The sequence below is a fragment of the Streptomyces sp. NRRL F-6676 genome (assembly GCF_000725625.1).
Lineage (GTDB): Bacteria > Actinomycetota > Actinomycetes > Streptomycetales > Streptomycetaceae > Streptomyces.
Genome location: NZ_JOHS01000010.1, coordinates 1 through 114917, shown reverse-complemented (window position 1 = coordinate 114917; position 114917 = coordinate 1). Strand labels below are relative to the sequence as shown.

The following is a 114917-nucleotide window of genomic DNA, read 5'->3' as shown; positions in this document are numbered from 1 at the left end:
GCGCCCGCGAGGCGCGTGCGGTGCGGCGGGTGAAGATCCTGGGCTGCGGCACGTCGTACCACGCCGGCATGATCGGCGCGCAGATGATCGAGGAGCTGGCCCGCATCCCCGCCGACGCCGAGCCGGCCTCCGAGTTCCGCTACCGCAACGCGGTCGTGGACCCGGACACGCTGTACGTCGCCGTCTCGCAGTCCGGCGAGACCTACGACGTGCTGGCCGCCGTGCAGGAGTTGAAGCGCAAGGGCGCGCGGGTGCTCGGCGTGGTCAACGTGGTGGGTTCGGCGATCGCGCGCGAGGCCGACGGCGGCATCTATGTGCACGCCGGGCCCGAGGTGTGCGTGGTGTCCACCAAGTGCTTCACCAACACCACCGTCGCGTTCGCGCTGCTCGCGCTGCACCTGGGACGTACGCGGGATCTGTCGGTGCGGGACGGGAAGCGGATCATCGAGGGGCTGCGGCGGCTGCCGGGACAGATCAACGAGGTGATGAAGCAGGAGGAGGAGATCAAGCGGCTGGCCGAGCAGTACGCGCAGGCCCGCTCGATGCTCTTCATCGGCCGGGTGCGGGGGTACCCGGTGGCCCGGGAGGCCTCGTTGAAGCTGAAGGAGGTCTCGTACATCCACGCGGAGGCGTACCCGGCCTCCGAGCTGAAGCACGGGCCGCTGGCGCTGATCGAGCCGGCGCTGCCGACGGTCGCCATCGTTCCGGACGACGATCTGCTGGAGAAGAACCGGGCGGCGCTGGAGGAGATCAAGGCGCGCAGCGGGCAGATCCTGGCGGTGGCGCACCAGGAGCAGGTGAAGGCCGACCAGACGATCGTCGTCCCGAAGAACGAGGACGAGCTGGACCCGATCCTCATGGGCATCCCGCTCCAACTCCTCGCCTACCACACGGCGTTGGCGCTCGGCCGGGACATCGACAAGCCGCGTAACCTGGCGAAGTCGGTGACGGTGGAGTAGGCGAGCGAACGGAACAGAACGATGGCGAGTCACACGTCGGTCTTCGGGCCCGGCAACTGGGTGGCGGCCCCCGGGACGGGGGACGGCCCGGAGCGGGCCTGGACGAAGGAGTTGCTGACCTCCGGGGCGGGTGACGCCTTCTCGCTGCTGCGGCTGGCCGCGGGGGGCACCTCGCGGCCGGCCGGCTCCGTGGACGACCGGATACTCGTACTGGACGGCGCGCTGTCGTTCCCGGACGGCGACGGACAGGGCCGGCCGCTGCGCAGGGGCGCGTACGCCGCCCTGCCGGCCACCGGCGGAACGGCCGTGACCAGCGCCGAGGGCGCCCTGGCCCTGGTGCTCTCCGGCCGCCGGCTGGGACCCCCCGCCGAGGACGTCTTCGGTCCGCAGGGGTGGCAGCGGACGGGGCCGGGGCAGTGGTCCCGGCTCCTCCTCGACGTGGTGCTCGACGAGAGCTTCGACGAGCGGGTCGTGGGGCTGGCCCATTTCGAGCCGGGTTCCTTCGCGCCCAGGCATCCGCACCGCACGGCACACCGGTTCCTGTTCCTGGACGGCGAGGCCGACGACGAGTGGGTCCTCCCCGACGGAAGCCGGCACACCGCGCGCCGGGCCGCGGGCGACTTCGTCGACTACCCCTTCCCGATCGAGCACCAGACCTTCAGCAGGACCGGCTGCACGATCCTCTTCCTGCACGAGCCGCTGCCCGCCGGGGCCTGACCCCGTTCAGGACGGTTCCCCCGTGCGCGCACGGCGCCGCGCGGGAACCGTCCTGACGGTCCCGGGGACCGCCCCTCCCCGGGGCCGGGCGGCAGTCAGCCCGTCGCCGTCACACGACGGCCGGCCGCCCCGCGCCGCACGGCCGTCGGCCAGTGGGCCAGGGCCGCCGTCGCCGCGTACCAGGCGACCGCGCCCGCCGCCACGGCGAACCAGCCGCCGACCTTGCCGAGGGCGTCGCTGTCCGCGAGGACGGCTATGGCGAGGAGGACCAGGGAGACGAAGAACAGGCCGTAGGTGCCCTGGTCGAGTACGCCGTCGCCGGCCGCGCCGAGGGTCAGGGTCAGCGCCACGAGGGCGAAGAGCAGCAGGAACAGTCCGGCCGCGTTGTCGGACACCTGGTCGCCGGCCGAGACGGCCCAGGTGAACCACAGGGCGCCGAGCGCCGCGAACGCGGTGCCGCTGCCGGTGTCATGGTCGCGGAAGGCCAGCAGGCCGACGAGGAAGAGGGCGACTCCCCCGACGTAGTGGGCGAGTGACACGGCGTTGGCCGCCGTCACGCCGTCGATCACGCCGGTGTGTCCGAGGCCGAAGGCCAACAGGGTGATGCCCAGGGCGAGTCGGCCGGCGACGGTGGTCGTGCTGCTTCCCGCGGAGACGTCATTGTCCACGACGGGCTCCCTTCATGCGTGCTTGTGAAGTTGTGCGGTGCCCGGTATATGCCCTTCACATGCGCGCAAACACTCTCTACGCGCGGGTAACTTCACAGCGCGTCAGGATGGGGCTCCGGTACGTTCCCGCCGGGGAACGCTCAGGGGATGACGACCACCGGGCGGCGGGCGCGCTTGGCCAGGCGGCCGGCGACCGAGCCGAACAGGCGGCCCACGAGCCCGTGCGTGGAGCCGACGACGATCGCGTCGGCCTCGTACTCCTGCCCGACCTCCTCGAGCTCGTGGCAGATGTCGCCACCGCGCTCGACCAGGATCCAGGGCACTTCGCAGAGGTAGTCCGCGCAGGCCAGTTCGAGCCCGAGCACCTCGGTGCGGTGGTCCGGGACGTCGACGAAGACCGGTGGCTCGCAGCCGGCCCACACCGTGGTGGGCAGCCGGTTGGCGACGTGCACGATGATCAGGCCGGAGCGGAAGCGCTGGGCCATGCCGATCGCGTAGGAGAGGGCGCGCTCGCTGGAGGTGGAACCGTCGAAGCCGACGACCACACCGTGCTGGAACGCGGGATCGCAGGACGCGCGGCTCTCGTCCGACGCCAGCGGGTCGGCCGAGGCGGGCTCGGCGACCGACCGTTTGCGGTCCGCGGGTTCGAAGAATTCGTGACCGGCCATGGGTGTCTCGGCGTTGTGATCCTCGTCGGGGACGGCGGTGTGCGGGAAGACGGCGGTGCGCGGCTGAACTCGTGTCCGGGAAACGTCTTTCCCGGCCCATACCCCAAAGGGTACGGCGGCACGCCTTCCCGGCCCAGGGAGCGGGCCCGGATCCCGCGCTGGCCGCGCGGGGTTCCCCGGAGCATGCACGAGCCACCGCCCCCGGCGCAACGGTTCCTGTGCCCTACAGGTGTCACCACGGCGGCTTCACGGCGACTTCACAGCATCTTCCCGGACATCCGGCGCTTTCCGGGCATCCGCCCCGCGAACACACGGCCGCCCTCCCCGCGAACGCAACCCGATCATCGCAGTGACCGCCGGCGGCACCCCGCGTTGAACCCCGTGAGCCATCGCCCCAGGGAGCCCTTGTTGCCCGTACCCCGTCCGTCCCACGGCCGCCGCCCGCGCGGCCGCACCCGTCCCCACACCCCCGCACAGGACACCGTCGGCGATCTCGTCCGCTGGGCCGCGTTCGCCTGCGTCCTCGTGCCCGTCGTCCTCGTCTGGTACGGCACCTCGCTGGCCGGCGCCACCGGCGCCGCCCTGGGCCTCGCGGCCGTCACCGCCGTCTGCCGCACCCTGCTGCGCCGCTCCGAACGGCACGCCGCCCGGGCGGCCCTTGAAGCCCTGGAGTCACAGCGGCCCCGCCCCGCCCACGCATCCCCCGGGCCACGGGGGCATCAGGAGTCGCGCAGCAGCTCAGGGGGGCGCCAGGCCGCCCATGCACGCACCCGCCAGCCCGCTCACGCCGGGGCGTCCCAGGGAGCGCACAGGGGTGGTCGCCGACCTCGCCGGAATACGCCGGTCGACTGACCGGTTTCCGCGCACGCGCCCGCATGTTTTCGGCCAACTTCCCAGCCATGTGCATGCACCCCCCGAAGACCCCTCCACAGCCCGTTCGACCTGCACCGAAAGGGTCTGGCGGGACGCACGCACCCTATGGGGACCGGCCACCGGGACAAGGCGCACTTCCCTGCACGGCCCGTGAGTGCAACGCTTCGTGATCGAATGCTTTACGCCAAGTTGCCATGTCGACAATCTGCCGGATGGTGAACCGGCCACGCCGGCGCCACGCGACACAGTAGATTCGATCATGACTGTCTTACGGCGGGGGACTCGTGCTGGACCGAGGGGAAACGTGTTGGAGCGACAGACCCGAAGCATGGAGGGCGCCGCGACCACCGAGGGGGGCTTAGCAGTATGAGCCACGACTCCACTGCCGCGCCGGAAGCCGCGGCCCGGAAACTCTCCGGGCGCCGCCGCAAGGAGATCGTCGCGGTGCTGCTGTTCAGCGGTGGCCCCATCTTCGAGAGTTCCATACCGCTGTCGGTGTTCGGGATCGACCGCCAGGACGCCGGAGTGCCGCGCTACCGCCTGCTGGTGTGCGGCGGCGAGGAGGGCCCGCTGCGGACCACGGGGGGCCTCGAACTGACCGCACCGCATGGGCTGGAGGCGATATCCCGCGCCGGCACGGTCGTCGTACCGGCCTGGCGTTCGATCACATCACCGCCGCCGGAGGAGGCGCTCGACGCACTGCGCCGGGCGCACGAGGAGGGCGCGCGGATCGTCGGGCTGTGCACCGGCGCCTTCGTGCTGGCCGCCGCCGGACTGCTGGACGGCCGCCCGGCCACCACCCACTGGATGTACGCGCCGACGCTGGCCAAGCGCTACCCGTCGGTGCACGTCGATCCCCGTGAACTCTTCGTGGACGACGGCGACGTGCTGACCAGCGCCGGGACGGCCGCGGGCATCGACCTCTGCCTGCACATCGTGCGGTCGGACCACGGCAACGAGGCGGCCGGCGCGCTGGCCCGCCGCCTGGTGGTGCCCCCGCGCCGCAGCGGCGGCCAGGAGCGCTATCTGGACCGTTCTTTACCGGAGGAGATCGGCGCCGACCCGCTCGCCGAGGTCGTCGCCTGGGCCCTGGAGCACCTCCACGAGCAGTTCGACGTGGAGACGCTGGCCGCCCGCGCGTACATGAGCCGGCGCACGTTCGACCGCCGGTTCCGTTCGCTCACGGGCAGCGCGCCCCTGCAATGGCTGATCACCCAGCGGGTGCTGCAAGCGCAGCGGCTGCTGGAGACCTCCGACTACTCGGTCGACGAGGTCGCGGGCCGCTGCGGGTTCCGCTCGCCGGTGGCGCTGCGCGGGCACTTCCGGCGGCAGCTGGGCTCGTCCCCCGCCGCCTACCGGGCGGCCTACCGGGCCCGCCGTCCGCAGGGCGACCGTCCGGCGGACGCCGAGGGCGCCCCGGCGGCGCTCGCGGGCCCCGGCGGCCCGCAGCCGGCGCCGCAGGAGCCGCCGGCGCAGGTGCCGATGCAGTCGCGGCGCACCGCGGCGGCGAGCGCGCTGGGCGCCGCGGCCTCCGTCTCGGCCCCGGCGCCCGCGCCGGAGCACGGGCACGGCAGGCACGCGCAGGAGATGTACTACGCGGCCAGCGGCCGCGCGGGCGTCCCGGGCTCGCGCGGGGCGCCGTAGCCGCCGCGCGGGCACCCGCACGCGCCGGAAGGGCGGGGCGGGGCACGCCGTACGGACCCGGTCCGGCACGGCGGCCCCGTCCCGCCCGCGCGAGTGGCCGGTGTACGGCGGGTCCGCCGCGCCGCCGCGGGCCATAAGGTAAGGCGCATGAACGATCGCATGGTGTGGATCGACTGCGAGATGACCGGACTCTCGCTGTCCTCCGACGCGCTCATCGAGGTGGCCGCGCTGGTCACCGACTCCGAGCTGAACGTACTGGGCGAGGGGGTGGACATCGTGATCCGGCCGCCGGACGCGGCCCTGGAGACGATGCCGGAGGTGGTGCGCGAGATGCACACCTCCTCGGGCCTGCTGTCCGAACTGGCGTCCGGTACGACGATGGCCGACGCGGAGGAACGGGTGCTCGCCTATGTGCGGGAGCACGTCAAGGAGCCCGGCAAGGCGCCCCTGTGCGGCAACTCCGTGGGCACCGACCGGAACTTCCTGGCCCGGGACATGCCGGCGCTGGAGGGATACCTGCACTACCGCATCGTGGACGTCAGCTCCGTGAAGGAGCTGTCCCGGCGCTGGTACCCGCGGGCGTACTTCAACAGCCCGAAGAAGAAGGGCAACCACCGGGCGCTGGCCGACATCCAGGAGTCGATCGCGGAGCTGCGCTACTACCGCGAGGCGGTCTTCGTCCCCCAGCCGGGGCCGGACTCCGACACGGCCCGCACGATCGCCGCGAAGCACGTCCTCCCCAGCCCCTGACCTGCTTCTCCGGCCCCCGCGGCGGGTCCGGGCACCCCCCGCGAAAAGGCGTGCGCGAGCATCCCCCGGGACCCTGTACACTTTTTCTCGGCCGGTCGGTGGAACACCAGGGAAACCGTCGGTCATGGTGGGTGTAGCTCAGATGGTAGAGCACCTGGTTGTGGTCCAGGATGTCGCGGGTTCGAGTCCCGTCACTCACCCTTTTCGATCAAGGGGTTGCCCCGCGTCCGCGGGACAACCCCTTGATCTTTTTCTTTTCCCCTGCGGGGGCGATACGTCACCGGGCGCCAGGGTCACTTCTGCTTGACGTCGGTGCAGTAGACGTCCTTGCCCGGCAGGCGGCCCGTGGTCAGGAAGTCGACGGTGGCCCTGTCCGCGCAGGCGGAGCCTTCGTTGTAGACGTAGTGACCGCCGTTGTCGACGCCGACCAGGACGGACTTGCGGCCGAGGGCCTTGTGCAGTCCGAGGGCCCCTTCCCACGGGGTGGCGTTGTCGCGGCGGTTCTGGAGGATCAGGGTGTTGCGCGCGCCGGTGCCGGTCACGGTGACGGGCGCCTCCGCCGGCTTCCCCCAGAAGGCGCAGGCCCAGATGTTGGCCGGCATGCCCGCGGTGAGCGGCCACTTCTTCCGGTCGGCGGCGGTGCGGGCGGCGTAGCCGTCGACGTCGTGCGGCCATTCGACGTCGCCGCAGACGAGGGCCAGGAACATGGTGGCCTGGTTGTCCGCGGGGACGCCCGGGGCCGACGGGCTGCCGGCGAACACCTGGTCGAGCACCGCGCGGTCGGTGTCCGTGACGCTCCCCTTGGCCAGATCGTCGGCGGCCTTCCAGACCTGGGTGAGCACCGGCAGGGTGTCGTTGTGCAGAAGCAGGCCGTAGGTGACGTTCCGCAGGGTCGCCCCGTCCAGCGACAGTGAGGTGCCGGGGACGGGTGCGGGCGCGCGGTCGAGCCGGTCGGCGAGCGCGAGGTAGCTCCGGGTCACCTCCTCGACGGTGCCGCCCAGACCGAGGGTGGCGTCCTGCGCCGCGGCGACGCGTGCCGCGTCGGGGAACCGGTCGGCCATGCCCTTGCCCCAGGTGTCCGCCACCTCGTCGGCCCAGACCTTCGCCGGGTTGACGTTGCCCTCCAGGATCATCCGGTCGGTGCGCTGCGGGAACAGCGACCTGTAGACGGCGCCGAGGTAGGTGCCGTAGGACTGGCCCCAGTAGGAAATCCTCCGCTCGCCGAGTGCCTGGCGGATGCGGTCCATGTCCCGGGCGGTGTTGGCGGTGGTGTAGTACTTCAGGTCGTCGCCCGCCGCCGTGGCGCACTGCTTGGCGTCGGCCTTGGCGAGGGCCACGTTCCTGGTGATCGAGCCGTCCGCCGCGGGGAAGGGGAAGAGCCCGGTCACCGTGGGGTCCTTCAGACCGCAGCTCTGCGGGGTGCTGTGCTCGACGCCGCGCGGGTCGAAGCCGATCAGGTCGTAGCGGTCCCGCACGGACTTCGGCAGTGTCGGTGCCATCGTCGCGGGCATGCCGAGGCCGCCCAGGGCCGGGCCTCCGGGGTTCAGCAGCAGGACGCCGCGCCGCTTGCCGGGTTCGGCGGTGGACAGCCGGGAGACCGCCACGTCGATCTTCTTGCCGCCCGGCTTCCGGTAGTTCAGCGGGACCTTCAGCGTTCCGCAGGTCAGCCGGGGGTCCCGGTTCGCCCCCTCGTCCGGCTGTGGACATGCGCCCCAGGTGATCGCGGTCCCGTGCGCGGCCTTCCCGGCCACCATGGCCTCCGCCGCCTGCGCGGTGTCCTGACCCCCGGTGGCACCCTCGGTCACTCCGGTTCCGGTCAGTACGCACACGGCCAGGGCCGCGGCGGACCGGAGGCCTCCGGCGAGACGGTACCCTCCCGAACCGCGCACTCGCTCCATGACGTCGCCCCTCCACTGCTCGGCAGGGCCGAACCGCTCGGTCCGACCGCTGTGTTGTCGGGACGAGTCAACGCGAGAGCACCGGTGCGGCACATCACCGCTCGGTGGACACTTGCCGGTAGCTCGCTCGGGGGACACCGGGCACCGCCGGTGGCCGCCTAGGACGACGCCCGGACCACCAGTTCCGTCGGCAGGACCTCGTGGCGGCGTTCGGCGGGGGTCGTGGGCGGGGGGCGGTGTTCGGCGATCTCGTGGAGGAGGAGGTCGATCATCGCGCGGCCCATCTCCTCGATCGGCTGGCGGACGCTGGTCAGCGGGGGGTCCATGTGGCGGGCGATCGCGGAGTCGTCGTAGCCGACCAGGGCGACGTCCTCGGGTATGCGGCGGCCCGCCTCGCGCAGTGCCTGGCGGGCGCCGGCGGCCATGACGTCGGAGCCGGCGAAGACCGCGTCGAGACGGGGGTTGCGTTCGAGGAGCCGCGTCATCGCGCGGCGGCCGCCCTCCTCGGTGAAGTCGCCCGGTTCCACGAGGTGCTCGTGGGCCGGGATGCCCGCGTCCTCCAATGCCTCCCGGTAGCCGTCCAGGCGCCGCTGGGCGCCGTACACGGCGAGCAGGCCGGTGATGTGGGCGATCGTACGACGCTCGCCCGCCAGGAGGTGTTCGACGGCCGAGCGGGCGCCGGCGTAGTTGTCCGAGTCGACCGAGGCCAGCGTCTCCGCCACCGAGCGCGGGCCGCTGATCACGGCCGGGATCTCCAGCTGCGAGACCAGATCGGGCAGCGGGTCGTCGGCGTGCACGGAGACCAGCAGCACCCCGTCCACCCGGTGGGCGGCCAGGTACTGGGCGAGCCGGCGGCGCTCGCGGTCGCCGCCCGCGAAGATGAGCAGCAACTGCATCTCTGTGTCGGCCAGTTCGGCGCCCACGCCGCGCAGCATGTCGGAGAAGTACGGTTCGGCGAAGAACCGGGTCTCGGGCTCGGGGACGACCAGCGCGATGGCGTCGGTGCGGTTGGCGGCCAGGGCGCGCGCGGCGGTGTTGGGTACGAAGCCCAGCTCGGCGACGGCCGCTTCCACGGCCGCGCGGGTGGCGGCGCTGACCCGGGGCGAGCCGTTGATCACCCGGGAGACCGTGCCGCGGCCGACGCCGGCCCGGGCGGCGACCTCCTCCAGGGTGGGCCGTCGACCGCCCCGGCTCCGCCCACCGTTGACCGCCATAGTCGACGCCTCCTGTTCTGTCGCCATCAGGCCAGGAATGTAACAGCCTGGGGCGGCGCCTCGTACGGGCCCGTCGTCACCCGTCACGGCTCATCGTCCCTTGTCGGACCGGATACGTCCCCCTCCGGACGGCGGAAAAAGCCGGGAGGGGGCGCGGCCGGTGTCCGGCCGCGCCCCCTCCCTCGGGTGGCGGGTGTCAGCCCTCGGCGCCGGGCAGCGCGTTGTCGCGGATCACGCCCGCGTACCAGTGGGCGCTGTCCTTGGGGATGCGGCGCTGGGTCGAGTAGTCGACGTAGACGGCGCCGAACCGCTTGGAGTAGCCGTAGGACCACTCGAAGTTGTCCAGCAGGGACCACAGGAAGTAGCCCCGTACGTCGGCCCCGTCGGCGACGGCCCGGCGGACGGCGTCCAGGTGGGCGTGGAGGTAGGCGATCCGCTGCGGGTCGTTGACCTTGCCCTCGGGCGAGACGTAGTCGTCGAAGGCGGCGCCGTTCTCGGTGACCATCAGCGGCAGCGACGGGTGGGACTTGGCCAGGCCGGTCAGCAGGGTGTGCAGACCGTCGGCGTCGATGGCCCAGTTCATCGCGGTGACGTTGTCGTTGGCGAGGTGGAAGGCGATGTGGTCGGAGCCGGTCCACGGGGAGTGCTCGCTGGCGCCGTGTCCGTCGTTCTTGGTGGTGCCGGCGCCGTCGACGGGGTGCGAGACCACGGTCGGCGAGTAGTAGTTGACGCCGAGGACGTCGATCGGGCGGGAGATCTCCGCGAGGTCGCCGTCCCGCACCAGCTCGCTCCAGTCCACCAGGTGCGAGGTGTCGGCGATCAGGTCCTCGGGGTAGGCGCCGTCCAGGATCGGGCCGGTGAAGACGCGGTTGCCGACGGCGTCGATGCGGCGGGCGGCGTCGGCGTCCTCGGGGCTGTCGGTGAGCGGGCGGACCTGGTGCAGGTTGAGGGTGATCGAGGTCTGCGCGGTCGCCGGCAGGTTGTCGCGCAGTACGCCGACCGCCTTGCCGTGGGCGAGGTTGAGGTGGTGGGCGGCGCGCAGGGTGGCGGCCGGGTCGGTGCGGCCGGGAGCGTGCACGCCGGAGCCGTAGCCGAGGAAGGCCGAGCACCAGGGCTCGTTGAGGGTGGTCCACACGCCGACGCGGTCGCCGAGGGCGCGGGCCATGATCTCGGCGTAGTCGGCGAAGCGGTAGGCGGTGTCGCGCTGCGGCCAGCCGCCCGCGTCCTCCAGCTCCTGGGGCAGGTCCCAGTGGTAGAGGGTGGCGACGGGGGTGATGCCCGCCTCGAGGAGCTCGTCGGTGAGGCGGCGGTAGAAGTCCAGGCCGCGCTCGACGGCCGGGCCGCGGCCGGTGGGCTGGACCCGGGACCAGGAGACGGAGAAGCGGTACGCCTTCAGGCCGAGGTCCTTCATCAGCGCCACGTCGTCGCGGTACCGGTGGTAGTGGTCGGCGGCGATGTCACCGGTGTCGCCGTTGCGCACCTTGCCGGGGGTGTGGCTGAAGGTGTCCCAGATGGAAGGGGTGCGACCGTCCTCGGCGGCGGCGCCCTCCACCTGGTAGGCGGCGGTGGCGGCACCCCAGACGAAACCGGTCGGGAAGGAGAGAGAGGTGGCGGCGGCCGGCCGGGCAGTGGTCTCGGGTCGTACGGCGGTCATCGTGAGAACGCTCCCAAAGTCGCGTGAGGAGAGCCGGACGGTGGTCCGGCGGTGGGGGGGGAAGGCGGAGGGGGCGGGGGCAGGCGGCGTTGCCCCCGCCCCGTACGGCCCGTGTGCGGGACGGGCCGTACGGCCGGGACGTACCGTGCGGGGCCGGCCGTCCGGCAGGTGCCGGACGGTGGGCGGGCCGGACGGGTGTGCCGGACGGTGGGTCGCGCCGGGCGTCAGCCCTTGACCGCGCCCGACATGATGCCTCCGACGATCTGCTTGCCGAAGACCACGAACACCAGCAGCAGCGGCAGCGTGCTGATCAGCGCGCCCGCCATGACGATGCTCTGGTCGGGCGTGTACGAGGCGCTGAGCAGGCCGAGCGCCACCTGGATGGTGGGGTTCTCCTGGTTCAGCGCGAGGAACGGCCAGAAGAAGTCGTTCCACGCCTGCACGAAGGTCAGCATGCCGAGCACCATCATCGCGGGCCGGGCCACGGGCAGAACGATGTTCCAGACGATGCGGATGTTGCTCGCCCCGTCCACCTTGGCCGCCTCGATGAGCTCGTACGGCAGCGCCTCGACGAGGTACTGGCGCATGAAGAACACGCCGAACGCGCCGACCAGGGTCGGGAAGATCACCGACTCCAGCTGCCCGTTCCAGCCGATGTCCGACATCATCATGAACAGCGGCACGACGCTGAGCTGCGGCGGGATGGTCAGGGTGGCGATGACCGCGGTCATCAGCACGTTCCGGCCGCGGAAGCGCATCTTGGCGAAGGCGTAGCCGGCCAGGGTGCAGAAGAACAGCGTGGCGGCGGTGATGCAGCCGGCCACGATCGCCGTGTTGACGATGGCCTTGCCGAGGTTGGCCTGCTCCCAGGCCGCTTGCAGATTGTCGAACAGCTTGCCGCCCGGAATGAACGGCGGCGGTGTGTCGAGGACCCGCTGCTGGTCGTGCGAGGCGGCCACCAGCGTCCAGTACAGCGGGAAGACGGAGCCCAGGCCGACGATGATCAGGAAGACGTAGGTGAGCGGGCCGCCCTTGAGCTGCTGGCCGGCCCCGATCTTGAACCGGTTGCGGCCCTTGCCTGAGGTGGCGTGCGGCGCGGCCGGGGCGGGCCCCGGCGCGGCGGCCCTGGTGGGACTTGTCGTGGTCATCGATGTCACTCCCGTCAGACCGCGCTCTTGCGCACGAACCGGCTGATGATCCAGTTGATCAGGGCGATGAGCAGCAGCAGGACGAGCATGGCCCAGGCCACGGCCGCCGCCGGGCCCAGGTGCCCGAGCTTCCAGCCGTAGTTGTAGAGGTAGATGCTCAGCGTCTCGTACTGGTGGTCACTGCCGCCGACGGAGCCGAGGGTGCCGCCCTGCAACAGCAGCGGCTCACCGAACAACTGCATGGAGCCGATCGTCGAGATGACGATGGTGAACAGGATCGTCGGCCGCAGCGAGGGGATGGTCACCTTGCGGAACTGCTGCCAGCGCGAGGCGCCGTCGATCGAGGCGGCCTCGTAGAGGTCGGTCGGTACCGCCTGCATGGCCGCCAGGTAGATGAGGGCGTTGTAGCCGGTCCAGCGCCAGATGATGATGACCGAGATGGCGATCTTGGACGTCCAGTGCCCGTCTCCCCAGTTGGTGTCGCTCGGGGCACCGAAGAAGTGCAGCACCCAGTTGAGCATGCCGCCGTCGGCCCGGAAGACCAGGGCGAAGACGAGGGCGGCGGTCGCCACGGAGGTGGCGTACGGGGTGAGGATGAGCGTCCGCCAGAAGGTGCTGGCGCGCAGCTTGTAGTTGAGCAGGTGGGCGAGGCCCAGCGCGACGAGCAGCTGCGGGACGGTCGAGATGACGCCGATGACGAACGTGTTGGAGACGGCCGTCCAGAACTCCGAGTCCTGGAGGATCTTGGAGAAGTTGTCGAAGCCGACCCACTCGGACTGGTTGAGGCCCGTCATCTCCACACGGTGCAGGGCTATCCAGCCGGTGTAGATGAGGGGGTAGAGGCCGAAGGCGCCGAAGATCAGGAAGAAGGGCGCGATGTAGGCGTACGGGGACGCCTTGTCGTCGAAGCGCCACAGGCGGGAGCGCCACGCGCTGCGTTGCTTCGACGCACCGGAGCCGCCGGGCGGCGGGCTGTAGGCCTTTGTGGGGGTTGTCGTTGCCACGGAGGGAGTCCTTCCCTGGGAGGTTGCGGCCGGGTAGGGGGCGGGAGGCGCGTGCACGGACGACCGTCCCGCCGCTCCCTGCGCTGTTCGGTACGGTATCGGGCCGCCCGCGCAGCGGCCTGCCCCTGACTTCCGCCGACGGGACCGGATCCGGCGGACGGAACCGGATCCGCCCCGCGCCGGCCAGGGCTCGGGGTAACGGGTCGACGGACGATCGGGGTGCGGGGTCGGTGGGTGGACGGAGTCGGGGTCGGGGGCGAGGTCGAAGGGTGACGAATCCGGGGCGGACACCGGTGCCGGGGCCGGCCCCGGCCGGCCACCCGTGGGCGAACCACAACCGGTCCGCCACGAGGAGGCCGCCACTGGGGCGGCACCTCGACCGGCTCGCCGCCCACGGCGGCGAATCGGCGGACAACGTTGCCGGGTCTTCCCGTCGTACCGGCACCGTTCCCCCGTGCCGGTCCGGTACGACGAGCCCGCGCCGGTACGGGACGACGAGCCGGCGCCCGGTGCGGGAGGGGGCGCCGGCCCGGTGCGGAAACCCGCCCGGGACCGGCACGTCACCCCGTCCCCGTACCACTGCGGTACGGGGACCCGCACCGCCCGCGTGCGGGGATGCGCACCGCCCGGGTAAGGGGGACTCGTACCGCTCGGGTACATCACCCCGTACCGCTCGGGTACTTCACCCCGTACCGCTCAGGTACGTCATCCCTACCGCTCGGGCACGGGGCCCCGCACCGCCCGGGTACGGAAATCCGCACCGCCCGGTGCGACCGCCGCGCCGCCCCGGCGGCCGGGGCCCCGTACCCCCGGCACGAGCCCCCTGCCGCTCAGGCAGGGGCTCCCGTGCCGCCCGGGTACGGACGGCCCCCGTCACCGGGGCGCACACCCGGCCGGCGGGTGAGCGCCGGCCCGGTGGTGCGGATGCCGTCGGCGGCCGAAGCCGCCGGTGCGGCGCGGGCAGCCCCTGGGGGCCACCCGCACCGCCGTGGTTCAGCCGATCGCCTTGTCGATGGTGTCGACCGCGTCGCTCCACGCCTTGTCCGGCTTGGTGCCACGCTGCGCCATGTTGTTGATCTGGCGGGAGATCGTGTCCTTGATCACGCCGTCCTTCGGGCCGAGCACCGCCGCGGGGATGGCCTTGGCCTCCTCGGCGTAGATCTCACCGATCGGGGCGTTGTTGAAGTACGGGAGCTTCGCGTTCTTCACGTCGTCGAGGTCGTAGGACTTCGTGTTCGACGGGAAGACACCGATGGTCTTGAACACCTTGGCCTGCTGCTCGGGCGCCGTCAGCCACTTGACCAGCTCCTGCGCCTCCTTCACGTGCTTGCCGGCCTTCGGCACCGCGAGGAAGGAACCGCCCCAGTTGGCGGCGGTGTCGCCGGGCGCGCGGGCGATGTCCCACTTGCCCTTGTAGTCGTCACCGGAGTTGACGGAGATCTGCGCGGCCATCCACGCGGGGCACGCGATCGTGGCGATCGAGCCCTTGCGCAGCGCGGCCACCCACGGGTCGTCGAACTGGGCCAGGCCCTGGGTCAGCTTCTTGTTCGTGGCCTCGACCGCGAGGTTCCAGCCGTCCTTGACCGAAGCGCTGTCCTTGTAGATCGCCTTGCCGTCGGAGCTGTAGTACTGCTCCGGCGAGGAGGAGACGACCGCGTTGTACATCGCGCTCGCGGAGTCCATGAAGTACGTCTTGTCGGGAGCGTTCTTCTGGTACTTCTCACCGAGCTTGATGTAGTCCTCCCAGCCGCCGGCGACGGCCTTCGTGACGTCCTTGCGGTCGGTCGGCAGACCCGCCTTCTCGAACAGGTCACGGCGGTAGCAGAGCGACATCGGGCCGATGTCGGTGCCGGCCCCGATCACCTGGCCACTGTCGGTGGTGACCTGCTTTTCCTTCCAGTCCACCCAGTCACCGACGTTGATGACCTTGCTCAGGTCGACGAACTTGTCCGCCTGAGTGGTGGTGACCTCCTTGGTGCGGCCCACCTCGAGACCGACGACGTCCCCCAGACCACTGCTCGAGTTCAGCTGCTGAAGCAGCTTCGGGTAGTAGTCCTCCTCCTTCGCCGTGGTCTCTTCCTTGACCGTGATGTTCGGGTGCAGCTTGTGGTACTCGTCGAACAGCTTGGCTTCCTTGTAGCCGAACTGCCCGAAGTCCGCCAGCTTGAGGGTGATGTTCCCGTTGGAGTCCGAGCTGTCCGAGTCGTCGCTGCTGCAGCCGGTCAGCAACAGCGCGGAGGCCGTCAGGACCGTCGTGGTCACGGCCGCTGCTCTGCGGCCTCGACCGCCGCCGGTACGGGTGATGCGCATTCCACTACTCCTTGTTCCAGTGGGGAACGGGACCTCAGGAATCGGACTGCCGGGGAACCGGCAGACCGGACCTGCCCTCTCGGTTCGAGCAGCGGCCAGTTCACAACACTGGGCGTGCGGTGAAAAGATGCTGGTCAACAGTGGGTGTTGCGAGGTAGAGGGAAGGGCCTTCGGTGTTCTGGTCCACACGGGAGTAACCCCCCGAGGACCCGTGGGACCGCTCCCACGCGGCATGCCGGAAGACTGGTTCCTGCCGGGCCCAGTGTCAAGACTTGAAAACGGCGTCGTTGCGCAAGCGTGTTGTAGGCGTCACGTTTATGTGTCGTCACAGCACGTGTAACCAGCGCGACATACGGCCGACACACGCCGGATTCCCGCAGGTCACCGGCGCCTTGGGGGTCCCACCCCGGGGCCCCGGACGGTCCGCGGAGCCGGTTCGGGAAATTTCTGGGTCAGAATGAGGCCCGCCCACCACTGATCGCCGAGAGGTGAACGATGAGCCCTGCCGAACAGCCGGCGAAGAGCGCGGACGTCCGGCGCCCCACCCTGAACGCCGTGGCCGCCCTCGCCGGCGTCGGGCGCGGCACCGTCTCCCGGGTGATCAACGGCTCCCCCAAGGTGAGCGACCGCTCCCGGGCCGCGGTGGAGCGGGCCATCGACGAACTCGGCTACATCCCGAACCGCGCCGCCCGCTCCCTGGTCACCCAGCGCACGGACTCCGTGGCACTGGTCGTCCCCGAGGCGGAGAACCGGCTCTTCTCCGAGCCGTACTTCTCCGGGATCATCCGCGGGGTCTCCGCCGGACTGGCCGGCGCGGGCATGCAGTTGCTGCTGGTGCTGGTGCGCGACGAGAAGGAGTACGCGCGGCTCGCCACGTATCTGTCCGCCCAGCGGGTGGACGGCGTGCTGATGATGGCCGTGCACAGCGACGACACGCTGCCCGACCGGCTCGAAGAGCTGTCCGTGCCGACGGTCCTGGCGGGCCGGCGCGGCGACGGCGAGCCGCTGGGGCACGTCCGCGCGGACAACGGGGGCGGGGCGCGCAGCGCGGTCGAGCACCTGCTGGCGGGCGGCCGCCGGACCATCGGCACGATCACCGGGCCGCTGGACATGGACGTGGCGCAGTCCCGGCTCGAGGGGTACCGGGGGGCGCTCGAGCGGGCGGGACTCACGGTCGACGAGGGCCTCATCGTCCAGGGCGACTTCACGGAGGACGGCGGCCGCTGGGCGATGCGGGAGCTGCTGCGGCAGCGGCCGGAGGTGGACGCGGTGTTCGCCGCGTCGGACGTGACGGCGTCGGGGGCGGTGCTGGAGCTGCGGGCGTCGGGGCGGCGGGTGCCGGACGACGTCGCGGTGATCGGCTTCGACGACTCCATCGTGGCGCGGCACATCGACCCGCCGCTGACGAGTGTGCGGCAGCCGCTGGAGGAGATGGGGCGGACGATGGCGGACCTGCTGCTCGACGAGATCGCGCAGCGGGGGTCGGGGCACCGGGCGGTCGTCCTGCCGACGGAACTGGTGGTACGGGAGTCGGCGTGAGGGGGTTCCCCTCACCGACTTAGGCGTAGGTGCGCCTTCGGCGGGGGGATGTGTGCGCCTTTGGCGAGGGGCGTACGCCTCCTGCGGGGGGGGCGTGCTTCTGGCGGGGGATGCGTGTGCCTCCGGCGGGGGATGCGCGCGCCTTTGGCGGGGGGCCTACGCCTCCGGCGGGGGGAGTAACGGGGCCGCGGGGAAGGCTTTGGTGGGCGGAGGCGCCTACTGGGGTGGGGGTTCTGTGCTTCGGCGGGTGCGAGGTGCGTCGTGGTCGCCCGCGCAGTTCCCCGCGCCCCTGGTGGGGCGCGGCCCTGCGCCTGCGGCTGCCGCCGCGCGGGCGCGAGCAACCGCGCCCCTTGGGGGCGCGGGGAACTGCGCGAGAAGGCCCCACCCACCCGCGCTCCCCACCCGAGCTCTCCGGGGTCCAAGGGGCGGAGCCCCTTGAAGGGACGGGAAGGGTAGGGGCGGCGGGGGCGAGAAAACCCCGGGCACCCACCGGGGCGGGGGGTACTTCTTCGTCGGCGCGTGCCGGTGCGTGGGGGGCTCGCGCCCCTTGCGGGACGCCCCCGACGGGGGCGCAAAAACCGTATCCGCGTGCGAGGGGGTTTCCTCGTGGGAGCGCTCCCATGCATAATGGGCCGCGCAGCCAACCCGTGGGAGCGATTCCATGACCGAGCCGATGTCCGTGTCCTTCCCTCCCGCCTTCGTCTGGGGAGCGGCCACTTCCGCGTACCAGATCGAGGGAGCGGTGGCGGAGGACGGCCGTACGCCGTCCATCTGGGACACCTTCAGCCACACCCCGGGGAAGACGGCCGGCGGCGACCACGGCGACACCGCCGTCGACCACTACCACCGCTACCGCGACGACGTCGCGCTGATGGCGGAGCTCGGCCTGTCGTCGTACCGCTTCTCCGTCTCCTGGTCCCGCGTGCAGCCCACCGGCCGCGGCCCCGCGGTCCAGCGCGGCCTGGACTTCTACCGCCGCCTGGTCGACGAACTGCTCTCCCACGGCATCAAGCCGGCCCTCACGCTCTACCACTGGGACCTCCCCCAGGAGCTGGAGGACGCGGGCGGCTGGCCCGAGCGGGACACCGCCTACCGGTTCGCCGAGTACGCGGCGCTCCTCGGACAGGCGCTCGGCGACCGCGTCGAGCAGTGGATCACCCTGAACGAACCCTGGTGCAGCGCCTTCCTCGGCTACTGCTCCGGCGTGCACGCCCCGGGGCGCACCGAGCCGGAGGCGTCGCTGCGCGCCGCGCACCACCTCAACCTGGCGCACGGCCTGGCCACGACCGCCCTGCGGGCCACGATGCCGGCCCGCAACACCGTCGCCGTCAGCCTCAACTCCCAGGTGATACGCCCGCTGTCGCAGGACCCGGCGGACCTGGACGCGGCGCAGCGGATCGACGACCTGGCCAACGGCGTCTTCCACGGCCCGATGCTGCACGGGGCGTACCCGGAGACGCTGATCAAGGCGACCCGGGCGGTCACCGACTGGGGGTTCGTCCAGCAGGGCGACCTGATCCTCGCCCACCAGCCGCTGGACGCGCTCGGCCTGAACTACTACACGCCGGCCCTGGTGAGCGCGGCGGAGAACGCGCCGTCCGGTCCGCGCGCGGACGGGCACGGCGCGAGCGAGCACGCCCCCTGGCCGGGCGCCGACGACGTGGCCTTCCACCAGACCCCGGGCGACCGGACGGCGATGGGCTGGACGGTCGACCCGACCGGGCTGCACGACCTGGTCATGCGCTACGCCCGCGAGGCACCCGGACTGCCGCTGTACATCACCGAGAACGGTGCCGCGTACGACGACGTCCCGGACGCCGAGGGCAGGGTGCACGACCCGGAGCGCATCGCCTACCTGCACGGCCACCTCTCGGCGGTGCGCCGCGCGATCGACGAGGGCGCCCCCGTGCGGGGCTACTACCTGTGGTCCCTGATGGACAACTTCGAGTGGGCGTACGGCTACGAGAAGCGCTTCGGCGCGGTGTACGTGGACTACGGCACCCTGGCCCGCACCCCGAAGTCGAGCGCCCACTGGTACGGCCAGGCCGCCCGCACCGGCGCACTCCCGCCCCACCCCTAGACCACCGTGCCCGCGCCACAACCCGCCCCGCCCGGCGCGGGCACGGTCACAGCGCCCCGCAGGGGGCGCCCCGTAAGGGGCGCGGGGCTGTGTTTTCTGCGCGGCTCCGCCGCGGGGGCGCGCGCAAGGCCCCGGCCCGGCCGGCGTAAGCGGACGCCGGCCGGGCCGGTCACGGGGGACGGGGCGCGGTCCCGGTGGGGGGTTTCGTGGGGAAGCGGACCGCGCCCCGCGCTGAACGGGAGCTGCCCGGCGGAGGGCGCCGGGCAGCTCCTCTCCCTAGGGAGAATCCCCGTACGTCACGGCCGGCCGCCCCCTACTTGTAGGCCCCGAAGGCCTTGGAGAAGTCGAACGCCCCCTGGGTGATCGAGCTGCACGTCGCGTCCGCCGTGTTCTTCGCCCCACCCGCGCACTGCTTGTCCCGTGTCGCCGACCACATCGACAGCCACCCCAGCCCCTTCGACTTCGCGAAGTCCACCAGCTGCGTGGCGTCGTCGACCTTGAACACCTCCGTCGACACGTCGTTGACGCCGATCATCGGCGTGACCGCGACCGCCTTCCAGGCCGCGCTGTCCGACAGCCCGAGCACGCTCTTGATCTGGGCCTGCGTGGCCGTGGCCGCCTGGGTCGCGTAACCGCCCATGTCCCCGTTGTACGAGGCCCCGTAGTCCATCGCCATGATGTTGACGGCGGAGATCTTCACGCCGTTGGACTTGGCGTTGGACAGCAGGTTGACGCCGTCCTGGGTCAGCCCCTCCGGCATGACGGGCAGGGTGAAGGAGACGTCGAGCCCGGAGTGCGACTGCTGGAGCTTGGCGATGGCCTGGGCACGCCGGGTGTTGGCCGCGGTGTTGGGCAGCGCACCGCCCTCGATGTCGAAGTCGACCTTGGTCAGCTTGTACGTGTCCACGACCTTGCCGTACGCCGCCGCCAGCGCGTCCGCGGAGGAGCAGGTCGTGCCGAGCTCGGAGCCGGACGCGCCGCCGAAGGAGACGCGGACGTCGCCGCCCTTGTCCCGCAGCTTGCCTATCTGCGCGGCGACGGCGTCGCTGCCCAGGTCGCTGACGCCGCCCCACTTGGGGGTGCAGCCGCCGCCGTCGGTGACGAAGGCGAGGTTGTAGTCCTTCACCCCGGTGGCGTCGGCCGCGGCGAGCAGGTCGAAGGCGGGGTAGAGGGAGGTGTCGACGTACGGGGCGAAGCCGGCGCCGCCCGCGCTGCCGTTGCCGGTGTCCGGGGTCGACGGGCTGGAGCTCGGCTTCGGGTAGGAGCTCTGCGACGGCGTGGCGCTCTTGGTGGGCTCCGCGGTCGGCTCGGAGGTGGCCGTCTGAGAGGGGCGCCCGCTCGGCTCGGGGGTGGCGCCGCCGTCGGCGGAGCAGCTCGCGCCGTCGATGCGGCAGCCGGTGGGGTCGCCCTTGCCGTTGACGACGAAGCCGACGGTGACGGACTCGTTCGCCGCGAGTCCGTCCTTGTCCCAGGACGGGGCCGTCACGGTGACGTGCTGCCCGCTCACCTTCGACGTGGCGTTCCACAGCGAGCTGATCCGCGCGCCGGAGGGCAGGTCGAACTCCAGCGTCCAGTCGGACTCCTTGGAGCCGCTCTCGTTGGTGACGACGTACTGGGCGGTGTAGCCGGTCTCCCACGTGCTGGACTTGGTGTAGACGGCACCGACGCCGGCCGCGTGCGCGGTACCGGTGAGCGCGAAGGCGCCGCCGCCCGCCACGGCCGCGGCGACGACGCCGCCGATCACCTTGTTCCTGCCGCTGACCTTGCGCCGGTGCGTACTGCTCATCAGGTGCCTGCTTTCGACTGCTCACGGAAGTGGGGGTGCGGCAGAAAGCTAGCGGCCAGGATTCGGGCGGATCGCCCGAATCCGGGCGGGGGGCGGGGATCTTAGGGTGCGCTTAAGGAAGGGATCGGAGGGGGTTAAAGGTAGAGACCAATGCCTACAGCTCGGTGGGCGCGGTTGTTCGGCGGGTACGGGCGTGCGGAGGGCCGGCCGCGCCCACGCGGCGAAGCCACACATCGAATCAGCCCCGCGCCCCCCGGGGGCGCCGCCCTGCGTGCCGTTACCTCGCCACCGCGACCCGCTTGCGCTTGCGCTCCCGTCCCCGATGGCCGCGGCGGCTGCCCGTTGTCGTGCCGCGGCCGTCGAGCTGTATCCAGATGCGGACCTCCGTGCCGCCGAGTACCGACGAGCCGATGCGGACGTCGCCGCCCGTCGACTCGGCCAGGCGGCGCACGATGTCGAGGCCCAGCCCCGTCGAGCCGTCGTTGCCCGAACCGCGGCCGCGGGCCATCGCGGCGTCGGGGTCCGCGATGCCGGGGCCGGCGTCGGAGACCAGCACGATCACCGCGTCCTCCGCGTTGTGCACGTCGACCGCGAAGGCGGTGCCCTCCGGGGTGTGCCGGAAGACGTTGCCGAGCAGGGCGTCGAGCGCGGCGGCCAGGTCGGCGCGGGCCACGGGTATGCGTACCGGCCGGTCGATGCCGGCCGTGCGCACCTTGCGTCCCTCGTCCTCGGCGAGCGCGGACCAGAACTCCATGCGCTCGCGCACCACTTCCGCCGCGTCGCACCCCGCCCCGGGGCCGGGCGCGGCCGTCTGCGGCTTGGCCTCGCGGGCCGTGCGGATGATGGTGTCGACCTCGCGTTCGAGCTGGGCGACGGCGGCCCTGGTCTGGTCGGCGGCGGGCCCCTCGCCGAGCGAGGCCGCGTTGAGCCGCAGCACCGTCAATGGGGTGCGCAGCCGGTGCGACAGGTCGGCGGCCAGTTCCCGTTCGTTGGCGAGCAGTTGGACGACCTGGTCGGCCATGGAGTTGAACGCGACCGCCGCGAGCCGCAGTTCGGTCGGCCCCTCCTCGGGCACCCGGGCGCCCAGCTTCCCCTCCCCCAGTTCGTGCGCGCCCTCGACCAGGCGCTGCGCGGGCTGCACCATGCGCACACCGAGCCGGTCGGCCACGGCGACCGAGCCGACGACGAGCGCGGCGCCGACGGCGGCGAGCACCGCCCAGGCCGTGCCGACGCCGTTGCTGACCTCGGCCTCGGGCACGTACACCTCGACCACGGCGATGGCCCCGGAGCCGATCGCGACGGGTTGCAGCAGGGTGAAGCCGCCCGCCACCTCGCTGGTGGAGGCCCGGCCCAGCTTCCGGGTGGCCTCGATGTCGTTGTCGGCGGCGCGCTGCCGGCCGAGGTCGAGGGCCTTCGCGGCGCCCTCGCCCTCACCGCTGACGGCGGCACCGGTGTCGTCGGTCGGTGAGGCCGCCGGTATGTGCACCGCGATGCCCTGGTCGTCGGAGCCGGCCGAGGCGACGACGCGCTCCAGCTGGTCCCGCTGGGTGGTGATGGACAGCGCGGGCGCCACCGCCGCCGCCTCCCGCTCGGCGTTGGAGAAGGCGCGGTCGCGTGCCATCTCCTTGATGACCAGGCCGAGCGGTACCGCGAAGGCGACCACGACCATGGTGGTCACCGCCACGCAGACCTTGACCAGTGCCCACCTCATGACAGCGGCTCCGCTCTCGGCGGCTCCAGCTTCACGCCCACGCCGCGCAGCGTGTGCAGATAGCGGGGCCTGGCCGCCGTCTCCCCCAGCTTCCGGCGCAGCCAGGAGAGGTGGACGTCGATGGTCTGGTCGTCGCCGTAGGACTGCTGCCACACCTCGGCGAGCAGTTCCTTGCGGGGGACGACCACGCCGGGGCGGCCGGCGAGGAAGGCGAGCAGGTCGAACTCGCGCCGGGTCAGGTCCAGTCGTATGCCGTCGAGTTCGGCCTGGCGGCGCAGCGGGTCGATGGCGAGCCCGCCGACCCGGATCACCGTGGACACCGGCGCCTCGCCCGCGCCCGACCGGGCCCGGCGCAGCACGGCGGCCATCCGGGCGGAGAGGTGCTCGACGGAGAACGGCTTGGTCAGATAGTCGTCGGCGCCCGCGTTGAGCAGCCGGACGACCTCCGTCTCGTCGTCCCGGGCGGTGGCCACGATCACCGGTACGTCGGTGATGCCGCGCAGCATCTTCAGCGCCTCGGAGCCGTCCAGATCGGGCAGTCCGAGGTCGAGTATCACGACGTCGAACGAGAAGTGGGCGACCTCGCGCAGCGCGGCGAGCGCGGTGCCGACACTGCGCACGGTGTGCGCGGCATCGGTCAGATGCCGGATGAGCGCGGAGCGTACGAACTGGTCGTCCTCGACCACGAGCACACTTGCCATGCGCCGCACCGTACGCCATGCGTGCGAGGCCGTCCGGGGCCTGTGGACAACTCCACGACGCACAACGGACATTCGAGACTGTGTGCGACTGGTGAGACACCCGTGGGGCGGGTGAGGCAGTATGACAGCGATGTTCAGAGGACTCGTTCACGTTCTGGCGTGGTCGCTCGCCACCGGCGCGGCGGTCACGCTGTCGTGGTGGGGTGTCCACACGGTCATGGCGGGGACCGCCTACGATCCGCCGCGCGCCCTGCCGATCACGGCGGCCGGTGCGACGCAGGAGGCCCGGGCGCTGGCCAGCGCCACCAGCCGCGCGCCGAAACCGGCGAAGAGCCCGTCGCCGACCCACGAGCCGAAGTCGCCCGCACCGTCCGGTACTTCGGCCCCCTCCACCGCCCCGTCCTCCTCGCACGCGCCCGCGCGTGCGCCGAAGAGTTCGCCGCCGCCGGACGCGTCCGGGCAGGTCAAGGGCTACGACACCGACGGCGGCCGGGTCGTGTTCGACATCGGCGAGACCTCGGCGACGCTGGTGTCGGCGACGCCGGGGGCCGGCTGGTCGATGCAGGTGTGGAAGACGGAGTCGTGGATCCGCGTGGAGTTCACCTCGGGCGCGGACAAGGTCTCGGTCTTCTGCACCTGGCACGACGGGCCGCCGCACGTGGACATCGGCACCTACTGACCCTCCCCCCGGGACCCTTCAATCGAACACCGAGGGCGGCGGGGCCGGTGACGCCACCGCGTCCGCGTCGGTCACCGGGCGCGCGCCGCCGGTGAAGTCGGCCAGCGCCCTGCCGTGTTCGACCCGCGCGGAGTGCGGGTCGGAGGCGGCGCGGCGGGTGAGTTCGGCGACGGGCAGGGGCGCGGCGGAGGCGACGAGGATCGCGTTGCCGAAGCGCCGGCCGCGCAGCACGGCCGGTTCGGCGACCAGCGCGAGTTCCGGGAAGACGGCGGCGGCCGTGGCGATCTGGCCGCGCAGATGGGCCAGCGGCGGACCGTCCGTCAGATTGGCCGCGTACAGTCCGCCGGCGCGCACCACCCGGCGCACGTCGGTGAGGAACTCCGTCGAGGTGAGGTGGGCCGGTGTCCGCGCCCCGTCGAACACATCGGCGAGGACGACGTCGGCCCAGTCGTCCGGCAGTTTGCCGAGCCCCTCGCGGGCGTCGAGGGTGCGGACGCGGATCCGCGCCCGGGGGTCCAGCGGCAGCGCCTCGCGCACGAGCCGCACCAGGGCGCCGTCGCGTTCGACGACCTGCTGGGTGGAGCGGGGGCGGGTGGCGGCGGTGTAGCGGGCGAGGGTGAAGGCGCCGCCGCCGAGATGGGCGACGTGCAGCGGCCGGCCGGGCGGGGCGGCGAGGTCGATCACATGTCCGAGGCGGCGCTGGTAGTCGAAGGTGAGGCGGGTGGGGTCGTCGAGGTCGACGTGCGACTGCGGGGCGCCGTCGAGGAACAGGCTCCAGGCGCGGGGGCGGTCACGGTCGGGCGTCAGCCGGGCGAGCCCGCCGTCGACGGTCTCCTCGACCTCGGCGCCCGCCCGCCGGCCGCCGTCCCGGACCCCGTCGCGTCCGCCGCGCCCGGGTTCCACGGCCTTCGCGGCCTTGTCGGCCCGCGGAGTTCTTGCCGCCTTCGCGCTCCTCGCCATCCGTCCATTATCGACGGGGCGCGCGCCGCCCCGACGCGGCGGGCCCTCACCCGCGGCGATCGTCCGCGCAGGTCACCGGCAGCTGTCCGCCGCCCGGAGCAGCCGGGCGGCCTCGCCGAGCGCGTCCCGCAGCACCGCCGGGTCCGTGGCGGGCTCGGTGCCGCCCGGCGGCAGCAGCCAGCCGCCGCCCTCGCCGGCCGGTTCGGGGGTGGCCAGGGCCGCTCCCCGGCCGTCCGTCTGCGTACAGGTGCTGCCCGGCACGTCCCAGGCGTCCGCCGTCCCGGGCGGTACCAGGAAGCCGAGGGTGTCGCAGTCGTCGTCGTGCAGGACGGGTCCGACGCGGTCGCCGGTGCCGCGGCGCAGGATGTCGACGGCCTCCAGCCCCTGCCGCGCGGGAACGGTCACCACGTCGGGACCGCACGGCGACGACAGCGGCCGGGCCGGCCGTGACCCCGACGTCAGCGAACCGGCCGGCGACGAACCGGACGACAGCGCACCGGACGACAGCGACCTACGGGGATCGATCCTCTTCATCCCGGCCTCCCACACGGCGTACCCCTCCTGACGGCTGAGCGGTCGGGAGTACGGGCGGCTCCCGGTCCACGGGGTTCAACGCGCGAGTCCGTCAACGGCTACGGCACAGACACCGCACAAAGGATGGCACTTCATGGCAGATCCGGGATGAGATATCCGGTTTGTAGCCAAACCTCGCATGACGGGATCCGGCGGACGGGTACGGTCCTGCTCCGTCGGACGGTTCGACGGAGTGCGAGAGAGGGCCCGGCCATGGCGTCGTCAGCGGTGACCTCGTCCCAGTCCCCCAGGCCACCGAGGCCGAACCTCGCCTTCCGGCGGCTGCGCGGGCAGCGCTCGCCGGGCGAGTTCGCGGCGGCGGTGCGGCGGGCCGCCCGGGAGATCGGCGAGCGGGTGGGCTGCGACGCCCGGTACATCGGACGGGTGGAGGCGGGGGAGATCCGCTGCCCCAACTACGCCTACGAACGGGTGTTCCTGCACATGTTCCCCGGCCGGACGCTGACCGATCTGGGGTTCGCCCCCCGCGCGTCCGTACGCGGCCGGCCCCCGCGCCCGGCCGACGAGACGCCACCGCCCCCTGAACCGGACATCAGTACACCCACGCACACGGCGTCGTACGGCACGCGCGCGTACGACGGCCCGCAGCGGCCGAACCACGAGGAGAGCGACGTGCGGCGTCGCGCATTCATGACAGGCGGCACCGCGACCGCGGCGGCCGTCTCCCTGGGGTCCTTCGGGCTCGTCCCCGAGGCCGCGGCCGCCGGACGCCCGGCCCGCCGGGCGGGGACCGCCGAGGCGGACCTCCTGGAGGAGGCCGTACGGCGGATCCGGCTGCTCGACGACCGGCACGGCGCCGACGGCCTCTACCGGCACGCGGCCGCCCCGCTGCGCACCGCGTACGCCCTGCTGGACGCCGGTACGGCACGCCGGTCGACGGCGGACCGGCTGTACGCGGGGGCGGGCGAACTGGCCCTCTCGGTGGGCTGGCTGGCACACGACTCGGGCCGCTTCGACGACGCGCGCTCGCACTACGCGGAGGCGCTGGCGACCGCCCGGATGGCCGGGGACCCGGCCCTGGAGGCGCACGCGTTCTGCAACACCTCGTTCCTGGCCCGGGACGCGGGCCGGCCCCGGGAGGCGGTACGGGCGGCGCAGGCGGGCCGGCGGGCGGCCCGGCCGCTGGGCTCGCACCGGCTGCTGTCGCTGCTGGCGCTACGCGAGGCGGGCGGCCGGGCGGGGCTCGGCGACCGTGCGGAGTGCGAGCGGGCGCTGGACCGGGCCAAGGCGCTGTTCACCCGGGGTCCGGCGGCGGCGGACCCGGAGTGGATGTCCTTCTACGGCGAGGCCGAGCTGGAGGGCCTGGAGGCGCAGTGCTGGTCGGCGCTGGGCGACTTCTCGCGGGCGGCCCGGCACGCGCGGCGGGCGGCGCGCCTCCAGGACCCGCACTTCACGCGCAACATCGTCCTCTACACGGCGGAACTGGCGGACGACCTGGCCCGGGACGGCCGCCCCGACGAGGCCGCCGCGGCGGGCCACCGCGCCCTGGACCTGCTGGACGAGGTCCGCTCCTCCCGCGTGCGCACCATGCTGTCCGCCACGACGGGACTGCTGCTGCCGCACCGCGGGACGGCGGAGGTCGCGGCGTTCCTCGACCGGTACGCCGACGTCCCGCGGCCGGCGCGCTGAGCCCTGGCGTACCGCACCCCTCGGGGCGGGACCGTCACACCGCCAGGTGCCCCACGTCGTTCCACGACTCGATCGCCGCCTCCCCGTACGCCCATCCCAGTACGGACAGCGACGCGGGGCTGAGCCGCACCCGGGCCCCGAACGACAGCGGCAGCCCCAGCCACCGCGCCCCGATCGCCCGCAGTATGTGCCCGTGGGCGAACAGCAGGACGTCCCGCTCCTGGCCGCGCACCCAGGAGACGACGTCGTCCGCGCGCGCGGACACCTGAGCCGCGGTCTCGCCCTCGGGGACGCCGTCGCGCCAGATCAGCCACCCCGGCCGCACCCCCTGGATCTCGTCCGGCGTCATGCCCTCGTAGGCCCCGTAGTGCCACTCCAGGAGCGCGTCCCAGGGCTCGGCACGCTCACCGAAGCCGGCCAGTTCGCACGTCTCCCGGGCGCGCAGCAGCGGGCTCGTGCGCACCACGGCCCCGGAGAGGCCGTCCAGCGGCGCCCGGTGCAGTCGTTCGCCCAGCAGTTTGGCGCCCTGCCGGCCCTCCTCCAGGAGCGGCACGTCCGTCCGGCCCGTGTGCTTCCCGAGCAGGGACCATTCCGTCTGTCCGTGCCGGGCCAGCAGGATGCGCGGTGCCATGAGGGACCTTTCGATGACAAGGATGCGTCCACGCGGGATCGACGCAGTATTCGATGACAAAAGAAGAGGCGGTTCCCTCCATCATCGCTCACCCTGTCGGAGGCACCCCGGGCGCCTCCTCGGGGAACCGGTCGGGCAACCCGGAAAGCGATCTCTGCGTCTTGGAGTGCCGGGGGGACCCACGGGGACGTGCGCAGGCACCGTAAGGTGGACCGTCATGCCACCGGGCACCCGTAGCGACGAGAAGGGGGAGGGCGATCGGATGCCGCAGACCGAGTCTCCGGGCATCGAGGCGGGTCCGCAGCCCGGGCCGGAGCGCGAGGCGCGCCCGCGGCCCCGGCCGCGCCAGGCGGAAGCCTCCGCGCCCCGTGCCCGCTGGTGGACGGAACTGCCCCTGATCATCGTGGTCTACGCCGCGTACTCGGCGGGCCGGCTCATCGTGCGCGGGGACGTGCCCGGCGCCGTCGACCACGGCCTGGCGATCCTGCGCATCGAGAAGTTCCTCCACATCAACGCCGAGCACCCGCTCAACCAGCTGTTCACGGACCACGCCTGGCTCGGCGTGCCGGCCGACTTCTGGTACGCGTCGCTGCACTACGTCATCACCCCCGCGATCCTCGTATGGATGTTCCGCGCGCACGCGGAGCAGTACCGCGTGGTCCGCACCTGGCTGATGACGTCCACGTTCCTCGGTCTGATCGGCTTCACGCTGCTGCCGACCTGCCCGCCCCGGCTGCTGCACCCCGCCCACGGGTTCGTGGACACGATGGCGCAGTACAGCTCGTACGGCTGGTGGGGCGGCGAGGCGAGCGCGCCGCGCGGCATGGGCGGCATGACGAACCAGTACGCGGCGATGCCGAGCCTGCACGTGGGGTGGGCGCTGTGGTGCGGAGTGATGCTGTGGCGCTACGGCCGCACGCGCACGCTGAAGGTGGCGGGCGTCGCCTATCCGCTGCTCACCACGATCGTGGTCATGGGCACCGCCAACCACTATCTGCTGGACGCGCTCGCCGGGGTCGCCGTGATGGGCGTCGGGCTGCTGCTGGCCGGGCCGGTGATGCGGGTCGCGGCGGTGCTGCGGACGGCGCTGGCGGCGCGGCTGGCGCCGGTCCTGGCGGCCGCGCGCGGTGGCGGTTCCCCGATTGTCAGTGGTGGATGCCAGACTTCGGCGGGTGAGCGAATTCCCCGACAGCGCGAAACCCGCCACGGGCCGGGAGCCGAACCGGGTGCCGCCCCCGCGGATGCCGGGGACGGCGCTCCAGCACCGGCTCGCTGAGCTGAGGGGCCCGGCCGGCCCGGTGGCGGGTGAGCCCCCGCCGCCGCCCAAGGCGCTCGACGCCCGGGCGCTCGCCGCGCTGGCCGCCAACCCGGGCTGCGACCGGCGCGCGCTGCTCGACGGCGCGGGGGTGGACAAGGCGGCGCTCGCGGACGCGCTGGGCGCGCCGTCGTCCTTCGGGCAGTCGCAGTTCGCCCTCACGCGGGGCAACGCGTTCGAGAAGCGGGTCAAGGCGGACGGCGGCGCGGAACTACTCCGGCTGGTGCACGAGCGGCTGGACCCGGGTGCCCCGCCGCCGGAGACCTCGTCCGTGCCCGACCTGACGGCGGTCGGCCCGGCCGGGCGCACGGCCCGTACGGCGCTGGCGCTGCGGGAGGCCGTCGAGGCGGGCGGCTGGACGCTGCTCGACCACCCCATGCTCGCGCTCGACGTGGCCGGCTCCCCCGCGTTCCTGGAACCGGACGCGGTGGTCGTCCATCCGGACGGGTCGTGGACGGTCGTGGAGATCAAGTCCTTCCCGATGCTGGACGGCTCGGCCGACGCGGCCAAGGTGGGGGCGGCGGCGCGGCAGTCCGCGGTGTACGTGCTGGCGCTCGAAGAGGTCGCGGCGCGGCTGGAGCCGGTGCCCGCGGTGCGCCACCGCATCCTGCTGGTCTGTCCGAAGGACTTCTCCAACCTGGCCACGGCTGCCGCGGTCGACGTCCGCAAGCAGCGGTCGGTCACGCGGCGGCAGCTCGCCCGGCTCACCCGCATCGAGGAGATCGCCGGGGCGCTGCCCGAGGGCACGTGCTTCGGCCTCGACCTGCCGCCGGAGCGGCTTTCCGCCGCCGTGGAGTCGGTTCCGGCGGCGTACGCGCCGGAGTGCCTGTCCACGTGCGAGCTGGCGTTCCACTGCCGGGAGCGCTCGCGCGCGGCGGGTGCGGTGACCGCGCTCGGCCGGGCGGCGCGGGCGGAGCTGGGCGGGCTCACGACGGTCGACGAGGTCCTCGCCGCGGCCCACGGCGAGGCGGGCGACCCCGCCGACCCCGCCGTCGCGGCGCTGCGCCGCGCGGCGGACCTGCGAGCGGAGGCGTTGCGCCAGGCGGCGGGCGCGGCGACGGGGGGCGCGGCATGCTGACGGCACTCCCCGACGCCCCCGGTGCGCCCCGGCGGCACCCGGCCCACCCCGGTGCGCCCCGACGACACCCGGCCCACCCCGGGGCCACGCGCCCAGGCCGTGCGGGGCTCCGCCCCCGGGGCGGCCCAGGGACTGCGCCCCCACCCCCGATAAGGCCCCGCCCCTTGAACCCCCGGGGAAGGCGGGCGTCCCGCCCCGCCCCCGGAGCCGGTCGGCTCGTACCCCGTCGAGGTGTCCCATGTCCCTGATCTCCACGCTCGCCCGGCTGGAGGCCGTGCGGGACGGGCGGGCGCAGGCGCTGGCCACCGTGCGGCATCGGCATGTGTCCGCTCGGCCGTTGGTGCTCGTGCCGTTGACGACCGCCGGTGAGGCGGGGGCCCCGCTCGGGGCGCTCGTCGGGACGGAGCGGGACGCGCCGCGGCTGCTCGTCGTGCCGCAGCCCCGCGACCGTGACCTGCGCTTCGCCTTCCTCGCCGAGCTGGCCGACGTCGTCCTGCCGTACATCGACGGCTTCGCGGACGCCGTGGAGCCCGCCGAGCGCACCGAGGCCGACCCGGAGACCGGCAAGCGGGTCAAGGTCGAGGTCGAGCTGTGCGCGGACGCGCCCCAGCTGATCGTCCCGAGCCGCGCGGGCGTCGACTTCGTACGGCTGCTCGGCCGCTCCATGCGGTTCCGCCGCACCGCCGAGCAGGACCCCGAGACCCCGCACCCCGCCCCGCCCCGCGTGCCACTGCTCGGCCGCTGGCTCACGCACTTCGCGGAGCGGGCCCGCGTCCCCGGCTCCTGCCTGCTGCCCGCCCTCACCGAGCTGCTGACCCGGCACTGGGCGACCGGCCAGAGCGACCTGGAGGACCAGCACCTGGGCGCGCTCCTCGCCTGGATCGACCCGCCGGACGGCACGACCGGCGCCGAGGCCGCCCTGCGCGCGGAGCTGGCCAGGGACGACGCCGGACAGCTTCTGCACCCGCCCGCCGGCCCCGCCACCGACCCTGCCTTCGACAACAGGCTGCTCGCCCCCGCCATCGAGCGCTACGACCGCGCCCGCACCCGGCTGGCCGCCGCCGAGGACGGCCTGGAGGCGGACGACCGGCTCGGCGAGCTGACCGCCGCCGAGCGCGAGATCCGCGCCCTGGTGGAGAGCCGGACGCGCCCCACCTGGGAGGCGGTGTGGCACGGCATCGACCTGCTGCGCGCCCTCCCGGAGGGCGCGCACGTCGCCGACCGCTGGACCCGGGACCGCTGGTCGTTCACCGGCCACCGCGACCGCGTCCTGGCCGGCGAGCCCCCGCAGCCGCGCCTGGACGACGCGGTCACCGCCGCGGGCAAGCTCGCCACGCGCGAGCGCGAGCAGGCCCGTCTGGAGGCGCAGGAGGCGCTGGACGATCCGCTGGTCATGGCCGGGCGGCGGCTGGCCGGGGAGGCGTTCGCCGGGGAGGTCGTCGAGGTGGTGATGGCGTACAGCGAGAGCAAGCGGCCGAGCCCCCGCCCGCTGGTGACCGTCCGCACGGACGACCGGCCGCACCTCGGGGAGCGCGCCAAGGTGTACCGCTCGCTGGGCGGCAAGCCGCAGAGCGCCGAGTTCGTGGGGCTCATGGAGGAGGGGGAGGAGGAGAGCGCTCTGGTGACCCTGCGCATCCTCGACAAGATGGGGCGCGGGCGGGAGCCCGAGGAGGGTTCCGTCCCCGAGAAGGGCGACCGGCTCTGCTTCACCCTGTTCGAACACGAGCAGCGCGGCGGCGCGAAGCTGCCGGACCCGGAGGACACGCCGTGGACGCACGGCGGCCCGCCCGGCGAGGCCGCGGCCACGACGGCGGAGCGGCCGGACGCGGTGACCGAGGAGGACGTCCTGTGACGACGGTGCACGAAGCGGTCGCCGGTTCCGACCCCGGCGCCGAGGCCGCGCGGGCCACCGACGCGATCCTGCGCGACACACTGCACGGCACCCACCGCGGCGTCGTCGTCGACTCGCCGCCCGGTGCGGGCAAGTCGACGCTCGTCGTCCGCGCCGCGCTCGAACTGGCCGCCGCCGGGCGCCCGCTCATGGTGATCGCGCAGACCAACGCCCAGGTCGACGACCTCGTCGTCCGGCTCGCCGAGAAGAACCCCGACGCGGCGGTGGGCCGGCTGCACAGCAGCGACGCCGACCCGTACGACAAGGCGCTCGACGCGCTGCCCGGCGTCCGCAAGTCCGCGAAGGCGGGCGACCTCGCGGGCCTGGACATCGTGCTGTCGACGGCCGCGAAGTGGGCGCACGTGAAGAACGTCGAGCCGTGGCGGCACGCGATCGTCGACGAGGCGTACCAGATGCGTTCCGACGCGCTGCTGGCGGTGGCCGGGCTGTTCGAACGGGCGCTGTTCGTGGGCGATCCGGGGCAGCTGGACCCGTTCGCGATCGTCGGGGCGGAGCAGTGGGCGGGACTGTCGTACGACCCGTCGGCGTCGGCGGTGAGCACGCTGCTCGCGCACAACCCGGAGCTGCCGCAGCACCGGCTCCCGGTGTCCTGGCGGCTGCCGGCGTCGGCGGCGCCGCTGGTGTCGGACGCGTTCTACCCGTACACGCCGTTCCGCAGCGGCACCGGGCCCGGTGACCGGCGGCTCGCGTTCGGCGTGCCGGCCGACGGTTCGGGCCCGGACGCGGTGCTCGACGAGGCGGCGCGCTCCGGGTGGGGCCTGCTCGAACTGCCGCCCCGGCACACCCCGCGCACGGACCCGGAGGCGGTACGGGCGCTCGCGCTGGTCGTGCGCCGGCTGCTGGACCGGGAGGGCGCCTCGGTCTCGGAGCGGGCGGAGGAGCCGGTGCCGCTGACCGCCGACCGGATCGCGGTCGGCACCGCCCACCGCGACCAGGCGGCGGCCGTACGCGCGGCCCTGGCGGAGCTGGGGGTCACGGACGTCACCGTGGACACGGCGAACCGGCTCCAGGGCCGGGAGTTCGACGTGACGGTCGTACTGCACCCGCTCTCGGGCCGCCCCGACGCGACGGCGTTCCACCTGGAGACGGGCCGCCTGTGCGTCCTCGCCTCCCGCCACCGGCACGCCTGCATCGTGGTCTGCCGCGCCGGCGTCCCCGACCTCCTGGACGCCCACCCGTCCACGGAACCGGTCCAGCTCGGCGTCACGGTGAAGTTCCCGGACGGCTGGGAGGCGAACCACGCGGTCCTGTCCCACCTGAACGAACACCGGGTGACCTGGGAGCCCTGATGCGCGGGAACACCCGGCCCCGCCCGTGCATTGAACGTGGGGTGGGCGGGGGCCCTCCCTGACGGTCCCCGCCCTCTTGCGCGCCCACGAGACAATGGACGGTGGCCCTCTCCCTACCGGGCGGGGATCGGACGTACGTACGAGGAGGAGACGTCATGGCGGAGCCCACGCCGCGCCGGAACGAATCGCGGCTACGCCCCGCGCCCCTGCTCTTCGAGCCAGCGGAGGTCACGGCCGACCCGGAGCACTTCTTCGACCTGGAGTCGATGGACGACCCCCGCGCGCTGCTCTCCCGGGCCACCGAGCTGAGCCAGGCGTTCCGCGCCGCCGCCGACCGGGCGGTCGAGTACCAGGCGATCGCGGCGGCACAGCTGGCGGACCCGCGCCGCTTCGACCGGCTGACGCCGGCGGCGATCGCCGAGCGGGCGCAGTGGACGGAGGACTACGCCAAGAAGATGGTGGAGTTCGGCCAGGACCTGCTGCGCGGCGTCGAGGCCCACGGCCCGGCGGACCTGGGCTGAGAGGCCGAGCCCTGGGCTGAGAGGCCGAGCCGGGCCGGACCGGCCGCGGGGAGCCGTCGTACGGGCGCCGCGCGGGCCCCGTCGGCCCTCGTAGGGCAATTGCCGGGCGCACGGTACCCCGCTCCCACTCCCCTCGTACCCGATTCCCGCAACTCACCGGATCGGGTGAGTCACGCGGGGTACAGATGGACGCCATGAGCCTCAACCCGTTCCCGGACCCGTCCGACGTCGCGGGGGTCACCGCGGCGGGCGCCGCCTGGCTGGCCTCGGCCGACCGGTACCCCCGCAGCACGCTCGCCCTCTGGGAGGAGCGTCCTGACGCGCCGCTCGTCCTGCCCTGCGGCACCGTGTTCGACGTCGTCAACGTGCCCGCCGTCTTCGGCCGGAGCCTGCTCGACCGACTGTGGGACGAGGGGCCCGGCTCCGGCCCGGTGGCCGTCCACCGCGGGCGCACCCTCCTGTTCACCGCCCCCGGCACCGCCCGCCGCCTCCCGCCGCTGCTCGACGCCGAGGAGTGGGACGGCGGCGGTGCCGTGCCGCCGCTGCTCTGCCACGGCACGGGCGACGCCGTCACCGTGCCCGCGCTGCGCCCCGCGCCGGGTGCGGGGCGGCCGGCCTCGCGCTGGCTGGTCGCCCCGGACACCCGCGATCCGTGGCTGCCGGGGGCCGAGGCGGTGTGCTGGGCGGCGGTGCGGGCGGCCCGTGCGGCGGCCTCGGTGGCGGTGCGGATTTCGATTTTTCCTCCCGTCGACCAGGGTGCTAAGGTCTACGACGTCAGCAGGCGCCGCTAGCTCAGTTGGTTAGAGCAGCTGACTCTTAATCAGCGGGTCCGGGGTTCGAGTCCCTGGCGGCGCACACGACGGAAAGAGGCTCCTCGCTCAGCGAGGGGCCTCTTTCGCATGCCCGGGATTACCGTCCGGCTCACTCCGGCGCCGCCGTGACGGACACCGTCCACTCCCCGGACGCCGTGCGCCCCTCCACCGCCACCCGTACGCCCTCCCCCGGCACGGTGAAGGTCTCCCCCAGGGACACCGGGGCGTCGGCGAGCGGCGGGTAGACCGACTCGTCCCAGCAGGCGCCGGTGCGCGGGTGGGCGTCGACGACCTGGACGGGACCGTCGCCGGACTCGGCCTCGTTGCGCACCCGGTAGACGAGGATGCCGCGCGTGCAGGCGGCGGCGTCGTTGCCGACCGGGTCGCGTGCCTCGATGGCGAGCACGCGGCCGGGGCCGGTGCGCACCACCGCAAGCTTCGTCCCGCGCCCCGCCGCGGCCAGGGGGCGCACCCCGATCCCGGGCGCCGCCGCGGGCGCACCGGCGACGCCGGTCGCGCCGGAGGCCACCGGGGTCCCGGCCGGCGTGAAGGGGTCCGCCGATGTGAAGGCGCCCGCCGGCGCGGAGGCGTCCGCCGCCCCGGCGGTTCCCGTCGACGGTCCCGCGTCCACCGGCTCCAGGGTCAGCCGGGTGCTGCCCTGGCCCTTCACGCAGACCACCTGACGGGGGTCGAGCCAGCCCAGCTTCCACTTGTGCCAGGCGAAGAGGTCCGGGGCGAGTCCGAACTGGCTGCCCATGAGGTCCCAGTCGCCGACGTACGTGTCCCAGTCGCCCTTGCCGTCGACCGGCCGGTGGTAGAGGTCGGGCAGATCGAACACGTGCCCGGTCTCGTGGGCGAGGACCAGCCGGTCCGGCGGGTGCCGTTCGAAGACGGTGACGACCCGGCGGATGTCCTTGCCGTCGGCGCGCAGCGGCCGGTCCAGGTTGACCACCTTGGTGGCGTCGGAGTCGACGCCCGGTGCATCGGGATCGGCGACGAAGTAGACGACGTCGTAGCGCGAGAAGTCCACGTGCCGGTCGGCCGCGGCGAGCGCGTCGCGGAGGTAGGCGGCCCGGCGGCCGGGGCTCCAGTCCCGCCGTATGGCGTACGCGGTGGAGGGGTGCGGCATCTGGATCCAGTGCCGCAGCGGGTGCGTGCGCAGGGAGAACCGGCCGTAGGAGGCGCGTTCGAAGAAGCGGTTGGTGGCCGGGAAGTAGTCGTCGGTCAGCTCCTTCGGGGTGGTCTCGGGGCCGGCGTCGGGGAAGGAGAGGAACACCATGACGGCGTCGAGCGGGCGGGTGGGCCGCGGATAGGCGGCGTTCCAGGAGTCGAGCCCCTCGGAGTGGTGCGCCTCGGTGCGCTGCAACGCGCAGGGGGTGGCTCCTGCCTCGGCGAGCGCGGGGCCGGTGACCAGGGAGGTCGCGGCGAGCGCGGTCATCGAGGTGAACACGGCCGCGGTGCTGCGCAGACGGGGCGCCCCGTCACGGACGAATCCCTTCAGGGGCCCCACGAGGGGGAGCAGGCGCGGCAAGGCGACCTCCGGGTGCGAGGGGGGAGTCGCACCCAGCCTGGGATGATTAGTCGTATTTCTGCCTGTTTGCCTGCACCGGACGAGTGAGGCGAGGGTGGAGGTGGCGGCGCACGACGGAGGAGACGGCGTACGACCGGGGCCTCGCCGTACGACCGGGGCGACGGCGTGCGCCCCGCTCGCCCTCCCGGCGCGCGGAGTGAACGCTCGGGCGCCCCTTCGCACCTACGCCCGACCCGCGCCCCGATACATCGAAGGCTCACGGAACGTCACATGCGGTCGGCATGTGAACGAACCGGGCCAACGGTGAGCAGAAACGATCCCGCAGGTTCGGCGGGCCCCGGAAGGCCCCGGACGGCGGCTGGAAGGGAGGGGGGACAACCTCTATGATCGGCACACTTTCCTGCGAGATCCGTACGATGAACGAGTGCACTGCGGGAGCGAGCGGTGAGCGGAACGTCCGAAGGACCGGCACCCGCGGCAGAGCCCGGCCGAACCGGCGTCACGGAGTGTGACGACGACGGATCCGTCGCCGCGTTCGCCGAGGCGCCGCTGGCGATGGCGGTCGTCGACCGCGAGGGGCGGGTGGTCACCGCCAACAGGGCGCTGGCCGCCCTGCTGGGCAGGGCCGCGCCCGAAGCGGGCGCAGGGGCCGACGGCGGGAGCGCCGGCGAGCACTGGCCCGGCGACGACGCCGACGACGGCCTCACCGGCGCAGGGGCCGACGGCGGGAGCGCCGGCGAGCACTGGCCCGGCGACGACGCCGACGACGGCCTCACCGGCCGGGCCGCCGCCGACCTCGTCGACCTCGCCTCCGACGCCCGCACCTGGCACACCTACCAAGAGGTGCTGCGCGGCCGGCAGTCCCGGCTGCGCTGCACTCGCCGGCTCAAGCACCCCGACGGCCACTCGCTCTGGGTGCAGGTGACCGTCACTCCGCTGCCGCCGGCCCGGCGGGCGGCCCTGCTGTCGGTCACGGACATCAGCGCCCGCCGCGAACTCCAGGCCCGGCTGCGGCATCTGCAACTGCATGATCCGGTGACCCGGCTGCCCAACCGCACCCTGTTCTTCGAACGCCTGACGGCCGCGCTGGAAGCGGAGTCGTACGACGAGGGCACCGGCCGGATCGGCCTGTGCTACCTGGACCTGGACGGCTTCAAAGCGGTCAACGACACCCTGGGCCACCGCCTCGGCGACCGCCTGCTCACCGCCGTCGCCGACCGCCTCACCCGCTGCGCGGCAGAGACGGTCCGGGGACGCCAGGGCGACGCCGCGACCGCGGGAGGCCCCCCGGCGAACGCGGGAGCCGCACCCGCGAAGGCCGGCGGGGGCCCCGCGGCCGCGGGCGGGGCCGGGACGGCGGGGGTCGGCGGGGCGCCGCTCGTCGCCCGGCTCGGTGGGGACGAGTTCGCGTTGCTCGTGGAGGGGTCCACCGGGACCGATCAGCTCGCCGAGCTCGCCGAGTCGGCGCTGGAGGCGCTCCGCGCGCCGTTCGAGCTCGCGGAGCACCGGGTGTCCGTGTCCGCCTCGATCGGTGTCGTCGAGCGGCGGGCCGCCGGGACCACCGCGACCGAGCTGATGCAGGACGCCGACACGACGCTGTACTGGGCGAAGGCCGACGGCCGGGCGCGCTGGACGCTGTTCGATCCGGAGCGCAACGCGCACCGGATGACCCGTCAGGCCCTCGCCTCCACCCTCCGCCCCGGCATCGAACAGGGCGAGTTCGCGCTGGAGTACCAGCCGCTCGTCGGCATGACGGACGGCCGTGTGCACGGCGTCGAGGCGCTGGTGCGGTGGCACCACCCGCAGTTCGGCGCGCTGGCGCCGAATCGGTTCATCTCACTCGCGGAGGAGGACGGCTCGATCGTCCAGCTCGGCCGCTGGGTGCTGACCACCGCCTGCCGGCAGGCGCGCCGCTGGCAGCTGGACCACCCGGACGCGCCCCCGCTCTTCGTCAGCGTCAACGTGGCGGTGCGCCAGATCTGGGACTCCGATCTGGTGGCCGACGTGGCACGGACGCTCGCCGAGACCGGCCTCCCCCCGCATCTGCTCCAGCTCGAACTGACCGAGTCCGCGCTGACGGGCTCGGCCGGCCGGCCGCTCCAGGCCCTCGAAGCCCTCAGCGACATGGGCGTACGCATCGCCATCGACGACTTCGGCACCGGCTACTCCAACCTCGCCTACCTCAGCCGGCTCCCGGTGAACGTCCTGAAGCTGGACGGCTCCTTCGTCCGCGGGTTCCAGTACGAGGCCCCCGGCCCGGGCACCGGCACGCCCGACCCCGGGCCCGACGGCACGCCGGCCAGCCCCGCCGACGAGGTGATCGTCGAGGCGATGGTGCAGCTCGCGCACCGGCTCGGGCTGACGGTGATCGCCGAGTGCGTGGAGACCTCGGCGCAGGCCGCCCGTCTGCGCGCCATCGGCTGCGACACCGGGCAGGGCTGGCTGTACTCCCGCCCGGTCCCGCCGGACCGCATCTCCGACCTGCTGGCGACGGCGGCGGTGGGCAACGCGTAGGCGCCGCCCACCGGTTGATCAGCCGGCCGCCGGGAGCCCGTACGCGTCGGCGATCAGCTCGTAGGAGCGCACCCGTACGTCGCCGCCGTGCGCGTTGGCCGTGAGCATCAGCTCGTCGGCGCCGGTGCGCTTCTGGAGGTCGTTGAGGCCGGAGACGACCTCGTCGGCGGTGCCGTGCACGACGTTGGCGTTCCAGGAGTCGACGAAGTCCCGCTCCATCGGGCTGAAGTCGTACGCCTCCGCCTCCTCCGGTGTGGGCACGAGGCCGGGGCGGCCGGTGCGCAGCCGGACCATGTTGAGCGCGGCGGCCAGCACCTGGCGGCGGGCCTCCTTCTCGTCGTCCGTGGCGAGCGCGGAGACGCCGATCAGCGCGTACGGCTCGGCCAGGACCTCGCTCGGCCGGAACGTCTCGCGGTAGAGGTCCAGCGCGGGGACGGTGTTCTGCGCGGAGAAGTGGTGGGCGAAGGCGAACGGCAGTCCGAGCGTGCCGGCGAGCCGGGCGCTGAAGCCGGAGGAGCCGAGCAGCCAGACCGGCGGCCGGTGCGGGGACTGCACGCCGCCGGGCGAGGTCGCCTGCACGGGGCCGGGCACGGCGTGGATGCGGCTGTAGGGGTGGCCGTCGGGGAAGTCGTCGTCGAGGAACCGGGTCAGCTCCATGAGCTGCTGCGGGAAGTCGTCGGCGCCCTCGTGCAGCCGGTCGGTGCGGCGCAGCGCGGCGGCGGTGGCGCCGTCGGTGCCCGGGGCGCGGCCGAGGCCGAGGTCGACGCGGCCGGGGGCGAGCGCCTCCAGCGTGCCGAACTGCTCCGCGATGACCAGCGGGGCGTGGTTGGGCAGCATGACGCCGCCGGAGCCGAGGCGGATGCGCTCGGTGTGGGCGGCGAGGTGGGCGAGGATCACGGCGGGCGAGGACGACGCCACCCCGGGCATGGAGTGGTGCTCGGCGACCCAGTAGCGGTGGAACCCGCGTGACTCCGCCAGCCGGGAGAGCTCGACGCCGGTGCGCAGCGCGTCGGAGGCGGTGCGTCCGGCGCCGACGGTGACCAGGTCGAGTACGGAGAGGGGCACGGGGGCCGTGCCGTGTGCGGTGCCGCGGATCCCGTCCGCCGCCGTGCCGTCTGCCACCGGGTACCTCCTGCTGCTCGTACGCGTCCGCGTCACGTCGTGACCGTGTGCGTAACAGGAGGGGGTCCCCGGTTATTCCGGGCGGTGGGTTTCTCGCGCCCGCGCGGCGGCAGCCGCGGATCGACACGGCCCCGCGCCCCTTACCGGGCGCCACTGCTCGCGCCCCGGCGGCGGAGCCGCGGATCGACGCAGCCCGCGCCCTCTCACACCTGCACGATCGGCTCCCGTGTGAACAGCGCCCCCAGCCTCGGCGCGTTCACCCGCCGGTCGGCCAGCCGCAGCGCCTCCCACACCGTCACCTGGTTCGCCGTGAGGACCGGCTTGCCGAGGGCCTCCTCCAGTTCCGCGACGCACGCCGCCGTGTGCAGCGCCGTGTTCGGCAGGAGTACCGCCTGCGCCTGGGCGTGGTCGCTCTCGCGGGCCAGCCGCAGGACGTCCTCCGGGCCCCACCGGGCGGCCTCCGCCGCCGTCCCGACGCCCGCGCTCCGTACGGCGACGACCTCGATGCCCGCCGCCCCCAGGAAGTCCGCGAACAGCCCGGCGACGTCCTCGGGATACGTCGCCGCGACGGCGACACGCTGTGCGCCGACCTCCTGGACGGCACGCACGAACCCGAAGGACGTCGCGGAGGCCGGCATCCCCGCGGCGCGGGCGAGGTTGCGGATCTGGTCACGCGCACCGTCCCAGCCGTGCACGAAACTGCCGCTGGTGGAGGCGAGGACGACGGCTTCCGCACCGGAGAGACGCAGGCGCTCGATACCGGCGGCGAGGTGCTCGGGGGAGCCGAGTTCGCGGAGGGCGCCGACGTGGTGGGCGTCCTCGCCGATCTCCGTGTGCACGAGGTCGACCCGGACGTCGCTGCCCAGAAGCTGCTCGATGCGGGGGTAGTCGTCCTCGGCGGAGTGGCCCGGATAGAGAAGTCCGAGTGCGGTCATGCCCAACCTTTCTGCTGCTGCCCGTCCCTGGCCCGTCCCTGCCCCCTGCCCGTTCGGCGCGAAACGGAACGGTCTCCTTTCGGACAACGTTGGATCACATCTCCCGTCGGCCCGCATGCCTCGCGCAGATCGGGCAGGGGCCACTACTGGCCTGCGTCCGGCAGGCCAGTAGTAGCCGTTCCCAGGAGGCCGAGTGTCCACATCGGAGTTCCCCAACCTGTCCCGCCGGGGTTTTCTCACCAGAACCGCGGCCGTCGGTGGCCTGATCGCCGTCCCCGGACTGCTGACCGCGTGCAGCAAGACGGACACCGGCAGCGACGGCGAGGGCTCGAAGCTGGAGCAGCTCAAGAAGCAGGGCTACGTGAAGGTGGCCTATGCCAACGAGGCGCCCTACGGCTACAAGGAGGACGGGAAGCTGAAGGGCGAGGCGCCCACCCTGCACCGTGAGATCTTCAAGGCCCTCGGCGTGGACGAGCTGCGCCCGACGTTCTCGGAGTGGGACGGCCTGATCCCCGGTCTCCAGGCCGGCAAGTACGACGTGATCAGCGCCGGTATGGCGATCATCCCCGAGCGCTGCGAGAAGGCGCTGTTCTCGGAGCCGGAGTTCATCTCCCCCACCGCGATGATGGTGAAGAAGGGCAACCCGAAGAACCTGACCGACCTGGCGTCGGCGAAGAAGGCCGGGGTCACCATCGGTGTGATGTCGGGCGCGGTGGAGAAGGGCTACGCCACCTCCGCCGGGATCTCCGACGGCGACATCAAGACGTTGCAGAAGCCGCAGGACGGCGCGGACGCGGTCAAGGGCGGCCGGATCGACGCGTTCCTGCTCACCAGCATCTCGCTGAACTGGCTGGCCAAGAACAACAGCGGCCTGGAGGTCACCGAGGCGTTCGTCCCGGAGGTCGACGGCACCAAGCAGTACAGCCCGGGCGGCGCCGTCTTCCGCAAGGGCGCCGAGGAGCTGCGGGACGCGTTCAACGAGCAGCTGAAGAAGATCACGTCCGACGCGGACCGCTACGTCGACCTCATCGGGGAGTACGGCTTCGGCAAGGAAACGATTCCGCCGGCCAATCTGAAGACCGCCCAGCTCTGCAAGGCCTGACGGGAACCGCTGCCCATGGGTGACTTCTACTCTTATTTCTTCGGCCATCTGTCGAACGTGTGGTCGGGACTGGCGGTGACGGTCGAGGCCACCGTCCTCGGGGCGGCCGTCGCCCTGGTGCTGTCCTTCGTCTTCGGTTTCATGGCGGACAGCCGGCTCGTGCTGGTGCGGGGGGTGGCACGGGTGATCGTGGAGTTCTTCCGCGGCACCTCGCTGTACGTCCAGCTGTTCTGGCTCTACTACGCGCTTCCGCTGCTCTTCGGCTACGAGCTCGCACCGCTGTTCTGCGGTGTCGTGGCGTTCGGCATGAACTACGGCGCCTACGGGGCCGAGGTGGTGCGCGGCGCGCTGAAGGCCGTGCCGAAGGCGCAGTTCGAGGCCGCCGTGGCACTCAATCTGACGCCGGTCCAGCGGATGCGCCGGGTCATCCTGCCGCAGGCGTGGGTGCAGATGATCCCGCCGTTCACCAATCTGCTGATCCAGCTGCTGAAGGCGACGCCGCTGCTGTGGCTGATCACCGCGGCCGATCTGACGATGGTCGTCCAGCAGATGCGTGACCGCACCGGCGCGACGACGTGGGCGTATCTGACGCTGCTGGTGATGTACTTCGTCCTCGCCTATCTGCTGACCCTGTTGATGAACGTCCTGGAGCGGCGCGCCAAGGTCCGGCTCGGACAGCGCCCGGACACCCGCGGCCTGCTGCGCACCCGCAGCGCCGAGTCGGCGCGCACGTCCGAGATGGCGGGAGGCTCCCTGTGAACTACGACTGGGACTGGGGTGCCGTCGGGGACTCCTGGCCACTGCTGTGGGACGGCTTCAAGACGACCCTGCTGGCCACGGTGCTCGGCACCGTGGTCGCCACCGTGCTGGGGCTGCTGGTCGCCATGGCCGGGCGGGCGCCGACCCGTCTGGTGAGCGTTCCCGTGCGGGTGCTCACCGAGTTCGTCCGCTCCACGCCGCTGCTGGTGCAGCTGGTCGGCGCCTACGCGGTCTTCAACACGGTCGATCCGCTGACCATCGGCATCGTGGTGCTCGGCATCCACTACGCCTCGTACATGTCGGAGGTGTACCGGGCGGGCATCGACGCCGTGCCGAAGGGGCAGTGGGAGGCGTGCCGGGCACTGTCCCTGTCGCCGCGCCGCACCTGGCAGGCCGTCATCCTGCCGCAGGCCGTGCGCAACGTGCTGCCCGCGCTCGGCAACTACGCCATCGCCATGTTCAAGGAGACCCCGTTCCTGGCCGTCATCACGGTCCAGGAGATGGTCGCCGGAGCACGCGAGTACGGCGCGACCCACTTCACCTACGCCGAGACGTTCACCCTGGCCGGGCTGATCTTCCTGGCGGCTAGCTATCCGACCTCGCTTCTGATGAGAAAACTGGAGAAGCGCCTTGGCCACTGACCCTTTGCAGAAGATCCCGGCCTCCGAGCCCTCGACCGGCGCGGCGGACGCCCCCGGCGACCTGGTGCGCTTCGACCACGTGGTCAAGCGCTTCGGGGACCACACCGTGCTGGACCGCCTCGACTTCGCCGTCCAGCAGGGCGAGCACGTCACGCTGATCGGGCCGAGCGGTTCGGGCAAGACGACGATCCTGCGGCTGCTGATGACCCTGGAGCGCGTCAGCGACGGCGTGATCTGGGTGGACGGCGAGCCGCTGTCGCACATGCGGGCGCCGGACGGCACCCTGAAGCCCGCCAACGAGAAGCACCTGCGCCGGATGCGCGCGCAGATCGGCATGGTCTTCCAGCAGTTCAACCTGTTCCCGAACATGAACGTGCTGCGGAACATCACCGAGGCGCCCGTCAGCGTCCTCGGCCTCGGCCGCGAGGAGGCCGAGGAACGGGCGCGTGGCCTGCTGGAGCTCGTCGGGCTCGCGGACAAGATCGACGCGCATCCCTCGCAGCTCTCCGGCGGCCAGCAGCAGCGGGTGGCGATCGCCCGGGCGCTGGCCATGCGGCCGAAGATCATGCTCCTCGACGAGGTGACCTCGGCCCTCGACCCCGAGCTGGTGGCGGGCGTGCTCGACCTGCTCCGGGAGATCGCCCGGACCACCGACATCACCCTGCTGTGCGTGACCCACGAGATGGGCTTCGCCCGGGACATCTCCGACCAGGTACTGATGTTCGACTCCGGTCACGTCATCGAGTCCGGCCCGCCGGAGAAGATCTTCGGCGAACCGGAGCACGTGCGCACCAGGGAATTCCTCAGCGCGGTGCGGTGACGGCCGCACGCGGGGACGGTACGGGGACGGCCGCGCGGGGAGGGCGGTCGTCCGAGGTCACGGCCGACCGGTCATGACCGTGGCATGTGCCAGGGTGGCGCGCCGCTGCTGAGCGGCCCGTACGCCCTCGCGAATCTCGGCAACAGCCGCACCCCCGGCCCCGCTCCGGCCCTATCGTGGAGGGGCAGCCAAGCCGTCCGGAGAATGGCCCGGAGCGCAGGGGGAGACCGTGGCGCCGACCCAGGAACCGACCGCCCCGTACCGCTCGGCCCAGGACGCCCTGCGCGTCCTGGAGTCCGTCTCCCGGCGCCCCGCCGGGGTCACCGCCGCGGAACTGGCCCGCCGCACGGGCCTGGGCGGCGACCGGCTGGCCGCGCTGCTGCGCATGCTCCGCGACGAGTCCTACGTCGCCCGCACCGCCGACGGCGCCTACGTCACCGGCGCCGCCCTCGGTCTGCTCGGCGCCGCGCACGGCCGCGACCGGGCGGTGCGCGAGAGGCTCCAGCACACCCTGGACCGGCTGCGCGACTCGGTCGGCGCGGCGGTCTACGTCAGCCGCTACATCGACGGCGAGGTGCGCATCACCCAGTGCGCGCAGAGCCCGGCCGCGCCCGCGGTGCACGAGTGGGTCGACTTCCGCTCCGCCGCCCACGCCAGCGCGATCGGCAAGAGCCTGCTCGGCCAGCTCGACGTGGGCGGCCGGCGCGACCACCTCTCCCGGCACCGGATGGCCCGGCTCACCTCGCGCACGATCACCAGCGAGCGCGCCCTGCTGTCCCGGCTGGCCGCCCAGCCGCCGACGGTGCCGGTCCTCGACCTCCAGGAGTACGCCGTCGGCACGGTCTGCGCGGCGGTGCCGATCACCGCGGGCTCCGCGGTGGGCTGCCTGGCCCTGTCCCTCCCGGCCCGCCAGGCCCACCGTCTGCGCCAGGCGGCGGACCGCCTGAACCGGAACGCGGCGCCGGTCCTGCTCTCCCTGACGCTCTGAGCCGGCCGCCGGTCCCGTGGTCGGCAGCACCCCCACGGACCAGGTAGTATTTTCGTCGTCGCCGGAACGCGAGAGCGCGAAGGCGGGAGTCATGCGCCGCTAGCTCAGTTGGTTAGAGCAGCTGACTCTTAATCAGCGGGTCCGGGGTTCGAGTCCCTGGCGGCGCACCGAAGAGAGGCCCCTCGCTCAGCGGGGGGCCTCTTTCGTATGCCGGCGGGGAGGGCGCCCTACCCCTCCAGCTCCGCCATCCTCCGCCCCCGCAACCACTCCGCGACTCCGTCCACATACGCGACCCCCACCACCCGCACCGCACACACCTCCATCCCCACCCCCTCCACATCCCCCGCCACCGCCCTGGTCACCGCGTCCCCCACCGCGCCCCCGTCCCGCAGGGTCACCCCGCCCCGCACGGCCGACCCGCCCACCGGCACCCTCGGCACCACCCGTGCCAGCGCACTCTCGACACACTCCTCCAGATACCGCCGGTGATCCTCGACCCCCCGCGCCGCCCGCGCGGCGTCCCGCACCCGCCAGGTCACCCAGACCGTCACCGCCAGCTCCAGCCCGTTCGCGTCGCACACCGGCACCGGCCCACTCCGCCAGTGCCGCAACCGCGCGTCGGCCCGGCGCCGCGGCACCACCGAACGCACCCGCACCCACCCCGCACGCCCGACGCGGCGCACGCGCCCGCGCGCAAGCCCCCCGCACCCGACGAGCCCCAACACTCCCGCCCCGCCGTACGCCACCCACTGCGCCGGCCCGAGCCCCGACCCCGCCCGCCACACCGGCCCCGCGAGCGGCGGCAGCACCCCCGCCCACCAGGACGTGAGCACACACCCCGCCGCCCCGCACACCCCCGCCAGCACACCGAGCGCCCCGGGCAGCAGCCGGGCGGACCGCTCACCACCGCCCCCGCCCCCGCCCTCGCCCTCGCCCACCGGCGGTGGCGGTGGCGGCACCACCGGAGCCCGTACCCCCGCCACCCCGAACGCCGCCCCGGCCGCCCGGGACACCTCCGCCACTCCCCCGGCCCCCGCACCCCCGGTCTCGTCCCGGAACAGCAGATGAACGGGGATCTCCAGCGTGGACTCGCCGTGGATGACCCGCCCGTGCCGCGGCCCCTCCGTCCGGGAAGTCGTCGTACTCATCGATGCCCTCCAAGCCTCCGCGCCGCGGTCCGCCCGGCGGCCGGAAGGTCGAGTTCCGGTGCCGTGGGCGTGCCCTCTCCGCACGACGGTCAGTTTCCCGGCGTTCCGGACGAACCGCACGCCCACCGCGCGAACGGTGTACGCGCCCGCGGTGGTCGGGAGCACCCCGCGGCGTCCGGTAAAATTTCGGGTGTCAGCAGGCGCCGCTAGCTCAGTTGGTTAGAGCAGCTGACTCTTAATCAGCGGGTCCGGGGTTCGAGTCCCTGGCGGCGCACGACCGGAAAGGCCCCCCGTGGGAGCGGGGGGCCTTTCCGCGTTCCCCCGAGACCGTTCCCACGAGACCGTTTCCGCGCGACCCGTTCCCCCGAGGACCCGTTTCCGCGAGACACCGCCCCGCCGGACATGTTTCCAGGCGACGAGACGAACAGACGTCTCAATACGAACATACGACCGGAAACCCCTACGTTTCGCGTATTGCGTTCATGCCGGACACCGTAGAACCCTGTACCCGACACGCAGCCGCCACCCGCAGGCGGCCCAAACAGCTGCCGCGACAAGGCAGTTGGGGGGACATACCGGTCGACGCACACGGGAGAGGGGTCCCGCGCGCCGGCCGGTGCACGACCGAGACCGCGCACCCGTGTGCGTGCAGGGGGATGACTCATGACGTCGACGCCGACAGGCGCCCGGCAGCACCACCACCACGCCCACACCCACAGTCACACCCACACCCACAGTCACACCCGAGACCGGAGCCGAGACCAAGACCGGACCCGAGACCGAGACCGGCCCCGGACACCCGCACCGGTTCCGGCCCCGGCCCCCCTACCGACATACGACTACGAACACCACAGCAGACTCGCCGGCCCCCTGACCCAGCCGGACCCCGACCGGCCCTACCGGGTCCGCTACCGCTCCCTCCTCTCCCAGGAGCCGCACCGCCTGCGCGCCGCGCTGATGCTGGGCGCGGCGCCCCTGCTCTCCCTCGTCCTCCTGGGCTGGCTGCTCCAGCCCGCCCACTGGACCCGGCGCGACCACCCCGCCCACGACTACCTGCCGGTCCTCGACGTCGTCATGCTCGTCGCGATCGGCCTGATCGAGTTCTTCCGCTGTCTGAACGTGCTGTCCAACGCGCACGCCACCCTGGTCGCCCGCGACCCCGTCCCCGTCGTCCCCGAGACCGGTACCCGCGTCGCGTTCCTCACCAGCTTCGTGCCCGGCAAGGAGCCGCTGGAGATGGTGACCAGGACCCTCCAGGCGGCCGTCCGGCTGCGTCACCGCGGACTGCTGCACGTCTGGCTGCTCGACGAGGGCGACGATCCGGGCGTGAAGGAGGTCTGCGCGCGCCTGGGCGTGCACCACTTCACCCGCAAGGGCGTCGCCCGCTGGAACCGTCCCACCGGGGCCCACCGTGCCAGGACGAAACACGGCAACTACAACGCCTGGCTGGACGCGCACGGCGCCGAGTACGACTTCTTCGCCTCCGTCGACACCGACCACGTCCCGCTGCCCAACTACCTGGAGCGGATGCTCGGTTACTTCCGCGACCCGGACGTCGGCTTCGTCATCGGCCCGCAGGTCTACGGCAACTACGACACGTTCGTCACCAAGGCCGCCGAGTCCCAGCAGTTCCTCTTCCACGCCCTGATCCAGCGCGCCGGGAACCGCTACGGCGCCCCGATGTTCGTCGGCACGTCGAACGCCGTACGCATCCGGGCGCTGAAGCAGATCGGCGGGCTGTACGACTCCATCACCGAGGACATGGCCACCGGTTTCGAGATGCACCGCCACCGCAACCCGGCCACCGGCCGTAAATGGAAGTCGGTCTACACGCCCGACGTGCTCGCGGTCGGCGAGGGCCCGGCCGCCTGGACGGACTTCTTCACACAGCAGTTGCGCTGGTCGCGAGGTACGTACGAGACGATCCTCAAGCAGTTCTGGAAGGGCTTCTACTCGCTGCCGCCGGGCCGCCTCCTCAACTACACCATGATGATCGTCTTCTATCCGCTGTCGGCGCTCAACTGGATCCTGGCGGCGCTGAGTTGCGCCCTGTTCCTCGGGCTCGGCGCCTCCGGCGTGAACATCGATCCGACGGTGTGGCTGATGCTGTACGGCAACGCCTCCGCGCTCCAGATCGGGCTGTACGTCTGGAACCGCCGGCACAACGTCTCGCCACACGAGCCGGAGGGGTCGGGCGGGGTGGCCGGCATGGTGATGTCGGCGCTGTCGGCCCCCGTCTACGCGCGCTCGCTGGCGGACGCGGTGCTGCGCCGGCGCAGCCGGTTCGTGGTGACGCCGAAGGGCGACTCCGCGAGTCCGGACACGCTGTTCGGCACCTTCCGCATCCACCTCTTCTTCGTCGCCGTCTTCGGCGGGTCGATCGCCGCGGGGATCGTCCGCGGCCATGCCCATCCGGCCATGCTGACCTGGGCCTGTCTCGCCCTGCTGATCACCGCCTCGCCGATCCTCGCCTGGCGCTGGTCACTCCGCCGGGAGAAGAGGAGGGCAGGCGCGTGACCGGTCACGCGGTCCTCCGCCGGCGCGCCCGCCGGCTCGGGTTCGGCGCGGTGGTGGTGCTCGCCCTCGCCGGGATGAACGGCCCCTGGCTGTACCGGTACGGAACGGCGCGCTACCACGAGTACGCGATCGACCGGCCGTCGTACAAGGCCGAGAACGGGCACTGGGACATCGTCGAGTTCCCCGAGGAGTACCGGCAGGACACCATCCACGCGGCCCTGCTGCACACCGGGAAGGTGCTGCTCGTCGCCGGGTCCGGCAACAAGCAGGAGAACTTCGACGCCAAGAGGTTCGACACCCGGCTGTGGGACCCGGTCAAGGGGACCGTGAAGAAGATCCCCACCCCCACCGACCTGTTCTGCACCGGTCACACCCAGCTCGCCGACGGCAGGCTGCTGATCGCGGGCGGCACCAAGCGGTACGAGAAGCTGAAGGGGGACGTCACCAAGGCGGGCGGCCTGATGATCGTCCATAACGAGAACCCGGACAAGCCGATCACCCTGCCCGCCGGGACGGTGTTCACCGGCCGCTCCCACCACAGGACGTTTCTCTCCAAGGACCCGGTGCTGGTACCGCGCGCGAAGAAGGTGTTCGACCGGAGGACCGGGAAGTTCCTGCACAACGACGCCGGGCTCGGCCGTATCTATGTCGAGGCGCCGCACAAGGGCGCGAAGTACGAGACCGGCACGCAGGACAACTACCGGGTGCGGGGGCTGACCGGCGCCGACGCCCGCAACACCTACGGGATCGCGCAGAAACTCGCCCTCGACAAGAAGGACTTCCAGGGGATCAGGGACGCCTACGAGTTCGACCCGGTCGCCGAGAAGTACATCAAGGTCGACCCGATGCACGAGGCCCGCTGGTATCCGACGCTCACCACGCTCGGCGACGGCACGGTGCTCGGCGTCTCCGGGCTCGACGACATCGGGCAGCTCGTCCCCGGCAAGAACGAGATCTTCGACCCGCGCACGAAGAAGTGGACGTACACCCGGCGGACCCGGCAGTTCCCGACCTACCCGGCGCTGTTCCTGACCCGCACCGGCAAGATCTTCTACTCCGGTTCCAACGCGGGGTACGGCCCGGACGACGTGGGCCGGGACCCCGGCCTGTGGGACGTGGCCTCGAACACCTTCACGCCGGTGCCCGGGCTGAGCGACCCGGAGCTGATGGAGACCTCCGGGACGGTGCTGCTGCCACCGGCGCAGGAGGAGAAGTACCTGGTCGTCGGGGGCGGCGGGGTCGGCGAGTCGAAGCGGTCCAGCCGGCGGACCCGGCTGGTCGACCTCCGCGCGAGGCATCCGCACTTCGTGGACGGGCCGTCCCTCGAGAAGGGGACGCGCTATCCGCAGTCCTCGATCCTGCCCGACGACACGGTGCTGATCTCCGGCGGCTCGGAGGACTACCGGGGGCGCGGCGGCTCCGACATCCTCCAGGCCCGGATCTACGACCCGGACACCAACTCCCTCCGTCGGGTGGCCGACCCCCTGGTGGGCCGCGACTACCACTCGGGGTCGATCCTGCTGCCGGACGGGCGGGTGATGTTCTTCGGCTCGGACTCGCTGTACGCGGACCGGGCGAACACGAGGCCGGGCAGGTTCGAGCAGCGGATCGAGATCTACACGCCGCCGTATCTGTACCGGCGGGGCAAGGGCGCGCGTCCGGAGCTGTCCGGCGGGCCGACGACGATCCGGCGGGGCGGGTCGGGGACGTTCCGCATCGCCGGCGCGTCGGCGGTCCGGGCCGCCCGGCTGATCCGCCCGAGCGCGTCGACGCATGTCACGGACGTGGACCAGCGGTCGGTCGCGGTGGACCTGAAGGTGTCCGGGAACCGGGTGACGGTGACGGTGCCGGGGAGCCGGAACGTGGTGCCGTCCGGCTGGTACATGCTGTTCGTCACGGACGCCCGGGGCACGCCGTCGCGGGCACGGTGGGTCCGGGTGCCATGACAGTGGCGGTCGGGGCACCCCTCTGGTGGGTGCCCCCGCCGGCTCAGCGCGCGTTGCCCGCCCGCAGCCAGGCGATGTAGTCGGCGGCGGCCCGCTCGGTGTCGTACTCGGGCCGGTAGCCGGTGTCCTGCCGCAGCCGGTCGATGTCGAAGACCATGTGCGGCGCCGTGCCCCCGGCCGGCAGGTCGACCCGGGCGTCCGGGACCACCTTCCTGATCGCCGCGGCGATCTCGCCGTTGGTCGTGGCCCGGCCCGAACCCACGTTGTACGTACGGTGGTTGAGCCGGTCCGCGAGCTGGAGGAGGGCGATCGCCCGGCCGGTGTCCTTGACGTAGTTCAGGTCGAGCCCGTCCTCGGCGTGGGCCGGTCCCATGAGCCCGGACAGGTCCGGCGCGGTGCCGCGGGCGGCGGCGTGGACGAGGGCGGGAGCGGCGAAGAACGGGTCGGAGTGGCCGAGCGGGCCCCAGGTGCCGGAGATCCGGTAGTTGACGATGTCGAGGTCCGCGGCGTCGGCGAGGTACCCGCCCAGCATCTCGCCGACCTTCTTGAAGGTGGGGATCGAGACGGGCGCGCTCAGCGTCAGCGGGGCGTCCTCGCGCAGCGGGCGGTCGAGCGGGGTGCCGCCGTAGACCCCGATCGTGCTGGCGAGGCCGAGCCGCCGTACGCCCCACTCCTGCGCGGCCTGCACGATGTTCAGCAGCCCGTCGAGCGACCGCCGGGTCGCCTCGACCGCCGCCTCGGGCGCGGGCTGCCAGGGGTACGACCCCGCCAGGTGCACGAGGCCCGTGATCCCGTGCCGGTCCCCGAGCCGGAGCACGGCCTCGCGGTCGCCGACGTCCACCTGCTCCACGACCACCCCCTCCCCGTCCAGGAAGGAGGGGAGCGGGCGGGCGTTGCGCTGGACGACGACGCACTTCTCGCCCTGGTCGAGCAGTGCGCGCACGGTGTGGGATCCGATGAAGCCGAGGCCTCCGGTGACGAGGATCATGGCGTACCCCTTCGGGCGAAAGTAAGCGGAACCTTGTTCCAATTACCTTACGGAACGACGTTCCGTTTCGCAAGCGGGGGTGGGGCGGCGGCCGGCTCGCCGGGACCGGACCAGAAGCCCGGCGCGCTCACATGGGCCACCTCTCCAGCGTCGCGAGATCCTCGGCGTCCAGTCGGACGGCGTCGAACAGGGGCGGCGCCGGTGCAGCCCTCCGACCAGGTCGACGTGCGGGAGTTCTCCCGCCCCCGCCACCGCCCCCGCCGCCCCTGCCCCTCCCGTCCTCAAGGGGCGCTGCCCTTTCGACCCCGTAGGCGCGTTGTCGGCTTGCGGACGGTGGGGGCCGGTCGCGCGGTTCTTCGCGCCCCTGATGAGGCGCGGCTGCTCGCGCCCCCGCGGCGGAGCCGCGCAAAAGACATCCCGCGCCCCTTACGGGGCGCTCGACGCCTTCGCCAAGGACAAGGCGTAGCTGGGCCACCATGTGCCGGCTGCCGGGCCGCCCTTGCAGGTGCCGTCGGATTCGCCGGGGTGTTTGATCCAGAGGTAGGCGGTGACCGAGGGGTCGCCCGTGCGTACCGTGGGGGTGGCGCCCAGGGCTCGGCCCGGGGGGTTGCACCAGCGTTCGGTGGGGGTGCCGGACTCGTACGGGCCGTTGCCGTTGCGGCTGGTGTCGACGACGAACGGTTTGCCGTCGACCTTCGCCGACAGCTCCTTGCCGTACGCCACCGACTCCCGCGTCCCGTAGAAGTTGGCAACGTTGACCGCGAAGCCGTCCGCCCGCCCGATCCCGGCCCGGCGCAGCGCGGCGGGGACGCGGTCGGGGCGGCCCCAGCCCGCGTTCCCCGCGTCGAGGTAGACAGAGGTGTTCCGCAGCCCCGCCAGCGTCGCGACCGCGCCCTTCAGCAGGTCGTACCGCTCCTCGTGGAGCTCCCGCGGTGTGCAGCCGTCGACCATGTGCGGCACCGCGTCCGGTTCCAGCACCACCAGTGCCGGCCGGTCCCCGATCCCCCGGGCCACCGCCGCGACCCACGCCCGGTAGGCGTCGCCGTCCGCCGCGCCGCCCCGCGAGAACTGTCCGCAGTCGCGGTGCGGGATGTCGTACAGCACGAGCACCGCCGTACGGTCCGCCTTCCGCGCCGCCTCGGTGAAGCCGCGCGCCTCCGCCTCGGGGTTCTCGGGGCCGATCCACTCCGCCGTCGGCTGCTCGGCGATCTTGCGGAGCTGGGCGGCCTCGGCGGTCCTCCCGGCCTTCTCGTACGCGGCGACCTGGCGGGCCGCGGTGCCGTCCGGGTTCACCCAGAACGGATCGCCGCCGCCGTCGGGCCGCTGCCCAACCGGAGCGCTCACCGACCCGGCCCCGCCGCCGCTCCCACCCCCTCCGTCGGACGAGGAACACCCGGCCGCCAGCAGCATCCCGGCCCCCGCCACGGCGACGGCCACGGCCGCCCGCCCCCTCCGGTACATCCAACCCCCCATGGCTGTAGTGCAGTTGGCAGCAATCCTGACATATCACACTGTCTCAGGTGACGATCCCGGTGAGGTACGCCGACACCACCACGTTGGCCGTGTACGTCCGGCTCGCCTCGTCGAAGGTGCCGCCGCACGTGATCAGCCGCAGCTCGGCGCGGCCGGCCTTGTGCGGCCCGTACGCCTCGCGGGCGTCGAAGTGGTCGCGGGCCAGCACCTGGACGCCCTCGACGGTGAACTCGGCGACCCGGCCGTCCTCCCGTACCACCCGGATCCGCCGCCCGGGCCGCAGGGTGCTCAGCCGGTAGAAGACGGCAGGCCGCGTCTCGGTGTCGACGTGCCCCACGATCAGCGCGGTCCCGACGGCGCCGGGCCGCACCCCGTCCTCGTACCAGCCGACGACGCCGGGTTCGTCGAACGAGGGCGGCACGATCGCGCCCTGCCCGTCGAGGCCGCGCGGTACGACGGGGGCGCGGATGTCCAGCGCGGGGATGTCGAGCCGTCGCGGGGCCGCCGCGGTGAGCGGGCGGGCGGCGGGCGGCAGGGCCACGTCGACCGGCCGGCCGACCGCGGCCACGTCACCGGTGGTGGGCGCCGACACCCCGAGCCGGAGGTCGGTCAGGGCCTGCCCCCACAGCCACAGTCCCAGCAGCACCAGCGCCCAGGTCACCCCGGCGACCACCCGGCCGGTGCCCGGGGAACGTCCACGGCGTACGTGCATGGCGCTCAGCCCCTGCCGGGCCGGCGGACCCGCGCCGCGAGCACCGCCGAGGCCACGGCGACCCCGGCGAGCAGCAGACCGGCGACGAGCTGACGGGGGCTGGGCCCGGTCTCCCCGTCCCCGGCGCGCGGGGCGGCCCCGGAGCCGGTGACGTGCGCCGCGTAGCCGCCACCGGCGGGGACGGGCGCGACGGGGGAGGCCGGAGCCCGGTCCGGCGAGCGGCCGGCGGTCGCGACGACCCGGCCGCCACCGCTTCCCGCAGCACTCGGCGCACCACCGGGCGCACCGTACGCGGCCGGAACCACCGGCCCCGACACGAGGGCGACCGCCCCGGCCACAAGCACCCCGGCACGCACAGCGACCGATACCGAACCCATGGTGAACCTCCAGACACCTGGAGATTCCCCCGCCGCTCCCCGCCCCGCATCCGGAGCCCGCAAGGTCTACGCCGAACGAGTGACGCGACGTTTAGGCACCCGGAGCAGGCGGCCGTGACACGACGTCTAGGCCCCGGAGCGGACGGCCGTGACGCGACGTTCAGGCACCGGGTGCGGGCGGCCGCCCGGTCAGATCCTGTCCACCAGGTCCGCGATCGAGTCCACGATCTTCGACGGCCGGTACGGATAGTCCTCGACCTGGTGCGGCCGGGTCAGCCCGGTGAGCACCAGGAACGTCTGCATCCCGGCCTCCATGCCGGCGAGGACGTCGGTGTCCATCCGGTCGCCGATCATGGCGCTGGTCTCGGAGTGCGCGCCGATGGCGTTGAGCCCGGTGCGCATCATGAGCGGGTTGGGCTTGCCCGCGAAGTACGGGTTCTTCCCGGTGGCCTTGGTGATCAGCGCGGCCACGGCGCCGGTGGCGGGCAGCGGGCCCTCGGCGGAGGGGCCGGTCTCGTCGGGGTTGGTGCAGATGAAACGGGCGCCGTCGTTGATCAGCCGGACGGCCTTGGTCATGGCCTCGAAGGAGTACGTACGGGTCTCGCCGAGGACGACGTAGTCGGGCTCGTGGTCGGTGAGGACGTAGCCGATGTCGTGCAGCGCGGTGGTCAGCCCCGCCTCGCCGAGGACGTACGCGGTGCCGCCGGGCCGCTGGTCGTCGAGGAACTTGGCGGTGGCCAGGGCAGAGGTCCAGATGTTCTCCAGCGGCACGTCCAGGCCCATGCGCCGCAGGCGGGCGTGCAGGTCGCGGGGGGTGTAGATGGAGTTGTTGGTCAGCACGAGGAAGGGCCGCCCGGACTCCCGCAGCTTCTTCACGAAGGCATCGGCCCCGGGAATCGGCACCCCCTCGTGAATGAGCACCCCGTCCATATCGGTGAGCCACGACTCAATGGCCTTGCGCTCTGCCATGACACCCAACTCCCGCCACACCCGGTTACGTCCCCCCAGCGTATCGATCACACATGTCACCCCGGTAAGGCAGCGCCCCCGAAGGGGCGCGGGACTGTATCTCCTGCGCGGCTCCGCCGCAGCGGGCGCGACCAACCACCGTGCCCCGCAAGGAGCGCGGGACTCCATCTTCTGCGCGGCTCCGCCGCGGCGGGCGCGACCAACCACCGTGCCCCGGGAAGGGGCGCGGGGAACTGCGCGACAAGCCCCCACCGGCGGTCAGCCGACAACACACCCCCGGGGTCCAAGGGGCAGAGCCCCTTGAAGGGACGGGAAGGGTAAGGGCGGCGGGGGCGAATTCCCTCCCGAGCCCCACAGGCACCCCACCACCTCCATCTGCCAAGGTGACCCCATGACCCGCAACACCCACGAACCCCTCCGCACCGCCCTCATCGGCTACGGCCTGGCCGGCTCCGTCTTCCACGCCCCCCTCATCACCGCCACAGACGGCCTCACCCTCGACACGGTCGTCACCGGCAACCCCGACCGCCAGGCCCAGGCCCGCACCGAACACGGCCCCCACCTCCGCCTCACCTCCGCCCCCGACGACCTCTGGTCCCGCGCCCACGAACTCGACCTCGTCGTCATCGCCTCCCCCAACCGCACCCACGTCCCCCTCGCCACGGCCGCCCTGGAGGCCGGCCTCCCCGTGGTGGTGGACAAACCACTCGCGGCCACGGCCGCGGAGGCCCGCACGCTCGCCGCCCTCGCGGAGACCCGCGGCCTCCTCCTCTCCGTCTTCCAGAACCGCCGCTGGGACAACGACTTCCTCACCCTCACCAAGCTCCTCGCCGACGGCACCCTCGGCGACATCACCCGCTTCGAGTCCCGCTTCGAACGCTGGCGCCCCCGGCTCAAGGGCGGCTGGCGAGAGTCCGGCGACCCCGCGGAGATCGGCGGCCTGCTGTACGACCTCGGCAGCCACGTCGTCGACCAGGCGCTGCGGCTCTTCGGCCCCGCCGCGACCGTCTACGCGGAGTCGGACGTCCGCCGCGAGGGCGCGCGGGCGGACGACGACACGTTCATCGCGCTCACGCACACCAACGGCGTCCGCTCCCACCTGTACGTCTCGGCGACCACCCCCCAGCTCGGCCCCCGCTTCCGGGTCCTCGGCTCGAAGGCGGGTTACGTCAAGTACGGCCTGGACCCGCAGGAGGCGGCCCTGCGCGAGGGCGCCCGCCCCGGCGCGACGGACGAGCCCTGGGGCACGGAACCGGAGGAGGCGTGGGGCCGCGTCGGCAGCGGAGAGTCCCCCGCGACCGGCGGCGGCCGCCCCGAGCCGACGCTCCCCGGCGACTACCCGGCGTACTACACCGCCCTCGCCGCCGCCCTCCGCGGCACCGGCGAGAACCCGGTCACCGCACTGGAGGCCGCCGCCGCCCTGGACGTCCTCGAGGCCGCCCACCGCTCGGCCCGCGAGGGAATCACGGTCCGGCTGTAACCGCCGCCGCTTCCCCGCCCTCGCGGGGGAACTCGTCCGTCGTGAGCTTGAGGCCGACCGGCGTCCGGGTCAGATCGACGGGATCACCGAAGTCGAGGGCCAGGCTCGCGCGGTACAACGCTAGGCTCGGCACCCCGGTCACGCCGGGTCACCGGCTGCCGCACCGGACCGGCCCGTCGGCACGTCCCGGTACAGCACCGCCCGCTCGACCGCGCTCCATGCCGCACTGGTCACGACGTACAGCGCGGCGGCGAGGGGGACGACGGCCACGGTGACGAGGGTGAAGAAGGAGAGGAACGGCGTGGCCCTGGTCACCGCGCCGACGACCGCGGCACCCGGCACCGCGTCCGCGCCCCCGGCTCCGGCTCCGGCTCCGGCTCCGGCTCCGGCCATTCCCCGCTTCGTACGCCGGTAGGTGAACCCGGCGACCACCGCGACGACGGCGAACAGTCCGAAGTACACGAGCCCCTGCGCCCCGAACGGTCCGCCGTGTGCGAGCGCGTCGGTCCACCGGCCGCCGAGCGGCGCACCGAGGAGCCGGTGGCTCAGCAGTCCGTTCGTGTCGTCGCCGATCGAGGAGCTGGAGAACAGGTGGTAGAGGAGGAGGAAGGCGGGCGCCTGGAGCAGGCTGGGCAGGCAGCCGGCGAGCGGTGAGACGCGCTCGCTCGCGTGCAGCTCCCGTACCGCCTGCTGGAGCTTCTTCGGATCGTCGCGGTGCCGCTCGCGCAGCGCGGCGATCCGCGGCCGCAGCGCGGCCCCGGCCCGCTGTCCGCGCGCGGCGGCCCGGGACAGGGGGTGGACGAGGAGTCGTACGAGCGCGGTGAACAGGACGATCGCGGCGGCCGCGGCCGACCCGTGGAACAGCGGCTGGAGCAGGTCGGCGAGGTGCTCGACCAGTGCGGCGAAGAACGACATGAAGGCGGACATGGGGAACCCTCCGGGGCTCTCGTCGTGCCGGATGTGACTGCGTGTCGGCATGACGATCCGCGCAGGGGCACGACGGATCCGGGCACAGCGGATCCAGGCACGGAGTGCCCTTAATCCGTGAATCCGGGGTTCCGGGGTCCGAGGTTTCCTACGCGGTCGCCGGGAGGGCGTGTCCGGGTGCCCGGGGCCGGGCGCGGCCGGAGGCGTCGGGGTCCCGCTGCGGCAGGAACGCCGTACGGTGCGCGCGGTCGCGCATCGTCGTGCGCACGCGCGTCGGCGGCACGGCGGGCGCGCAGCGCGCGGCGAGGACCGCGCAGGCGACGAGGGCGGCACCGACCGCGGCGGTGGTGGCGGCGAGGGCGACGGCGGCGGGCAGCCCGCCGGCGTCGAGCACGGCGGCCTGGAGGAGCACGAGGAGCAGCGGAAGCAGCGGCGCGACGGCGGGCCGAAGGCGCGCCCGGTTACGACGTGACACCGACATCGGCCCCCTCCCCTCCCCGCTTCCCGTTCCGCCGTACGTCTGTTCGTTATACCCGATCGTCGGCCGTCTCGGGCTCCGTCGTGAACGGTTGCAGGAGGCGTCTCGGGTGGAGCAGGGCGCGGCCGACGGGGTCGGCGGGGTGGGGGTCGAGGCCGGGGCCCGGGAGCATTTCGACGTCCTCGACGGGGACGGCCGTGCCGCAGGCGGGGCATTCGCCGTACGGGCCGAGCTCCTGGTCCGTGCCGCAGGTGGCGTGCCGGAAGACGCGGAGCTGCGGCCCCGCGAGGTGCTGCCGCCCCCACAGGCCCAGCGCCCGCACCGTGGGCCACAGCGCGAGGCCGCGCGCGGTGAGCACGTACTCGTCGCGCGGCGGCGACTGCTGGTACCGCCGCTTCTCGAGGACACCGTGGGCGATCAGCGTCTGGAGCCGCGTGGCGAGGACGGCGCGCGGGACGCCGAGGTGGGTGAGGAAGTCGTTGTACCGCCGCACGCCGTAGAGCGCGTCGCGCACGATCAGCAGAGTCCACCGCTCGCCGATGACTTCGAGTGCCGTGGCGAGCGAGCACTCCTGTGTCGCGTAGTCCTTGCCCAGTGCCATGCCTCTACTGTAACCACTTTCCCCACCCTTGGTTCGATGACCGAACCTACCGTGCTAGGGTCGCGCCCATCGAAGGTTCGTTCATTGAACTCACCTGGTTCGAGCCCGACGCCCGCTGCCCGCTGCCCGCTGCCCGCCCACGCAACCGAAGGACAGGCCCGTCGCGTCCACCCCCGCCGCGCCCCCTTCCCCCGCCCCGCCCGCCACCCCGCGCCCGGCCGCCACCCTCGCCCTGACCAGCGCCGCCACGGCCACCGCGCTGATGACCTACACCGTTCCGCTGGTGACGCTGCCCGACACCGCCGCCGCCCTGCACACCTCCCTGTCGGCCCAGGCGTGGCTGCTCAACGGCACCCCGCTCGGCCTCGCCGCACTGCTGCTGGTCGCGGGCAGCCTGGCCGACGACTACGGCCGGCGCCGCGTCTTCCTGGCCGGCATCCTCGCCCTCGGCATCACCACGGCGCTGGGCGCCCTCGCCGGCTCCACCTGGCTGTTCACGCTGGCCCGCGTGGCCCAGGGCGCGGCGAGCGCGGCCCTGCTCGCCAGCAGCCTCGGCCTCCTCGTCCACGCCTTCCCGACCCCGCGCGAACGGCTGCACGCGACCGGCGTGTGGGGCGCGTTCGTCAGCGGAGGCACCGCGGTGGGCCCGATGCTCGCCGGCGCCCTGCCGGGCTGGCGGCTCGTCTACGGCGTCCTCGGCGCCGCCGCGCTGGTGATCGCCGTGCTCGGCACCCGGACGCTCACGGAGTCCCGCGCCCCGCGCGGCGGCCGACCCGACCTGTCCGGCGCCGCCGTCTTCAGCCTCGCGCTGGTCTCCCTGGTCGCCGCGCTCACCCTGGGCCGCGACGGCTGGCTGCGCACCCCGGTGTGGCTGCTGCTGGCCGCGGCCGTCGTCCTGCTCGCCGTCTTCGGTCTGGTCGAACACCACTCCCGCACGCCGATGATCGACCTCTCCCTGCTGCGCCGGCCGCGCTTCCTCGGCTCGTCGGCGGCCGGACTGTTCACGGGCCTCGCGGTGATCGGCATGTTCAGCTATCTGCCCGCGCTGCTCCAGCGAGGCATGGGCCTGACGGTGCTGGACTCGGCGTGGCTGATCCTGCTGTGGTCCGGGCTGTCGTTCGCGGTCGCGCTCCAGGCGAAGCGGCTTTCGGGCCGGGTGGCCGCGCGCCACCAGCTGGCCCTGGGCTTCGTCCTGCACGCGGTGGGCGTCCTGACCATGCTGGGCGCGTTCGGCGCGGGTTCCTGGACCCGGCTGCTGCCCGGCCTGGTGGTGAGCGGCGTGGGCAGCGGCCTGCTCAACGCCGCGCTCCCCCTGGTCTCGGTCGACTCGGTCCCCCCGGACCGCGCGGCCATGGGTTCCGGCGCCCAGCAGACCTTCCGCTACATCGGTTCCTGCGCGGGCGTCGCCCTGACGATAGCCCTGGTCACGTCCTCCGGCTCCCTCTCCCACGGCGCGAACGCGGCCATGCTGGTCTCGGTGGCGCTGGCGGGGGCGGGCGCGGCAACGGTGGCGACATTGAAGTAGGGCGCGCGTGGGGGGGGCGCCCCGCAGGGGCGTCCCTTAAGGGGCGCGGGGAACTGCGCGACAAGCCACACCGCACCCGCACCCGCCGAACCCCCCGAGCTCAAAGGCGCCGTCCCGCCGGGGACCAGGGGGCGGAGCCCCACGTAAGACAAGGAGTGGGGGCGCAGTGACCCCCTCTGCAATGTCACCCCCCGGGCGTACCGTGTCCTCCATGCGCCCCGACACGCCTGCCGAAAACGTCGACCACCCCACGGAGGCGGCCCGCCTGGAGCGGACCGCCGGCCTGTACCCGGAGGACGCCGAGGCCCTGCTGTTGCAGGCCGCCGCCCACCGGGAACTGTCCGGCGACCGCCCCGCCGCCACCGCGCTCTACGACCGCCTGCTCGCCTCCTCCCATCCCCTGGAGAACCCCCACCTCGTCCGCGCCCTGAAGGCGTCGAACCTGTGGGAGTACGGCCACGAGGCCGAGGCACGCGCGATCATCGACGGCGTCCGCGCGGCCGCCCCGCGTGATCCGGCCGCATGGGTGATCGTCGCGGAGTCCCTGGAGCAGCACGACGAACTCCAGGCGGCGCAGGAGACGTTCACCGAGGGCGCCACGCTGCTGATCGCCGGGGAGACGGAACCGCCGCGGTCCACGCACCCCCTTCTCTTCGGCCGCCACCGGGTGCGCCGCATGCTGGGCGCGGCGCACGACGAGTGGGATCTGCTGGCCGACACCCTGCACGACCTCCCCGTCTCCCTCGACGAGCTGCACGATCCCAAGCGGATCTGGTCCCTCGGCTCGGACAACCCGGCGGAGCTTCAGGCGGAGATCTCCCGTCTGCGCGCGGAGCTGGGCGCGTACCGCCAGGAGCTGTCCCGCCCGTTCCCGGTGGCGGTGCTGCACTGGCCGAAGGGGGAGCTGACGGAACTGCTGGCGGCGTACCCGACGCTGGAGACGGAGTACCCCTCGCACGAGGAGCACCTGGCGACGACGGAGCGCTCGCTGCGCGAACTGTCCGCCTCCGGCACCCCCAACCTGGGCATCGTCACCGGCACGGTCCCCTCCTACGAGGCCTTCGCCGCCTCCGAGGCGACGTCCCCGTCGGACCCGGCCCTGCTCCCCCAGTACGCCACCACCCTGGCGGCCCGCGGCCGCGCCACCCCGTGGCCCCCGCAGCGCGGCACGGCCTGCTGGTGCACGTCGGGCGCCCCGTACGAGACGTGCCACGGAACGCAGGCGTAGCGACTGTCACCGCGCGCTGACGAGGGGCGCGGCAAGAACAGCGGACGGAGGGGGACCCAACCGCCGATGAACCACCCCTGGCTCCCCCTCGCCCTCCTCCTCGCCGCCCTCTGGACAGTGATCGGCGCCCACGGCACCCGAGCCGCCCTGCGCGCCCGCCGCTCCCTGCGGCTGCTCGGCGTTCCGGGCATCCGCACGGAGGGCGAGGTGGCCAACGACGCCCGCCGCGTGGGCCCCTCGTACCACGCACCCCAAGTCCGCTACCAGGCCCCACCGTTGGGCCACCCACACGCCCCCGCCACCCACACCTACCGCGAGGTCCCCCTCAACCACGCCTCTCCCCACGCCCTGCACCGCGGCACCCCCGTACACCTCCGCTACGACCCGCGAAACCCCCGCCGCGCGGTGATCATCCGCACGGCGAAGGCGTACTCCCCCACAGCGAACCTGCTGTGGTGCGCGACGTTCACGGCCTGCGGCCCGGTGCTGGCAGCACTCGCGCTCCTGCACACGACCCCGGCCGCCCCCTGACCCCCACTGCGACGGCGACTCCACGCGTTAGCTCACCCGCGCGCCGAGTCACCCGGCGGGCCGTGAAGGGGAGCGGCGGTCGGGGTTGAAGACACGTGCCATCATCAGGGCGTTCCGGCGTCGGCTCATGAGCCGGCTCATGAGGACGCCGACCTGGTTGAAGCGTCCGTCGATGACGGTCGGGCCGGGGTTGCGGCGCTCGAGGTGGCGCAGTGCGGTGGTGACGACGTCCTCGGGCTTGCGCAGCTTCCCGGCGGTCAGTACCCCGGCGTCCGCCCCCATCCCGGTGGTGAACTCGGTGTCGGTGGCACCGGGCGCGACGGCGAACACGGTGAGGCCGGTACCGCGCAGCTCCGTCCACAGTGATTCGGTGAAGCTGAGCACGAACGCCTTCGAGGCGCCGTAGACGGCCATCCGGGGAGACGGGAAGTAGGCCGAGACGCTCGTGAGGTTGACGAGGAAGCCGTTGCCCGCGTCCACCATCTGCGGCAGGAACTCCGCGGCGAGCCGCACCGGCGCGATGGCATCGACGGCGATTTCGGTGGCGAGCCGTCCAGGATCACCACCGGGGAACAGCGCGAACGAGCCGAGCCCGGCATTGTTGATCAGGCTCGTGACGCGGATGCCCCGGTCGGCGACCGCCTGCTGCAGCTCGTGTGCGGCGGTCGGGCGGGAGAGGTCGGCCGGGACCACCTCGATACGGGCATCGGTGGTGCGGCGCAGATCGTCCGCCATCGCTTCCAGCCGCTCGGCGCGCCTGGCCACGACGACGAGATTCGCACCGCGTGCGGCCAGCGCTTTCGCGAAGGAGGCTCCGATCCCGGAGCTGGCCCCGGTGAGCAGGACGGTCTGTGCACGGTAGTCCACGGTCATGCGGCCCACACAACCGTCCGCCGGGCGACGCCGTCCAAGACCTCTTTCGCAACCCGTCATAGGCGGATCGCATAACGGGAGGGCACCAGCCGAAGGGGACCGGACGGACAGGAGGGGACCGGACGGGAGCGGGGACCGCACGACGGGGCCAGGGACGGGGACAGTGCCAGGAACGGGGACGGGGACGGGGCCAGGGACGGGAACGGGAATCAGACGTATGGGCGTTCGACATCGGCGCCCGGCCGGGGTTCGAGCCGCCGATCCAGATCGGGACGCACGCGTCCGCAGCCCACCGTTATGCGGTTGCCGCATGACGAGGTGCGAAACGGGTCTTGGACGGCCGCCCCCGGCCGCTGCTGACATGCACGTATGACCATTGTCTTCGTCAACGGCGTTCCTGTGACCTCCGCGGTGTGGACGCCGCTGATCAACGAGTAGTCCCCGTCCCAGCGGCAGGAGACGGTCCTGCTCTCCCCTCCGGGCTTCGGCGCACCGCTTCCCCCCGACTTCGGCGCCACGTTCGTCGACTACCGGGACTGGCTCATCGACGAGCTGTCACGGTTCGAGGCGCCCGTCGACCTCGTCGGCCACGACTTCGGCGGAGGGTTCGCCCTGGAGGTGGCGATGGCCCGCCCCGACCTGCTCCGCAGCTGGGTCAGCGACACCATCGGCGGTTACGAGCCGGACTTCACCTGGCACGAGATCGCGAAACTCTGGCAGACGCCGGGCGACGGGGAGCGTCACGTCGAGCAACTCTTCTCGGGAGACGCCGAGGAGCGGGCGGCACGCATGGTCGAGTGGGGCATCCCCGAGCCGACCGCCGGCGAGGTGGCCCTCGGCCAGGGCCCGGAGATGGGCAAGGCCATTCTCGCTCTGTACCGGTCCGTACCCCCGGCGGTGTTGACCGAGCGCGGCCGCGGTCTGCCCGCGGCCGCTGCCCGGCCGGGTCTGGTCCCCGTCGCCACCGAGGACGACACGGCCGGCAGCGTCGCCCTCCGCCACCGCGCCGCCCGGCGTGCCGGCGCGTCCGCCGTCGACCTCGACGGGCTCGGTCACTGGTGGATGCTTCAGGACCCGGCGAAGGCGGCCCGCGTGCTGTCGAATTTCTGGAGCAGCCTGTAACGGCCCTGGCGGCCCTGGCCGAGCTCGCCGGACGGGGGTGTGATCGGGGTGTACGGAGTACGCCTTATGAAATCCGTACCCCCCACCTCGTACGGTCATCGGCATGGACACACACGACGCGGGAGCGATCCCGACCGCCGACGCGCACGAACTGCCCAGCAACCGGGGCCGCTGGGGTGAGGACGACGAGCGCGGCACGCTCAACCTGATCACCGACGAAGCCCGGGCCAGGGGCGCCGCCGAGGTCCACTCGGGCCGCACGGTCTCGCTCGCGCTGCCGATCCGGCCGACGCCGCTCCTCAGCGGCCCCTTCGCGCCCACCACCCAGGACGCCTCGCCGGTCCAGCAGGTGCTGGTGTACACCGGCTCACCGGCGATGGCGACGGCCGAAGTCATGATCGTCACCAACCACCACCCGCGCTCCACGCACCTCGACGCCCTGGCGCACATGCCGCGCGAGGGGCAGGTCTACCCGGGCCGTCCGCTGGACGAGAGCGTGACGCCGGCCGGCGCCCGGCACGGCTCCACGACCGCGTTCGCCGACGGGTTCGCCACCCGCGGCGTCCTGCTCGACCTGGCCGCCGACGGCCCGCTGCCCAGCGGCCACGCGGTAACCCCCCGCGATCTGGAGGCGGCCGAGGAGCGCGAGGGCGTCACGCTGGAATCCGGCGACGCCCTGGTCGTGCGCTGCGGCTGGCCCATGACCCCCGACCCCACCCGCCCGATGCCGGGCATGAGCCTGGACGCCGTGCGATGGATGCACGCCCGCGGGGCCTCCCTCTACGCCGGCGACATGGGCGACGCACACCCCCCGCTCGACCCCGCCTGCCCCGCCCCGCTGCACGGAGTCGGCCTGCCCCTGCTGGGCATGCCCCTGATCGACGCCGCCCATGTGGACGACCTCGCCGCCACCTGCGCGGAACTGGGCCGCTACGCCTTCCTCCTCACGGTCGCCCCGCCACGCGTCCACGGCCTGACCGGCGTCCCGGTGAACCCGCTCGCGGTCTTCTGAGCGCGGCACGGCACCGTCGGCACCGCACCGTCGGCACCGACCCCGGCGTCCGGCCCCGGCATCCGGACCGGACACCATGAGAATCTGAACCCCATGAGGAAGTCGAACACCCCTCTGAACGACGGCGGCGAGCACCGATGACCACCGCACACCCGCTGGACGCCGAGGCCATCCTGACCGCCACCGAGGCCGTCCTGCGCCGCCACGGCCCCGAGAAGGCCACGGTGCGGGACGTGGCCCGGGCCCTAGGCGTCAGCCACGCCACCGTCTACCGGCACTTCCCGTCCAAGGCTGCGCTGCGGGAGGCCGTGACCCGGCGCTTCATCAGCCGCACCCACGAGGGCCTGGGTCCCCTGGCGCGGGACACCAGCCTGGCACCCCCCGACCGCGTGCGCGCCTGGCTCACCGCACTCTTCACGTGCAAACGGAACATGACGTGCGAGGACCCCGAACTCTTCGCCACCCACCGCATCCTGGTCGCCGAACACAGAGCCGCCGCCACGGACCACGTGGCCGACCTCCTCGAACAACTGAGCGGCATCATCGCCGACGGCATCCGCACCGGCGACTTCGCTCCCACCAACCCCACCGCCACGGCGAAAACCCTGTTCGACGCCACGATGGCCTACCACCACCCCGCCCACGCCCCCGACTGGCAGTCCCCCGGAACCGAAGCCGCCCTCCAGTCCGTCTGCACCCTCCTCCTCGCCGGCCTGGCGGCCCGCGACTGACGGTCCACGCCCAACGGCCCCCGTCGGACGTGGAAATCCGGTTGGCCGCCCGCCCCCGTCCTGCGACGATGCCTCCGTTTCCCCATCGGAGGACGCTTGTTCGTTTTCGTATGCGCGGGCTGCGGCGCCGATCTGACCACCCCGCTGTCCCAGGTCGCCCTGCCGCCCCACGCCCACCAGAGGCACGGGAACGCCACGCAGCTCCCCGTACTCATGGAGCGGGGAACGTTCGCCGTGGACCCGGAGCCGTGGGGGCCGCCGTGGCGGCGGTGGGAGGAGATCGGCCCGGAGGAGGCGGCGGCCCGCGGCGTCCACGCGCCGGTCCACTCCGTGTCCTACGGCGCACCCGGCGCGACCGTCGTCGCCCCTGCGGACACCCGCGGCACCGTGCTGATCCCGGAGCGGAGCGGGAGCCAGTGCTGCGGCCTCACCGGAGCCGACGGCCCCAACACGGCCTGCGAGACGTGCGGCCTGCTCGTCGCGACCAGAACCGACGACTGCTCGCTCTGGCAGGCGGTGTGGCTCGCTCCGCACGCCGTACGCCGCCGCCTCGTCGACGACGCCGACGCCGTACCGCTCTCCTGGACGGAACTGACGGCGGAGGGAGAGAGCACGCCCCCGCTCCAGCCGATCGCCACGTGGGGCGGTGGGCCGGGGCTGAACCACTACTGGTCATGGAGCCCGCGGTGGGAAGCGGCAGCCGGCCAGGCACTCGCCCACCTGCTGGCAGCCTCGGAAGGCCACCCGGTGACCGTCCCCGACGGCCTCACCGCGCAACTCTTCCGACGCGCCCTGGACACCCTGCTGCCCCCGGGCCCGCCGCCACGGCACGCCACCCTGGCCGGACCGGCCCACCCCGCCTCCGGAACCCGGACCGCCGACATCCTCCTGGTACCGACCCACCCCCAAACAGGCACCTCCTGGACACCGACCACCCCAGCCCCCTCGACCCACCTGGTACCACTGCCGTTCGGAATCTGGAGGTGGCTGGCCTCCCCCCGACCCCACCTCCCCACCCCCACCTCAGGCACCCTCCCCACCGAAGTCCTCCGCGACGACCCACCCCCACCACACCCCGGCCATCTGTTCCGCCCCGACTGGAGAGTCTTCGCACTCACCGTCACCCGCCTACCGGCAGCCCGCACCCACTGGCTGCGCGCGGTCCTGGACAACCTCACGCCGGACACCCGCGCCCGCCTCTTCTAGTCCGGCGCGTATCGCCCGAACACACGTATCGTCCGCACATGGACACCGCCGCGTCGCCCCGCGTGCGTCACCGTCGGCGGTGGCCTGCGGCACTCGGACGATCGCGCACGCCGCCCCGTCACCGCGAGGTGAGCGGCCGGACGGCGTCGTGCACGCGGGCGCGGAGCCACCGCGAGGCGGGGTCCTGGGGTCGGCGACGAGGTCGTCGTGTACCCCGTGACGGCGGCCTACGCCGACTACGTCACGGCTCCGGCGGACTCGGTCCTCCCCAAGCCCGCCGGACTCGGGTGGGCGGAGGCGGGATCGCTGATGCTGTGCGGCATCACCGCGGCACACGCCCTGCACGCGGCCGCAGTGGCCGCCGGGGACACGCTGCTCGTCCACGGCGGCTCCGGCGGCGTCGGCCTGATGGGCGTACAACTCGCCGCAGCCCGGGGAGCGACGGTGATCGCCACCGCCTCCCCGCGCAACCACGCACTGCTGAGGGAACTCGGCGCCACCCCCGTCGCCCACGGCCCCGGCCTCGCCGACCGGGTACGCGCCGCCGCGCCCCAGGGCATCGACGCGGCCGTCGACTTCGCCGGTACCGACGAGGCACTCGACGTCTCGCTGGAACTCGTCGCCGACCGCGACCGCATCGCCTCGATCACCGGACCCGACCGGCGCACCGAGGCCGGCATCAAGCTGCTCGGCTACGGACCGGGCCAGGACCCGGGCCACGAGGTCCGGCACGCGGCCCGCGCCGACCTCCTCGCCCGCGCCGCCTCCGGCACCCTGCGCGTCGTCGTCGACACCGTCTTCCCCCTCACCGAGGCCGCGAAGGCCCACACCACCGGCCTCGCGGGCCACGGCCCGGGCAAACTCGTCCTCATCCCCTGAGCCCACCGCGCATCCGCCCGGCCGGAGCTCCGACCGGAGTCCCGTCCGGCCCGAACGAGTCGTGAAAGCTGAAGGCGCGCGGCGCCGCACCACGCTCACAAAGGCGCTCCAACCTGGCCACCCCTTCCTGCCACGTGGGTATCGCGCCATCGGACACCCACCAACACACATGACTCGGCCGCCCCGCCGACCTCTCGAACCAGTCGCGACGCCTGTTCAGCGCCGCACGGTGCAGCCCGGAGTAGACGGCGTCGAAGGCAGGACGCACCCCGCTCCAGAGCGAGAGCGTCGCGGCCAGAGCGACGCTCTCCACCTCCCGCCCCTTCCCGTACCACCCCGGCACGACGAACTCCCCCCACGCACCCCAGTCCAAGTCGAAGTGCGACCCCCGGCCCCCGCCCACCGCCTCGGCATGAGCGACGTACCCGGGCTGCCGACCGATCTCCCGGTAAACGACCTCACCCATCTCACGGAACTCACGCACAAGAGACCCGGAATCGGCGAGCGGCACCTTCAGAACACCGAATGTGTACAGAGCAAGCTGGGGCATAGATCCCTCCCGGGCTAGAACATGTCCGGCGCGCACAAGAACGAGTTCCCGCACGCCACACCCACCACATGCACGACCAACGGCCAACGGCGAGGCGAAGGTAGCCGCCCCCGAAGCCCCTGTCGAAGTTGCGTTTTCCGTACTCACGTGGCCTGCCCACGCACCCGACACCGGCAACGGCGAGCGCCACAGGCACCGCATCCCCGCCGCCCCGCTTGAGGGCCGCCCGGCCATACGGCTCCCCGCGGTGGAGGGGCGAGAGTCAAGAGTGCAGCACAGCGAAATCGGCGCAGCCGACGCCCGAAGGGCGCTCTTGACACTCACCCCGCAACCGCCACCCTGCGAACACCGGGCGGCCCCGGTGCCTTCGTACAGCCGTGGCCACCAACGAGCGGCGATGACCAGCGCATACGTAGTCGCTGGTCAAGATCTCGCTCGGACACGTAAATCGCATGGCTGCCAGGCCCGCAGCGCCTGTATCGTCCCGTCTCCCGACCCACCCCACCAGCGGTCAGGTCACCATCAGAAGGCGATACGCATGACCAGCCGACCATCAACCACAACCCTGTGGCGTCCCACCGGCCCCAGGGAACTGGAGCTGGTGCGGGAACTGGACTGGCGTGGGTGGCCGCCCAGACTCCCGGAGCAGCCGATCTTCTACCCGGTGCTCAACGAGGACTACGCGATCAGGATCGCCCGGGACTGGAACGTGAAGCACGACGGCGCCGGCTTCGTCACGCGCTTCGACGTCGAGTCGGAGTTCCTGAGCCGGTATCCCGTCCAGCAGGCAGGCGGGCAAACGATCCTAGAGCTCTGGGTCCCAGCCGAGGAGCTGGACGACTTCAACGCCCACATCGTCGGCGAGATCCAGGTCATCCACGAGTTCCACTGAAATCGGGACGACTGCCGAGAGCCCGCTGGACCGGCGGCGGCACCGAGTCCGACCGTTCTCCGCACGAAGCTTGTCGCGGCCGCCCGATCGCTGACGGGAACGTGCGGGCCGTCGCCTCGCGGTCGCCGGCACAATGGCCCCGTGCCCGACGCCGTCCCCTCCTCGCCCGCCGTGTCCGCCCGCATGAGTCGTCAGAGCTCGCGTGACACGGCCCCGGAGGTCGCCGTACGGAAGCTGCTGCATGCCGCAGGGCTCCGCTACCGGGTCAACGTGCCGGTGCCGGGCATGCCCCGCCGCACCATCGACATCGTCTTCGGCAAGGTCAAGATCGCGATCTTCATGGACGGTTGCTTCTGGCACGGCTGCCCCATCCACGCGACACAGCCCAAGGCCAACGCTGAGTGGTGGCGGACCAAGCTCGACAAGAACATGGCACGTGACTGGGAGACGACCGAGCACCTGCGGGCAGCGGGCTGGACGGTTCTGCGTTACTGGGAGCACGAGAGCCCGGAGACCGTAGCCGGAGACGTCAGGGCTGCGGTACTCCGACTCACGGGCGGGGAAGGCATGAGGTCGCAGGGGGCGGCCGGACAGGCCGAGGACGACGTCTCGGACGGGGTCGGTACAGGTCGACCCACTCGTTGATCACAGGGGGGAACTGCATGAGGCGGCTGGTGTCGGTCGACATGTGCGCGGGAGCGGGGGGGACTCGCCCTGGGACTGGAGCGTGCCGGTTTCGACCCCGTACTGCTCCTGGACAGCAAGCCGCAGGCCTGCGAGACCCTGCGGCACAACCGGCCGTCGTGGAACGTGCTGGAGATGGACCTGCTGGACTTCGACCCCGTTGAGCACCAGGAGAGTTACGACGTCGATCTGCTCTCCGCAGGTCTGCCTCGGGTGCAATCCGCGGCGACCAACAGGCGCATGGACACAGGGTTGGAACTCGGGCTTCTCAAGGCCACCATCTACCTCGTGCACGCCATGCAGCCGCGAGCCGTCCTCATCGAGAACGTCCCCGGTCTGGTCGACGATCCGGCGCTCGAAGAGGTGCGCGCGTTCATCCGCAACGAGCTCGTGCACCTGCACTACGGACTCCACTGGTTCGTGCTCAACGCGGCCGACTTCGGCGTGCCGCAGGACCGCAAGCAGGGCGTACTGGTGGCATTGAAGGAGCCCTTCTCCGAGAGGTTCCGGGTTCCCGCCCCCACCGTCGAGAAGCACATCACCGCGGGCGAGGCCCTGCGGACCTCGATGTCGGCACGAGGGTGGGCCGGCGCCGACGCGTGGGCGGCCCAGGCGGATCAGGTCGCTCCCACCCTGGTGGGTGGTTCCGAACAGCGGGGAGGTGCCGATCTTGGTCTCAGCGGCACCAAGCGGGCGTGGGCCCGCATGGGGATCAACGGTGGCGCTCTGAGCGACGAGGTCCCTGGACCCGACGGCGTGCAGGAGTCGGACACGTCCGGGTCGCCCTTGAAGAAGATCACCGTCGAGCAGGCCGCCGTCCTCCAGTCGTTCCCCACCGACTGGATCGTCACCGGCAAAAAGACGGCGCGGTATAGGCAGATCGGCCATGCCTCCCCGCCGCCCGTCGGCGAGGCGTTGGGCAAGGCGGTGGTACAAGCATTCACGGAATGAAGTCACCCGATAGCCCAACGCACTTGGACTTCTTTGGACCCCACTGTCATGGATCATGGTCGGCCGGCTAGACTGCGCAGACCACGCCCGCACCGGACGAGCCAGGACACCCCCGCACCCCGATGACCTCAGAACAGTCGAATACGCCCCGACCTGCGGATTTCCGCATTGTGGATCTTTTCGCCGGCCCCGGGGGCCTCGACATAGCGGCGCACGCGCTGGGCGTGCGATCGACCGGCATCGAGTGGGACACGGGAGCCATCGCCACGCGGACACGGGCGGGGTTGAGCACCGTCCCGAAGGACGTCCTCGAATGCGGTCCCGAGCAGTTTCCCGAGGCCAACGTCCTGGCCGGAGGTCCGCCCTGCCAGACGTTCACGGTCGCCGGTCACGGCGCCGGGCGCAAGGCTCTGGACACGGTTCTGCAGTTCGTCCAGCGTCTTGTGGACCGGGACAAGTGGGCGAACATCGAAACCGACCTCGCCGAGTTGGACCCGCGTACCCGGCTGGTGCTCCAGCCGCTGCGTTGGGCGCTGAAGGCCATCGACGAGCTGGAGCCGTACGAGGCCATCGTCCTGGAGCAGGTGCCGGCCGTTCTGCCCGTGTGGGACGCGTACGCACGGGCGCTGCGGAACGAGGGTTACGAGACCGACCACGGAGTTCTGCACACCGAGGAATTCGGCGTCCCGCAGACCCGCCGACGGGCTGTACTCGTGGCCCGACGTGGCGCACGCCGGGTGCGGCTGCCGGAGGCGACACATCATCGCTACCGCCGGGGGGAGCAGTCGTCGCACGACGATCTCACTCTGGGCGAGTCACTGGTGGAGCCCTGGGTCACTATGAAGCAGGCACTTCCCCATCGCACCGGTCCCTTCACCGTGATCTCCAACTACGGCACGGGGGGCATCCCCGGGAATCGCGGCAGGCGTCACTCCCACCAGCCGTCCGCGACCGTCACCGGCAAGGTGTCCCGGAACCGGGTGGTCGCGCCGGACGGAACGGACCTGCCGCGCTTCACGTTCGCCGAGGCAGGGCTGTTGCAGACCTTCCCCGCGGCCTACCCGTGGTCGGGTACGGACGTGTCCCAGCAGATCGGCAACGCAGTGCCTCCGCGCCTGGGAATGCACATCATCAGCGCGGCGCTCGGACTGGGCCGCCCCACCGACGCGGCCTTCAAGCGACTCGCCTCGTGGAAGCCGCCTGCGTACGACACCGACACCACGGAGTGAACGAGAGCCGGAGGCCGACGGCCTCCTGGCCGCCGGCCCCGTCCAATCTCTGACGTCGCTCGTCAGCCGTGGTCGGAAAGGCCGATGTCTTCGCCTCTGCCACGCACCACGGCGTCCGTGAAGAGTTCCTCGAAGCGCTCGGCGAGGAAGTTCACGGCGGACGCCGGCACCGGACCGTCGTCCGGTCCCGCCGGCAGAACCTTGCGCGGCACCGGGGGCGCGGAGTCCGACTCCTCGACCCATGCGTCGAATGCGCCGCCGTCCCACTCGTCGTCCTCCGCGAGCACGTCGTACATCAGGGTGCTCGCTGCTGCATTGGTCACCACAGCCAGAGCGTTCGCCTCGCGCCCCGTGCTGACTTTCTGCTCGGCCACCAGCCGTATCAGTGCCTGGGCAGTCGGCCGGTGGTCGACGATGTCGAGCCGCAGGACGGTGTTCAGGACGTCCTGATTGCCGCACGCCACCTGCACCGGTCGATAGTCACTGCCGTCCCGGAACAGCTCGGCCGCCCACCACAGGCGGGAGAACGCCTGTGTGTAGTGCGCTCCGGAGAAACGGCTCGCGGTGACCATGGGCGGCAGGCCGTCGCGCCCCTTGGCCGGCCGGTGCCGCCACACCACGTAGTCCGGTGCGACGGCCAGGGCGAGGAAGTTCCACAACCTGCTGTCGGCCGCCTCTCGCCTGGTCAGCCGGAGTGCGGCATGCAGACGGGGCGCCAGCCACGCGTCCGCCTTGGTCCGCGCGTCCTCTCGGTAGAGGTGCATGACATCGTCGACGAGGTCTCGTATCGCGACGACCTCCGTACGCGCTCCCGTTGCCTCCACCGGATCGGTGATCTTGTTGAGCGCGATGTAAGGAGGCGCCTCGTGGCCGGACAGCACGCCCGTACTCAGAAAGCGTGCCGCGTTGACGTCGGCGAGCAGAGCCAGGCGCTCCGGCAGGTGCTCCGGCTTGTCGGTCATGCGCGGCTCTCCCTCTGGGACGTGTCGAGGGTCCGGATCGCCGCACCCAAATTCTTGGCGACCTTGGCCCGTCTCCCGGCCGCGTAGTTGATGCGGGGCTGCAGTTCGTTCCAACCGGAGCCCTCCTTGCGCCGAGCATCGATCTCCCGCAGGGCGTCCGCCTCGGAGTGATCGGGAAGGACGTCCGTGAGCATGCCGCGCAGCACCGAGTCCCTCCACCCACCCGGCCACTGCGGATTGCCGTGCTCGTCCACCTCCAGGTCGCTCACGGCGGAGTGGAACACGGCCGTCCACACGTCGGTCGCGATTTGAGCGGCGAGCATGTCGCGCACGGCTCGTTCCAGCGGTCCTCCGGACGAGTCGAGGAGTTCCGACACGCCTTCGAACCCGGTGTTGAGGTGCACGGTGGGGAGATCGCCGGAAGTCTCCACAAGCCATGGTGCGTCCCGGAACGGCCGCAGCCACTCCGGGCCTGCGGTGAAGTCCACCTCGTTGATCGTCATCTCCCGCTGTCGCACGGGCGTACGGGCGGTCAGGTCCACGATCCAGGGGCTCTCGGCCCGGCCGATCATCCGCCCTCGGACACCGTCGACCGTGGCGACGACCACGACGGACAGTTCGGCCCGCGTGCGGTAGGCCGATCGCCAGAACCTCAGGTGCCCGCTCCAGGCTCCGTCATCGGCGAGGGACCGCTCCAGTCGTGCCGTGGTCCGTGAGTTGGTCGCCTTCTCGGTCAGCACCGCGACCACCGAGATGTCCGTCCAGGAGCCTTCGACGAGCTCCTTGCTCGGGAGGGTCACCGATACCCCCAGGCGCACGCTCTCCCAGTCCGCCCGTTCCACCTGGTGGAGCGCGACCACGCGTTCCTGGGTCGAGAACGCCCAGGTCTCCAGATCGTGCTGGTAGAAGCCCTCGCGTTCCTGTCGGACGCTCGTGACTTCGAGGCCGACCTCCCCCGTGATCCTCTTGTACGGATAGACCTTCACGCGGACGCCCCCCTCGTCTTCTGCAGTTCGACGACCAAACCCGCCAACTCGGCGCGGACGGGGTGGGTGGACACGTCGGTCACCGCCGTGAAGGAGGCACTGCGCGCGCCGGCCGCGAACAGCAGCCCGCCTTCGACGAGTTCGCAGTTCTGTCCTGCCACGACCTCCGACCAACCCACCACCGGCCGGGTCCCGGAGCGGACGTCGAACTTGGCGACCGGGCTGAGCAACCAGGGGTCCTGACCGGCGGGGAGTCGCACCTCCGCCCTCACGTGCCATGCACCCGCCGTGTCGAGTTCGGCGTCCAGGCCCCGGATCGTCGGTGCTCCCCCGCCGCGAGCGGTCGGACTCGAACCGCCGTCCAGTCGCAACAGATCACGCAACGCCCGAGGGCCTTCCTTGCTCTTCGCCTGAGCACGTCCGACGAGTTCGCGCACCGACCGGTAGGCGGCACTCGTGAACTCCCGGATCCTGCGGTGGGCAGTGGCCGAGTAGACCGAGCGCAGTTCGTCGGTCTGCCCCCACTTGTCGTGCTCCGGAGGCTCGGACGCCCGGAGGAACGCCTCGGCCCGCTCGGCTTGGGCGGCATCCTCCCCCGCAGCATGGCCGGCGAGTAGAACGGCCTGGAAGGGATTGGTGCCGAGCGGCAGATCCGGCACCCTCGCCTCCCTGATCACCATGCGGTTGCCACGCATCGTGACCATTTGGTTGGGCTTGCCGTCCCCGTCCTCCGCCGCGGTCACGAGCAGCACGGCCTCGTGCTCGGCCGTTCCTCGCTGCCCGCGCGGCGCCGGTACGGTCAGCGGCACCCGGGCGAGCGCGACCTGCCCGGTCTCCGTCAGCCGGTCGACGGTCTCCCCGTCGAGGTACGCCTTGAGCGCCCGCGTACGGGACGGCTGCACGAGGTAGGGATCGACGCGCTCCTCGTCGATCACGACGTGACCGTTGCGCAGGGTCCGCACGGAGGCTTCGAGGACGGGGGCGGTGCTGCGGCCGGCCGTCATGGCCGCCCAGAAGTTGCGCCCCAGGGCGTCGACGAGACGCGCGTGCATGGCCTGCACCGTGTCCTCGTCGTCTCCCTCGTCCCCTCCCTTCCCGGAGTCGGCCGCGATGCTCGCCACGTCGTGTGCTCCGACGATGAGGAAGGACGTGCCCGGAGCGGAGCTCTCCCTGGTGAGGTGCAGCCGCTCGACGGTCTCCTCGTCCGCCCACCACGACCGGGCGACGCCTTCGCTGCCGGGTGCGGTGTCCGGCTCACCGAACCAGGCCGGCCCTGCGAACGGCTCGTCGTCCACCGTCCGCCACGGAAGATCCAGCCGGCCGACGAGACGTCGCTCGGTCCGTCCCTCGTGCGGTACGGAGAGCGTGGAGTTGATGAGCACCATGCCGAGGCTGCTGGTCGCCCAGAGAGTGGCCTTGCCCAGACCGTACGATCCACCCGCGCTCGTGTCGGACTTCCGGCTGTCCAGCTGCCGGCGTACGACGGCGGCGAACCGTCCGTCCTCGTAGTCGTCACCGGTGAGACCGAAGGCGTTGTAGTCGTCGACGCGCAGCAGGACGAGGCGATCGCGCTCGTACATGTCGCGCAGTCCCTCGGCGATGACCCGGCCGACCTTCTGCTCCTGCGCAGCGGCCGCCTCGTAGTGCGGGAAGAGATCGTCCCACCGGATGGCCTCGCGGAAGCGGGCGAGGTTCTCCCCGGTCAACTCGTGGATGGTGTACCGGACGCGCACGGGCGCGCTCCGGTCGAGCCGCTCGTCGAGACTGTTCTGCGTGGCCTCCCGGGCCAACACCTCCACGTCGGCGTCGAACGCGAACGTCGCGGCGTTGCCGAAGTCCCGGCCACCATCGGTGTAGGCGGGACGGTGGTACCAACGCACGGGCCGCCCGTTGCCGGCGACGTCGGTCGTGCGGGTGTGCATGCTGGCGTACTCGGCGCCGAAGGCGTCCGCTATGGCCCGCATGGTCTCGTCCCGGGGAACCGCTCGCCCGGTTATCCAGGCGGAGACGGCGGCGCGGGTGACCCCGGCCTCCTTCGCCAGCTCGGCCTGCTTCATGTTCGCGCGCTGCAACTGCCGTTGCAGCCAGGGACCGAAGTCCTCCCCGCCGTCCACTGCTTCCCGCCCCCTGGTCGGATGGCCATGTCCTGGCGAGCATAACACCGGCATTTGACGGTCTTCGGCCGTGACAATTTCCTTTGACACACTCGGCACGGTCGACTCCACGGATACCGATTGCACTTTTCAGCCATACGCGACAATGCAGCAAAGAACCGGACAAAAACCCCTCGGCTTCGGTGCAGAAGTGGAATTCCATATTCAGCCCGCCCGCGATTCGCGTCATCAAAAGGTTGACTCGGGGCCGGAAACTCTCTAGCGTTGAACCAACGGCACCAGACCCCTCTCGGAAAACATCCGCAACAGAGGTGCGCGGTTGTTCGTTTCCCCCCACAACACCGCAAGCACGCCGGTCATGCCAGCGAGTGTGAGTGAAGCACCGCACTCAATTTCACAGGGGGGCAACTGTGCCTGAACACCGCGATGATTCCTCGGACGGTTCTGCCGACAGTGGCGAGTCATCGATTGAGCGAATGCGCAAGTTGATTGCGGCCTACGAATCGTGCGAGGACCCGGACCTCGCATCCGATTTTCTCGCGACGCATGGGTTGACGTATCCGACCATCGCCCACTACCGCCGGATCCTCGCCCGTAACGACCGCGTTCCCAGTTCGGGACCCGGCATCGATGCGACGTCCCGTTCCGCGCCGCGACCACGTCGACAGCGAGCACGGCTCGCACCGCCGTCTCGGACCTATGACACCCGCCGCCCCTCACCCTCGTCGCGCAGGCGTTCCCCGTACAAGCGCTATGCCGTCGTCGTCGTGATCATCGAACTTCCCTAGCACGCCGAGCCGTCGACCGACATCGGCCGGCCGTACACGTGTCAACCCGAGTACGGCCGGCCCCCGGTTGCACCAACACATCTTAAGTATCAACAGAAAACGGAATTTCTCGTGCCGCAGCAGCCGTCGGGCGATCCCTCGCCGTCCTCGCCCGTGATCAGCAAGATCCTCGAGCAGTCCGCACGCGTGCTGGAGACGTACCGCGTGGACTCCGGGCTGATCCAGGAACATGCCAATGGAGAGCGCCGTATCACCCAGGGTGGGTATGGCGACCGTCAGCTCTTCGAGATCGTGCAGAACGCGGCCGACGAGATCGCCAACGAGCCCGGCGGCACCGTCCACGTCGTTCTCACCGAGGAGCACCTCTACTGCGCCAACCAGGGAACCCCCGTGACTCCCGAAGGCACGGAGACCATCCTTCGCATGGGAGTCTCCCGCAAGCGCGGCGGGCAGATCGGACGCTTCGGTGTCGGCGTCAAGTCCTATCTTGTGGTGACGGACGCGCCTCAGTTCTTCAGTGAGACCGGCAGTTTCGGCTTCGACCGTGCCTGGTCGCGCGCTGAGATCGCCCGCATCGCCGCTCATGCTCTGGAGCCCGACTTCGAGGCTCCGGTACTTCGGATGGCCCGTCCGCTCGACGAGGCCGCCGAACGGAAGGTCGACAAAGTTCTTGACGAACTGCGGTCGTGGGCCACCACTGTTGTGCGACTGCCGTTGCTTCCCGGAGCAGCGAAGCGACTGGCCAACGACATCCACAACCCCGGTGCCAAGAATGGCCAGGAGGAGTTTCCGAAGCTCTTCCAGCTCTTCTCCTCCCACGTGGGCAAAGTCGTCCTGGAGGACCGGCAGCGCATGCCCGTGGTTCGACGAGTGATTTCGGTCGAACAGGATGGTGAACGTCGAATCATCCACGAGAAGGGCACCGGTCGGACCGCCTCCAGCGTGAGTTGGAAGGTGTTCACAGCCGCCCACCAGCCCACCGCGGCGGCGCGCGGCACTGCGGGCGAGTTGCATGACCGAGCCACCATCGACGTCTCATGGGCAGTTCCTGAGTTCGGTGGCGCTTTGCCGTATGCCCACCCTGCCAGGGGTCGTGGCACGTTCTGGTCCTTCTTCCCCACCAAATACGAGATGACGTTGAGCGGTGCCCTCAACGGTGCGTGGAAGACCAACGAGGACCGGCAGAATCTCCTGGACTCGAGCCCATTCAACCAGGAGCTGCTGCAAGTGGCCGCCAAGTTGGTGGTGACGTCCCTTCCTGAACTGGCTCCCGCAGAGGATCCTGGCGCCTACCTCGTATTTCTCCCCGGCCGGGACAAAACTGCAGAGACCCTCAGTTGGGCGGACGCGCTTCTCACCAAGAGCATCTGGAAGCTCACCGCGATTCTCCCCTCCCTCCCTGATCAGGATGGTTGTCTGCGGGTGCCTGGTGACCTTCGTATCCATCCGGACGAGGGCCGCCGGTCCGGCAAGGTCCTGAAGCCGGAGTGGCTCCGCATGTGGAGTGCATGTCCCGGCCGGCCGACGGACTGGTTGCACCCGTCCGTCGAAGCCACGGAGCTTCGCTCGGGCAAGGTGGAGCACATTCTTGATGCGGCCGGTCACCGGCGGGCCACCGTCATTGAGTGGCTGGAGGCACTTGTCGGCCGTGCCAGGCCGGAGGGTTCAGCGGTTGCCGTCCGAATCCTGGCCGACATGATCACAGAGCGTCACCCCTTTGCGGAGGAGGCTCGACGGGCCCGGATCGTTCTGACCGAGACCGGAGATCTGGTCGCACCCGGCGCCGGTCAGGTGTGGCGGCGCAGCGTGCAGGACGGTCTCAGGGACGACCTCGTCTACGTACACCCGAAACTCTCGGACGACCCGTCCCTCCAGATGGCCCTCAGCTCGCTCGGCATCCGTGAGGCGGACAGTCGCGGCCGGTTCGTGGGAGTGCTCGACCAGGGCTTCGCCGATTACAGCGCCCGCGACTGGCGGCGGTTCTGGGAGCTGTTTCGTCGTGCCGGTGGTTCGAGCGTGGTGGGCGAAATCCACTCCCGATTCCCACAACCCCTGAAGATGCTGCATGTCCTCGCTCTCGACGGCGCGTTTCATCCGATGCGGAATTGCCTCCTGCCGGGACCGATCGTGCCCGAGGACGGCTCCCGGGACCGGTCGGTCGCCGTCGACCTCTCGTTCCACTCGGACGACACGGCCGTCTTCCGCGAGTTCGGTCTCCGCTCACAGCCGTGGCAGGCGACCCAGGCCGCCGGGGAGAGTTGGTACGAGGAGTACCGCAAGGCCCTTTACGAGGACTACTGCCGCACCCTCGGCAGCAAGAGCCGACCCTCGATCAACCGCATGACGACAGACGGCTCGGCCTTCGCCGACTCACTCCACCTGCTCCTCCTGCTGTCCGACGAAGGGCGGGCCGCGTTCGTCCAGGCTCTGCCGGACCATTTGGTCGTCGAGCGATGGACCCGGCAGATCGGTGCCGCCGCGAGCGCGCGCTCTGCGGTTCCCTCACCTCTTCGCTGGATGGTGCGCAAGTACGGCATGCTCCCGACCTCTCAAGGACTACGCCGTCCGGCCGATGCGGTAGGGCCCCAGCTCACGGGTTACGCCGATGTGCTGCCAGTCGCGAAGATCAGCGAGGAGAAGGCCCGGAAGCTCGGCCTGCCCACGCAGGTGGAGCAAGTACCCGAAGCACTGTGGATCAAGCTGACGGAGCAACTGCTCGTCAGCGAGGACGACGCGTTCGTCGGCAACACCTATGTATTGATGACCCGCCTCGATCTGCCCTTCCCGGACGGGCTCACCCGGTGCCGCATCGGTGAGAGCTGGGGGAACAAGGAGGACGGCGAAATTGCGGTGGCCGCTTCCACCGAGGAGTATCGGACGCTCCGCGCCGAGGCTGTGCCCGCTCTCCTCACGGCGAGCCCCAAGGACGCCGAGTTGCTGATCGACAAGTGGGGCATGCTGCCTTTCGCCCACGTGGTCACAAAGGAGATCCGGCACGTCCCCTCCGGTGAATCGATGAAGCTTGTCGACGCCTACCCGACGCTGCGACAGCGGCTGGGCAACGCTGTCAAAAATTACGAGCTGCAGTACTGCTCCGAGCTGGACGAGATCACCAAGACACCCAACGGTATGAAGCCGAAGCCACTGAAGAGCGCGCTGTTGGGCGCCACGGTGCTGGTCCTCAACCCGAAGTCACGTCTTGACGCTCTCCTCGCCGCCGACAGGGAATTGCGTTGGAACCTGGGGGACGCGGGTTGCCGGGCCGTGCTGGCGATGCAGCGCCAGCACGAGCAGAACAAGGAGACCCAGCAAGCCCTGCATGCAGTCCGCGAGGCCGACACAGTGGTCGAGAAACTCGCGCTGCTGCTCGGCGCAAAGGTGCTGCAAGAACGTCTCCCCGAGGGACTGCTGGAGAGCGAACGGCTTGAACTCGGAGGGGGCAGGCCCTCTGCCGAGCGCATCGCGCAGATGGCTTACAACTCGCACGGGGACGGCGTCCTCCACGCCTACGCCAAGGACATCCAGGCGCGGTTCCCGAACCATGCCCCTTCCTCGTTCACCGGCTCGGTGTCAGCGGTCAAGTTCGTGTCCGACCTGCAGTTCCCCGACGCCTTCGCCGGCTTCAGCACCCCGAAGCTTGCACCTCGCATCGATGTGGACGGCCCGCGGGAGTTCCCCCGGCTGCACGACTACCAGGAACGCCTGGCCGCCAACATCTTCCACATGTTGGACCGCGCCCAGCCGCAGCGTGGGATGCTCTCGCTTCCGACGGGTGCCGGCAAGACCCGGGTGACCGCCGAGGCCGTGATTCGGTGGATCAAGCAGGACGACGACCTCGGCGGTCCGATCCTGTGGATCGCGCAGACCGAGGAGTTGTGCGAGCAGGCGGTCCAAAGTTGGAAGTTCGTCTGGGACAAGGTGGGTGCGGAGAAGCAGCTGTCCATCAGTCGCCTGTGGTCGACGAACGAGGCCGGGCCGATCGTGGGCCGCCCCCAACTCGTTGTTGCCACTGACGCGAAGCTGCGCAACTGCTTGGAAACCGACAGCTACGCCTGGCTGCGGAAGGCCGCCCTCGTCATCGTCGACGAGGCCCACGTGGCGATCTCTCCGCAGTACACAGACATACTCGCCCAACTGGGCCTTCCGCATTCACGCACCGAACGACACCTGCTGGGTCTTACGGCCACCCCCTTCCGCAACACCAATGAGGAGCAGACCCGCCGACTCGTTCAGCGCTTCGGTGGCAAGCGTCTGGACGACGGCATCTTCCAGGGTGACCCCTACATGGAGCTACAGGATCTCGGCATGCTGGCCCGCGTCGAGCACGACGAGCTCTTGGGCGGCACGATTGAGTTGACTCAGGACGAAAAGACCCGAGCCGACCAAATGAGCGTCCTGTCGAGGGCCGCGGAACAGCGTCTGGCCGACGACCACGATCGCAACCAACGCATTATCGACAAGATTCTTGCCATGCCCCGCGACTGGCCGGTGCTGGTCTTCGCCACCTCGGTGAGCCACGCCAAGTTTCTCGCGGCCAAGCTCAACGACCGGGGCATCACCGCCGGCGCCGTCGATTCCGCCACCAGCCCCTCGGACCGCAGCAACCGCATCGCGGCCTTCCGTCAGGGCGGGCTTCGCGTGCTGACCAACTACGGCGTCCTCACGCAGGGCTTCGATGCTCCCGCCACCCGTGCCGTGGTGGTCGCGCGTCCCACCTACAGCCCGAACGTCTACCAGCAGATGATCGGCCGCGGCCTGCGCGGTCCCCGCAACGGCGGCAAGGAGATGTGCCTGATCCTCAACGTCCGCGACAACATCACCAACTACGGCAAGGCCCTGGCCTTCACCCAGTTCGAGCATCTGTGGAGCGCCAAATGACCGACGCCTACGCCGACAGCCCGACGCTCACGTCGGAGCAGCAGGCCGTCGTCGACCAACCCTGGGACGCACGCGTCCTGGTGACCGCCGGCGCCGGCTCCGGGAAGACGCACACCCTGATCCGTCGGCTGGACGCTCTGATGAGCCGGGAGGAAGACGCCCTGGAGGCACGGGAAATACTCGTCCTGAGCTTCTCCCGTGCCGCCGTACGGGAGCTGAAGGACCGCATCTCCCGGCACGCCGAGCAGGCCCGCAGGGTCCGGGCACAGACCTTCGACTCATGGGCGTACTCCCTGCTGACCAGCGCCTACCCGGACGAGGACTGGGGCCGGTACGGCTTCGACGAGCGCATCCGACAGGCAGAGGACGCCATCACCAAGGGAGCCGTCGAGGCCGGTGAGCCGGGCGCGCCGGCCCATGTGGTGATCGACGAGGTACAGGACCTCGTCGGGGACCGGCGCAATATGGTCGAGACCCTGTTGGACCACTTCCAGGACTCCTGTGGCTTCACCGTCGTCGGTGATCCCGCCCAGGCGATCTACGGATTCCAGGTCTCCGACCCCGACGCGCGCGCAGCGGAGACCAACTACTTCTTCGACTGGCTGCGCGCTTCCTACCCGGACGACCTGGTCGAACTGCATCTCTCGCGGAACTTCCGCGCCGAGTCCGACGAGGCGAGCACGGCCCTGCCGCTCGGCACCGTTCTGCAGAAGCTGCCCTCGGAGACGGATCCGGCGGCTGCTGAAGGCGGGCGCGTGTACGGCGAGCTGCGGAACGGGCTCCTCGGCCTGCCTTCCTTCGGCGCACTCACCTCTTCGTTCACCCTCGACTCGCTCCGCGACTTCCCCGACACCTGCGCCGTCCTGTGTCGGGACAACCGGCAGGCACTGGTGATCGCTGAGGCGCTGCACGAGCACGGGATTCCCCACCGCTTGCAGCGCTCCGCGCAGGACCGCCCGGTGCCCGCGTGGGTGGCGGGAGTGCTGCGAGGCACCGGCTCCACGGTGATCGGTGAGCAGCGTTTCCACGAGCTCGTCGAGCAGACCGGCACGCCGCCCGGGGCGGACGTCGACCGGATGTGGCGCTCGCTGCGGGCCGTGGCTCGCGGGGGCCGTGGGCAACTGGACCTGGCCAAGGTTCGACGGTCGGTGGCGGAGGGCTGGTTCCCCGATGACCTGGCTGCCGTGGCCCCGGCATCCCTCGTGGTCTCCACCGTCCACCGGGCCAAGGGGTTGGAGTTCGACCGGGTCATTGTGGTCGAGCCACCGACCATGGCGGAGCTGAGCAGGTACCACACCCACGTGGACCCTGCGGCCGAGGCACGGGCGCTGTACGTCGCCATGACGCGTCCCCGGTCCGATCTGTACCGGATCGATGCCCCGGAAACTGCTCAGGTGCGCTTCCATCGGGCACTCGGCCGTTGGTACATCGGCGGATGGAAGTCGTACGAGCGTCGGGGCATCGAGATCGTCGGCCGCGATGTGTGCGGCGAGCATCCGCCGGGCTCCGACGGCTTCCACGACGATCCCGTCGAGTTGCAGGAGTACATGGCCGCGCATGTCCGTCCCGGCGACTCCGTCGCGCTGCGTCGGCTGCACGACCTGCCCATGGCGGCCGACCAGAGCCCTCCGTACGCGGTGATGCACGAGGACCGGCCGATCGCCGTGGTCTCGGAGCGATTCCGCCATGAGCTGCACGCCTCCCTCAAGGTCAGCAAGACCTGGGAGGTTCGCTGGCCGGACGAGGTACACGGACTCCGGGTCGACACAGTGGAGACCGTGGCAGGCAGTCCGGCCTCCGGTGCCCGCGCCGGTCTCGGTGAGCAAGGGGTGTGGCTCGTGCCTCGGTTGACGGGGCTGGGGCGCTACAAGTCGAGTGGGAAGGTCCAGGGGAACAACAGCCGATGACCGTCGTCGAGAACGAACATGCCGCGCACTATGCCGCTCGCGAAAGCCTGGTCGAGCAACTGCGCAAAGACTTGTTGGGTCCGGGAGCTCCCGACGAGATCCTCACTCAGGACCCACCGATCACCACATATCCGATCGGTGTGCTTTTCCCCCGTGGTACGGACCCGGTCGCCGAACGGGAATTGGCCGACGAGGCAGCCGAGACCGACGGACTGGACGACACCCCGGTGCTGGCCCGTCGGGACATCGAGGATGCCGGGTCGGAACTGGGCGTCTCCCTTGCCAACGACCGTCGCCCCTCTTCGATGGGCCTGACGTTCGCCGTCGATCCCTCCGTGTCCGCCGAGGTGATCGTGCACGTCGAGGCGGCAATGTACGAGCCGGTCGACACCGAGGGACGTGTCGTGTCCGCGAAGCGGGCGGAGGCGCGGACCACTTCCGACCAGTCCGAGCACTGGCGGCGGCGTCCGCTGTCCTTCACTCCGGTCCCCATCGACGTGACCCGTCCGGGCATGCACCGCCCCGACCCGTTGGGGCAGGGAATCCTGCTGCGAGCCCTCGTCCGGCGGCCTTCGGCACCGTCCGGGACGGTCACTGTGACGGTGACGCTCGTCAACGACATGCGGGTGAGCGAGCGCGAGTTGCAGGACGCGTTCAGCCTCTTCCAGCCCCGTCTCACCGTGACCACGCCGTCCGGCAAACCGGCATTCGTGGAACGTCCCACCACGCTCGACGCGGTCGACCCCGACCAGGCCGTGAGCCGATTGCTGCACCGACATGCTCCGACCTTCGCGGTGGGACACGGCTGTGCGGCCGACTGGGACTGGACGCCACTTCCCGTGGGAGTTCCGAACACCGGGCGAGCGGCCGTGTGCACGGTGCGGACGGAGTTCGTGCCGGCTCACGAGGTGCTACTCACCGACTCCAACCGGGAGATCGACGACGAAGCCCTGTCCATGCTCGGCCTCGCCACCAAGCCGAACACGGATGTCCTGTCGGCGTTGGGCGAGCTGGCCACCGGGTACGCCGAGTGGATCGCCCACAAGCGGACGGAAGCGGCCGGTCTCGCCGGAACACCGTTCGAAGAGGCAGCCGGCAAGCAGTTGGACGCCTGCGATGCGGCTCTTGGCCGCATGCGGTGCGGCATCCGCCTCCTCGCCGAGGACCCGGACGCCATGAAGGCCTTCCGACTCGCCAACCGGGCCATGTCGCAGCAACGCGCCCGCAGCGCCTGGGTGAAGAAGGGACGGCAGGGCACCCCCGACCCGTCGTCCGGCCGTTGGCGGCCGTTCCAGATCTCCTTCATGCTGCTGTGCCTGGAAGGCATCGTGCATCCGGAGCACCCGGATCGACAGTTGGCCGACCTGCTCTGGTTCCCCACAGGTGGTGGCAAGACCGAGGCGTACCTCGGGCTCATCGCCTTCACCACGTTCCTGCGCCGCATCCGCCACCGCGCGCAGGGCGCGGGCGTCACCGTCCTCATGCGCTACACGCTGCGGCTGCTCACTCTCCAGCAGTTCGAGCGTGCGGCGATCCTCATGTGTGCCATGGAGCTCATGCGACAGGGCGACGAGGAGCTGTTGGGCCGGGAACCGATCTCCATCGGCATGTGGGTGGGGCAGTCCGCCACCCCGAACAAGCTGACGATCGCCGAGGAGAGCCTGGTCGAGCTCCGCAAGGACAAGGTGCTTCAGGAGAAGAACCCCGTCCAGCTCCACGCCTGCCCCTGGTGCGGGACACGTCTCGACGCCCACCAGTACGAGGTGGATCACGCAGCCACTCGGATGCACGTCCGCTGCCCGGACTCGACGTGCGAGTTCACCAGCGGCCTGCCGGTGCACTTGATCGACGAGGCTGTCTACGACGCCCACCCGACGCTGGTCATCGCAACGGTCGACAAGTTCGCCTCCATGCCGTGGCGGGAACAGAGCGCGGCCCTGTTCAACCGGGACCTCGCGGACGGGACCAAGCCGCCCGAGCTGATCGTCCAGGACGAGTTGCACCTCATCTCGGGGCCGCTCGGCACCCTGACCGGCTTGTACGAGACCGCTGTGGACGCCTTGGCCGACCAACCGAAGGTCGTCGCCTCCACCGCCACCATTCGTCGGGCCGAGCAACAGGGTCGGTCCCTCTTCGACCGAGAGGTACGCCAGTTTCCGCCGGCCGGGCTGGACGCCCGTGACTCCTGGTTCGCGGTGGAAACTCCCCGTGAGCGCAAGGCGAGCCGCCAGTACGTCGGCCTCCTCACACCCAGTACGAGCCAGTCGACGCTGCTGATCCGCACGTACGCGACGCTGTTGCACCAGGCGCAGCGCCTCGACACGGACGAAAGCGTCCGCGACGCCTACTGGTCGTTGGTCGGCTACTTCAACAGCCTGCGGTTGTTGGCGGCTGCCGAACTTCAGGTCCACGACGACGTCGAGTCGTACCTCGAATACCTCGCCGAACGCGACGGCACGCCCAGGCGAATGATCCGCGAGCAGACGGAGCTGACCAGCCGCGCCAACTCCAGTGAGATCCCGAGCCGTCTCAAGCAGATCGAGCTGCGGCTCCCCCACAGAGAGACGGTCGACGTACTGCTGGCCACGAACATGATCTCCGTGGGTGTCGACGTCGACCGGCTGGGGCTCATGGCGGTGATGGGCCAGCCACAGACGACCGCCGAGTACATCCAGGCGACCAGTCGTGTGGGGCGCAGCCATCCCGGCCTGGTGGCTGTCATGCTGAATTCGGCTCGCTCACGGGACCGGTCCCACTATGAGAATTTCCTGCACTTCCACTCCGCCCTGTACCGCGAAGTCGAGTCCACGTCCGTGACTCCCTTCTCGGCACGGGCCCGGGACCGTGGTCTGCACGCCGTCGTCGTAGCGATGGCGCGCATATTGATCCCCGAAGCACGCGGGAACGACGGCGCCGGCCGTATTCACCTCTACAAGGACGAACTCACGGAACTGATCAGGCCTGTCCTGCTCAGTCGCGTGGAAACGGTCGACCCCGACGAGCGCAGGAGGACAGCCGACGCATTCGACGAATTCGTCGAATGGTGGGCCGAGACAGCGAGGATGAACGGAGGCCTCTACTACGAGCCCAAGCGAGGCAGCAAGGCGCCCTCTCTCCTATGCGCCTACGACGACGAGGCCAATGACGAGGCATGGCCGACCCTGTGGAGTCTGCGCGACGTCGACGCCGAGTCCGCCCTGTTCATGGAGGCATCCCGATGACCCCACCCCCTCCGCGGCGCCGGCGTGGCGCAGCCGCCCCCGAGCGCAGCTTCCCCCGCAAGGGGGCGGTGCGGCGCGCACAGATGATCACGACATACGGCGTGGGCTCCATGGTCGCGGTCGACAGTGAGTCGTTCATTGTCGCCGGCACCGATTCGTGGAACGTCACCGATGCTCCCGTGATTCATGAGCACCGACTCGCCCGTGCCCTCGGCGTGAAGAAGTTCCGGCTTCCGCCCGCCTCCGACGGGAAGAGCAAGGACGGCGTCCACGTCCGACGCTTCCCGTTGTGGCATTCATGCCCGTCCTGCAACTCTCTCCAGCACGTGAGTGCATTCAACTCACCGCCGAGGAAGAACGAATGCGGTGACTGCCAAGAGGACTTGGTCCCCTCCCGCTTTGTGATGGCTTGCGAACACGGCCACATCGACGACTTCCCCTATTGGAAGTGGGCGCACCGCAACAACCGCGACGAGGGAACAACGGGGCACTGCGGCGGGAAGCTGCGTATGCGCACCAGTGGACGAACGGCGTCACTGCGCAGCATTCTGATTTCGTGCTCCTGCGGTGTTCCGGAAGTTTCCATGGAGGGGGCCTTTCGCAGCAGCGCACTCGCCAACCTGAGGGTCCGGTGCACGGGGAAGCGGCCGTGGCTCAAGGACGCTCCTGTCGAGAGTTGCTCGGAGCCTCCGCGCACGTTGCAGCGTGGTTCCTCCATGGCGTGGCAGCCGCTGGTCCGGTCCGCCTTGTCCATTCCACCGTGGAGCGACAGCCTGGCAGGCCGGCTCGCCGAGCACTGGGACGAGTTGAGGAAGCTCAACCGCTCGGGGCTCGAGATATATCTGAAGGCTCTCACTCTTCGAGAGAAGGAGGAGATTCCCGTCACGGCTGTGCTCGAACTGCTGGAGGCGGAGCAGCACGAGGAATCGGAAGCCGGTGAGGAGACCGACCACGACAGTCGGTACCTGGCTCTGCGCAAGCAGGAATACCGACGTCTACGAGTGGGCAACGCGGAGCGCGATCAAACACGCGACGAACAGTTCGTCTGCGAGCCACCGACCACGTCCTCTCCCGCGCTCGTCGGACTCGGGCTGGCCAGCCCCATGCTCGTGAAACGACTGCGTGAGGTCAGGGCACTGAAGTCGTTCAGTCGGGTACACACGCCGGACTCCAATGCCGACGTGCACGAGGCCCGTCTCTCGCTGGCCGATCTCGATTGGCTGCCCGCGATGGAGGTGTTGGGGGAAGGTGTGTTCCTCCGCCTCGACGAACAGCGCCTGGACGCATGGTCGGCGGCAATCGCCGTCGCCGACCGAGTGAAGCGCATCCGCGACCGACACAATCGCGTCCTGCGTGAGCGGGCGGCCGACCCCAAGGCCGTCCCCGAGTCTCCCGCCACCCCGCGCATGGTGCTCCTGCACACCTTGGCGCACGTACTCATCAACGAGTGGAGTCTGGAAGCGGGTTACCCTGCGGCCTCCCTCCGCGAGCGGCTCTACGCGGACGACGACTCCATGGCAGGCATGTTGATCTACACGGCGACCAGCGACTCGGCCGGCAGCCTCGGCGGTCTGGTGGCCCAAGGGGAACCGCACCGGCTGGCGAGGACGCTGCGCTCCGCGTTGCGCCGCGCCGAGTGGTGTTCGGCCGACCCGTTGTGCATGGAGTCGGAGGCGGGTGGTGCAGGCAGTGTCAATCTCGCTGCCTGTCACGCGTGCGTTCTGCTACCGGAGACCAGTTGCGAGCAGAACAATGGGCTGCTCGACCGGGCGCTGTTGGTGGGTACGCCCGAGCAGCCGAACATCGGGTTCTTCGGGGACGCCCTGGCCCCCTGACGTCCGCCGTCCCGGCTCACGAGTGGGCTTCGAGCATCTGGGCGTCGTACCGCGTCTGCGCCCGGTCCAGCACATCGTCCGCGTCGCGGCCGTGTGCTCGGAGCCAGTGGAGGAGGTCGGTGATGATGAAGATCGCCGCCTCCTCCCCCTCGGCGGTGCCCAACCTGCCAGTGCGCACACGGGCCCGCGGCCCCGTGGCGTCGTAGAGATCGATCATCGCCTCGGCCCGCATCATGCGGGGGCCTCCGTCCTGGCCTCCCGACGGGAGCGGTCCCGTCGCCAATTCGCACCAGGTCACCTTCCGGTCCGCGAGAAGTTGGACTCCCCACCGGTCCGTGACCGCCTCGACCAGGGCCATGCCGCGGCCTCCCTCCGACTCGACGCTCGCGGCCATGAGCGTGGGCAGCGCGCGGGTGTCGGGGTCGTGCACCTCGATGCGCAGGAAGGGGCCGTTCATCAGGACGGCCAGGGTGGTCGGCGTGCCGATGCCGACGTGGGTGATGACGTTGGCCACCAGCTCGCTCACGCAGAGCTGGGCCTCGTCCACGACTTCCTTCAGGCCCCACGCTCCGAGATGCGTCCCCACGTTGTGCCGCAGGGCCGCCACCTCCTCCTCCAGTGCCGTGAACTCCACGATCCACGGCGTCCGCGTCATGCATGCGCTTGGGATCACTTCCGCACCTTCCGTCGTGCGTGGTCCGGGCGTGGGCGCCGAAGTGCCGTGCCGCCCCGCCCCGGTTGTTCCGTTTGCCAGAATGGTGGCCGGCGCACATCCTCTCGTGCAATGTGCACGAAGAGAATCCCACCATCGAGTGATTGGCGGACGGGCCTCTCGGCGCGGAGACTGATCGCTGTTCGACACGAAGGGGTCCAGACAGATGGCCGGATCACCGACGGCACGCCGCCGTCGCCTCTCCATCGAGCTGAAGAAGCTCCGGGAGAGCAACTCGTTGACGTGCGCGCAGGTGGGTGCGGCCCTGGACTGGAGCGGTTCCAAGGTCAATCGCATGGAGACCGGCAGCGGGCGGGTCCAGCCCTCCGACGTCGATGCGCTGTGCCGCTTCTACGACACCACCGACGAACTGCGCGAGTTCCTCAAGTCGTTGGCCAGGCAGGCCAAGACGCGCGGGTGGTGGCAGGTCCACGGGTCCGGGGTGCCCGAGTGGTTCTCCATCTACATCGGTCTGGAACAGGACGCGTCGACACTCCGCCAGTACCAGTGCGAGGTACTGCCCGGACTCGTGCAGGCCGAGGCGTACGTCCGCGAACTCCACACCTCCGGCTCGTACATGTCTCCCGAGGACATCGACCGTGCCGTACGGGTACGGCTGGAGCGTCAGGCGATGCTCAGCGGTCCGGAGGCCCCCGACTCCTGGTTCATCGTGAACGAGGGAGCCGTGCGCAGGATCGTCGGCGACCGGGAGTTGATGCGGAACCAGCTCGAACGTGTGCTGGAGGTGGTGGAACAGCCGAACGTGACGTTGCAGATCCTTCCCTTCGACGCGGGCACCTGCCCGACGACCGGCTCGTTCACCATGCTGGGCTTCCCCGATCCCGAGGATCCGGACATCGTGTACCGGGACGGCATCACGGACGCGATGTACCTGGAGGGGGAACCCCACGTACGCCAGTACACCCGGGCCTTCGACGAGTTGAGGGCGGCGGCCCTGAGCCCGCGACGAACGGTTCAGTTGATCAGGAACGTTGTGAAGGAGTACGCCCAGTGAATGGCACCCCGGATGCCACCGAGTCCGGCCTCGCATGGGTCAAGTCGTCCTACAGCAACGGCGCGGGGGGCGAGTGCGTCGAGTGCGCCCGCTCCGGCGAGCACGTGCTTCTGCGAGACACAAAAACCGGCGACGGCCTCGTCGGCGCTGTGCGGTTCCCGGCGTGGCTCGCCTTCACGGACGCGGTGCGTCGGGGTTGGCCGGCCCCGTGAGCAGTCCTGTAGGACACCGCGCAAGCGAGGATGGAACCCAGGGGTGAGGTGCCAGGGCCGGCCGTGGCTTACGCGCCCTCGCCCGCGCCTCCGCCTCCGCCTCCGCCTCCGCCTCCGCCTCCGCCAGTCATGATCATCGCGGTGACTCCGGACGACGGCGTCATCAGCGTCTGAGGCCGGGACCCCGGCGGGGCCCTCCCGGGTCTCGGGCCCCGTCGTTGGGCCCGTCAGCCCCGTCGGCCCTCTCGTCGTTCCCACCGCCGATGACCGTCAGGTCGGCACCACTGCCGACGCCCTGCCCTGACCGCCCGGTTGCAAGGCGCCGGGGCCGCCCGGTGTTCGCAGGGTGGCGGTTGCGGGGTGAGTGTCAAGAGCGCCCTTCGGGCGTCGGCTGCGCCGATTTCGCTGCGCTGCACTCTTGACTCTCACCCCTCCACCGCGGGGAGCCGTATGGCCGTGCGACCCTCAAGCGGGGCGGCGGGGGACGCGGTGCCCGCGGCGCTCGCCGTCGCCGGGGGCCGGTCGTTGGGGGGCCGGCTGCTGGAGGTTCCACGGTGTCTCTCCGCGCCGGCTGGGAGCGGCCGGACGCGTTCCCGCGCCGCGTCGGTGGGACCGTCAACCAGGGTGTGTGCGAGGTCGTCCCTCTGTGCGGGGGTCGTCCGCCCCCGGCGGCAACAGGCGTGGGCGGCAGGCTCGTTCGGGTCAGTGGTGCCGATTCGTGGCTCACACTGCTTCGTGGCGCCGGTACAGCATTCGGCGCCAGTACGGCAGCCGGTTCGAAGGGGACCTGTCTTGGCGAAGACCGTTGTCATCACTGGTGCGAGCGACGGGACCGGTGCCGCCGCGGCGCGCCGGCTGGTGGGTGATGGGCACCATGTTGTGGTCGTGGGGAGGTCCGCGGCCAAGACCGAGGCGGTCGCGGAGGAGCTCGGCGTGCGGTGTTTCGTCGCCGACTTCGCCGACTTGCGGCAGGTGCGCACCTTGGCGGAACAGCTCGCCGAACACTGCCCGCGCATCGACGTACTGGTCAACAACGCCGGGGCGATCCTCGGGGACCGTCATGTCACGGCGGACGGTTTCGAGGAGACGTTCCAGGTCAACTATCTCGCGCCGTTCCTGCTGACCAACCTGCTGCTGGACACCCTGCTGGCCTCCCGGGCCCTCGTCGTGCAGACCTCGAGCAACGCGGCACGGCTGTCGGCACGCGTCGATCTGGACGACCTCGACAACGCGCGGAACTACTCACCCGTGCGCGCCTACGGCAACGCCAAGCTGGAACTCGTCCTCTTCACCCGCGAGCTGCACGACCGTTACCACGAGCAGGGGCTGTCCGCGGTGGCCTTTCATCCCGGCGGTGTCTCGTCGAACTTCGCCCGGACCAGCCGGAGTTCCGTGGGCGTGCTGTTCCGGACGCCTGTGCCTCGGCTGTTCTTCCAGTCCCCGCGGAAGGCGGCAGAGCAGCTGCTGCGGTTCATCGCCCCCACGTCCGGGGACGGCGTCGTGTCCGGTGCGTACTACGAGAAGGGCAAGCCGAGCACGATCAAGGCGCCTCCCGTCGGACCGCAGCTGTGGGAGGCCACCGCGGCGTTGCTCGGCCTCGACAAGGGCTAGCGAGCTGATGCGGGGCGCGTCGCCGTGGTCAGCGGGGCGCTGCGGTGGCGTCCTGTTCTTCCAGGAGGCGGAGCAGTATCGCCGCCTCCGTGCGGAGGCGGGTTGCTCGGTCGGCGTGGGTGGGGGACGTGAGTTGGGCGGCGGCTTCGAGGCGCTCGTCGGCCTCGGCGCGGACGACGGCCGCCGTCTCATGCTCGCTCAGTTCGCGGCGGGGTGCCTCGGTGGCGCCGGCGCCGACCGGGGACTGTTCGATGGCCGGGCCGTGGGTGCCGGTCGCGTCCACGGGGACCGCTTCCGCGTTGTCCAGCGCGGCGAGTGTCGACCGCAGGGCGCTCACCGCGGCCTTGTCGCGGGCGCGCATCGCTTCGGGGAGGGCCTGGCGCATACGGAGACGTAGGGACATGGGGGGACCCTACGGCCGGGGGTCCGCGACCTACAACGGAGTTGGCCCTGGGAGGGCTCCAGCCGGTGCGGTGGTCGTTCCCGGCGGAGGGGCCGCGATTAAGGAACGGTCGTTCTTGACTGATCGTTCCTCAACCGTCTACCGTTGCGGTCATGGGCAGGCCAAGAGCTTTCGACGAGGACGAGGCGGTGCGCGCCGCCGTGAGCTTGTTCGGTGGACGCGCGTATGACGGTGTGTCCGTCGACGACCTCGTCACCCATCTCGGCGTACACCGCAACAGCCTCTACAAGACGTTCGGCAGCAAGCGCGGCCTCTATCTGATCGCGTTGCGGCGCCATCTCGCCGACGATGTACGGCCGTTGGTCGACGCCCTCGCCGGTGCGTCGGACGCCGCGGGCGCGCTGCGGCTCGTCACGTCGGCCGACCTCCGTCTGCTGCTGCTCGCGACGGTCGAACGCGCGCCGGTCGACGAGGAGGTCGCCGCCGAGGTGACGGCCGCGCTGGCCGCCGTCGACCGGGCGATCGCCGACGCCCTCGGTGTCCCCGCCGACCTGGCCGCCGCCCTCACCGCCGCCGCGCTGGGCATCCTCCTGCGCGGCAGCCCCGACAGCGCCGTCACCGCGCTGGCCCGGCACCTCGACCCACTCCCCTGAGAGGGAAACCGACATGGCACTGATACGCATCGACGGCGACGACCTGATCGTCATGATCGAGGGTCTCGACAAGCTGTGGTCCTTCAAGAGCAGTCTGACCATCCCGCTGGCCAACGTCCGCGGGGCGACCGCCGACCCCGGTATCGCCACCGAGCCCAAGGGGCTCCGCGCGCCGGGCTCCCACCTGCCCGGGGTGATCACCGCCGGGACGTTCCATCAGGACGGGGAGAAGGTCTTCTGGGACGTCAGAGACCCGTCGAAGGCCATCGTGGTCGAACTCGCGGACGAGCGGTACGCGCGCCTCGTGCTCCAGGTCGACGACCCCCGCGCGGCCGTCGCCCTGGTCGAGAGCGCCCTCGCGTGAAGGCGCGTGGGCCGGTGCTCCGCCACGTGGTGACGGCCGCGCTGGCACTGACCGCCGTCCTCGCCCCCGCCGTCCCGGCGGAGGCGGCGCCCCGGTCCGTGCCCGCCGCCGACCGCGAGGTCGTCTTCACGGCCGACGGCACGACCGTGTACGGCACCCTGCGTGTTCCCCGGCACCGTGCCGGGCAACGGCTGCGTGCGGCACTGCTGCTGCCCGGCAGCGGGCCCACCGACCGCGACGGCAACCAGCCGCCCGCGTCCTCACCGGACACCCTGGCGCGGTTGGCCGACGCGCTCGACGGGGACGGAGTCGCCACGCTGCGGTTCGACAAGTACGGCACCGGACGCACCGGCCTCGGCGCCTACCGGGACCACCCGGAGACACTCGACTACCCGGCGTTCGTCCGCCAGGCACGGGCCGCCTACGAGGTGTTGCGCGACCAGCCGGAGACCGACCCGCACGCGCTGCTGGTGGTCGGGCACAGCGAGGGCGCGATGACGGGACTGCTGCTCGGCGGCACCGTCCGCCCGCGCCCCGCCGGCCTGGCACTGCTGCAACCGCAGGCCATCCGGCTGCTGGACCTGGTCGCGCTCCAGCTCGAGGCCCAGGTCGCCGAAGCGGCCCGGCAGGGACAGGTGACCCCGGAGCAGCAGCGCACGATCGACGCGGCCATCGACGCCGCCGTCACCTCCCTGCGCGCACACCGTCCCGTCGACACCACCGGCCTGCCCCCCGCGATCGCCCAGCTCTTCGAGGCGTTCCAGGGCGTCAACGCCCGGTTCGTGGCGAGCGACGACGCCGTCCACCCGCCGGATGCCGCCGCCGCACTCCGGCCGGGCACCAGGGTGCTGCTGACGTGCGGCACGAACGACGTCCAGGTTCCCTGTGCCACGACGGACGCGCTGACGGCCGCCCTGCGTCACGCGCATGCCCGCGGGCCGGGCCGGGTGACGCTGCCGGCGGTGGACCATCTGCTGCACGGCACCGGCCACCCGGACACGCTCGCGCCGTCCGCCGTCGACGCGCTGCACCGGTTGGTCCGGACGGCACTTACCTGACCCTCACGGCACCGCGGCTACGGTGGCAACGATTGGTATGACCTTTGACGTACGGGGGAGTTGACGGTGCCGTTGTCCCAGTTAGCCGAGCGGACTCAGGTAGTGATCGTCGGAGCCGGGCCCGCCGGCCTGGTGCTCGGGAACGTGCTGCGGGCCGCGGACATCGGCTGCGTGATCGTGGAGCGGCAGGCCCGCGTCCACGTGGAGCAGCGCGGCCGGGCGGGGTTCCTCGCACCGGCCAGCGTCCGCGTCCTCGACGAGCACGGGCTGGCCGGCGGGCTCCTCGCGAAGGGGCAGTCCCACGGGACCTGCGCGTTCCGCGGCGAGCACGGGCAGTTCGAGCTGAACTACGGCGAGCTGGGGCAGCGGGAGGTCCACACCGTGTACCCGCAGCAGTTCCTGGTGACCGATCTGATCGCCGAGTTCCTGGACCGGGGCGGGGACATCCGGTTCGGCACGACGGTCACCGGGATGGACGGCCTCGACGGCGACAGCCCGTCGGTCGACTGCCTGGGCCCCGACGGTGACACGTACCGCCTCTCCGGCGCGTACGTGGCCGGGTGCGACGGCCAGCGCGGGGCCGCGCTGCGGGCGTTGCCGGACGGGGCGGCCCAGTCCTTCCGCCGCTATCACGGCGTGACGTGGCTGGCGCTGCTGGCGCAGGCGCCGCCGAGCATGGAAGCGGTGACCTACGCGGTGCACGACCGCGGGTTCGCGGGCCACATGGCGCGCACCGCCACGGTCACCCGGTTCTACCTCCAGGTGCCCCGCGGGGAGGACCCCGGGGACTGGAGCGACGCGCGGATCTGGGACGAGCTGGGGACCAGGATGCGCACCGAGGAGTACGGTCCGCTGCACGAGGGGCCGATCCTGGAACGGACGACCGTGGACCTGAGTTCGGCGGTCAGCGTCCCCATGCAGTACGGGCGGCTGTTCCTGGCGGGTGACGCCGCCGGCCTGATCAGCCCGTCGGCCGCCAAGGGGGCCAACCTCGCCATCATGACCGCGCGGACGCTGGCCGCGGCCCTGACCGACGCGCTGACGAGGGACGACGAGCGCGGGCTCGTCGGGTACTCCGATGCGTGTCTGCCGCGCATCTGGCACGCACAGGAGTTCTCGCACTGGATGATCGACCTCCTGCACGGTCCGGCGGGTGACGGCGAGGATGCCGTCTTCCTGCGCCGGTTGCAGCGTGCGCGGCTGCTGAGCCTGCGGGACCGGCGCAGCCACCAGGACCACTTCGCGGAGAACTACGTGGGCATCTGAGACGGACCCCGGCCCCCAGTCCCGTCCCTGGCGGGGACGGGGCCGGGGGCCGGGTCCTTGGCTTACTTCAGGTGGCGGGTGAAGAAGTGGGCCGCCCCCTCCCCCGCGAACTGCGGGACGCCCGTGTGGCCGCCCATGTTGGCGTGCAGTGACTTCTCCTTGGAGCCGAAGGCATCGAAGAGGTCCAGGGAGGCCTGGCGGTCGTTGCCCTCGTCGTCCCACTGGAGCAGGACGTGCAGCGGGATGGTGACCTGCCGCGCCTCGTCGAACATGACGCGCGGTACGAGGCTTCCGGCGAAGAGGCCGGCGGCCACGATGCGCGGCTCGACCACCGCCAGCCGGATCCCGAGGGAGATCACTCCGCCCGAGTAGCCGACCGGGCCGCCGATCTCGGGCAGCGACAGCGCGGCGTCCAGGAGGGCCTGCCATTCCGGAACGGCCTTCTCGACGAGCGGAAGGATGAGCGCGTCGATGATCTCGTCGGTGACCGGCTCACCGGCCTGCATGACCCGGCGCAGCTCGGCGCGGGCCTGCTCGGCGGCGGGCCAGCGGGGCCGCTCGCCGCAGCCGGGGAGTTCGATGGTGGCCGAGGCGAAGCCGTCCGCCGCGGCGGCCCGGGCCCGGGCCGCCAGGCGGGGGTACATCCGGTTCAGTCCGAGCGTGGGGTGGCCGAGCAGGATCAGCGGGACCGGCGCGGAGGCGGTGGCGGCGGCGGGCGTCCACAGGATGCCGGGGATGCCGTCGAGGGTGAACTCGCGCTCGATGACGTCGGTGGCGCCGCCGTCGGCGTCGCCGTCACGGTCGTCGAGGCGGTGTTCGGAGGTGAAGCGCATGGTCATGCCCTTTCGGGAGTGCCTGTGTATGGCGCTCCCGGGCGACGACCTATCGCCCGACCGTGACCCCGGAGGGGAGCACCCATGTCGAAACGTTCACGGGTACCACCTCCTCGTTCTTCAGCACGGCCGCGGGAAAGCTAGCAGTAGGCGGCGCGGGGGCGTCAACGGGTTTTCCCCCGGAGGTCCCGGATGGCTGTGACAGGACCAGGACCTCGTGGGGGACGGGCTGTGACCCGCCCGGAGATAGAAATGCTTCAGACCGCACGCACCGCGCTCACCGCACTCACCGCTCAGCACTCGTCCAGGGGGACACCATGAAGTACACCCGCCTCACCGCTGTCGCCGCCCTCGGCCTCGCCGCCACGCTCTCGCTCACCGCCTGCAACGGCGACGACGTCGCGAGCGGTTCGACGTCCACCGCCTCCTCCTCGAACAGCACCTCGAACGACACCTCTGACGGTGCCTCGAACGGTGCCTCGAACGGCAGCTCGAAGGCGGACGGCGGCTCGACGGCGCAGGGCGGTTCGGACTCCGGCAACGGCTCGCAGGCGGGCAGCGGGAAGGCGGGCTCCGGCGACCACGCGTCGGGGACCACGGCGAACGGCGGCAAGATCGCGTTCTGCAAGACGGCGAACCTGGCCATCAGCGCCGAGAACGCCTCGCCCGACGGGACCGAGGGCAGGATCAACATCACGATGGTGAACCGGGGTTCGACCACCTGCTCGGCCACCGGCTTCGCGGGCGTCGACATCACGGACATCGACCACACTTCCAGCCCCATCGAGCGCGCGTCCGCCCAGCCGCGTGTCACCACCCTCAAGCCGGGCGACTCCGCGATCTTCGACCTCGCCTACACGATCGACGACAGCGGCCACAGCCTGACCAACCCGACCAACCTCCTCGTCACGCCCCCCAACGAGACCCACACCGTGACCCTGAACTGGCCCTCGGACGCCGGTCCCGTCAAGGGCGCGTACACCGACGTCAAGCTCTACCCCACCCACACGAAGTAGGGCCCACATGCGCAGAGGGCCGCACCCCGATACGGGGTGCGGCCCTCGGTGACGTCCGGGGCCCGGCGTCCGGAGTCCGACGCCGGACGCCGGACGCCGAACCGGACCATGCCGAACCGTGCCGAACCGTGCCGCTTACGGGTGCGTGGGGGCCTGGTCCTTGTAGTCAAGGCCGTACAGGTCCCAGAACGGGGCGTCGTACCAGCAGAAGTAGTTCTGCCCGCCGTTCGCGAGGAACTCCAGCCCGGCCTGCTCGCACTCCCGGTAGTCCCTCGTCCCCCCGATCAGGTGGTAACCCCAGTTGGCGGGCGGCGCGTCGGCCGCCGCCGAGCCCGCGCTCAGCGGCACGACGGCAGCGGCGGCACCCGCCACCACGACGGCAGCGACGTGGATCCGGCGGGGCACGCCATGGAGCTCATCACCGTGCCCTACGGCGGTTGGCCGGCCAAGGAATAGCCGCGGCCCGGGCCCGTGTTGGCGCTCGCATGACGACGCGTGCGGTGGGGCCCGAGGTGTTGCGGTATACCGCGTTCTCCAGTGATCCCGGCGGTGGGAATCCCGCCGGTGTCGTGCTCGACGCCTCCGGGATGGACGACGAGGCCATGCTCGCCGTCGCCGCGCGGCTCGGGTACTCGGAGTCGGCGTTCGTGACCTCGGGGCAGGGTGAGCGGGCGTACGGCATCCGGTACTTCAGTCCGAAGGCCGAGGTGTCGTTCTGCGGGCACGCCACCGTGGCGGCGGCCCTCGCGCTGGCCGAGCGGATCGGCCCCGGCGAGCTGGTGTTCACGACGCCCGCCGGTGTCGTACCGGTGGAGGTGCGGGCCGCCGGGGCGGACGGCGAGGTCAGGGCCACGCTCACCAGCGTCGAGCCGTACGTCGAGGAGGTCGACGGGGCCGATCTCGCCGAGGCGCTGGCCGCGCTGGACTGGCCGGCCGGTGATCTCGACCCGGCGTTCCCGCCCCGTATCGCGTTCGCCGGTGCCCGCCACCTCGTGCTCGCGGCGGCGACCCGGGCGCGCCTCGCCGACCTCGACTACGACTTCACGCGCCTCGAAGGCCTGATGCACCGACTCGGCCTGACCACCGTCCAGTTGGTGTGGCGGGAGTCGGCCACCGTCTTCCACGTCCGCGATCCGTTCCCCGTCGGCGGTGTCGTGGAGGACCCGGCGACCGGGGCCGCGGCGGCCGCGTTCGGGGCGTACGCACGTGAGTTCGGCCTGGTGCCGGACGACGCGGTCCTCACCCTGCGGCAGGGCGAGGACCTGGGCCGGCCCGGCGAGCTGACGGTGACGCTGCGGGCGGGGGACCCGCGGGTGCGGGTCGGCGGTGCGGGGGCTCGTATCGGTGGTGGAGCGGGGGGCGGCTCGCACTAGCCGTGCGGGTGGGGCTCGTACCGGCCCTGAGCGGCCTCGTGCCGGCCCTGAGCGGGCTCGTGCCGACGGTGCGGGCGGTCAGGACCGCGGTGCCGTGGCGGGTTCCGCGCGCTCCGGCTCGTAGCCCAGGCGGCCCCGGGTCGCGGCCAGCAGGACGACCGCGACGACGGTCGAGGCGATGAGGAACACGTGGGTCGTCGAGTGCAGCCGCGGGAACATGTCGGACCAGGCGATCGAGAAGTAGTTGTTGACGCCGGTGTGCAGCAGCATCGCCAGCGGCAGGCTCTCGTGGGTGCGGTTGAAGACCCAGGTCAGCACGATGCTGAAGGTGAGCGTGGTGACCATGAACTCCAGCGGTTCGGTCCAGGTCACGTCCGGCCAGCCGCCCCAGTCGCTCAGGAACAGCGGCAGGTGCCAGGCGCCCCACAGCGGGCCGAGGATCAGGGTGCCGACCAGCGGACCGTGCCGGCGCTGGAGACGCGGGGTGGCGAAGTCGCGCCAGCCGGGCTCCTCCGCGAGGCCGGTGGTGATCATCTGAAGGATCAGGCCGGGGAGGTACGCGGCCAGGATCGCGGCGGACGGCATGACGGGGCCCCGGTCGCCGAGGGCGGCGGAGGTGACGGTCAGCGCGGCGGGGACGGCCATGATGATCGCCGCGTACCAGCGCCAGCTCATCCGCCACTTGGCGAACCGGCCCAGCCAGACGCGCAGTCCGGCCCGGCCGTCCGCGGCGGCGGTGACGACGAACGCCGACAGGATCGGGCCGAGGTAGGCGCCCGGCAGGACACCCAGGAGCTGGGTGGTGCCGAGGGCGGACGGGAAGGCGTAGTGCCAGACGCCGAGGCCGTTCTCGGAGAGGATGTACGGCGTCCAGGCCACCCAGCTCAGCGCGAACGCGAGGGTGAAGAACCAGGTCATGGGGCGGCGGCGGATACTGCCGCGGAGGCCGGGGAGGCCGTGGAGGCCTTCCGGTTCGCGGGAACGGCGGGTCGGTGCCGCGTGGATGCTTGGGCTGTGGTGGGGGGCTGAGGTGGTCACCGCGAGGTCCCTTCGGGGGTGGCTGGTGCGATGCCTCCAGCACACCAGCGGCGCCCTTCCGGATCACTCCCGCGCGGGCCCGGAGTGCGGGTACAGCAGGCCGTACCACGCCCCTGCGGCGGGCCCCCGGTGCGTCACCAGTGGGGGTGTACGAACGGGGCGACCCGGGAGTCGAGCCAGAGCAGGGCGGCCCAGGTCAGCAGCGCGAGGGTGACCGTCGCGGCCAGGACCGGCACGGTGTTCCGTACGGCCCGTGCGGTACCGCCGGTGCGGCGCAGTACGGCCCGGGCGGCGCCCCAGGCGGCGAGGGCGAGCACGGGGAAGCCGAAGAGGAGCAGCGGCAGTTCCACGTAGAGCAGGCTGAGATCCCGCTCGCTCTCGAAGGCGCCGCTCACGCCGGGACCGGCACCGTGGAGCCAGGTGAAGAAGCCGGTGGCGCCGGCGGCCAACGCGAGCACGCAGCCGGCGAAGTCGGGTCCGGGTCCGGGGCCGGTGTCGGCGCGGGTGGCCGAGCCGGTGGCGTCCGGCCCGGCCCGCCCGGTCCGTTGGGCGTCCGCGTCCGCGTCTACGCCGGTGTCGGTGTCTGCACCTACGTCGGTGTCGGTGTCGTCGGCAGGGTTGGTCCGCTCGTACATGCCCGTACGGACGCCTCCGGCCGGTGGTTGGTTCAGGCCGCCCGCAGCAGCTGGGGGCGGCCGAACAGCAGCGCGTAGCCCGAGGGGAGCCCGGCCAGGACGCGGTCGACGACCTCCTCGCCGGCCACCTGCGGCAGGACGCTCAGGACGGAGCTGACGTCCCAGCGGGCCGTGGCCGGGGTCGCGCCCTCGATGCGGGCCGCGACGTAGTCCACGAACTCGGCGGCCGTCAGCGGACGGGTCACCGGGATCTGCGCGGCGATCAGCCGGGCCGCCCGCTCGGGGAGGCTCCGGGCGAGGGCGACCCTCTCCTCACCGGTCACATGGCCGCCGAACGCGGAGAGCACGGTGCGGGTGATCCGCTCCGCCTCCTTCGCGGTGGCGTACTGGCCGGACTCCCGTACCGCGTCGATCAGTTGCTCCCAGGTGCGGTGCGCCGTCGTCCCGGCGGGTGCCGACGGGGCGGGCTCCGGACGGGCGGCGGGCTGCGCGGGGACGGTGGTCAGCGTGGTCGGCGTGGTCATGCTGCGGGTTCTCCTCCGTGTTCGGTTGTCGGTGCACATGTGCCCCGGTTTCGCTCGGACATGAGTGCGGCCGGACGCGATGTGGGGCGGCCCACGGCCCGCGGCCGGGGGGACGGGCCGCGGGCCGTGGCGGGTCGTGGGTGGGGGCGGGTCGTGGGTGGGGCCGGCGCCCCCGGGGCATCGGTGCGGGACGGGACCGGGATCCCGTCCCGCATCGGGGAGCCGGGTGCGCTCTCAGGCGTCGAGCTGCTTGCGCGGGCCGCCCGCGATCTGGATCCGGCGGGGCTTGGCCTGCTCGGCGATCGGGATGCGGAGCGTCAGGACGCCGCTGTCGTACGACGCGTCGATGCGCTCGGTGTCGAGGGTGTCGCCGAGGAAGAGCTGTCGGGTGAAGGTGCCGGTGGGCCGCTCGGCGGCGATGACCTCGGCGTCCTTCGGCGCGGGGGACCGGCGCTCGACGCGGACGCTCAGGACGTTGCGTTCGATGTCGAGCTCGACGGTCTCGGGGTCGATGCCCGGCAGGTCGAAGTGGACGATCACGTCGTGACCGGTCCGGTAGGCGTCCATCCGCATTCCCGCGGGACGTCCTGCGGTGCCGAAGACCTGCTCCGCGAGGCGGTCGAAGTCACGGAAGGGATCGGTGCGCATGAGCATCACGGGTCACTCCTTTTCTCAGCTTCCTGGGTGCGATGCCCTACGACTTCTTATATAGCGGACGGGAGGAAGTTTGACAACCCACGACTCAACTTGGGTCATGGCCACGCGCTCACCTGCCTGTTCGACGACGGCCCGGGCCGCGCGGCGGCGCGTCGGGGCCGGGAGTTAGCCTCGGGGAGTTGACGGACTTGGGAGGCAGTAGTGGTGAAGGTTCCGGCCGCGGCGGTTGCCGCGAGTGGGCTCGTCGGTGGGTACGCCGTGGCGCGGTGGACGAAGAAGCGGCCGCTCGGCGGGGCCGTGCTCGCCGTCGCGGGGGCCGCGGCCGCGGAGCAGTGGCGGCGGCAGGCCGGGGGGAAGGCGGCGGGCGCGTTGAGCGCCGCCTACGTCGCCGCGTTCGCCGGGTCGCATCCGCTGGCGAAGAAGGTCGGCGCCTGGCCGGCCGTCTTCGGGGTCGCCGGTGCGGTCGCGCTGGCGTCGTGGGCGGTGGCGGACCGCAAGGCGGCCTGAGCGGGGCCGCCCCCGGCGGATCGGCCGGACCGCCCCCGGCGGGCGGATCGGCCGGGCCACCCCCGGCGGGCGGATCGGCCGGGTCACCCCCGGCGAATCGGTAGGGCCGCCTTCGGCGGATTTCAGTGCGCGGCGCTTCCGGCCGGGACGGGCGGGGGCGTCGCGTCATGTGTGTCCCGCGCCGGGTCGTGCGTGGTGCTGCCCCGGAACGCCCTGCGGTAGGCGTACGGGCTGGTGCCGACGACCCGTTTGAAGCGGTCGCGGAAGGCCGTCGGGCTGCCGAAGCCCGCCTGGTGGGCGATGCGTTCGACCGGGTGGGTGGTGTTCTCCAGCAGGTACTGGGCGCGGCGGATGCGCGCCCGGTGCAGCCATTGCAGCGGTGTCGTGCCCGTCTGCTCCCGGAAGCGCCGGTTGAGCGTACGGGTGCTGGTGCCTGCCCTGGCGGCGATGTCGTCCAGGGTGAGGTCCTGGTCGGCGTGCTCCTCCAGCCAGGTCAGCAGCGGCTCCATCGTCGCCCCGGCCGGGACCGGGGGGCGCGGGTGGACGATGAACTGGGCCTGGCCGCCCTCGCGTTCGAGCGGCATGACGGAGAGGCGGGCGGCGTCGGCGGCGACGGCCGAGCCGTAGTCCTTGCGGATCATGTGCAGGCAGAGGTCGAGGGCGGCGGCCGCGCCGGCGGAGGTGAGGAACTGGCCCTCGTCGACGTAGAGGACGTCCGGGTCGACGGTGACGGCCGGGTGACGTTCGGCCAGGGCCGCGGCGGCGGCCCAGTGCGTGGTGGCGCGACGGCCGTCGAGGAGGCCGGTCGCCGCGAGGACGAAGGCGCCGACGCAGAAGGAGGCGATGCGGGTGCCGTGGGCGGCGGCGGTGCGGAGCGCTTCGCGGACGGCGGGCGGGAGGGGGAGGGTGGGGTCGGCCTGGCCCGGGAGCAGGATCGTGTCGGCGTCGGCGAGGGCTTCCAGGCCGTGGTGGGCGCGGAGGGTGAACGCGCCGGCGTTCACCTCGGCGGTGGGGGCACAGACCTTGACGCGGTAGGCGGGGTGGCCCGAGGGGAGGCGGGTGCGGGTGAAGACCTCCAGGGGGGAGGCGAGGTCGAAGGGGATCACCTGGTCCAGGGCGAGGACGGCGAGGGTGTGCATGGGGGGAGGGTAGCGGGGGGTGTGGCCGGATGCGGGTGGGGGGTCTGGTTCTCGCCAAGGGTGGGGGCGAGTGGTGGGGTGCGGGTGGGGTTTTTCGCCCCCGCCGCCCCTACCCTTCCCGTCCCTTCAAGGGGCTCCGCCCCTTGGACCCCAGGGGTGCGTGGTCGGGTGCGGATGGGTGGGGGATCTCGCGCAGTTCCCCGCGCCCCTTACGGGGGCACGGTGCGTGATCGCGCCCACCGCGGCGGAGCCGCGCGGACAACACAGCCCCGCGCCTCTTGCAAGCGGCGCCTCGCCCCGGCCGGAATCCGTTGAGGTGTGGCAATCCTGCCGCTGTCGCATGATCCAAGCACCCGCTTGGCTTCTGCGGGTGAACAAGTTCCTGCTTGCTGTGCATGTGATCGTGGCGATCGTGGCCATTGGGCCCATCACCGTCGCCGCGAGCATGTTTCCGCCCGTTGTCCGTCGTGCGCTCGCCGGGGCGGGGGGTGAGGTGGGCACCCTGCGGTTGCTGCATCGGATCTGCCGGGTCTACGCCGTGGTCGCCGTGGCCGTGCCCGTGTTCGGGATCGCCACGGCGAGCGGCATGGGGGTGCTCGGGGACACATGGTTGATCGTGTCCCTCGTGCTGACGGTGGTCGCGGCCGGCGTGCTCGGTGCGCTGGTGCTGCCGCGGCAGGAGGCGATCCTCGACGGGCTCGACGGCTTCGGCGACGGCGTCGGCGACGGCGACGGCACCGGCACCGGCACCGGCACCGGCACCGGCACCGTGGGCGAGCGGGCGGCCGTGCGGCTCGCGATGGTCACCGGGGTCTTCAATCTGCTGTGGGCCGCGGTGACCGTGCTGATGATCGTGCGACCCGGGTCCACCACGGGCGCCTGACCTCCGGTCAGTGGGCGCTCAGCAGCCACTCCTCCGGTCGCTCGGGGCGAAAGCTGCGCGCCACCGCCCCGGTCACCAGGACGCCCACCACGCCGACCACCGTGAAGAATCCCCAGGCCAGCGGCCATGCCGAGGCGTCGGGTTCGGGGTGGGTGAGGAACGAGACGAGCATCAGGACGGCGGGCGGGGCCGCCACCACCGGCACGGTCCAGCCGAGGCCGTCCCTTCGGCCGAAGTACGCGGCGAGCGCGGCCAGGACGACGACCAGGGCGGCCACCCCGGCGACCGTCACGGGGGTCGTCTCCGTGATCGAGCCCGGGGACTCCGCGCGGTTGCGCAGATCCCAGGGCAGGCAGAGCAGATAGGCCGCCGCGGCGACGCCGGCCCCCAGCAGCCGGGTCAGCAGGCGCTCGGGCGCGGGGCGGTTCCGTAGCGGGGACAGCAGCTTCTCGGTCATGCGTACGAGAGTGCCCGCGGGGCCGCGGGGGCCGACAGAGTACGGGTACTCAGGTGGGCGGTGCCGTACGGGTACGGATACTCAGCCGGCGTCGGACGGCACCGCGGACAGGGGCGTGGCGATGTCCTCCAGGGAGCGGCCCTCCGCCTTGACCGCGAGGAACGCGGCGACGAGCCCGGCCGCGCACATCAGGGACGCGCCGATCTGGAAGGCGAGGACCGTGTCGCCGACGTGCCCCGACTCGGTGAGGTCGGCGAAGACGAGCGGTCCGGTGATGCCGCCGGCGGCCGTGCCGACGGCGTAGAAGAAGGCGATCGCCATCGCCCGCGTCTCCATCGGGAAGATCTCGGAGACCGTCAGATACGCGCTGGACGCGCCGGCGGAGGCGAAGAACAGGACGACGCACCAGCAGGCCGTCAGGGTCTTCGCGCTGAGCGAGCCGCTGTCGAACAGCCAGGCGGTGCCGAAGAGGAGGAGGCCGGAGAGGAGGTAGGTCGAGGAGATCATGATGCGCCGGCCGACCGTGTCGAACAGCTTGCCGAGCAGCAGCGGGCCGAGGAAGTTGCCGGCCGCGATGACGGCGAAGTAGTAGCCGGTGCTGCCGGAGGGGACGTCGAAGAACGTGGTGAGGATGGCGCCGAAGCCGAAGGTGATGGCGTTGTAGAGGAACGCCTGGCCGATGAAGAGGGCGAGGCCGAGGGTGGCGCGGCGGGGGTAGCGGCCGAAGACGGTTCTGGCGATGGTGGCGAAGCCGATGCTCTTGCGCTGGTGGATGGTGATCTCGCTGCGCGGGGGCGGGAGTTGCTCGCCCTTCTCCGCCTCCACCTGGTGCTCCACGTCGGTGACGAGCTCCTCGGCCTCCTCGCCGCGGCCGTGGATGAACTGCCACCGGGGGCTCTCCGGCACATGCCGGCGCACCAGCAGGATGACCAGGCCGAGGACGACGCCGAGGGCGAAGGTGAGCCGCCAGCCGACGTCCTTGGCGAAGATCGACGTGTCCAGCGCGACGATGGAGAGCAGGGCGCCGCCGATCGCGCCGACCCAGTAGCTGCCGTTGATGATGAGGTCCACGCGGCCGCGGTACTTGGAGGGGATCAGCTCGTCGATCGCGCTGTTGATGGCGGCGTACTCGCCGCCGATGCCGAAGCCGGTGAGGAAGCGGAAGACGAAGAACCACCAGGGGTTGAACGAGATCGCGGTGAGCGCGGTGGCGGCGAGGTAGACGACGAGCGTCACCATGAACAGCTTCTTGCGGCCGAAGCGGTCGGTGAGCCAGCCGAAGACGAGGGCGCCGACGCAGGCGCCCGCCACGTAGAGCGCGGCGGCGAGGCCGGTGACCTGGGAGGAGGTGATGTCCAGGCCGCTGCCGTGCTCGGAGAGCCGGCTCGCGATGTTGCCGACGATCGTGACCTCCAGACCGTCCAGGATCCATACGGTGCCCAGGCCGATCACGATCATCCAGTGCCAGCGGGACCAGGGGAGGCGGTCCAGGCGGGAGGGGACGGACGTGGTGACGGTGCCGGTGGTGGCGGGCACGGAGGACGAGGACGGTGACGAGGTGGACGGCTCGGACGGCTCTTCTCCGGACATGGCTCCCTCTCCGTCGGGTGACGCTTCCCTTGTGCCCTGCGCAAGGAGCACCACGCGTACTCCTCCGGGAGGACAACGTGAGGGGCCGCGGGTACGTCACGGGAGGTGTCGGAGGGGCGTGCCCCGGTTCACGCCCCCAGCGCTCGGGACGCCGTGTGGATGAGGAGTCCGGCCAGGGAGCCCACCACCGTGCCGTTGATGCGGATGAATTGCAGGTCGCGGCCGATGTGGGCCTCGATCTTCCGGGTCGTGTGCTCCGCGTCCCAGCCCGCCACCGTGTCCGTGATCAGCGACGTGATCTCCCGGCGGTACGTCGTCACGACGTACACCGCCGCTCCCTCCACCCACCCGTCGACCTTCTCCCGCACCTTCGCCTCGCCCGCCATCCGCTCCCCCAGCGACAGCAGCGACGCCCGTACCCGCAGCCGCAGCTCGCTGCGCTCGTCCTCCGCCGCCGAGACGATCATCGCCCGTACGGCGGTCCACGCGGACGCGATCAGGTCCTGCACCTCGCCCCGCCCGAGCACCTCGCCCTTCAGCCGCTCCACCCGCGCTCTCGTCTCCGTGTCCGACTGGAGGTCGGAGGCGAAGTCGGTGAGGAACCGGTCGAGCGCGCCGCGCGCGGGATGCGCCGGCATGTCCCGCATCTCGGTGACGAAGCGCAGCAGCTCCTTGTAGACGCGCTCGCCGACCTTGCGGTCCACGAACCGCGGCGTCCACCCGGGCGCACCCCCCTGCACCGCGTCCATCACGGAGTCGCCGTGCAGCACGAGCCAGTCGTGCGCGCGCGAGACGATCACGTCGACGCTGCGCCGGTGCCCCCCGTCGGCGACGATCCGCTCCAGCATCTTGCCCATCCCCGGCGCGATCTCCTGCGCGTTCGCGCGCCGGGTGATCGCCTCCCCCACCACCGCCTGCACATCGGAGTCGCGCAGCACGGTCAGCGCCCCGCGCAGTGCCGTGGCGAGCTCGGCGGTGACCCGGTCGGCGTGCTCGGGCACGGCGAGCCACGCGCCCAGCCTGCTGCCGATGCCGACGGCGCGCAGCCGGCCCCGTACGACGTCCTCGGAGAGGAAGTTCTCCCCCACGAACTCGCCCAGCGAGACGCCGAGCTGGTCCTTCTTGGTGGGGATGATCGCGGTGTGCGGGATGGGCAGGCCGAGCGGGTGACGGAAGAGCGCGGTGACGGCGAACCAGTCGGCGAGCGCGCCCACCATCCCGGCCTCCGCCGCCGCGGCCACGTAGTCGGCCCAGGCGCCGGCGCCCGTGTGTCCCGCCCAGGTGGTGAGGACGTACACCAGTGCGACGAGCAGCAGCAGCCCGATCGCGTTGGCCTTCATCCGCCGTACGCCACGCCGCTTCTCCTCGTCGGCGGCGCTGAAGACGTTCATGGCCCGGCCGGGGGGCGCGCCCGCCGCACCGCCCGCGCGGCCGGGGGGCGCGCCCGTCGCACCACCCGCGCGGCCGGGGGGCGCGCCCGCCGCTTCCCTCTGTGCTTTCCGCTCCACCCGCTCCACCACTTCCACCCGTCCGGTGACACCCCTGCGGTGATCCCTCACACAATTGTCCCTTCCTGACCGACTCGGGGAACGGACCAACGGTTCCCGGCGTCTGTCTGTCCGGGCGACAGGTGTGCGTCAAGGGCCGCCGGCCGTCCCGCACGCCCATGACGCATCATGGGGTGATCCCACCGGAGCCTCGGGCTCCCGTCGCCCGAGGAGACCCGCACCGCATGACCAGGCGTCACGGTTGTGCCCTGCTCGCCGCGCTCGTCGCGGTGGTCGTCGCCGTGTCGGCGGCCGTCCACACGCGCACCGGCCGCGACGGCGGCCGGCCCACGACCACCGTCGCCGACGGACCCGCCCCGCACAACTCCGCCGCCCCCGCGTCCGCCGGGACCTGGGTCGGCGCCTGGTCGGCGGCCCCGGCCGGGGGCGAGCCCGGCACCGAGACGACGGGCCTGGCCGGCCGCTCGGTCCGCAACGTCCTGCACACCTCCGTCGGCGGGACGAGCGCCCGCGTCACGCTCTCCAACCTCTACGGCCAGCAGCCGCTCACCCTCACCCACGCCACGCTCGCCGTCGCCTCCACCGCGGACAGCGCCGCCGCCCGGCCCGGCACCATGCGCCGGCTCACCTTCGCCGGCGCCCCCACCGTCGTGGTCCCGCCCGGCCGGCAGACGGTCAGCGACGCCGTACGGCTCACCGTGCCGCGCGACGCCGACCTGCTGGTCACGACGTACTCCCCCACCGCCTCCGGGCCGGTCACCTACCACCCGCGCGCCCGGCAGATCTCGTACGCGGCCGACGGGGAGCGTACGGAGGACGTGGCGGCGACGGCGTACACCGAGCAGACGCCGTACTGGCGCTACGTCACCGCGCTGGACGTGATGAGCAACGAGTCCGACGGCACGGTCGTCGTGCTCGGCGACTCGCTCACCGACGGGCTGACCTCCACCGTGGGCGCCGACCGGCGCTGGACGGACGTCCTCGCCGAGCGGTTGCACACGGCGGTCTCGGCCGGGCGCGACGTGCCGCGCTACAGCGTCGTCAACGAGGGCATCAGCGGCAACCGGGTGCTGACGGACGGGCTCGGCCGGCCCGCCGAGAACCCCAGCGGGCTGAACCGGTTCGCGCGGGACGCGCTGGGCCGGACGAACGTCAAGGCCGTCGTCGTCGACCTCGGCGTCAACGACATCCTGCACGCGCCGGAGCCGACGACCGCGCCGGAGATCGTCGCGGGGCTGCGGCAGCTGGTGGCGCAGGCGCACGCGCGGGGGCTGAAGGTGGTCGGGGCGACGCTGATGCCGTTCGGCGGCCACCGGGGCGACTCGGCGGCGCGGGAGGCGGTACGGCAGTCCGTCAACGCGGAGGTGCGGGCGGGACGGGTCTACGACGCGTACGTCGACTTCGACGCGGCCCTGCGCGACCCGGCCGCGCCGCGGCGGCTGCGGCCGGCGTACGACTCCGGGGACCATCTGCACCCCAGCGACGCGGGCTACCGGCGGATGGCCGAGGCCTTCGACCTCGGGCTCCTGAAGGGCGCGGCACGGGCGTCGCTGTAGTTGTCGCGGGGGGGCGGGGAGAGGGCCGGGGGCCTGGAGGCCGGGGGCGGGGCTGCTTCGCCTTGGGGTTGCTCGCCCTTGGGGCTACTCCGCCTTGGGGCTACTCCCCCCTCCTCAGCTCCCTCCGGGCCTCCCGGCGTTCCAGGCGTTCCCTCCGCCGCTCCTCCCGCACCCGCTGCCGCTCCGCCTTGGTGAGCTTGCGCTCCACGCCGACGCCGCCCCAGAAGGCGAAACCGGTCACGATCACGCGCGGGGCGCCGGGCTGCGCCGGGGTGCCCTCCTCGCGGTGGTCGAAGCCGCCCATCACTCCGATGCCGCGGACGACGACCTCGACGCCCGGCGGTACGACGATGTTGACGCCGCCCATGATCGCCACGCAGTTGACGACGACCTCGCGGTCGGCGAAGTAGGCCTCGCGGAGGTCGATCTCGCCGCCGCCCCAGAAGACGAAGGAGTTGAACCGCCGGGGGGCGGTCCAGCGGCCCTTGCGCTGGAACCCGGACATCACGGCGACGCCCCACTGCGAGGTGCCGTCCTCGCCGCCGACGATACGGTCGTCCCAACTGCCGTCGCCGCGCGGGTGTTTGGTCATGTCGACGGCGGCGGCCGGGCCGCCCGGCGCCGGCAGGTCGACGGTGATCGGCGCCAACTCCCCGTAGGTGCGGGCCCGGTAGGTGGCGTCCAGCCGCTCCTCGAACTCGGCCATGTCGAGCCGGCCCTCCGCGAGGGCGTCCCGCAGGCGTTCGGCGACCCGCTCACGATCGGCGTCGGAGGCGCGCAGTTCCGGGAGTTCATCGGTCATGCCCGCAGCCTACGAGGAACGGACGGGAATGTCCCTGACACCCGTCCCCACCCGTCCGGCTCCCCGCCCGTCCGTCCGCCGACCGCCTCTCTACCGCCCGCCCGTCTGCCGCCCGCCCCGTCTGCCGACCGTTGTTTCCCGGCCACCCGGATGCGGGCGCTCGGCCCGCGGGGCCCCTCGGGTGTGTGCCAAGATCAATGCGGCGACTGTGTCGGTGACCACACCCGTCACGGACACGGAATACTTGGAGATACTCCCTCGGCAGACGCGTTCCCGGCCGGAGCGGCAGCCCGGCCCCGGGTGACGCGCGGCGCCCACGTTCCCCGTGAGGGAGCGCACCCCCGGAGACGGGAACGGAACACCCGGTGCGAAAGTCTTCACCGAGTGGGGGCGCAGAAGGCGTTAGAGGGCGTACGGGAACGTACGACGCGAAACAGGAGTCCGGCACACAGATGAGCGACGAGTCGCAGCGGCAGCAGAGCGCCCAGGGCGAACCGCCCGGGAAGCCGGAGCCGCCCGCTCCGGGCCCCACGTCACAGCGGCCCGACCGGCCCACGCCCCCACGGCCGCCCCAGCCGAAGCCCACCGAGCCGGAAGCACCGGGCTCCGGCTCCGGCTCCGGCTCCGGCTCCGGCTCCGGCTCCGGCTCCGGCTCCGGCTCCGGCGAGCGTGCCGGTTCGGGTGCGGGCGGCGGTAAGGGGGCGGGCGCCACGCCCGGTGGCGGCGCGGCTCGCGGTTCCGGCGCGGCTTCCGGCCCGGGCGCGCGCCCGGCTTCCGGCTCCGCCAAGGGCTCGGCCGCCGGTTCCGGCACGGCTCCCCGTACCGGCTCCGGCTCCAGTGCGGGTGCGGGTGCGGGTGCCGGCAAGGGCACGAGCGCCACGCCCGGCTCCGGCGCGGCTCGCGGCTCCGGCACGGCCTCCGGCCCGGGCGCGCGCACGGCTTCCGGCTCCGCCAAGGGCGCGGCCGCCGACTCCGGCGCGGCTCCCCGTACCGGCTCCGGCCCCGCCGCAGGCGCCGGCAAGGCATCCGGCGGCGGCCCCGGCACTCGGGGCGCCCGTCCGGGAACCGGCAGCCCGAAGGCTCCGGGCCCCGACAGGGCCCCCGGTGCGGGTACGGCCGCCCGCGGCGGCTCCGCCGCGAAGGCCGCCGGCCCGAAGGCCTCGGGCACCCGTCCCGGGGCCGACGCCCCGAAGCCTCCGAGCCCGGGCACGGCCGCCGACGCCCCCGGCGTACGCGGAACCGAGCGCCCCCGCTCCGGCGGCCCGGCGCGGGCCGGGGACACCGCCCGGCGCCCCGCGACGAACGCACCGCAGGGCTCCCGGGAATCGATTTCCAGCCGAAAAGCGGCAAGCACCGAGTCCCGTGACGGCGGGGCGTCGTCCGACCGCACCGCCCGTCGCGGAAAGCGGTCCGACACCCCGCCCGCCGGCGAGACCATGCAGCTCCGTGCCATCGACGCCGCCAGCGGCGCCGACGGCACGTCGTCCGCCTCCGACGACTGGCCCGGCGCCCCCGCCGGACCCTCGTCCGACGGGTCCCCGTCGGGCAAGACCGGCGGCCGGCCCGGCACCCGGCGCCGTCGCCCCGGTGCCCCCACACTCGGCGCCGCGGCCGCGACCGGCTCCGCAGCCGCGGCCGCGCCCGCCGGCGAGACCATGCAGCTCCGCGCCGTCTCGGCCGGAGCCGGCGCCGGTCACGGTGGCGGCCCCGGCGGCCCCGGCGGCGGCGCAGGCACCGGACCCGGCAGCCCCCGAGGGGGCGGCGCCGGAAAGCGCCCGAACCCCGCCGACGGCGACGACGGCGCCCTCGCCACCTCCTTCTCCGACGGCAGCGCCACCACCGCACCCCCCACCACTCGCAAGGAACGCCGCGCCGCCAGGAAAGCCGCCCGCAAGGCGAAACGCACCGGATGGCGGCGTCTGCTGCCCACCTGGCGCATGGTCCTCGGGACGTTCCTCTTCCTCTGCATCGCCGTGGTGGGCGCGTTCTTCTACGGCTACCACGTGGTCGAGATCCCCGCCGCCAACACCGCCGCCGTCAAGCAGAGCAACGTCTACCTCTACGCCGACGGCAGCCAGCTCGCCCGCGACGGCAAGGTCAACCGCGAGAACGTCACCCTCTCCCAGATCTCCAAGGACGCCCAGCACGCCGCCCTCGCCGCCGAGGACCGCGACTTCTACACCGAGGCCGCGATCGACCCCAAGGCGATGATCCGCGCCGGCTGGAACACCGCCACCGGCAAGGGCAAGCAGTCCGGCTCCACGATCACCCAGCAGTACGTCAAGAACTACTACCTGGCGCAGGAGCAGACGGTCACCCGCAAGGCCAAGGAGTTCTTCATCTCGATCAAGCTGGACCGGGAGAAGAGCAAGGACGAGATCCTCGAGGGCTACCTCAACACGAGCTTCTTCGGCCGCAACGCCTACGGCCTCCAGGCCGCCGCCCAGGCCTACTACGGCATCGACGCCAAGGACCTCAGCGCCGAGCAGGGCGCCTACCTCGCCGCCCTCCTCAACGCGCCGAGCGAGTACGACGTCGTCGCGCACCCCGAGAACAAGGCCGCCGCCAAGGCCCGCTGGGGCTACGTCCTGGACGGCATGGTCGACAAGGGCTGGCTCAGCAAGTCCGAGCGGGCCGCGGCGAAGTTCCCGCAGCCGAAGCAGACCGTGATCGCCGCCGGCATGTCCGGACAGCGCGGCTACCTCGTCAAGGCCGTCAACGACTACCTCACCGAGAACGACATCATCGACGAGGACACCCTTTCCGCCGGCGGCTACCGCATCACCACGACCCTCCAGAAGTCCAAGCAGAACGCGTTCATCAAGGCCGTCAACGACCAGGTGACCGCCAAGCTCGACAAGAAGAACCGCAAGGTCGACACGTACGTCCGGGCCGGCGGCGTCGCCATCGACCCCGCCAGCGGCAAGGTCCTCGCGATGTACGGCGGCATCGACTACACGAAGCAGTACTACAACAACGCCACCCGCCGGGACTACCAGGTCGGCTCCACCTTCAAGCCGTTCGTGTTCACCTCGGCCGTGGAGAACGACTCGCACACCCAGAGCGGCGCCGCCATCACCCCCAACACGGTGTACGACGGCACGAACAAGCGGTCCGTGCAGGGCTGGAGCGGCGGGGCGTACGCGCCGGAGAACGAGGACAACGTCTCGTACGGCAAGATCTCCGTCCGCCAGGCCACCGACAAGTCGGTGAACTCGGTGTACGCGCAGATGGCCGTCGACGTCGGCCCGTCCACCGTCAAGAAGACGGCCGTGGCCCTCGGCCTGCCCTCCGGCACCCCCGACCTCCAGCCGTACCCGTCCATCGCGCTCGGCACCGCCACCGCGAGCGTGCTCGACATGACGGAGGCGTACGCCACGCTCGCCAACCACGGCAAGCACGGCACGTACACGCTCGTCGAGAAGATCACCAAGGACGGCTCGGAGCGGGTCAAGCTGCCGGACGCGGCGGCCAAGCAGGTCGTCAGCCGCGCCTCGGCCGACACCACCACGCAGGTGCTGCGCAGCGTCGTCCAGACCGGTACGGCCACCGCCGCGCTCCAGGCGGGCCGGCCGGCGGCGGGCAAGACGGGTACGGCGGAGGAGGACCAGGCCGCCTGGTTCGCGGGCTACACGCCCGACCTCGCGACGGTCGTCTCGGTGATGGGCCAGGACCCGGACACCGGCGCGCACAAGTCGCTGTACGGCGCGATGGGCCTGCCCCGCGTCAACGGCGGTGGCGCGCCCGCGCAGATCTGGGCGCAGTTCACCAAGGCGGCCCTGAAGGGGAAGCCGGTCAAGGACTTCGACCTGAAGTTGCAGAGCGGGGCCGAACAGACCATCGAGCCGGGCAACGACGAGAGCGGCGACCCGTCCTCGCCCAGCAGCCCGGACGCGACCGGCACCACGGGCACGGACGGGGGTACGGGCGAGAGCGAGACCCCGGGCGGCGACGCGGGCGGCACCCCCGCGAACGGCGGTGCGGCGACCGGCGGCACGGACGCGGGGGGCGGGGCCTCCGCCACCGGCGGTGCCGGGTCGCAGACGGCCGGGGCCGGGGCGGGTGGTGCCGGGGGCACCGACGCCGGGGCCTCGGACGCCGGCGGCACGGGGACGTCCACGGGGGCGGACGCGGGTGCCGGTGACGGCGGCGACGACGCGGGGCAGGGGCCCGGGGGCCTGGTCCCGCAGCTGACCAATGGGCGGCGGGAGTAGGGGGCGGCGCTACCGGTG

General features: G+C 72.0%; 96 protein-coding genes, 4 tRNA genes and 1 pseudogene (1 of these 101 running past the window's edge). 57 read left to right on the top strand and 44 right to left on the bottom strand.

The window, feature by feature from the left end; genetic code table 11:
- Positions 1–959: the 3' portion of a glutamine--fructose-6-phosphate transaminase (isomerizing) gene (glmS, locus tag IO29_RS09470; RefSeq protein WP_030379847.1), read on the top strand. 859 nt of this gene lie to the left of the window's left edge; 959 of the gene's 1818 nt are visible here — the last part of the coding sequence; the start codon falls outside the window, past its left edge; it ends in the stop codon at positions 957–959.
- 21 nt (positions 960–980) lie between these two features.
- A complete protein-coding gene (locus tag IO29_RS09465; protein WP_030379846.1) occupies positions 981–1676 on the top strand; it encodes a cupin domain-containing protein in 696 nt (231 codons plus the stop codon).
- A gap of 95 nt (positions 1677–1771) precedes the next feature.
- On the opposite strand, the gene IO29_RS09460 is transcribed toward IO29_RS09465, so the two are convergent.
- Positions 1772–2344, bottom strand: a complete 573-nt coding sequence (locus IO29_RS09460) for a GPR1/FUN34/YaaH family transporter (protein ID WP_030379845.1) — start codon at positions 2342–2344, stop codon at positions 1772–1774.
- A 140-nt stretch (positions 2345–2484) separates the two neighbouring features.
- A complete protein-coding gene (locus IO29_RS09455; protein WP_030379844.1) occupies positions 2485–3012 on the bottom strand; it encodes a universal stress protein in 528 nt (175 codons plus the stop codon).
- Between the two features lie 408 nt (positions 3013–3420).
- Here IO29_RS09455 and IO29_RS36440 point away from each other — a divergent pair, with 408 nt between their 5' ends.
- The 4 genes from IO29_RS36440 (at position 3421) to IO29_RS09440 (ending at position 6479) form a co-directional block, all read left to right on the top strand.
- A complete protein-coding gene (locus IO29_RS36440) occupies positions 3421–3864 on the top strand; it encodes a hypothetical protein (RefSeq protein WP_078618279.1) in 444 nt (147 codons plus the stop codon).
- Between the two features lie 387 nt (positions 3865–4251).
- Complete coding sequence (locus tag IO29_RS09450) at positions 4252–5529, top strand: helix-turn-helix domain-containing protein (RefSeq protein ID WP_030379843.1); 1278 nt, start codon at positions 4252–4254, stop codon at positions 5527–5529.
- Between the two features lie 147 nt (positions 5530–5676).
- Entirely contained in the window at positions 5677–6279 is a 603-nt protein-coding gene (gene orn / locus IO29_RS09445) for an oligoribonuclease (protein WP_030379842.1), read from the top strand.
- A gap of 127 nt (positions 6280–6406) precedes the next feature.
- Positions 6407–6479, top strand: a tRNA-His gene (locus IO29_RS09440).
- Positions 6480–6572: 93 nt separating this feature from the next.
- Here IO29_RS09440 and IO29_RS09435 read toward each other — a convergent pair.
- The 6 genes from IO29_RS09435 to IO29_RS09410 form a co-directional block, all read right to left on the bottom strand.
- Positions 6573–8084 carry an alpha/beta hydrolase gene (locus tag IO29_RS09435; RefSeq protein ID WP_234307514.1) on the bottom strand — a complete coding sequence of 504 codons (1512 nt, stop codon included), beginning with the start codon at positions 8082–8084 and terminating at the stop codon, positions 6573–6575.
- A gap of 251 nt (positions 8085–8335) precedes the next feature.
- Positions 8336–9391, bottom strand: a complete 1056-nt coding sequence (locus IO29_RS09430; protein WP_030379840.1) for a LacI family DNA-binding transcriptional regulator — start codon at positions 9389–9391, stop codon at positions 8336–8338.
- Positions 9392–9587: 196 nt separating this feature from the next.
- A complete protein-coding gene (locus tag IO29_RS09425; RefSeq protein WP_030379839.1) occupies positions 9588–11045 on the bottom strand; it encodes a GH1 family beta-glucosidase in 1458 nt (485 codons plus the stop codon).
- 224 nt (positions 11046–11269) lie between these two features.
- Positions 11270–12193 (bottom strand): carbohydrate ABC transporter permease, encoded by a 924-nt coding sequence (locus IO29_RS09420; protein ID WP_030379838.1) that lies wholly within the window; start codon positions 12191–12193, stop codon positions 11270–11272.
- A gap of 14 nt (positions 12194–12207) precedes the next feature.
- A complete protein-coding gene (locus IO29_RS09415) occupies positions 12208–13197 on the bottom strand; it encodes a carbohydrate ABC transporter permease (protein ID WP_030379837.1) in 990 nt (329 codons plus the stop codon).
- A gap of 993 nt (positions 13198–14190) precedes the next feature.
- The gene (locus tag IO29_RS09410; protein WP_030379836.1) at positions 14191–15507 is read right to left on the bottom strand and encodes an ABC transporter substrate-binding protein; all 1317 of its coding nucleotides are present in this window, start codon (positions 15505–15507) and stop codon (positions 14191–14193) included.
- Positions 15508–16002: 495 nt separating this feature from the next.
- Here IO29_RS09410 and IO29_RS09405 point away from each other — a divergent pair, with 495 nt between their 5' ends.
- Together IO29_RS09405 and IO29_RS09400 are read left to right on the top strand one after the other, a co-directional pair.
- Positions 16003–17046 (top strand): LacI family DNA-binding transcriptional regulator, encoded by a 1044-nt coding sequence (locus tag IO29_RS09405; RefSeq protein ID WP_030379835.1) that lies wholly within the window; start codon positions 16003–16005, stop codon positions 17044–17046.
- A gap of 661 nt (positions 17047–17707) precedes the next feature.
- Complete coding sequence (locus IO29_RS09400) at positions 17708–19126, top strand: GH1 family beta-glucosidase (protein WP_030379834.1); 1419 nt, start codon at positions 17708–17710, stop codon at positions 19124–19126.
- A gap of 313 nt (positions 19127–19439) precedes the next feature.
- Here IO29_RS09400 and IO29_RS09395 read toward each other — a convergent pair whose 3' ends face one another.
- From IO29_RS09395 to IO29_RS09385, 3 genes are all read right to left on the bottom strand, one after another.
- Complete coding sequence (locus IO29_RS09395; RefSeq protein ID WP_030379833.1) at positions 19440–20912, bottom strand: glycoside hydrolase family 18 protein; 1473 nt, start codon at positions 20910–20912, stop codon at positions 19440–19442.
- Between the two features lie 277 nt (positions 20913–21189).
- Positions 21190–22623, bottom strand: coding sequence for a sensor histidine kinase (locus IO29_RS09390; RefSeq protein ID WP_030379832.1), 1434 nt, complete (start codon positions 22621–22623; stop codon positions 21190–21192).
- Complete coding sequence (locus IO29_RS09385) at positions 22620–23324, bottom strand: response regulator transcription factor (RefSeq protein ID WP_030379831.1); 705 nt, start codon at positions 23322–23324, stop codon at positions 22620–22622. Before IO29_RS09385 ends, IO29_RS09390 begins: the two co-directional genes overlap by 4 nt.
- A gap of 130 nt (positions 23325–23454) precedes the next feature.
- On the opposite strand from IO29_RS09385, the gene IO29_RS09380 reads away from it, so the two are divergent.
- Complete coding sequence (locus IO29_RS09380; RefSeq protein WP_030379830.1) at positions 23455–24003, top strand: hypothetical protein; 549 nt, start codon at positions 23455–23457, stop codon at positions 24001–24003.
- A gap of 18 nt (positions 24004–24021) precedes the next feature.
- Here the strand turns inward: IO29_RS09380 and IO29_RS09375 are convergent, their stop codons facing one another.
- A complete protein-coding gene (locus IO29_RS09375; RefSeq protein WP_030379829.1) occupies positions 24022–24963 on the bottom strand; it encodes a spermidine synthase in 942 nt (313 codons plus the stop codon).
- Positions 24964–25035: 72 nt separating this feature from the next.
- Complete coding sequence (locus IO29_RS09370; RefSeq protein ID WP_420707471.1) at positions 25036–25512, bottom strand: hypothetical protein; 477 nt, start codon at positions 25510–25512, stop codon at positions 25036–25038.
- A 237-nt stretch (positions 25513–25749) separates the two neighbouring features.
- Between IO29_RS09370 and IO29_RS09360 the strand changes: the two genes are divergently transcribed.
- Positions 25750–27183 (top strand): NsdA family TPR-like regulatory protein, encoded by a 1434-nt coding sequence (locus IO29_RS09360; protein WP_030379827.1) that lies wholly within the window; start codon positions 25750–25752, stop codon positions 27181–27183.
- A gap of 34 nt (positions 27184–27217) precedes the next feature.
- On the opposite strand, the gene IO29_RS09355 is transcribed toward IO29_RS09360, so the two are convergent.
- A complete protein-coding gene (locus IO29_RS09355) occupies positions 27218–27814 on the bottom strand; it encodes a histidine phosphatase family protein (protein ID WP_030379826.1) in 597 nt (198 codons plus the stop codon).
- A 262-nt stretch (positions 27815–28076) separates the two neighbouring features.
- Between IO29_RS09355 and IO29_RS09350 the strand changes: the two genes are divergently transcribed.
- The 7 genes from IO29_RS09350 (at position 28077) to IO29_RS09320 (ending at position 34784) form a co-directional block, all read left to right on the top strand.
- Positions 28077–29090 carry a phosphatase PAP2 family protein gene (locus IO29_RS09350; RefSeq protein ID WP_030379825.1) on the top strand — a complete coding sequence of 338 codons (1014 nt, stop codon included), beginning with the start codon at positions 28077–28079 and terminating at the stop codon, positions 29088–29090.
- Positions 29041–30207 (top strand): hypothetical protein, encoded by a 1167-nt coding sequence (locus IO29_RS09345; RefSeq protein WP_030379824.1) that lies wholly within the window; start codon positions 29041–29043, stop codon positions 30205–30207. The genes IO29_RS09350 and IO29_RS09345 overlap by 50 nt, the downstream gene beginning before the upstream one ends.
- A gap of 238 nt (positions 30208–30445) precedes the next feature.
- Positions 30446–32059: a hypothetical protein gene (locus tag IO29_RS09340; protein WP_030379823.1), complete on the top strand. Its 1614-nt coding sequence runs from the start codon at positions 30446–30448 to the stop codon at positions 32057–32059.
- 5 nt (positions 32060–32064) lie between these two features.
- The gene (locus tag IO29_RS09335) at positions 32065–33408 is read left to right on the top strand and encodes an AAA family ATPase (protein ID WP_030379822.1); all 1344 of its coding nucleotides are present in this window, start codon (positions 32065–32067) and stop codon (positions 33406–33408) included.
- A 155-nt stretch (positions 33409–33563) separates the two neighbouring features.
- Positions 33564–33929 (top strand): hypothetical protein, encoded by a 366-nt coding sequence (locus tag IO29_RS09330; RefSeq protein ID WP_030379821.1) that lies wholly within the window; start codon positions 33564–33566, stop codon positions 33927–33929.
- Positions 33930–34114: 185 nt separating this feature from the next.
- The gene (locus tag IO29_RS35920; protein ID WP_199806885.1) at positions 34115–34720 is read left to right on the top strand and encodes a bifunctional DNA primase/polymerase; all 606 of its coding nucleotides are present in this window, start codon (positions 34115–34117) and stop codon (positions 34718–34720) included.
- A tRNA-Lys gene (locus IO29_RS09320) sits at positions 34711–34784 on the top strand. The genes IO29_RS35920 and IO29_RS09320 overlap by 10 nt, the downstream gene beginning before the upstream one ends.
- Before the next feature lie 66 nt (positions 34785–34850).
- Here the strand turns inward: IO29_RS09320 and IO29_RS09315 are convergent.
- Positions 34851–36272 (bottom strand): M6 family metalloprotease domain-containing protein, encoded by a 1422-nt coding sequence (locus tag IO29_RS09315; protein WP_030379819.1) that lies wholly within the window; start codon positions 36270–36272, stop codon positions 34851–34853.
- 444 nt (positions 36273–36716) lie between these two features.
- Here IO29_RS09315 and IO29_RS09310 point away from each other — a divergent pair, with 444 nt between their 5' ends.
- A complete protein-coding gene (locus tag IO29_RS09310; protein WP_030379818.1) occupies positions 36717–38786 on the top strand; it encodes a putative bifunctional diguanylate cyclase/phosphodiesterase in 2070 nt (689 codons plus the stop codon).
- Between the two features lie 18 nt (positions 38787–38804).
- Here IO29_RS09310 and IO29_RS09305 read toward each other — a convergent pair whose 3' ends face one another.
- Together IO29_RS09305 and IO29_RS09300 are read right to left on the bottom strand one after the other, a co-directional pair.
- Entirely contained in the window at positions 38805–39908 is a 1104-nt protein-coding gene (locus IO29_RS09305; RefSeq protein WP_030379817.1) for an LLM class flavin-dependent oxidoreductase, read from the bottom strand.
- 203 nt (positions 39909–40111) lie between these two features.
- Positions 40112–40843, bottom strand: coding sequence for a maleate cis-trans isomerase family protein (locus IO29_RS09300; protein ID WP_030379816.1), 732 nt, complete (start codon positions 40841–40843; stop codon positions 40112–40114).
- 193 nt (positions 40844–41036) lie between these two features.
- Between IO29_RS09300 and ehuB the strand changes: the two genes are divergently transcribed.
- The 6 genes from ehuB (at position 41037) to IO29_RS09270 (ending at position 45320) form a co-directional block, all read left to right on the top strand.
- Entirely contained in the window at positions 41037–41945 is a 909-nt protein-coding gene (gene ehuB / locus IO29_RS09295) for an ectoine/hydroxyectoine ABC transporter substrate-binding protein EhuB (protein WP_033225037.1), read from the top strand.
- A 15-nt stretch (positions 41946–41960) separates the two neighbouring features.
- On the top strand, positions 41961–42704 hold the full coding sequence (gene ehuC, locus IO29_RS09290) for an ectoine/hydroxyectoine ABC transporter permease subunit EhuC (protein WP_030379814.1): 744 nt from the start codon (positions 41961–41963) through the stop codon (positions 42702–42704).
- Complete coding sequence (gene ehuD, locus IO29_RS09285) at positions 42701–43345, top strand: ectoine/hydroxyectoine ABC transporter permease subunit EhuD (RefSeq protein ID WP_030379813.1); 645 nt, start codon at positions 42701–42703, stop codon at positions 43343–43345. Before ehuC ends, ehuD begins: the two co-directional genes overlap by 4 nt.
- Positions 43335–44165 (top strand): ectoine/hydroxyectoine ABC transporter ATP-binding protein EhuA, encoded by an 831-nt coding sequence (ehuA, locus tag IO29_RS09280; protein ID WP_030379812.1) that lies wholly within the window; start codon positions 43335–43337, stop codon positions 44163–44165. Before ehuD ends, ehuA begins: the two co-directional genes overlap by 11 nt.
- 229 nt (positions 44166–44394) lie before the next feature.
- Entirely contained in the window at positions 44395–45153 is a 759-nt protein-coding gene (locus tag IO29_RS09275; RefSeq protein ID WP_030379811.1) for an IclR family transcriptional regulator domain-containing protein, read from the top strand.
- 93 nt (positions 45154–45246) lie between these two features.
- Positions 45247–45320 (top strand) — tRNA-Lys (locus IO29_RS09270).
- A 60-nt stretch (positions 45321–45380) separates the two neighbouring features.
- Here the strand turns inward: IO29_RS09270 and IO29_RS09265 are convergent.
- A complete protein-coding gene (locus IO29_RS09265; RefSeq protein ID WP_051707461.1) occupies positions 45381–46301 on the bottom strand; it encodes an SPFH domain-containing protein in 921 nt (306 codons plus the stop codon).
- A 200-nt stretch (positions 46302–46501) separates the two neighbouring features.
- Here IO29_RS09265 and IO29_RS09260 point away from each other — a divergent pair.
- The 3 genes from IO29_RS09260 to IO29_RS09250 all read left to right on the top strand — a co-directional run bounded on the left by IO29_RS09260 (position 46502) and on the right by IO29_RS09250 (position 50764).
- Positions 46502–46575: transfer RNA gene (locus IO29_RS09260), tRNA-Lys, on the top strand.
- Positions 46576–46964: 389 nt separating this feature from the next.
- The gene (locus IO29_RS09255) at positions 46965–48818 is read left to right on the top strand and encodes a glycosyltransferase family 2 protein (RefSeq protein ID WP_030379809.1); all 1854 of its coding nucleotides are present in this window, start codon (positions 46965–46967) and stop codon (positions 48816–48818) included.
- Positions 48819–48892: 74 nt separating this feature from the next.
- Entirely contained in the window at positions 48893–50764 is a 1872-nt protein-coding gene (locus tag IO29_RS09250; RefSeq protein ID WP_078618290.1) for a radical copper oxidase GlxA, read from the top strand.
- A 43-nt stretch (positions 50765–50807) separates the two neighbouring features.
- On the opposite strand, the gene IO29_RS09245 is transcribed toward IO29_RS09250, so the two are convergent.
- The 5 genes from IO29_RS09245 to IO29_RS09225 all read right to left on the bottom strand — a co-directional run bounded on the left by IO29_RS09245 (position 50808) and on the right by IO29_RS09225 (position 55283).
- Complete coding sequence (locus IO29_RS09245) at positions 50808–51752, bottom strand: NAD-dependent epimerase/dehydratase family protein (RefSeq protein ID WP_030379807.1); 945 nt, start codon at positions 51750–51752, stop codon at positions 50808–50810.
- Positions 51753–52178: 426 nt separating this feature from the next.
- Positions 52179–53225 carry a glycoside hydrolase family 6 protein gene (locus IO29_RS09240; protein WP_420705355.1) on the bottom strand — a complete coding sequence of 349 codons (1047 nt, stop codon included), beginning with the start codon at positions 53223–53225 and terminating at the stop codon, positions 52179–52181.
- A gap of 43 nt (positions 53226–53268) precedes the next feature.
- Positions 53269–53937, bottom strand: a complete 669-nt coding sequence (locus IO29_RS09235; RefSeq protein ID WP_030379805.1) for a class F sortase — start codon at positions 53935–53937, stop codon at positions 53269–53271.
- A gap of 5 nt (positions 53938–53942) precedes the next feature.
- A complete protein-coding gene (locus IO29_RS09230) occupies positions 53943–54314 on the bottom strand; it encodes a hypothetical protein (RefSeq protein ID WP_158709304.1) in 372 nt (123 codons plus the stop codon).
- A gap of 189 nt (positions 54315–54503) precedes the next feature.
- Positions 54504–55283: an HAD-IIA family hydrolase gene (locus tag IO29_RS09225; protein ID WP_030379803.1), complete on the bottom strand. Its 780-nt coding sequence runs from the start codon at positions 55281–55283 to the stop codon at positions 54504–54506.
- Between the two features lie 391 nt (positions 55284–55674).
- Between IO29_RS09225 and IO29_RS09220 the strand changes: the two genes are divergently transcribed.
- The gene (locus IO29_RS09220; RefSeq protein ID WP_030379802.1) at positions 55675–56763 is read left to right on the top strand and encodes a Gfo/Idh/MocA family oxidoreductase; all 1089 of its coding nucleotides are present in this window, start codon (positions 55675–55677) and stop codon (positions 56761–56763) included.
- Between the two features lie 138 nt (positions 56764–56901).
- Here the strand turns inward: IO29_RS09220 and IO29_RS09215 are convergent, their stop codons facing one another.
- From IO29_RS09215 to IO29_RS09205, 3 genes are all read right to left on the bottom strand, one after another.
- On the bottom strand, positions 56902–57690 hold the full coding sequence (locus tag IO29_RS09215; protein ID WP_030379801.1) for a YidC/Oxa1 family membrane protein insertase: 789 nt from the start codon (positions 57688–57690) through the stop codon (positions 56902–56904).
- 148 nt (positions 57691–57838) lie between these two features.
- Positions 57839–58171 (bottom strand): DUF6412 domain-containing protein, encoded by a 333-nt coding sequence (locus IO29_RS09210; protein WP_030379800.1) that lies wholly within the window; start codon positions 58169–58171, stop codon positions 57839–57841.
- A 46-nt stretch (positions 58172–58217) separates the two neighbouring features.
- Positions 58218–58769: a winged helix-turn-helix transcriptional regulator gene (locus IO29_RS09205; protein ID WP_030379799.1), complete on the bottom strand. Its 552-nt coding sequence runs from the start codon at positions 58767–58769 to the stop codon at positions 58218–58220.
- A 232-nt stretch (positions 58770–59001) separates the two neighbouring features.
- On the opposite strand from IO29_RS09205, the gene IO29_RS09200 reads away from it, so the two are divergent.
- The 3 genes from IO29_RS09200 (at position 59002) to IO29_RS09190 (ending at position 62053) form a co-directional block, all read left to right on the top strand.
- Entirely contained in the window at positions 59002–60294 is a 1293-nt protein-coding gene (locus IO29_RS09200; protein WP_234316386.1) for an MFS transporter, read from the top strand.
- Positions 60295–60505: 211 nt separating this feature from the next.
- A complete protein-coding gene (locus tag IO29_RS09195) occupies positions 60506–61522 on the top strand; it encodes a hypothetical protein (RefSeq protein ID WP_030379797.1) in 1017 nt (338 codons plus the stop codon).
- A gap of 66 nt (positions 61523–61588) precedes the next feature.
- Entirely contained in the window at positions 61589–62053 is a 465-nt protein-coding gene (locus IO29_RS09190) for a DUF3592 domain-containing protein (protein ID WP_030379796.1), read from the top strand.
- A 48-nt stretch (positions 62054–62101) separates the two neighbouring features.
- On the opposite strand, the gene IO29_RS09185 is transcribed toward IO29_RS09190, so the two are convergent.
- Complete coding sequence (locus IO29_RS09185) at positions 62102–62926, bottom strand: SDR family NAD(P)-dependent oxidoreductase (RefSeq protein ID WP_030993962.1); 825 nt, start codon at positions 62924–62926, stop codon at positions 62102–62104.
- A 465-nt stretch (positions 62927–63391) separates the two neighbouring features.
- Between IO29_RS09185 and IO29_RS09180 the strand changes: the two genes are divergently transcribed.
- From IO29_RS09180 to IO29_RS09160, 5 genes are all read left to right on the top strand, one after another.
- Positions 63392–64048: an alpha/beta fold hydrolase gene (locus IO29_RS09180; RefSeq protein ID WP_234307522.1), complete on the top strand. Its 657-nt coding sequence runs from the start codon at positions 63392–63394 to the stop codon at positions 64046–64048.
- Positions 64049–64151: 103 nt separating this feature from the next.
- A complete protein-coding gene (locus IO29_RS09175; protein ID WP_030379794.1) occupies positions 64152–65060 on the top strand; it encodes a cyclase family protein in 909 nt (302 codons plus the stop codon).
- Positions 65061–65197: 137 nt separating this feature from the next.
- Complete coding sequence (locus IO29_RS09170) at positions 65198–65791, top strand: TetR/AcrR family transcriptional regulator (protein ID WP_030379793.1); 594 nt, start codon at positions 65198–65200, stop codon at positions 65789–65791.
- A gap of 96 nt (positions 65792–65887) precedes the next feature.
- Entirely contained in the window at positions 65888–66997 is a 1110-nt protein-coding gene (locus IO29_RS09165; protein WP_037831871.1) for a hypothetical protein, read from the top strand.
- A gap of 207 nt (positions 66998–67204) precedes the next feature.
- The gene (locus IO29_RS09160) at positions 67205–67876 is read left to right on the top strand and encodes a zinc-binding dehydrogenase (protein ID WP_051707718.1); all 672 of its coding nucleotides are present in this window, start codon (positions 67205–67207) and stop codon (positions 67874–67876) included.
- On the opposite strand, the gene IO29_RS09155 is transcribed toward IO29_RS09160, so the two are convergent.
- Positions 67866–68426: a DUF3291 domain-containing protein gene (locus tag IO29_RS09155; protein WP_030381791.1), complete on the bottom strand. Its 561-nt coding sequence runs from the start codon at positions 68424–68426 to the stop codon at positions 67866–67868. The two genes, IO29_RS09160 and IO29_RS09155, sit on opposite strands and share 11 nt — an antisense overlap.
- 538 nt (positions 68427–68964) lie before the next feature.
- Between IO29_RS09155 and IO29_RS09150 the strand changes: the two genes are divergently transcribed.
- The 4 genes and pseudogenes from IO29_RS09150 to IO29_RS09135 all read left to right on the top strand — a co-directional run bounded on the left by IO29_RS09150 (position 68965) and on the right by IO29_RS09135 (position 72182).
- Positions 68965–69318: a hypothetical protein gene (locus tag IO29_RS09150; RefSeq protein ID WP_030381792.1), complete on the top strand. Its 354-nt coding sequence runs from the start codon at positions 68965–68967 to the stop codon at positions 69316–69318.
- Positions 69319–69501: 183 nt separating this feature from the next.
- Complete coding sequence (locus IO29_RS09145) at positions 69502–69963, top strand: very short patch repair endonuclease (RefSeq protein WP_051707724.1); 462 nt, start codon at positions 69502–69504, stop codon at positions 69961–69963.
- A 17-nt stretch (positions 69964–69980) separates the two neighbouring features.
- A pseudogene (locus IO29_RS09140) lies at positions 69981–70953 on the top strand (DNA cytosine methyltransferase).
- A gap of 170 nt (positions 70954–71123) precedes the next feature.
- Positions 71124–72182 carry a DNA cytosine methyltransferase gene (locus IO29_RS09135; protein ID WP_234307619.1) on the top strand — a complete coding sequence of 353 codons (1059 nt, stop codon included), beginning with the start codon at positions 71124–71126 and terminating at the stop codon, positions 72180–72182.
- Between the two features lie 62 nt (positions 72183–72244).
- Here IO29_RS09135 and IO29_RS09130 read toward each other — a convergent pair whose 3' ends face one another.
- Genes IO29_RS09130 through IO29_RS09120 form a run of 3 tightly spaced genes read right to left on the bottom strand, consistent with a single transcriptional unit; the run spans position 72245 to position 76244 of the window.
- Positions 72245–73144, bottom strand: a complete 900-nt coding sequence (locus IO29_RS09130) for a DUF6339 family protein (RefSeq protein WP_030381795.1) — start codon at positions 73142–73144, stop codon at positions 72245–72247.
- Entirely contained in the window at positions 73141–74130 is a 990-nt protein-coding gene (locus IO29_RS09125) for a hypothetical protein (RefSeq protein ID WP_030381796.1), read from the bottom strand. Before IO29_RS09125 ends, IO29_RS09130 begins: the two co-directional genes overlap by 4 nt.
- Entirely contained in the window at positions 74127–76244 is a 2118-nt protein-coding gene (locus IO29_RS09120) for a helix-turn-helix transcriptional regulator (protein WP_030381797.1), read from the bottom strand. Before IO29_RS09120 ends, IO29_RS09125 begins: the two co-directional genes overlap by 4 nt.
- An 899-nt stretch (positions 76245–77143) precedes the next feature.
- Between IO29_RS09120 and IO29_RS09115 the strand changes: the two genes are divergently transcribed.
- From IO29_RS09115 to drmB, 4 genes are read left to right on the top strand one after another with little or no spacing between them, the layout of a single operon-like run.
- Complete coding sequence (locus IO29_RS09115; protein WP_030381798.1) at positions 77144–81910, top strand: DEAD/DEAH box helicase; 4767 nt, start codon at positions 77144–77146, stop codon at positions 81908–81910.
- Positions 81907–83817: a UvrD-helicase domain-containing protein gene (locus tag IO29_RS09110; protein WP_030381799.1), complete on the top strand. Its 1911-nt coding sequence runs from the start codon at positions 81907–81909 to the stop codon at positions 83815–83817. Before IO29_RS09115 ends, IO29_RS09110 begins: the two co-directional genes overlap by 4 nt.
- Positions 83814–87038, top strand: a complete 3225-nt coding sequence (locus IO29_RS09105) for a helicase-related protein (protein ID WP_030381800.1) — start codon at positions 83814–83816, stop codon at positions 87036–87038. Before IO29_RS09110 ends, IO29_RS09105 begins: the two co-directional genes overlap by 4 nt.
- Complete coding sequence (gene drmB, locus IO29_RS09100) at positions 87035–88873, top strand: DUF1998 domain-containing protein (protein ID WP_030381801.1); 1839 nt, start codon at positions 87035–87037, stop codon at positions 88871–88873. The genes IO29_RS09105 and drmB overlap by 4 nt, the downstream gene beginning before the upstream one ends.
- A gap of 16 nt (positions 88874–88889) precedes the next feature.
- Here the strand turns inward: drmB and IO29_RS09095 are convergent, their stop codons facing one another.
- A complete protein-coding gene (locus tag IO29_RS09095) occupies positions 88890–89528 on the bottom strand; it encodes an ATP-binding protein (RefSeq protein WP_030381802.1) in 639 nt (212 codons plus the stop codon).
- Between the two features lie 223 nt (positions 89529–89751).
- On the opposite strand from IO29_RS09095, the gene IO29_RS09090 reads away from it, so the two are divergent.
- The 3 genes from IO29_RS09090 (at position 89752) to IO29_RS09080 (ending at position 92423) form a co-directional block, all read left to right on the top strand.
- Entirely contained in the window at positions 89752–90600 is an 849-nt protein-coding gene (locus IO29_RS09090; RefSeq protein WP_030381803.1) for a helix-turn-helix domain-containing protein, read from the top strand.
- Positions 90597–90812: a DUF397 domain-containing protein gene (locus IO29_RS09085; RefSeq protein ID WP_033225905.1), complete on the top strand. Its 216-nt coding sequence runs from the start codon at positions 90597–90599 to the stop codon at positions 90810–90812. Before IO29_RS09090 ends, IO29_RS09085 begins: the two co-directional genes overlap by 4 nt.
- A 792-nt stretch (positions 90813–91604) precedes the next feature.
- Positions 91605–92423 carry an SDR family NAD(P)-dependent oxidoreductase gene (locus IO29_RS09080; protein WP_030381804.1) on the top strand — a complete coding sequence of 273 codons (819 nt, stop codon included), beginning with the start codon at positions 91605–91607 and terminating at the stop codon, positions 92421–92423.
- A gap of 28 nt (positions 92424–92451) precedes the next feature.
- On the opposite strand, the gene IO29_RS09075 is transcribed toward IO29_RS09080, so the two are convergent.
- Positions 92452–92784: a GatB/YqeY domain-containing protein gene (locus IO29_RS09075; protein WP_033225938.1), complete on the bottom strand. Its 333-nt coding sequence runs from the start codon at positions 92782–92784 to the stop codon at positions 92452–92454.
- 194 nt (positions 92785–92978) lie between these two features.
- Between IO29_RS09075 and IO29_RS09070 the strand changes: the two genes are divergently transcribed.
- The 4 genes from IO29_RS09070 (at position 92979) to IO29_RS09055 (ending at position 96167) form a co-directional block, all read left to right on the top strand.
- A complete protein-coding gene (locus IO29_RS09070; RefSeq protein ID WP_030381806.1) occupies positions 92979–93479 on the top strand; it encodes a TetR/AcrR family transcriptional regulator in 501 nt (166 codons plus the stop codon).
- A 13-nt stretch (positions 93480–93492) separates the two neighbouring features.
- Entirely contained in the window at positions 93493–93843 is a 351-nt protein-coding gene (locus IO29_RS09065) for a hypothetical protein (RefSeq protein ID WP_030381807.1), read from the top strand.
- Between the two features lie 14 nt (positions 93844–93857).
- Complete coding sequence (locus IO29_RS09060; RefSeq protein ID WP_030381808.1) at positions 93858–94901, top strand: alpha/beta hydrolase; 1044 nt, start codon at positions 93858–93860, stop codon at positions 94899–94901.
- Positions 94902–95003: 102 nt separating this feature from the next.
- Positions 95004–96167 carry a 4-hydroxybenzoate 3-monooxygenase gene (locus tag IO29_RS09055; RefSeq protein ID WP_234307621.1) on the top strand — a complete coding sequence of 388 codons (1164 nt, stop codon included), beginning with the start codon at positions 95004–95006 and terminating at the stop codon, positions 96165–96167.
- Between the two features lie 62 nt (positions 96168–96229).
- Here the strand turns inward: IO29_RS09055 and IO29_RS09050 are convergent, their stop codons facing one another.
- Positions 96230–97000: a hypothetical protein gene (locus tag IO29_RS09050; RefSeq protein ID WP_030381810.1), complete on the bottom strand. Its 771-nt coding sequence runs from the start codon at positions 96998–97000 to the stop codon at positions 96230–96232.
- A gap of 317 nt (positions 97001–97317) precedes the next feature.
- Between IO29_RS09050 and IO29_RS09045 the strand changes: the two genes are divergently transcribed.
- Complete coding sequence (locus IO29_RS09045) at positions 97318–98016, top strand: DUF4232 domain-containing protein (protein WP_030381811.1); 699 nt, start codon at positions 97318–97320, stop codon at positions 98014–98016.
- Positions 98017–98151: 135 nt separating this feature from the next.
- Here IO29_RS09045 and IO29_RS09040 read toward each other — a convergent pair whose 3' ends face one another.
- On the bottom strand, positions 98152–98421 hold the full coding sequence (locus IO29_RS09040) for a hypothetical protein (protein WP_030381812.1): 270 nt from the start codon (positions 98419–98421) through the stop codon (positions 98152–98154).
- A gap of 80 nt (positions 98422–98501) precedes the next feature.
- Between IO29_RS09040 and IO29_RS09035 the strand changes: the two genes are divergently transcribed.
- The gene (locus IO29_RS09035) at positions 98502–99389 is read left to right on the top strand and encodes a PhzF family phenazine biosynthesis isomerase (RefSeq protein ID WP_030381813.1); all 888 of its coding nucleotides are present in this window, start codon (positions 98502–98504) and stop codon (positions 99387–99389) included.
- A 78-nt stretch (positions 99390–99467) separates the two neighbouring features.
- Here the strand turns inward: IO29_RS09035 and IO29_RS09030 are convergent, their stop codons facing one another.
- The 4 genes from IO29_RS09030 to IO29_RS09015 form a co-directional block, all read right to left on the bottom strand.
- On the bottom strand, positions 99468–100307 hold the full coding sequence (locus IO29_RS09030; protein ID WP_033225911.1) for a CPBP family intramembrane glutamic endopeptidase: 840 nt from the start codon (positions 100305–100307) through the stop codon (positions 99468–99470).
- Between the two features lie 254 nt (positions 100308–100561).
- Positions 100562–101062 carry a hypothetical protein gene (locus IO29_RS39330; protein WP_033225916.1) on the bottom strand — a complete coding sequence of 167 codons (501 nt, stop codon included), beginning with the start codon at positions 101060–101062 and terminating at the stop codon, positions 100562–100564.
- A gap of 32 nt (positions 101063–101094) precedes the next feature.
- Entirely contained in the window at positions 101095–101586 is a 492-nt protein-coding gene (locus tag IO29_RS09020; protein WP_030381816.1) for a DUF2267 domain-containing protein, read from the bottom strand.
- Positions 101587–101820: 234 nt separating this feature from the next.
- A complete protein-coding gene (locus IO29_RS09015; protein ID WP_030381817.1) occupies positions 101821–102240 on the bottom strand; it encodes an Hsp20/alpha crystallin family protein in 420 nt (139 codons plus the stop codon).
- A 204-nt stretch (positions 102241–102444) separates the two neighbouring features.
- Between IO29_RS09015 and IO29_RS09010 the strand changes: the two genes are divergently transcribed.
- On the top strand, positions 102445–102750 hold the full coding sequence (locus IO29_RS09010; protein WP_030381818.1) for a hypothetical protein: 306 nt from the start codon (positions 102445–102447) through the stop codon (positions 102748–102750).
- A gap of 122 nt (positions 102751–102872) precedes the next feature.
- Here the strand turns inward: IO29_RS09010 and IO29_RS09005 are convergent, their stop codons facing one another.
- Entirely contained in the window at positions 102873–103889 is a 1017-nt protein-coding gene (locus tag IO29_RS09005) for a GlxA family transcriptional regulator (RefSeq protein WP_030381819.1), read from the bottom strand.
- 370 nt (positions 103890–104259) lie between these two features.
- On the opposite strand from IO29_RS09005, the gene IO29_RS09000 reads away from it, so the two are divergent.
- Positions 104260–104772 carry a hypothetical protein gene (locus IO29_RS09000; protein ID WP_030381820.1) on the top strand — a complete coding sequence of 171 codons (513 nt, stop codon included), beginning with the start codon at positions 104260–104262 and terminating at the stop codon, positions 104770–104772.
- Between the two features lie 7 nt (positions 104773–104779).
- Here IO29_RS09000 and IO29_RS08995 read toward each other — a convergent pair whose 3' ends face one another.
- From IO29_RS08995 to IO29_RS08985, 3 genes are all read right to left on the bottom strand, one after another.
- A complete protein-coding gene (locus tag IO29_RS08995) occupies positions 104780–105229 on the bottom strand; it encodes a hypothetical protein (RefSeq protein WP_030381821.1) in 450 nt (149 codons plus the stop codon).
- Positions 105230–105310: 81 nt separating this feature from the next.
- On the bottom strand, positions 105311–106819 hold the full coding sequence (locus IO29_RS08990; RefSeq protein ID WP_030381822.1) for an MFS transporter: 1509 nt from the start codon (positions 106817–106819) through the stop codon (positions 105311–105313).
- A 128-nt stretch (positions 106820–106947) separates the two neighbouring features.
- The gene (locus IO29_RS08985) at positions 106948–108210 is read right to left on the bottom strand and encodes a DUF445 domain-containing protein (RefSeq protein WP_030381823.1); all 1263 of its coding nucleotides are present in this window, start codon (positions 108208–108210) and stop codon (positions 106948–106950) included.
- A gap of 341 nt (positions 108211–108551) precedes the next feature.
- Here IO29_RS08985 and IO29_RS08980 point away from each other — a divergent pair, with 341 nt between their 5' ends.
- Positions 108552–109883 (top strand): SGNH/GDSL hydrolase family protein, encoded by a 1332-nt coding sequence (locus IO29_RS08980; RefSeq protein ID WP_030381824.1) that lies wholly within the window; start codon positions 108552–108554, stop codon positions 109881–109883.
- Positions 109884–109983: 100 nt separating this feature from the next.
- Here IO29_RS08980 and IO29_RS08975 read toward each other — a convergent pair whose 3' ends face one another.
- On the bottom strand, positions 109984–110685 hold the full coding sequence (locus IO29_RS08975) for a DUF1707 SHOCT-like domain-containing protein (protein WP_030381825.1): 702 nt from the start codon (positions 110683–110685) through the stop codon (positions 109984–109986).
- Between the two features lie 1937 nt (positions 110686–112622).
- On the opposite strand from IO29_RS08975, the gene IO29_RS08970 reads away from it, so the two are divergent.
- Complete coding sequence (locus tag IO29_RS08970; RefSeq protein ID WP_051707730.1) at positions 112623–114899, top strand: transglycosylase domain-containing protein; 2277 nt, start codon at positions 112623–112625, stop codon at positions 114897–114899.
- The last annotated feature ends 18 nt before the right edge of the window (positions 114900–114917 follow it).

What these genes read in the sequence shown, in the direction of transcription:
- IO29_RS09465 (WP_030379846.1), top strand. Translation starts at nt 981, where the DNA reads ATGGCGAGTCACACGTCGGTCTTCGGGCCCGGCAACTGGGTGGCGGCC.
- IO29_RS09455 (WP_030379844.1), bottom strand. Translation starts at nt 3,012, where the DNA reads ATGGCCGGTCACGAATTCTTCGAACCCGCGGACCGCAAACGGTCGGTC.
- IO29_RS09450 (WP_030379843.1), top strand. Translation starts at nt 4,252, where the DNA reads ATGAGCCACGACTCCACTGCCGCGCCGGAAGCCGCGGCCCGGAAACTC.
- orn (WP_030379842.1), top strand. Translation starts at nt 5,677, where the DNA reads ATGAACGATCGCATGGTGTGGATCGACTGCGAGATGACCGGACTCTCG.
- IO29_RS09430 (WP_030379840.1), bottom strand. Translation starts at nt 9,391, where the DNA reads ATGGCGGTCAACGGTGGGCGGAGCCGGGGCGGTCGACGGCCCACCCTG.
- IO29_RS09425 (WP_030379839.1), bottom strand. Translation starts at nt 11,045, where the DNA reads ATGACCGCCGTACGACCCGAGACCACTGCCCGGCCGGCCGCCGCCACC.
- IO29_RS09420 (WP_030379838.1), bottom strand. Translation starts at nt 12,193, where the DNA reads ATGACCACGACAAGTCCCACCAGGGCCGCCGCGCCGGGGCCCGCCCCG.
- IO29_RS09410 (WP_030379836.1), bottom strand. Translation starts at nt 15,507, where the DNA reads ATGCGCATCACCCGTACCGGCGGCGGTCGAGGCCGCAGAGCAGCGGCC.
- IO29_RS09405 (WP_030379835.1), top strand. Translation starts at nt 16,003, where the DNA reads ATGAGCCCTGCCGAACAGCCGGCGAAGAGCGCGGACGTCCGGCGCCCC.
- IO29_RS09400 (WP_030379834.1), top strand. Translation starts at nt 17,708, where the DNA reads ATGACCGAGCCGATGTCCGTGTCCTTCCCTCCCGCCTTCGTCTGGGGA.
- IO29_RS09395 (WP_030379833.1), bottom strand. Translation starts at nt 20,912, where the DNA reads ATGAGCAGTACGCACCGGCGCAAGGTCAGCGGCAGGAACAAGGTGATC.
- IO29_RS09390 (WP_030379832.1), bottom strand. Translation starts at nt 22,623, where the DNA reads ATGAGGTGGGCACTGGTCAAGGTCTGCGTGGCGGTGACCACCATGGTC.
- IO29_RS09385 (WP_030379831.1), bottom strand. Translation starts at nt 23,324, where the DNA reads ATGGCAAGTGTGCTCGTGGTCGAGGACGACCAGTTCGTACGCTCCGCG.
- IO29_RS09380 (WP_030379830.1), top strand. Translation starts at nt 23,455, where the DNA reads ATGTTCAGAGGACTCGTTCACGTTCTGGCGTGGTCGCTCGCCACCGGC.
- IO29_RS09375 (WP_030379829.1), bottom strand. Translation starts at nt 24,963, where the DNA reads ATGGCGAGGAGCGCGAAGGCGGCAAGAACTCCGCGGGCCGACAAGGCC.
- IO29_RS09360 (WP_030379827.1), top strand. Translation starts at nt 25,750, where the DNA reads ATGGCGTCGTCAGCGGTGACCTCGTCCCAGTCCCCCAGGCCACCGAGG.
- IO29_RS09355 (WP_030379826.1), bottom strand. Translation starts at nt 27,814, where the DNA reads ATGGCACCGCGCATCCTGCTGGCCCGGCACGGACAGACGGAATGGTCC.
- IO29_RS09350 (WP_030379825.1), top strand. Translation starts at nt 28,077, where the DNA reads ATGCCGCAGACCGAGTCTCCGGGCATCGAGGCGGGTCCGCAGCCCGGG.
- IO29_RS09340 (WP_030379823.1), top strand. Translation starts at nt 30,446, where the DNA reads ATGTCCCTGATCTCCACGCTCGCCCGGCTGGAGGCCGTGCGGGACGGG.
- IO29_RS09330 (WP_030379821.1), top strand. Translation starts at nt 33,564, where the DNA reads ATGGCGGAGCCCACGCCGCGCCGGAACGAATCGCGGCTACGCCCCGCG.
- IO29_RS35920 (WP_199806885.1), top strand. Translation starts at nt 34,115, where the DNA reads ATGGACGCCATGAGCCTCAACCCGTTCCCGGACCCGTCCGACGTCGCG.
- IO29_RS09300 (WP_030379816.1), bottom strand. Translation starts at nt 40,843, where the DNA reads ATGACCGCACTCGGACTTCTCTATCCGGGCCACTCCGCCGAGGACGAC.
- ehuC (WP_030379814.1), top strand. Translation starts at nt 41,961, where the DNA reads ATGGGTGACTTCTACTCTTATTTCTTCGGCCATCTGTCGAACGTGTGG.
- IO29_RS09265 (WP_051707461.1), bottom strand. Translation starts at nt 46,301, where the DNA reads ATGAGTACGACGACTTCCCGGACGGAGGGGCCGCGGCACGGGCGGGTC.
- IO29_RS09255 (WP_030379809.1), top strand. Translation starts at nt 46,965, where the DNA reads ATGACGTCGACGCCGACAGGCGCCCGGCAGCACCACCACCACGCCCAC.
- IO29_RS09250 (WP_078618290.1), top strand. Translation starts at nt 48,893, where the DNA reads ATGAACGGCCCCTGGCTGTACCGGTACGGAACGGCGCGCTACCACGAG.
- IO29_RS09245 (WP_030379807.1), bottom strand. Translation starts at nt 51,752, where the DNA reads ATGATCCTCGTCACCGGAGGCCTCGGCTTCATCGGATCCCACACCGTG.
- IO29_RS09240 (WP_420705355.1), bottom strand. Translation starts at nt 53,225, where the DNA reads ATGGGGGGTTGGATGTACCGGAGGGGGCGGGCGGCCGTGGCCGTCGCC.
- IO29_RS09235 (WP_030379805.1), bottom strand. Translation starts at nt 53,937, where the DNA reads ATGCACGTACGCCGTGGACGTTCCCCGGGCACCGGCCGGGTGGTCGCC.
- IO29_RS09230 (WP_158709304.1), bottom strand. Translation starts at nt 54,314, where the DNA reads ATGGGTTCGGTATCGGTCGCTGTGCGTGCCGGGGTGCTTGTGGCCGGG.
- IO29_RS09225 (WP_030379803.1), bottom strand. Translation starts at nt 55,283, where the DNA reads ATGGCAGAGCGCAAGGCCATTGAGTCGTGGCTCACCGATATGGACGGG.
- IO29_RS09220 (WP_030379802.1), top strand. Translation starts at nt 55,675, where the DNA reads ATGACCCGCAACACCCACGAACCCCTCCGCACCGCCCTCATCGGCTAC.
- IO29_RS09215 (WP_030379801.1), bottom strand. Translation starts at nt 57,690, where the DNA reads ATGTCCGCCTTCATGTCGTTCTTCGCCGCACTGGTCGAGCACCTCGCC.
- IO29_RS09210 (WP_030379800.1), bottom strand. Translation starts at nt 58,171, where the DNA reads ATGTCGGTGTCACGTCGTAACCGGGCGCGCCTTCGGCCCGCCGTCGCG.
- IO29_RS09205 (WP_030379799.1), bottom strand. Translation starts at nt 58,769, where the DNA reads ATGGCACTGGGCAAGGACTACGCGACACAGGAGTGCTCGCTCGCCACG.
- IO29_RS09195 (WP_030379797.1), top strand. Translation starts at nt 60,506, where the DNA reads ATGCGCCCCGACACGCCTGCCGAAAACGTCGACCACCCCACGGAGGCG.
- IO29_RS09190 (WP_030379796.1), top strand. Translation starts at nt 61,589, where the DNA reads ATGAACCACCCCTGGCTCCCCCTCGCCCTCCTCCTCGCCGCCCTCTGG.
- IO29_RS09185 (WP_030993962.1), bottom strand. Translation starts at nt 62,926, where the DNA reads ATGACCGTGGACTACCGTGCACAGACCGTCCTGCTCACCGGGGCCAGC.
- IO29_RS09175 (WP_030379794.1), top strand. Translation starts at nt 64,152, where the DNA reads ATGGACACACACGACGCGGGAGCGATCCCGACCGCCGACGCGCACGAA.
- IO29_RS09170 (WP_030379793.1), top strand. Translation starts at nt 65,198, where the DNA reads ATGACCACCGCACACCCGCTGGACGCCGAGGCCATCCTGACCGCCACC.
- IO29_RS09155 (WP_030381791.1), bottom strand. Translation starts at nt 68,426, where the DNA reads ATGCCCCAGCTTGCTCTGTACACATTCGGTGTTCTGAAGGTGCCGCTC.
- IO29_RS09150 (WP_030381792.1), top strand. Translation starts at nt 68,965, where the DNA reads ATGACCAGCCGACCATCAACCACAACCCTGTGGCGTCCCACCGGCCCC.
- IO29_RS09145 (WP_051707724.1), top strand. Translation starts at nt 69,502, where the DNA reads ATGAGTCGTCAGAGCTCGCGTGACACGGCCCCGGAGGTCGCCGTACGG.
- IO29_RS09130 (WP_030381795.1), bottom strand. Translation starts at nt 73,144, where the DNA reads ATGACCGACAAGCCGGAGCACCTGCCGGAGCGCCTGGCTCTGCTCGCC.
- IO29_RS09110 (WP_030381799.1), top strand. Translation starts at nt 81,907, where the DNA reads ATGACCGACGCCTACGCCGACAGCCCGACGCTCACGTCGGAGCAGCAG.
- IO29_RS09105 (WP_030381800.1), top strand. Translation starts at nt 83,814, where the DNA reads ATGACCGTCGTCGAGAACGAACATGCCGCGCACTATGCCGCTCGCGAA.
- drmB (WP_030381801.1), top strand. Translation starts at nt 87,035, where the DNA reads ATGACCCCACCCCCTCCGCGGCGCCGGCGTGGCGCAGCCGCCCCCGAG.
- IO29_RS09095 (WP_030381802.1), bottom strand. Translation starts at nt 89,528, where the DNA reads ATGACGCGGACGCCGTGGATCGTGGAGTTCACGGCACTGGAGGAGGAG.
- IO29_RS09090 (WP_030381803.1), top strand. Translation starts at nt 89,752, where the DNA reads ATGGCCGGATCACCGACGGCACGCCGCCGTCGCCTCTCCATCGAGCTG.
- IO29_RS09075 (WP_033225938.1), bottom strand. Translation starts at nt 92,784, where the DNA reads ATGCGCGCCCGCGACAAGGCCGCGGTGAGCGCCCTGCGGTCGACACTC.
- IO29_RS09070 (WP_030381806.1), top strand. Translation starts at nt 92,979, where the DNA reads ATGGGCAGGCCAAGAGCTTTCGACGAGGACGAGGCGGTGCGCGCCGCC.
- IO29_RS09065 (WP_030381807.1), top strand. Translation starts at nt 93,493, where the DNA reads ATGGCACTGATACGCATCGACGGCGACGACCTGATCGTCATGATCGAG.
- IO29_RS09050 (WP_030381810.1), bottom strand. Translation starts at nt 97,000, where the DNA reads ATGCGCTTCACCTCCGAACACCGCCTCGACGACCGTGACGGCGACGCC.
- IO29_RS09045 (WP_030381811.1), top strand. Translation starts at nt 97,318, where the DNA reads ATGAAGTACACCCGCCTCACCGCTGTCGCCGCCCTCGGCCTCGCCGCC.
- IO29_RS09035 (WP_030381813.1), top strand. Translation starts at nt 98,502, where the DNA reads ATGACGACGCGTGCGGTGGGGCCCGAGGTGTTGCGGTATACCGCGTTC.
- IO29_RS09030 (WP_033225911.1), bottom strand. Translation starts at nt 100,307, where the DNA reads ATGACCTGGTTCTTCACCCTCGCGTTCGCGCTGAGCTGGGTGGCCTGG.
- IO29_RS39330 (WP_033225916.1), bottom strand. Translation starts at nt 101,062, where the DNA reads ATGTACGAGCGGACCAACCCTGCCGACGACACCGACACCGACGTAGGT.
- IO29_RS09020 (WP_030381816.1), bottom strand. Translation starts at nt 101,586, where the DNA reads ATGACCACGCCGACCACGCTGACCACCGTCCCCGCGCAGCCCGCCGCC.
- IO29_RS09015 (WP_030381817.1), bottom strand. Translation starts at nt 102,240, where the DNA reads ATGCTCATGCGCACCGATCCCTTCCGTGACTTCGACCGCCTCGCGGAG.
- IO29_RS09005 (WP_030381819.1), bottom strand. Translation starts at nt 103,889, where the DNA reads ATGCACACCCTCGCCGTCCTCGCCCTGGACCAGGTGATCCCCTTCGAC.
- IO29_RS08995 (WP_030381821.1), bottom strand. Translation starts at nt 105,229, where the DNA reads ATGACCGAGAAGCTGCTGTCCCCGCTACGGAACCGCCCCGCGCCCGAG.
- IO29_RS08990 (WP_030381822.1), bottom strand. Translation starts at nt 106,819, where the DNA reads ATGTCCGGAGAAGAGCCGTCCGAGCCGTCCACCTCGTCACCGTCCTCG.
- IO29_RS08985 (WP_030381823.1), bottom strand. Translation starts at nt 108,210, where the DNA reads ATGAACGTCTTCAGCGCCGCCGACGAGGAGAAGCGGCGTGGCGTACGG.
- IO29_RS08980 (WP_030381824.1), top strand. Translation starts at nt 108,552, where the DNA reads ATGACCAGGCGTCACGGTTGTGCCCTGCTCGCCGCGCTCGTCGCGGTG.
- IO29_RS08975 (WP_030381825.1), bottom strand. Translation starts at nt 110,685, where the DNA reads ATGACCGATGAACTCCCGGAACTGCGCGCCTCCGACGCCGATCGTGAG.
- IO29_RS08970 (WP_051707730.1), top strand. Translation starts at nt 112,623, where the DNA reads ATGGTCCTCGGGACGTTCCTCTTCCTCTGCATCGCCGTGGTGGGCGCG.